The sequence below is a fragment of the Streptomyces sp. NPDC127190 genome (assembly GCF_042672505.1).
Lineage (GTDB): Bacteria > Actinomycetota > Actinomycetes > Streptomycetales > Streptomycetaceae > Streptomyces.
In genome coordinates, this window is sequence record NZ_JBHXVE010000009.1 from 94998 (window position 1) to 207627 (window position 112630).

General features: G+C 72.8%; 105 protein-coding genes and 1 riboswitch (1 of these 106 running past the window's edge). Of the genes, 56 read left to right on the plus strand and 49 right to left on the minus strand.

The genetic code is table 11. The annotated features are described in order from the left end of the window. Nucleotides 1-31 precede the first annotated feature (31 nt). Together ACFVIU_RS16310 and ACFVIU_RS16315 are read left to right on the plus strand one after the other, a co-directional pair. On the plus strand, nt 32-1375 hold the full coding sequence (locus ACFVIU_RS16310) for an ABC transporter permease subunit (RefSeq protein WP_385843306.1): 1344 nt from the start codon (nt 32-34) through the stop codon (nt 1373-1375). Then, entirely contained in the window at nt 1372-2205 is an 834-nt protein-coding gene (locus tag ACFVIU_RS16315; RefSeq protein ID WP_385843128.1) for a carbohydrate ABC transporter permease, read from the plus strand. The genes ACFVIU_RS16310 and ACFVIU_RS16315 overlap by 4 nt, the downstream gene beginning before the upstream one ends. A gap of 24 nt (nt 2206-2229) precedes the next feature. Here the strand turns inward: ACFVIU_RS16315 and ACFVIU_RS16320 are convergent, their stop codons facing one another. From ACFVIU_RS16320 to tkt, 6 genes are all read right to left on the minus strand, one after another. After that, on the minus strand, nt 2230-2724 hold the full coding sequence (locus tag ACFVIU_RS16320; RefSeq protein WP_385843129.1) for a lamin tail domain-containing protein: 495 nt from the start codon (nt 2722-2724) through the stop codon (nt 2230-2232). Between the two features lie 130 nt (nt 2725-2854). Next, entirely contained in the window at nt 2855-3637 is a 783-nt protein-coding gene (gene pgl / locus ACFVIU_RS16325; protein WP_385843130.1) for a 6-phosphogluconolactonase, read from the minus strand. Continuing rightward, a complete protein-coding gene (opcA, locus tag ACFVIU_RS16330; RefSeq protein ID WP_385843132.1) occupies nt 3634-4710 on the minus strand; it encodes a glucose-6-phosphate dehydrogenase assembly protein OpcA in 1077 nt (358 codons plus the stop codon). Before opcA ends, pgl begins: the two co-directional genes overlap by 4 nt. Beyond that, complete coding sequence (gene zwf / locus ACFVIU_RS16335) at nt 4707-6245, minus strand: glucose-6-phosphate dehydrogenase (protein ID WP_385843133.1); 1539 nt, start codon at nt 6243-6245, stop codon at nt 4707-4709. The genes opcA and zwf overlap by 4 nt, the downstream gene beginning before the upstream one ends. 1 nt (nt 6246) lies before the next feature. Next, nucleotides 6247-7365 carry a transaldolase gene (tal, locus tag ACFVIU_RS16340; protein WP_385843135.1) on the minus strand — a complete coding sequence of 373 codons (1119 nt, stop codon included), beginning with the start codon at nt 7363-7365 and terminating at the stop codon, nt 6247-6249. A gap of 33 nt (nt 7366-7398) precedes the next feature. Then, the gene (gene tkt, locus ACFVIU_RS16345; RefSeq protein WP_385843136.1) at nt 7399-9486 is read right to left on the minus strand and encodes a transketolase; all 2088 of its coding nucleotides are present in this window, start codon (nt 9484-9486) and stop codon (nt 7399-7401) included. A gap of 411 nt (nt 9487-9897) precedes the next feature. Here tkt and ACFVIU_RS16350 point away from each other — a divergent pair, with 411 nt between their 5' ends. The 4 genes from ACFVIU_RS16350 (at nt 9898) to ACFVIU_RS16365 (ending at nt 13258) form a co-directional block, all read left to right on the plus strand. Continuing rightward, entirely contained in the window at nt 9898-10869 is a 972-nt protein-coding gene (locus ACFVIU_RS16350; protein ID WP_385843137.1) for a heme o synthase, read from the plus strand. Between the two features lie 58 nt (nt 10870-10927). Further along, entirely contained in the window at nt 10928-11248 is a 321-nt protein-coding gene (locus ACFVIU_RS16355) for a hypothetical protein (protein WP_385843138.1), read from the plus strand. Nucleotides 11249-11392: 144 nt separating this feature from the next. Beyond that, the gene (locus tag ACFVIU_RS16360) at nt 11393-12499 is read left to right on the plus strand and encodes an amidohydrolase family protein (protein ID WP_385843140.1); all 1107 of its coding nucleotides are present in this window, start codon (nt 11393-11395) and stop codon (nt 12497-12499) included. An 18-nt stretch (nt 12500-12517) separates the two neighbouring features. Further along, nucleotides 12518-13258 (plus strand): nucleotidyltransferase domain-containing protein, encoded by a 741-nt coding sequence (locus ACFVIU_RS16365; protein ID WP_385843141.1) that lies wholly within the window; start codon nt 12518-12520, stop codon nt 13256-13258. A 10-nt stretch (nt 13259-13268) separates the two neighbouring features. On the opposite strand, the gene ACFVIU_RS16370 is transcribed toward ACFVIU_RS16365, so the two are convergent. From ACFVIU_RS16370 to ACFVIU_RS16380, 3 genes are all read right to left on the minus strand, one after another. Next, nucleotides 13269-14279 carry a heme A synthase gene (locus tag ACFVIU_RS16370; protein ID WP_385843142.1) on the minus strand — a complete coding sequence of 337 codons (1011 nt, stop codon included), beginning with the start codon at nt 14277-14279 and terminating at the stop codon, nt 13269-13271. A gap of 69 nt (nt 14280-14348) precedes the next feature. Further along, nucleotides 14349-15122: an ABC transporter permease gene (locus tag ACFVIU_RS16375; RefSeq protein WP_385843143.1), complete on the minus strand. Its 774-nt coding sequence runs from the start codon at nt 15120-15122 to the stop codon at nt 14349-14351. After that, nucleotides 15119-16042: an ABC transporter ATP-binding protein gene (locus ACFVIU_RS16380; protein WP_385843145.1), complete on the minus strand. Its 924-nt coding sequence runs from the start codon at nt 16040-16042 to the stop codon at nt 15119-15121. The genes ACFVIU_RS16375 and ACFVIU_RS16380 overlap by 4 nt, the downstream gene beginning before the upstream one ends. A gap of 215 nt (nt 16043-16257) precedes the next feature. On the opposite strand from ACFVIU_RS16380, the gene ACFVIU_RS16385 reads away from it, so the two are divergent. The 13 genes from ACFVIU_RS16385 (at nt 16258) to ACFVIU_RS16445 (ending at nt 31851) form a co-directional block, all read left to right on the plus strand. Next, nucleotides 16258-16992 (plus strand): helix-turn-helix transcriptional regulator, encoded by a 735-nt coding sequence (locus tag ACFVIU_RS16385; RefSeq protein ID WP_385843146.1) that lies wholly within the window; start codon nt 16258-16260, stop codon nt 16990-16992. Beyond that, nucleotides 16989-18410 (plus strand): Fe-S cluster assembly protein SufB, encoded by a 1422-nt coding sequence (sufB, locus tag ACFVIU_RS16390; RefSeq protein ID WP_360747512.1) that lies wholly within the window; start codon nt 16989-16991, stop codon nt 18408-18410. Before ACFVIU_RS16385 ends, sufB begins: the two co-directional genes overlap by 4 nt. Nucleotides 18411-18465: 55 nt before the next feature. Beyond that, complete coding sequence (sufD, locus tag ACFVIU_RS16395) at nt 18466-19650, plus strand: Fe-S cluster assembly protein SufD (RefSeq protein ID WP_385843147.1); 1185 nt, start codon at nt 18466-18468, stop codon at nt 19648-19650. Then, nucleotides 19647-19964, plus strand: coding sequence for a non-heme iron oxygenase ferredoxin subunit (locus ACFVIU_RS16400; RefSeq protein WP_385843148.1), 318 nt, complete (start codon nt 19647-19649; stop codon nt 19962-19964). Before sufD ends, ACFVIU_RS16400 begins: the two co-directional genes overlap by 4 nt. Nucleotides 19965-19971: 7 nt before the next feature. Next, nucleotides 19972-20736 carry a Fe-S cluster assembly ATPase SufC gene (gene sufC, locus ACFVIU_RS16405; protein ID WP_030617891.1) on the plus strand — a complete coding sequence of 255 codons (765 nt, stop codon included), beginning with the start codon at nt 19972-19974 and terminating at the stop codon, nt 20734-20736. After that, nucleotides 20733-21989, plus strand: coding sequence for a cysteine desulfurase (locus tag ACFVIU_RS16410; protein ID WP_385843149.1), 1257 nt, complete (start codon nt 20733-20735; stop codon nt 21987-21989). The genes sufC and ACFVIU_RS16410 overlap by 4 nt, the downstream gene beginning before the upstream one ends. Nucleotides 21990-22007: 18 nt before the next feature. Next, nucleotides 22008-22475, plus strand: a complete 468-nt coding sequence (sufU, locus tag ACFVIU_RS16415) for a Fe-S cluster assembly sulfur transfer protein SufU (RefSeq protein ID WP_385843150.1) — start codon at nt 22008-22010, stop codon at nt 22473-22475. Further along, nucleotides 22472-22804 carry a metal-sulfur cluster assembly factor gene (locus tag ACFVIU_RS16420; protein WP_385843151.1) on the plus strand — a complete coding sequence of 111 codons (333 nt, stop codon included), beginning with the start codon at nt 22472-22474 and terminating at the stop codon, nt 22802-22804. Before sufU ends, ACFVIU_RS16420 begins: the two co-directional genes overlap by 4 nt. A 103-nt stretch (nt 22805-22907) precedes the next feature. Then, a complete protein-coding gene (locus ACFVIU_RS16425; RefSeq protein WP_385843152.1) occupies nt 22908-23231 on the plus strand; it encodes a DMT family transporter in 324 nt (107 codons plus the stop codon). Beyond that, nucleotides 23231-23764: a TetR/AcrR family transcriptional regulator gene (locus ACFVIU_RS16430; protein ID WP_385843154.1), complete on the plus strand. Its 534-nt coding sequence runs from the start codon at nt 23231-23233 to the stop codon at nt 23762-23764. Before ACFVIU_RS16425 ends, ACFVIU_RS16430 begins: the two co-directional genes overlap by 1 nt. Before the next feature lie 65 nt (nt 23765-23829). Continuing rightward, on the plus strand, nt 23830-24816 hold the full coding sequence (gene dapD, locus ACFVIU_RS16435; protein WP_385843155.1) for a 2,3,4,5-tetrahydropyridine-2,6-dicarboxylate N-succinyltransferase: 987 nt from the start codon (nt 23830-23832) through the stop codon (nt 24814-24816). Nucleotides 24817-25009: 193 nt separating this feature from the next. Further along, complete coding sequence (locus ACFVIU_RS16440) at nt 25010-27064, plus strand: caspase family protein (protein ID WP_385843156.1); 2055 nt, start codon at nt 25010-25012, stop codon at nt 27062-27064. Beyond that, nucleotides 27061-31851: a CHAT domain-containing protein gene (locus tag ACFVIU_RS16445; RefSeq protein WP_385843157.1), complete on the plus strand. Its 4791-nt coding sequence runs from the start codon at nt 27061-27063 to the stop codon at nt 31849-31851. Before ACFVIU_RS16440 ends, ACFVIU_RS16445 begins: the two co-directional genes overlap by 4 nt. 92 nt (nt 31852-31943) lie before the next feature. Here the strand turns inward: ACFVIU_RS16445 and dapA are convergent, their stop codons facing one another. Then, a complete protein-coding gene (gene dapA, locus ACFVIU_RS16450; RefSeq protein WP_385843158.1) occupies nt 31944-32864 on the minus strand; it encodes a 4-hydroxy-tetrahydrodipicolinate synthase in 921 nt (306 codons plus the stop codon). Nucleotides 32865-33020: 156 nt separating this feature from the next. On the opposite strand from dapA, the gene ACFVIU_RS16455 reads away from it, so the two are divergent. The 3 genes from ACFVIU_RS16455 (at nt 33021) to ACFVIU_RS16465 (ending at nt 34523) form a co-directional block, all read left to right on the plus strand. Next, on the plus strand, nt 33021-33176 hold the full coding sequence (locus ACFVIU_RS16455) for a hypothetical protein (protein WP_385843160.1): 156 nt from the start codon (nt 33021-33023) through the stop codon (nt 33174-33176). Further along, nucleotides 33173-33868: a hypothetical protein gene (locus tag ACFVIU_RS16460; RefSeq protein ID WP_385843161.1), complete on the plus strand. Its 696-nt coding sequence runs from the start codon at nt 33173-33175 to the stop codon at nt 33866-33868. The genes ACFVIU_RS16455 and ACFVIU_RS16460 overlap by 4 nt, the downstream gene beginning before the upstream one ends. 127 nt (nt 33869-33995) lie before the next feature. Then, on the plus strand, nt 33996-34523 hold the full coding sequence (locus ACFVIU_RS16465) for a DUF3618 domain-containing protein (protein ID WP_385843162.1): 528 nt from the start codon (nt 33996-33998) through the stop codon (nt 34521-34523). Nucleotides 34524-34799: 276 nt separating this feature from the next. Here ACFVIU_RS16465 and ACFVIU_RS16470 read toward each other — a convergent pair whose 3' ends face one another. After that, nucleotides 34800-36626 (minus strand): endonuclease/exonuclease/phosphatase family protein, encoded by a 1827-nt coding sequence (locus ACFVIU_RS16470; protein WP_385843163.1) that lies wholly within the window; start codon nt 36624-36626, stop codon nt 34800-34802. Nucleotides 36627-36891: 265 nt separating this feature from the next. On the opposite strand from ACFVIU_RS16470, the gene ACFVIU_RS16475 reads away from it, so the two are divergent. The 3 genes from ACFVIU_RS16475 (at nt 36892) to ACFVIU_RS16485 (ending at nt 40581) form a co-directional block, all read left to right on the plus strand. Next, a complete protein-coding gene (locus ACFVIU_RS16475; RefSeq protein ID WP_385843164.1) occupies nt 36892-38319 on the plus strand; it encodes a hypothetical protein in 1428 nt (475 codons plus the stop codon). A gap of 185 nt (nt 38320-38504) precedes the next feature. After that, nucleotides 38505-39929: an alkaline phosphatase PhoX gene (locus ACFVIU_RS16480; protein WP_385843165.1), complete on the plus strand. Its 1425-nt coding sequence runs from the start codon at nt 38505-38507 to the stop codon at nt 39927-39929. 85 nt (nt 39930-40014) lie between these two features. After that, a complete protein-coding gene (locus ACFVIU_RS16485) occupies nt 40015-40581 on the plus strand; it encodes a TetR/AcrR family transcriptional regulator (RefSeq protein WP_385843166.1) in 567 nt (188 codons plus the stop codon). A gap of 46 nt (nt 40582-40627) precedes the next feature. Here ACFVIU_RS16485 and ACFVIU_RS16490 read toward each other — a convergent pair whose 3' ends face one another. Both ACFVIU_RS16490 and ACFVIU_RS16495 read right to left on the minus strand, forming a co-directional pair. Next, nucleotides 40628-41782 carry a TerD family protein gene (locus tag ACFVIU_RS16490; RefSeq protein ID WP_385843168.1) on the minus strand — a complete coding sequence of 385 codons (1155 nt, stop codon included), beginning with the start codon at nt 41780-41782 and terminating at the stop codon, nt 40628-40630. A gap of 69 nt (nt 41783-41851) precedes the next feature. After that, nucleotides 41852-42661 (minus strand): NAD-dependent epimerase/dehydratase family protein, encoded by an 810-nt coding sequence (locus ACFVIU_RS16495; protein ID WP_385843169.1) that lies wholly within the window; start codon nt 42659-42661, stop codon nt 41852-41854. 241 nt (nt 42662-42902) lie between these two features. Between ACFVIU_RS16495 and ACFVIU_RS16500 the strand changes: the two genes are divergently transcribed. From ACFVIU_RS16500 to ACFVIU_RS16530, 7 genes are all read left to right on the plus strand, one after another. Then, entirely contained in the window at nt 42903-43844 is a 942-nt protein-coding gene (locus tag ACFVIU_RS16500; protein WP_385843170.1) for a 5-dehydro-4-deoxyglucarate dehydratase, read from the plus strand. Continuing rightward, nucleotides 43841-45004 (plus strand): hypothetical protein, encoded by a 1164-nt coding sequence (locus tag ACFVIU_RS16505; RefSeq protein WP_385843171.1) that lies wholly within the window; start codon nt 43841-43843, stop codon nt 45002-45004. Before ACFVIU_RS16500 ends, ACFVIU_RS16505 begins: the two co-directional genes overlap by 4 nt. Nucleotides 45005-45102: 98 nt before the next feature. After that, nucleotides 45103-45855 carry an MBL fold metallo-hydrolase gene (locus ACFVIU_RS16510; RefSeq protein WP_385843172.1) on the plus strand — a complete coding sequence of 251 codons (753 nt, stop codon included), beginning with the start codon at nt 45103-45105 and terminating at the stop codon, nt 45853-45855. Nucleotides 45856-45975: 120 nt separating this feature from the next. After that, the gene (locus ACFVIU_RS16515; protein ID WP_385843173.1) at nt 45976-46617 is read left to right on the plus strand and encodes a GntR family transcriptional regulator; all 642 of its coding nucleotides are present in this window, start codon (nt 45976-45978) and stop codon (nt 46615-46617) included. Next, nucleotides 46614-47525 (plus strand): dihydrodipicolinate synthase family protein, encoded by a 912-nt coding sequence (locus ACFVIU_RS16520; RefSeq protein WP_385843174.1) that lies wholly within the window; start codon nt 46614-46616, stop codon nt 47523-47525. Before ACFVIU_RS16515 ends, ACFVIU_RS16520 begins: the two co-directional genes overlap by 4 nt. Continuing rightward, nucleotides 47522-49255, plus strand: coding sequence for an L-arabinonate dehydratase (araD, locus tag ACFVIU_RS16525; RefSeq protein ID WP_385843175.1), 1734 nt, complete (start codon nt 47522-47524; stop codon nt 49253-49255). The genes ACFVIU_RS16520 and araD overlap by 4 nt, the downstream gene beginning before the upstream one ends. 132 nt (nt 49256-49387) lie before the next feature. Further along, nucleotides 49388-50185 (plus strand): HAD family acid phosphatase, encoded by a 798-nt coding sequence (locus ACFVIU_RS16530; RefSeq protein WP_385843176.1) that lies wholly within the window; start codon nt 49388-49390, stop codon nt 50183-50185. A gap of 58 nt (nt 50186-50243) precedes the next feature. Here ACFVIU_RS16530 and ACFVIU_RS16535 read toward each other — a convergent pair whose 3' ends face one another. Next, nucleotides 50244-51125 carry a hypothetical protein gene (locus ACFVIU_RS16535; protein WP_385843177.1) on the minus strand — a complete coding sequence of 294 codons (882 nt, stop codon included), beginning with the start codon at nt 51123-51125 and terminating at the stop codon, nt 50244-50246. Further along, nucleotides 51122-51688, minus strand: coding sequence for a SigE family RNA polymerase sigma factor (locus tag ACFVIU_RS16540; protein WP_385843178.1), 567 nt, complete (start codon nt 51686-51688; stop codon nt 51122-51124). Before ACFVIU_RS16540 ends, ACFVIU_RS16535 begins: the two co-directional genes overlap by 4 nt. Before the next feature lie 245 nt (nt 51689-51933). Here ACFVIU_RS16540 and ACFVIU_RS16545 point away from each other — a divergent pair, with 245 nt between their 5' ends. Next, a complete protein-coding gene (locus ACFVIU_RS16545) occupies nt 51934-53385 on the plus strand; it encodes an NCS2 family permease (RefSeq protein ID WP_385843179.1) in 1452 nt (483 codons plus the stop codon). Between the two features lie 21 nt (nt 53386-53406). Here the strand turns inward: ACFVIU_RS16545 and ACFVIU_RS16550 are convergent, their stop codons facing one another. The 3 genes from ACFVIU_RS16550 to ACFVIU_RS16560 all read right to left on the minus strand — a co-directional run bounded on the left by ACFVIU_RS16550 (nt 53407) and on the right by ACFVIU_RS16560 (nt 56231). After that, on the minus strand, nt 53407-54861 hold the full coding sequence (locus tag ACFVIU_RS16550) for a peptidoglycan D,D-transpeptidase FtsI family protein (protein WP_385843180.1): 1455 nt from the start codon (nt 54859-54861) through the stop codon (nt 53407-53409). 77 nt (nt 54862-54938) lie between these two features. Next, complete coding sequence (locus ACFVIU_RS16555) at nt 54939-55409, minus strand: GNAT family N-acetyltransferase (RefSeq protein ID WP_385843181.1); 471 nt, start codon at nt 55407-55409, stop codon at nt 54939-54941. Nucleotides 55410-55460: 51 nt separating this feature from the next. Beyond that, nucleotides 55461-56231: an IclR family transcriptional regulator gene (locus ACFVIU_RS16560; RefSeq protein ID WP_385843182.1), complete on the minus strand. Its 771-nt coding sequence runs from the start codon at nt 56229-56231 to the stop codon at nt 55461-55463. A gap of 143 nt (nt 56232-56374) precedes the next feature. On the opposite strand from ACFVIU_RS16560, the gene ACFVIU_RS16565 reads away from it, so the two are divergent. After that, a complete protein-coding gene (locus ACFVIU_RS16565) occupies nt 56375-57904 on the plus strand; it encodes an aldehyde dehydrogenase (NADP(+)) (protein ID WP_385843184.1) in 1530 nt (509 codons plus the stop codon). On the opposite strand, the gene ACFVIU_RS16570 is transcribed toward ACFVIU_RS16565, so the two are convergent. Then, nucleotides 57901-59268 (minus strand): MFS transporter, encoded by a 1368-nt coding sequence (locus ACFVIU_RS16570; RefSeq protein WP_385843185.1) that lies wholly within the window; start codon nt 59266-59268, stop codon nt 57901-57903. The genes ACFVIU_RS16565 and ACFVIU_RS16570 overlap by 4 nt on opposite strands. Before the next feature lie 50 nt (nt 59269-59318). Here ACFVIU_RS16570 and ACFVIU_RS16575 point away from each other — a divergent pair, with 50 nt between their 5' ends. The 4 genes from ACFVIU_RS16575 (at nt 59319) to ACFVIU_RS16590 (ending at nt 62774) form a co-directional block, all read left to right on the plus strand. Next, nucleotides 59319-60317, plus strand: coding sequence for a GlxA family transcriptional regulator (locus tag ACFVIU_RS16575; protein ID WP_385843186.1), 999 nt, complete (start codon nt 59319-59321; stop codon nt 60315-60317). Then, nucleotides 60314-60820, plus strand: coding sequence for a GNAT family N-acetyltransferase (locus ACFVIU_RS16580; RefSeq protein ID WP_385843187.1), 507 nt, complete (start codon nt 60314-60316; stop codon nt 60818-60820). The genes ACFVIU_RS16575 and ACFVIU_RS16580 overlap by 4 nt, the downstream gene beginning before the upstream one ends. A 76-nt stretch (nt 60821-60896) precedes the next feature. Then, entirely contained in the window at nt 60897-61616 is a 720-nt protein-coding gene (locus tag ACFVIU_RS16585; RefSeq protein WP_385843189.1) for a DsbA family oxidoreductase, read from the plus strand. 105 nt (nt 61617-61721) lie between these two features. Then, nucleotides 61722-62774, plus strand: coding sequence for an aminotransferase class V-fold PLP-dependent enzyme (locus ACFVIU_RS16590; protein WP_385843190.1), 1053 nt, complete (start codon nt 61722-61724; stop codon nt 62772-62774). A 64-nt stretch (nt 62775-62838) separates the two neighbouring features. On the opposite strand, the gene thpD is transcribed toward ACFVIU_RS16590, so the two are convergent. The 6 genes from thpD to ACFVIU_RS16620 form a co-directional block, all read right to left on the minus strand. Continuing rightward, on the minus strand, nt 62839-63726 hold the full coding sequence (thpD, locus tag ACFVIU_RS16595) for an ectoine hydroxylase (protein ID WP_385843191.1): 888 nt from the start codon (nt 63724-63726) through the stop codon (nt 62839-62841). Between the two features lie 6 nt (nt 63727-63732). Further along, complete coding sequence (locus ACFVIU_RS16600; protein ID WP_385843192.1) at nt 63733-64137, minus strand: ectoine synthase; 405 nt, start codon at nt 64135-64137, stop codon at nt 63733-63735. A gap of 24 nt (nt 64138-64161) precedes the next feature. Further along, nucleotides 64162-65433 (minus strand): diaminobutyrate--2-oxoglutarate transaminase, encoded by a 1272-nt coding sequence (ectB, locus tag ACFVIU_RS16605; RefSeq protein WP_385843193.1) that lies wholly within the window; start codon nt 65431-65433, stop codon nt 64162-64164. A gap of 13 nt (nt 65434-65446) precedes the next feature. Continuing rightward, the gene (gene ectA / locus ACFVIU_RS16610; protein WP_385843195.1) at nt 65447-65965 is read right to left on the minus strand and encodes a diaminobutyrate acetyltransferase; all 519 of its coding nucleotides are present in this window, start codon (nt 65963-65965) and stop codon (nt 65447-65449) included. A 254-nt stretch (nt 65966-66219) separates the two neighbouring features. Continuing rightward, nucleotides 66220-66756, minus strand: coding sequence for a DinB family protein (locus ACFVIU_RS16615; protein ID WP_385843196.1), 537 nt, complete (start codon nt 66754-66756; stop codon nt 66220-66222). 61 nt (nt 66757-66817) lie between these two features. Next, nucleotides 66818-67867, minus strand: a complete 1050-nt coding sequence (locus tag ACFVIU_RS16620; RefSeq protein ID WP_385843197.1) for a pyridoxal-phosphate-dependent aminotransferase family protein — start codon at nt 67865-67867, stop codon at nt 66818-66820. A gap of 175 nt (nt 67868-68042) precedes the next feature. Here ACFVIU_RS16620 and ACFVIU_RS16625 point away from each other — a divergent pair, with 175 nt between their 5' ends. From ACFVIU_RS16625 to ACFVIU_RS16645, 5 genes are all read left to right on the plus strand, one after another. Then, nucleotides 68043-68888, plus strand: a complete 846-nt coding sequence (locus ACFVIU_RS16625; protein ID WP_385843199.1) for a transporter substrate-binding domain-containing protein — start codon at nt 68043-68045, stop codon at nt 68886-68888. Continuing rightward, nucleotides 68885-69718: an amino acid ABC transporter permease gene (locus tag ACFVIU_RS16630; protein ID WP_385843200.1), complete on the plus strand. Its 834-nt coding sequence runs from the start codon at nt 68885-68887 to the stop codon at nt 69716-69718. Before ACFVIU_RS16625 ends, ACFVIU_RS16630 begins: the two co-directional genes overlap by 4 nt. Continuing rightward, complete coding sequence (locus tag ACFVIU_RS16635; RefSeq protein WP_385843201.1) at nt 69715-70509, plus strand: amino acid ABC transporter ATP-binding protein; 795 nt, start codon at nt 69715-69717, stop codon at nt 70507-70509. Before ACFVIU_RS16630 ends, ACFVIU_RS16635 begins: the two co-directional genes overlap by 4 nt. 41 nt (nt 70510-70550) lie before the next feature. Beyond that, nucleotides 70551-71642, plus strand: coding sequence for an amidohydrolase family protein (locus ACFVIU_RS16640; RefSeq protein WP_385843203.1), 1092 nt, complete (start codon nt 70551-70553; stop codon nt 71640-71642). A 143-nt stretch (nt 71643-71785) separates the two neighbouring features. Then, on the plus strand, nt 71786-72697 hold the full coding sequence (locus ACFVIU_RS16645) for an SCO1860 family LAETG-anchored protein (protein WP_385843204.1): 912 nt from the start codon (nt 71786-71788) through the stop codon (nt 72695-72697). Nucleotides 72698-72760: 63 nt separating this feature from the next. Here ACFVIU_RS16645 and cobC read toward each other — a convergent pair whose 3' ends face one another. Genes cobC through cobM form a run of 6 tightly spaced genes read right to left on the minus strand, consistent with a single transcriptional unit; the run spans nt 72761 to nt 79039 of the window. After that, a complete protein-coding gene (gene cobC, locus ACFVIU_RS16650; protein WP_385843205.1) occupies nt 72761-73816 on the minus strand; it encodes an Rv2231c family pyridoxal phosphate-dependent protein CobC in 1056 nt (351 codons plus the stop codon). Further along, nucleotides 73806-74729, minus strand: coding sequence for a sirohydrochlorin chelatase (locus ACFVIU_RS16655; RefSeq protein ID WP_385843206.1), 924 nt, complete (start codon nt 74727-74729; stop codon nt 73806-73808). The genes cobC and ACFVIU_RS16655 overlap by 11 nt, the downstream gene beginning before the upstream one ends. Further along, complete coding sequence (locus tag ACFVIU_RS16660; RefSeq protein ID WP_385843208.1) at nt 74726-75313, minus strand: precorrin-8X methylmutase; 588 nt, start codon at nt 75311-75313, stop codon at nt 74726-74728. Before ACFVIU_RS16660 ends, ACFVIU_RS16655 begins: the two co-directional genes overlap by 4 nt. Further along, nucleotides 75310-76989: a precorrin-3B C(17)-methyltransferase gene (gene cobJ, locus ACFVIU_RS16665; RefSeq protein ID WP_385843209.1), complete on the minus strand. Its 1680-nt coding sequence runs from the start codon at nt 76987-76989 to the stop codon at nt 75310-75312. Before cobJ ends, ACFVIU_RS16660 begins: the two co-directional genes overlap by 4 nt. Further along, nucleotides 76986-78224: a precorrin-6y C5,15-methyltransferase (decarboxylating) subunit CbiE gene (gene cbiE / locus ACFVIU_RS16670; protein WP_385843210.1), complete on the minus strand. Its 1239-nt coding sequence runs from the start codon at nt 78222-78224 to the stop codon at nt 76986-76988. The genes cobJ and cbiE overlap by 4 nt, the downstream gene beginning before the upstream one ends. Continuing rightward, complete coding sequence (gene cobM, locus ACFVIU_RS16675; RefSeq protein ID WP_385843211.1) at nt 78221-79039, minus strand: precorrin-4 C(11)-methyltransferase; 819 nt, start codon at nt 79037-79039, stop codon at nt 78221-78223. The genes cbiE and cobM overlap by 4 nt, the downstream gene beginning before the upstream one ends. 82 nt (nt 79040-79121) lie before the next feature. Here cobM and ACFVIU_RS16680 point away from each other — a divergent pair, with 82 nt between their 5' ends. Continuing rightward, entirely contained in the window at nt 79122-79853 is a 732-nt protein-coding gene (locus ACFVIU_RS16680) for a ZIP family metal transporter (protein WP_385843213.1), read from the plus strand. A gap of 41 nt (nt 79854-79894) precedes the next feature. Here the strand turns inward: ACFVIU_RS16680 and cobI are convergent, their stop codons facing one another. From cobI to ACFVIU_RS16730, 10 genes are all read right to left on the minus strand, one after another. Then, a complete protein-coding gene (cobI, locus tag ACFVIU_RS16685) occupies nt 79895-80626 on the minus strand; it encodes a precorrin-2 C(20)-methyltransferase (RefSeq protein WP_385843214.1) in 732 nt (243 codons plus the stop codon). Further along, nucleotides 80623-82014 carry a cobyrinate a,c-diamide synthase gene (locus tag ACFVIU_RS16690; protein WP_385843215.1) on the minus strand — a complete coding sequence of 464 codons (1392 nt, stop codon included), beginning with the start codon at nt 82012-82014 and terminating at the stop codon, nt 80623-80625. Before ACFVIU_RS16690 ends, cobI begins: the two co-directional genes overlap by 4 nt. Then, nucleotides 82014-82613, minus strand: coding sequence for a cob(I)yrinic acid a,c-diamide adenosyltransferase (gene cobO, locus ACFVIU_RS16695; RefSeq protein ID WP_385843216.1), 600 nt, complete (start codon nt 82611-82613; stop codon nt 82014-82016). The genes ACFVIU_RS16690 and cobO overlap by 1 nt, the downstream gene beginning before the upstream one ends. Continuing rightward, entirely contained in the window at nt 82613-84616 is a 2004-nt protein-coding gene (locus tag ACFVIU_RS16700; protein ID WP_385843217.1) for a putative cobaltochelatase, read from the minus strand. The genes cobO and ACFVIU_RS16700 overlap by 1 nt, the downstream gene beginning before the upstream one ends. Then, entirely contained in the window at nt 84613-88266 is a 3654-nt protein-coding gene (cobN, locus tag ACFVIU_RS16705; protein WP_385843218.1) for a cobaltochelatase subunit CobN, read from the minus strand. The genes ACFVIU_RS16700 and cobN overlap by 4 nt, the downstream gene beginning before the upstream one ends. After that, a complete protein-coding gene (locus tag ACFVIU_RS16710) occupies nt 88263-89771 on the minus strand; it encodes a cobyric acid synthase (protein WP_385843219.1) in 1509 nt (502 codons plus the stop codon). Before ACFVIU_RS16710 ends, cobN begins: the two co-directional genes overlap by 4 nt. Further along, entirely contained in the window at nt 89768-90712 is a 945-nt protein-coding gene (locus ACFVIU_RS16715; RefSeq protein WP_385843221.1) for a cobalamin biosynthesis protein, read from the minus strand. The genes ACFVIU_RS16710 and ACFVIU_RS16715 overlap by 4 nt, the downstream gene beginning before the upstream one ends. Before the next feature lie 115 nt (nt 90713-90827). Continuing rightward, nucleotides 90828-90971, minus strand: a riboswitch (cobalamin riboswitch). A 146-nt stretch (nt 90972-91117) separates the two neighbouring features. Next, nucleotides 91118-91345, minus strand: coding sequence for a hypothetical protein (locus tag ACFVIU_RS16720; protein WP_385843222.1), 228 nt, complete (start codon nt 91343-91345; stop codon nt 91118-91120). A gap of 41 nt (nt 91346-91386) precedes the next feature. Next, nucleotides 91387-92637, minus strand: a complete 1251-nt coding sequence (locus ACFVIU_RS16725) for an anion permease (RefSeq protein WP_385843223.1) — start codon at nt 92635-92637, stop codon at nt 91387-91389. A 153-nt stretch (nt 92638-92790) separates the two neighbouring features. Next, on the minus strand, nt 92791-93549 hold the full coding sequence (locus ACFVIU_RS16730) for a lysozyme (RefSeq protein ID WP_385843224.1): 759 nt from the start codon (nt 93547-93549) through the stop codon (nt 92791-92793). 242 nt (nt 93550-93791) lie between these two features. Between ACFVIU_RS16730 and ACFVIU_RS16735 the strand changes: the two genes are divergently transcribed. The 3 genes from ACFVIU_RS16735 to ACFVIU_RS16745 all read left to right on the plus strand — a co-directional run bounded on the left by ACFVIU_RS16735 (nt 93792) and on the right by ACFVIU_RS16745 (nt 97293). Next, the gene (locus ACFVIU_RS16735) at nt 93792-94478 is read left to right on the plus strand and encodes a class II aldolase/adducin family protein (protein ID WP_385843225.1); all 687 of its coding nucleotides are present in this window, start codon (nt 93792-93794) and stop codon (nt 94476-94478) included. A gap of 105 nt (nt 94479-94583) precedes the next feature. After that, a complete protein-coding gene (locus tag ACFVIU_RS16740) occupies nt 94584-95711 on the plus strand; it encodes an alpha/beta hydrolase (RefSeq protein WP_385843227.1) in 1128 nt (375 codons plus the stop codon). Between the two features lie 169 nt (nt 95712-95880). After that, nucleotides 95881-97293, plus strand: coding sequence for a hypothetical protein (locus ACFVIU_RS16745; protein WP_385843228.1), 1413 nt, complete (start codon nt 95881-95883; stop codon nt 97291-97293). Nucleotides 97294-97296: 3 nt separating this feature from the next. On the opposite strand, the gene ACFVIU_RS16750 is transcribed toward ACFVIU_RS16745, so the two are convergent. After that, on the minus strand, nt 97297-97713 hold the full coding sequence (locus ACFVIU_RS16750; protein WP_385843229.1) for a VOC family protein: 417 nt from the start codon (nt 97711-97713) through the stop codon (nt 97297-97299). Between the two features lie 372 nt (nt 97714-98085). Between ACFVIU_RS16750 and ACFVIU_RS16755 the strand changes: the two genes are divergently transcribed. The 4 genes from ACFVIU_RS16755 to ACFVIU_RS16770 all read left to right on the plus strand — a co-directional run bounded on the left by ACFVIU_RS16755 (nt 98086) and on the right by ACFVIU_RS16770 (nt 101813). Beyond that, nucleotides 98086-98643: a hypothetical protein gene (locus tag ACFVIU_RS16755; protein WP_385843230.1), complete on the plus strand. Its 558-nt coding sequence runs from the start codon at nt 98086-98088 to the stop codon at nt 98641-98643. A gap of 94 nt (nt 98644-98737) precedes the next feature. Continuing rightward, a complete protein-coding gene (locus ACFVIU_RS16760) occupies nt 98738-100336 on the plus strand; it encodes an ABC-F family ATP-binding cassette domain-containing protein (RefSeq protein WP_385843231.1) in 1599 nt (532 codons plus the stop codon). 334 nt (nt 100337-100670) lie between these two features. Beyond that, entirely contained in the window at nt 100671-100892 is a 222-nt protein-coding gene (locus ACFVIU_RS16765; RefSeq protein ID WP_385843232.1) for a helix-turn-helix domain-containing protein, read from the plus strand. Nucleotides 100893-101009: 117 nt separating this feature from the next. Beyond that, nucleotides 101010-101813, plus strand: a complete 804-nt coding sequence (locus tag ACFVIU_RS16770; protein ID WP_385843233.1) for an enoyl-CoA hydratase/isomerase family protein — start codon at nt 101010-101012, stop codon at nt 101811-101813. 11 nt (nt 101814-101824) lie between these two features. On the opposite strand, the gene ACFVIU_RS16775 is transcribed toward ACFVIU_RS16770, so the two are convergent. Next, nucleotides 101825-102559, minus strand: coding sequence for a nucleopolyhedrovirus P10 family protein (locus ACFVIU_RS16775; protein ID WP_385843234.1), 735 nt, complete (start codon nt 102557-102559; stop codon nt 101825-101827). Between the two features lie 133 nt (nt 102560-102692). Between ACFVIU_RS16775 and ACFVIU_RS16780 the strand changes: the two genes are divergently transcribed. From ACFVIU_RS16780 to amaP, 5 genes are read left to right on the plus strand one after another with little or no spacing between them, the layout of a single operon-like run. Beyond that, a complete protein-coding gene (locus ACFVIU_RS16780; protein ID WP_385843235.1) occupies nt 102693-103163 on the plus strand; it encodes an Asp23/Gls24 family envelope stress response protein in 471 nt (156 codons plus the stop codon). Between the two features lie 33 nt (nt 103164-103196). Next, on the plus strand, nt 103197-103391 hold the full coding sequence (locus ACFVIU_RS16785) for a hypothetical protein (protein ID WP_385843236.1): 195 nt from the start codon (nt 103197-103199) through the stop codon (nt 103389-103391). 4 nt (nt 103392-103395) lie between these two features. Continuing rightward, entirely contained in the window at nt 103396-103791 is a 396-nt protein-coding gene (locus tag ACFVIU_RS16790; protein WP_385843237.1) for an Asp23/Gls24 family envelope stress response protein, read from the plus strand. After that, complete coding sequence (locus ACFVIU_RS16795; protein ID WP_385843238.1) at nt 103788-104399, plus strand: DUF6286 domain-containing protein; 612 nt, start codon at nt 103788-103790, stop codon at nt 104397-104399. The genes ACFVIU_RS16790 and ACFVIU_RS16795 overlap by 4 nt, the downstream gene beginning before the upstream one ends. Nucleotides 104400-104404: 5 nt before the next feature. Next, nucleotides 104405-104995, plus strand: a complete 591-nt coding sequence (amaP, locus tag ACFVIU_RS16800; RefSeq protein ID WP_385843239.1) for an alkaline shock response membrane anchor protein AmaP — start codon at nt 104405-104407, stop codon at nt 104993-104995. A gap of 6 nt (nt 104996-105001) precedes the next feature. On the opposite strand, the gene ACFVIU_RS16805 is transcribed toward amaP, so the two are convergent. The 6 genes from ACFVIU_RS16805 to ACFVIU_RS16830 form a co-directional block, all read right to left on the minus strand. Further along, nucleotides 105002-105757 (minus strand): SDR family oxidoreductase, encoded by a 756-nt coding sequence (locus tag ACFVIU_RS16805; RefSeq protein WP_385843240.1) that lies wholly within the window; start codon nt 105755-105757, stop codon nt 105002-105004. A 5-nt stretch (nt 105758-105762) separates the two neighbouring features. Continuing rightward, a complete protein-coding gene (locus ACFVIU_RS16810) occupies nt 105763-107547 on the minus strand; it encodes a glycoside hydrolase family 15 protein (RefSeq protein ID WP_385843241.1) in 1785 nt (594 codons plus the stop codon). A gap of 107 nt (nt 107548-107654) precedes the next feature. Beyond that, a complete protein-coding gene (locus ACFVIU_RS16815) occupies nt 107655-108452 on the minus strand; it encodes an SURF1 family protein (RefSeq protein WP_385843242.1) in 798 nt (265 codons plus the stop codon). 49 nt (nt 108453-108501) lie between these two features. Continuing rightward, on the minus strand, nt 108502-108735 hold the full coding sequence (locus ACFVIU_RS16820) for a hypothetical protein (protein WP_365879981.1): 234 nt from the start codon (nt 108733-108735) through the stop codon (nt 108502-108504). 112 nt (nt 108736-108847) lie between these two features. Beyond that, nucleotides 108848-109831: a DEDDh family exonuclease gene (locus ACFVIU_RS16825; RefSeq protein WP_385843244.1), complete on the minus strand. Its 984-nt coding sequence runs from the start codon at nt 109829-109831 to the stop codon at nt 108848-108850. Between the two features lie 213 nt (nt 109832-110044). Next, nucleotides 110045-112630 carry the 3' portion of an MXAN_6230/SCO0854 family RING domain-containing protein gene (locus ACFVIU_RS16830; protein ID WP_385843245.1) on the minus strand. It continues 18 nt past the right edge of the window, so the window shows 2586 of its 2604 coding nt (coding positions 19-2604); its start codon lies off the right edge, out of view; its stop codon occupies nt 110045-110047.

Genomic DNA, 112630 nt, shown 5'->3' on the forward strand with positions numbered 1-112630 from the left:
CGCCCCCGTTTAGATACCGCTCTGGGGGGCTCTGTTTTTTTTATACGGCACCCCCCCGGGCCCGCCCGCCGGCCCGGCGCCCGCGCGCCGCGGCCGGCGGCGCGCCCGGCTGATCGCCCTGCTCTTCGTCTTCCCCGCGCTGCTCCTGCTCGGCGCGCTCGTCGTCTACCCGGTGCTGTTCTCCGTCGGCCGCAGCTTCTTCGACGCCTCCGGCACCCGGTTCGTCGGCGGCGACAACTACACCGAGATGTTCCGTGACCCGGCGACCCTGAAGGCCATCCGGAACACCACGATCTGGGTGGTCGTGGCCCCGGCCCTGCTCACCTTCCTCGGCCTGGTGCTGGCCGTGCTGGTGGAGAAGGTCCGCTGGGCCACCGCCTTCAAGCTGCTGCTCTTCATGCCGATGGCCGTGTCCTTCCTCGCCGCCGGCATCATCTTCCGGCTCGCCTACGACGAGGACCCGGACAAGGGCGTCCTGAACGCGGCCGTCGTCTCCGTGCACGACGCCTTCCAGGGCACCCCGGCCTACCCGACGGCCCGCGGCCGCGACGGTCTGCTGACCCGGGACGCGGACGGCTCGTACCGTACGACCGCGGCACCGGGCCGGACCGTCACGCTTCCGCTGGTCGGCGTCCTGCCCAGGGACCTGCCGAAGAACGCCGCCCCCGCCCGCCCGGCAGCGGCCCGCAAGGCGCCCCCCGGCGAACTGCGCGGTGTCGTCTACCTGGACTTCACCCCCGGCGGCGCAGGCCGGCCGGGCAGGGTCGACCCGAAGGAGAGCGGGCTGCCCGGGGTGACGGTCCAGGCGGTGCGCGACGGCAGCACGGCCGCGAGCACCACCACCGCCGCCGACGGCTCCTTCCGCTTCCCCGGCCTGCACCCGGGCCGGTACACGGTGAAACTCCCGGCGTCCGACTTCGCCCAGCCCTACCAGGGCGTCTCCTGGCTCGGCCCGACCCTGGTCACCCCGGCCATCATCGGCGCCTACCTGTGGATCTGGACGGGCTTCGCGATGGTGCTGATCGGCGCCGGTCTGTCGACCCTTCCGCGGGACGCGCTGGAGGCCGCGCGGATGGACGGCGCGAACGAGTGGCAGATCTTCCGGCGGATCACCGTCCCGCTGCTCGCGCCCGTGCTCACCGTGGTCTTCGTGACCCTTGTGATCAATGTGATGAAGGTCTTCGACCTCGTCTACATCATCGCGCCGGGGCCGGTGCAGGAGGACGCCACCGTGCTGGCCACCCAGATGTGGCTGGTCTCGTTCGGCGGCGGCGACAACCAGGGCCTCGGCAGCGCCCTCGGTGTGCTCCTGCTGCTCCTCGTGGTCCCCGCGATGGTCTTCAACGTACGGCGCTTCCGAAGGAGTCAGCGATGAACGCGATCCGGCGCGGCCTGGGCAACGGGCTGGTCCAGGCGTTCCTGGTGGTGGTCGGGCTGATCTGGATGACCCCCCTGGCAGGCCTGTTCGTCTCCTCCCTGCGCTCCTCCGAGGACACCGCCAAGGGCGGCTGGTGGACGGCCGGACCCGGGCAGCTGTCCTTCGACAACTACACGGCGCTGCTGAAGAACTCCGGGATTACGCAGGCATTCTGGAACACGGTGCTGATCTCGGTGCCGGCCACGGCCCTCGTCGTGGGTCTGGCCGCGCTCGCCGGATACGCCTTCGCCTGGCTGGACTTCCCGCTGCGCGAGCCGCTCTTCCTGCTGGTGGTGGCCCTGCTGGTGGTGCCGGTCCAGCTCGGTCTGCTGCCGGTGGCCAAACTCTTCGGCGCGCTCGGCCTGTTCGGCACGATCCCCGGCGTCGTCCTCTTCCATGTGGCCTACGGGCTCCCCTTCGCGGTGTTCCTGCTCCGCAACTACTTCGCGGACATCCCGAAGGAGATGCTGGAGGCCGCGCGGATGGACGGCGGCGGCGAGTGGCGCATCTTCACCCGGCTGGTGCTGCCGGTGGGCCGTCCGGCCCTCGCCTCGCTCGCCATCTTCCAGTTCCTGTGGGTCTGGAACGACATGCTGGTCGCGCTGCTCTTCGCCGACAGCTCCGCCCAGCCGCTCACCGTGGAACTCCAGTCCCAGATCCGCCAGTTCGGCAGCAACATCGACGTCCTGGCACCGGGCGCGTTCCTCTCCCTGATCGTGCCGGTGGTGGTGTTCTTCGCCTTCCAGCGGCACTTCGTCCAGGGCGTGATGGCGGGCTCGGTCAAATGACCGGGCCCGCCCGGCCCGCCCCGGTCAGCCGTGGAAGGAGATGTAGCCGTCGCCGTCCCGGTCGTCACGGGACTTGGTGTAGGAGTGCGTGTCCGCGTGGGCGCCGGACGGCTTGACGAGGTAGATGGTGTCCTTGTCGTTGTTCCAGAGGAAGTTGCAGTTCTGGCGGTAGACGACGTTGTGCGCGTCCGAGTCGGTGCCGCGGCCGCCGCGCAGCTTCACATAGTCGCCGGGCTGGAGGTAGTGGTTCGACGGGAACGTGAACCGGTTGCCCGCCGCGTCCTTCACGACGTAACCCTTGAGGTTGACGGTCGTACTGCGCGAGTAGTTCTTGATGGTCAGGTACTCGTCCCTGGTGTTGCCGGTGCGGCAGCTGTTGGAGTCGCGGCCCGGCGCGTCGTACTGGACGCCCTTGATCTTCAGGGCGGAGGAGTACTCGGTGGCCTGGGCCGGCGCGGCGACGGCGACGGCGAGCGTGCCGGCCGTCGCAACGGCGGCCAGGGTGAGGCGTATACGCATGAGGTCCCCCCTCACTGGTGCGGATGCAGCGCCAGGAGCTTACACAGAAGTTGACCGTTGTATGAACATTCGGTGCGGAAACTGTGAAGCTCGGTCGAGGGGGGACCTCAGTCGTTCGGTGCTCAGGCGGTCACGCCGAGGCGGGCGGGTACAGGGACCTCGGCAGCTGGGAAGCCGCCGCCGCGTCCAGCAGCCACAGCGTGCGCTGCCTGCCGTACGCGCCGGCCGCCGGGGCCTGGATCTCGCCCGCGCCCGACAGGGCGATGGCCGCGGCCTGCGCCTTGTCCTCGCCCGCCGCGAGCAGCCAGACCTCGCGGGCCGCGCGGATCGCCGGAAGCGTCAGCGAGATCCGGGTCGGCGGGGGCTTGGGCGCGCCGTGCACGCCGACCACCGTGCGCTCGGTCTCCCGTACGGCCGGCAGCTCCGGGAAGAGCGAAGCCACATGGGTGTCCGGGCCGACGCCCAGCATCAGGACGTCGAAGGAGGGCACAGAACCGTGGTTCTCCGGCCCGGCCGCCTTCGCCAGTTCGGCCGCGTACGCCTCGGCCGCCGCCTCGACGTCCGTACCGTACGGACCGTCGGAGGCGGGCATGGCGTGCACGCGCTCCGGATCCAGCGGTACGGCGTCCAGCAGCGCCTCGCGGGCCTGGGTGACATTGCGCTCCGGGTCGCCCTCGGGCAGATAGCGCTCGTCGCCCCACCACAGGTCGAGCCGGCCCCAGTCGATGGCGTCCCGGGCGGGCGCCGCGGCCAGCGCGGCCAGCAGGCCGTTGCCGTTGCGGCCGCCGGTGAGGACCACGGACGCGCTGCCCCGGGAGGTCTGCGCGTCCACGATCTTCGTGATCAGGCGGGCCGCGGCGGCCTGCGCCATCAGCTCCTTGTCACGGTGGACGACCAGCTGCGGAGTGCTCACTTCGCCGTCGCCTTTCTCGCCGGTGCCTTCTTGGCGGTCCTGGCCGCCGCCTTCTTCGCGGGCGCCTTGACCGCTTCCTCGACCGGCTCCGGCTCGGCGACCGGCTCCGCGGTCGGCGCGGCGGCTTCCCCGGCCGCCTGTTCCGGAACCGTGTTCAGCCGGTTCACGCCGTAGCGCAGCGCCGACGCGTAGGTGTCGTCCGGGTCCAGCCGGCGCAGCTCCTCCGCGATCAGCTCGGCGGTGTCCCGCCGCTTGAGCGCCACCGCACGGGCCGGCTGGCCCTCGATGGACAGCGTGGCCAGCGAACCGTCCGCGCGGTCCAGCACGATCGGGCCGCAGTCGGTGTCGATGCGGACCGCCGTGAGGCCGGGACCCGCGGACAGGGAGCGCCGGACGGGGACGTCCAGCCGGTCCGCGAGCCACATCGCCAGCAGCTCACAGCTCGGGTTGAACTCCTCGCCCTCCACCTCGACGGCCGTGACCTCGCAGGAGACCTGGTCGAGCGCCGCCGCGAGCATGGAACGCCACGGGGTGATCCTCGTCCAGGACAGGTCGGTGTCACCGGGCGTGTAGCTGTCGGCGCGGGCGGACAGCTCCCGCACCGGCTGCTCGGCGGCGTAGGAGTCGGTGACCCGGCGCTGGGCCAGCGCGCCCAGCGGGTCGTTCGCCGGGTCCAGCGGCGCGTTCACCGGCCACCACACCACGACCGGGGCGTCCGGCAGCAGCAGCGGCAGCACCACCGAGTCGGCGTGGTCGACCACCTCGCCGTACAGCCGCAGGACGGCCGTCTCGCCGGTGCCCGCGTCCGCGCCGACCCGCACCTCGGCGTCCAGCCGGGAGGTGGTGCGGTCCCGCGGGGTGCGGGAGACCCGCTTGATGACCACGAGCGTGCGCGACGGGTGCTCGCGCGAGGCGTCGTTGGCGGCCTTCAGCGCGTCGTACGCGTTCTCCTCGTCGGTGACGATGACGAGGGTCAGGACCATGCCGACGGCGGGTGTGCCGATGGCGCGGCGGCCCTGCACGAGCGCCTTGTTGATCTCTCCGGCGGTGGTGTCGGTCAGGTCTATCTTCATGGCCGGCGCCAGCTCCGTCCGTCTCGTGCGAGCATCTCGTCGGCCTCGGCGGGACCCCAGGTGCCCGACCGGTACTGGGCGGGCCTGCCGTGCTTGTCCCAGTAGTCCTCGATCGGGTCGAGGATCTCCCAGGACAGCTCGACCTCCTCCGTACGCGGGAAGAGGTTGGCGTCGCCGAGCAGCACGTCCAGGATGAGCCGCTCGTACGCCTCCGGGCTGGACTCCGTGAACGACTCGCCGTACGCGAAGTCCATGGACACGTCCCGGATCTCCATCGAGGTGCCCGGCACCTTGGAGCCGAAGCGGACCGTGATGCCCTCGTCGGGCTGGACGCGGATCACGATCGCGTTCTGCCCCAGCTCCTCCGTCGCCGTGTGGTCGAAGGGGGAGTGCGGGGCCCGCTGGAAGACCACCGCGATCTCCGTCACCCGGCGGCCGAGCCGCTTGCCGGTGCGCAGATAGAAGGGGACGCCCGCCCAGCGGCGGTTGTCGATCTCCAGCTTGATCGCGGCATAGGTGTCGGTCTTCGACTTCGGGTCGATGCCGTCCTCTTCGAGGTAGCCGATGACCTTCTCGCCGCCCTGCCAGCCGCCCGCGTACTGACCGCGCACGGTCGAGGCGCCCAGGTCCTTCGGCAGCCGCACGGCACCGAGCACCTTGGTCTTCTCCGCGGCCAGCGCGTCCGCGTCGAAGGAGGCAGGCTCCTCCATCGCGGTCAGCGCGAGCAGCTGGAGGAGATGGTTCTGGATGACGTCACGGGCGGCGCCGATGCCGTCGTAGTAGCCGGCGCGGCCGCCGATGCCGATGTCCTCGGCCATGGTGATCTGTACATGGTCCACGAAGGACCGGTTCCAGATCGGCTCGAACATCGTGTTGGCGAAGCGCAGCGCCAGGATGTTCTGGACGGTCTCCTTGCCGAGGTAGTGGTCGATCCGGAACACCTGGTCCGGCTCGAACACCTCGTGCACGACCTTGTTCAGTTCCTCGGCCGACTTCAGGTCGTGCCCGAACGGCTTCTCGATCACCGCGCGGCGCCAGGAACCACCGGTCTGGTCGGCCAGCCCGTGCTTCTTCAGCTGCTGGATGACCACCGGGAAGGAGCGCGGCGGCACCGACAGGTAGAAGGCGAAGTTGCCGCCCGTGCCCTGGGCCTTGTCCAGCTCCTCGATGGTGGCGCGCAGCCGCTCGAACGCGTCGTCGTCGTCGAAGGTGCCCTGGACGAAGCGCATCCCCTGGATGAGCTGCTGCCAGACCTCCTCACGGAACGGCGTACGGGCGTGCGCCTTGACGGCGTCGTGGACCTCCTGTGCGAAGTCCTCGTTGGCCCATTCGCGGCGGGCGAAGCCCACCAGCGAGAAGCCCGGCGGCAGCAGACCCCGGTTGGCGAGGTCGTACACCGCGGGCATCAGCTTCTTGCGGGACAGGTCGCCCGTGACGCCGAAGATCACCAGGCCCGACGGCCCCGCGATACGCGGGAGCCGTCGGTCGGCGGGGTCACGAAGCGGGTTCGCTCCGGAACCTGCGAGGGGTGACAACTCAGCCCTCCGTGGGGGCGAGGCGCTCCAGCTCCGCCTCGGTCGACTTCAGCAGGTCGTTCCAGGACGCCTCGAACTTCTCGACGCCCTCGTCCTCCAGCACCTGCACCACGTCGTCGTAGGAGATGCCGAGCTGCTCCAGCGCGTCCAGGTCGGCACGGGCCTGCTCGTAGGTGCCGCGCACGGTGTCGCCGGTGATCCGGCCGTGGTCCGCGGTGGCCTCCAGGGTGGCCTCCGGCATGGTGTTGACCGTGTTCGGCGCGACCAGGTCGGTGACGTACATCGTGTCCTGGTAGGCCGGGTCCTTCACACCGGTCGACGCCCACAGCGCACGCTGCTTGTTGGCGCCCGTGTTCTCCAGCGCGTTCCAGCGGTCCGAGGAGAAGACCTCCTCGTACGCCTGGTAGGCGAGACGCGCGTTGGCGACGGCGGCCTTGCCGCGCAGCGCCTTGGCCTCGTCGGTGCCGATGCCGTCCAGCCGCTTGTCGATCTCGGTGTCCACGCGGGACACGAAGAAGGACGCCACGGAGTGGATCAGCGACAGGTCCAGGCCGCGCTCGCGGGCCTTCTCCAGACCGGCCAGGTAGGCGTCCATGACCGCGCGGTAGCGCTCCAGGGAGAAGATCAGCGTGACGTTGACGCTGATGCCGAGGCCGATGACCTCGGTGATCGCCGGCAGACCCGCCTGGGTGGCCGGGATCTTGATCAGGGTGTTGGGGCGGTCCACCAGCCAGGCCAGCTGCTTGGCCTCGGCGACGGTCGCCCGGGTGTTGTGGGCGAGGCGCGGGTCGACCTCGATGGAGACCCGGCCGTCCTGGCCGTCCGTGGCGTCGAAGACCGGCCGCAGGATGTCGGCGGCGTCGCGGACGTCCGCCGTGGTGATCATGCGGATGGCCTCTTCGACGGTAACCTTGCGGGCGGCGAGGTCGGCGAGCTGCTGCTCGTACCCGTCGCCGCTGCTGATCGCCTTCTGGAAGATCGTCGGGTTGGTGGTGACGCCCACGACGTGCTGCTGGTCGATCAGCTCGGCGAGGTTGCCGGACGTGATCCGCTTGCGCGACAGGTCGTCCAGCCAGATCGCGACGCCTTCGTCGGAGAGGCGCTTGAGTGCGTCTGTCATGGAATTACATCTCCTACGTGTCGTATATGAGCGTCAGCGCTGGGCGTCGGCGAGGGATTCCCGCGCCTTGGCGGCCACGTTCTCCGCAGTGAAACCGAACTCGCGGAAGAGCAGCTTGCCGTCGGCCGAAGCACCGAAGTGCTCCAGGGAAACGATGCGGCCGGCGTCCCCGACGTACTTGTGCCAGGTCAGACCGATACCCGCCTCCACGGCGACCCGGGCCTTCACGGACGGCGGCAGCACGGACTCCCGGTACCCCCGGTCCTGCTGCTCGAACCACTCCACGCACGGCATGGACACGACGCGGGTCGGGACGCCGTCGGCCTGGAGCTGCTCGCGCGCCTCGACCGCCACGTGCACCTCGGAACCGGTCGCGATCAGGATCACCTGCGCGTCGCCGCCCTCGGCCTCGAACAGGACATAGCCACCACGGGCAGCGTCCTCGTTGGGCTCGTAGGTCGGCACGCCCTGGCGGGTGAGCGCCAGACCGTGCGGCTGGCCCTTGCCGAACTCCTTGGTCCAGCGGCCCAGGATCTCGCGCCAGGCGACCGCGGTCTCGTTGGCGTCGGCCGGGCGGACGATGTTCAGGCCCGGGATGGCGCGCAGCGAGGCCAGGTGCTCCACCGGCTGGTGGGTCGGGCCGTCCTCGCCCAGACCGATGGAGTCGTGCGTCCACACGTACGTCACCGGCAGGTGCATCAGGGCCGACAGGCGTACGGCGTTGCGCATGTAGTCGGAGAACACCAGGAAGGTGCCGCCGTAGATCCGGGTGTTGCCGTGCAGGGCGATGCCGTTGATCTCGGCGCCCATGGAGTGCTCGCGGATGCCGAAGTGGATGGTGCGGCCGTAGGGGTTGGCCTCCGGCAGCGGGTTGCCCTTCGGCAGGAAGGAGCTGTCCTTGTCGATGGTGGTGTTGTTCGACCCGGCGAGGTCGGCGGAGCCGCCCCACAGCTCGGGGATGACCGCGCCGAGCGCCTGGAGCACCTTGCCGGAGGCGGCACGGGTGGTGACACCCTTGCCCGGCTCGAAGACCGGGAGCTTCTCCTCCCAGCCGGCGGGCAGCTCGCCCTTGCTGATCCGGTCGAACTCGGCGGCCCGCTCGGCGTTGGCGTCGCGCCACAGCTGGAGGGACTTCTCCCACTCGGCCTTCGCCTGGGCACCGCGCTCCAGCGCCTGCCGGGTGTGGGCGATGACCTCGTCCTCGACCTGGAAGCTCTGCTCCGGGTCGAAGCCGAGGACGCGCTTGGTGGCCGCGACCTCGTCGTCACCCAGCGCCGAGCCGTGCGCGGCCTCGGTGTTCTGGGCGTTCGGGGCCGGCCAGGCGATGATCGAGCGCATCGCGATGAAGGACGGCCGGTCGGTGACGGCCTTGGCCTCCTGGATCGCGGCGAAGATCGCCTTCGGGTCCAGGTCGCCGTTGGCCTGCGGCTCCACGCGCTGGACGTGCCAGCCGTAGGCCTCGTACCGCTTGGCGGTGTCCTCGGACACGGCCGTCTCGGTGTCGCCCTCGATCGAGATGTGGTTGTCGTCCCACAGCAGGATCAGGTTGCCCAGCTTCTGGTGGCCGGCCATCGAGGACGCCTCGGCGGCGATGCCCTCCTGGAGGCAGCCGTCACCGGCGATGCAGTAGACGAAGTGGTCGAAGGGGGACTCGCCCTGCGGCGCCTCGGGGTCGAACAGACCGCGCTCGTAGCGGGCGGCCATCGCCATGCCCACGGCGTTGGCGACACCCTGGCCGAGCGGGCCCGTGGTGGTCTCCACGCCCTTGGTGTGCCCGTACTCCGGGTGGCCGGGGGTCTTGGAGCCCCAGGTCCGAAACGCCTTCAGGTCGTCCAGCTCCAGGCCGAAGCCGGCCAGGTAGAGCTGCGTGTAGAGGGTCAGGGACGAGTGGCCGGCGGACAGCACGAAGCGGTCGCGTCCGACCCAGTCCGGGTCGGCCGGGTCGTGCCGCATCACCTTCTGGAAGAGGGTGTAGGCGGCCGGGGCCAGGCTCATGGCCGTACCGGGATGGCCGTTGCCGACCTTCTGTACGGCGTCGGCGGCCAGGACACGGGCGGTGTCCACGGCCCGCTGGTCCAGGTCGGTCCACTCAAGGTCTGTGGTGGTCGGCTTGGTGCTCACCCTGGGTCAGGGCTCCTCTCCACATGTCATTTCGCCGGTCTTTCGGGGCGTGCGCCCACCCGGCCGCCGGCGTGCTTCTGCCCGCCGACCGGCACGAGCCTACCCCCGTGAGGACGTGCGTTTTTTCGAGTGTTTACAGACTGCCGGGACTCTGTGCGATCCGCCTGCCGACTGGCCGAGAAGCCATTTGGCACATGAATACGGAGCCGGTCATCTGAGCGCTCAATCGAGGGGGGTGTCCCCTCTTATGGGGGTCGCTTTCGGAGGCTTCTGTTCCGGGCCGCCGGGCCCTCCTTCCGGGGGCCGCCATCAACACGACCCACCCCCGCGAAGGCCGGAGTATGGGCAACGTCTAAAGTGGCGTGGTACGCGCGAGCCTTTGCCGGGACCTCACACGGGAGGCTTGCTGGGATGTCTCTGTCAGGGGTGTGCGTGACGGCCGTCGAATCCCGTCCAACGGGTGTGCTCGGTGGTGCGAGCCAGAGCCCGGTTCACCGGCCGTTCGGGGCCCGTGTCAAGGCGTTCGTGGCGCTGACGAAGCCGCGGATCATCGAGCTGCTGCTCATCACCACCGTGCCGGTGATGTTCCTGGCCCAGCAGGGGGTGCCGGACCTCAAGCTGGTCCTGCTCACCTGCCTCGGCGGCTACCTCTCCGCGGGCGGCGCCAACGCGCTGAACATGTACATCGACCGGGACATCGACGCCCTGATGGACCGCACCTCGCAGCGGCCGCTGGTGACCGGCATGGTCAGCCCGCGCGAGTGCCTGGCCTTCGGCTTCACCCTCGCGATCGTCTCCACGCTGCTCTTCGGCCTCACGGTCAACTGGCTGAGCGCCTGGCTCTCGCTCGGCGCGCTCCTCTTCTACGTCGTCGTCTACACCATGATCCTCAAGCGGCGTACGGCGCAGAACATCGTGTGGGGCGGCATCGCGGGCTGTATGCCGGTGCTGATCGGCTGGTCCTCGGTCACGAACTCGATGTCCTGGGCGCCGGTCATCCTCTTCCTCGTCATGTTCTTCTGGACGCCGCCGCACTACTGGCCGCTGTCCATGAAGGTCAAGGACGACTACGCGCGCGTGGGCGTGCCGATGCTGCCGGTCGTCGCCTCCAACAAGGTCGTGGCCCGGCAGATCGTGATCTACAGCTGGGTCATGGTCGCCGTGTCCCTGCTGCTCACCCCGCTCGGCTACACCGGCTGGTTCTACACGGCCGTCGCCCTGGCCGCGGGCGGCTGGTGGCTGTGGGAGGCGCACGCGCTCCAGAACCGGGCCAAGGCCGAGGTCACGGGCGGCAAGCTGAAGGAGATGCGGCTGTTCCACTGGTCCATCACCTATGTGTCGCTGCTCTTCGTGGCCGTCGCGGTGGACCCGTTCCTGCGCTGACGCACATCACAGCGGGCTGCCCTCGCCAGCCGATCTACTCGTGAGTAGCATCCTGGTCATGGCAGACACGCAGCAGGTTGACGCGCGGGCCGAGCGCAAGGTGTCCCGGCTCGCCCACCAGATCAGCGCCTTCGCGAAGGCGCACGGCGGCGCGGAGGGCCAGGTGGCCCACATCGGCCGGCGCGGCGCCCGCATCGTCCTCGTCGGCGAGGACGGCGGCTGGGGCGACCTGGTGGCCCCCAGCACCGAGATCGCCCGGAAGGCCGTCGAGAAGGCCGGGATCACCACCCACGAGTCCTTCGACGGCGAGTTCGCGGCGAAGGTGCGGACCGGTGCCTACGAGTGGAAGCGGATGGCCGGCATCCAGGTCGGAGGCTAGCCAGGGGGCGGGGCGGCCCGGAGGCTGGCCCGGGGCGGAGCGCCGGGGCTGGTCGGGCTCCATTTGGCGGGTTGCCGCCACCTGAACCGTGATTCACCCGTTAGGACGTGCAAGGCAGCACAGCGTCCGCACGGGGGAGTCCCGATGATCGAAACGCCGTCCCTCGTGGACCAGTACTGCCACGGCGTACTGCGGACGGAACTGGGCCTCGGCACCTTCGAGGCCCAGCTGGCCCGCACCGAGGGACCCCCGGCCCCGGGCACCACCCTCTTCGACACCCAGACCGGTTTCGCCGTACGCCGCTGGTGCCCGCCCCTGCTCGGCCTGGAACCGCACTGCCCGCCCGCCCGCTATCTGGCCCGGCGCCGCGAACTGGGCGTCCTGGAGGCGGGCCGCAGGCTGCTGCGGGGCAGCGGCATCACCACCTACCTCGTCGACACCGGCCTGCCCGGCGATCTCACCGGCCCCGCCGAGCTGGCCTCCGCCGGGGGAGCCGAGGCCCGCGAGATCGTCCGGCTGGAGCTGCTCGCCGAGCAGGTCGCCGACACCTCCGGCACCGTCGAGTCCTTCCTCGCCAACCTCGCCGAGTCCGTGCACGGCGCCGCCGCGAACGCGGTCGCCTTCACCTCCGTCGCCGGCCTCAGACACGGACTGGCGCTCGCACCCGAACCCCCCGGCCCCGGAGAGGTGCGCGGCGCGGCGGGCCGCTGGCTGGCCGGCCGGCGGGTCGGCGGAGCGCTCACCGACCCCGTGCTGCTCCGCCATCTGCTGTGGGTCGCCGTGGCCTGCGGCCTCCCGCTCCAGCTGCACGCGGGACTCGGCGAGTCCGGCTCCCGGATCGACCGGACCGACCCGGTGCTGCTCACCGACTTCGTCCGGGCCACGGCCGGCCTCGGCACCGATCTGGTCCTGCTGTACGGCTACCCGTACCACCGCCACGCCGCCCACCTGGCCGGCGTCTTCCCGCATGTGTACGCCGATTCCGGCGCCGCGCTGGTGCGCACCGGCGCCCGCGCGGCCGCGGTCCTCGCCGAGATGCTGGAACTGGCGCCCTTCGGCAAGATCCTCTTCTCGACCGGCGCCCACGGGCTGCCCGAGCTGCATGTCGTCGGCGCCCGTCTCTTCCGCGACGCCCTGGCCCGGGTCCTGGGCACCTGGGTCGCCGAGGGCGCGTGGTCGCTGGAGGACGCCCAGCGGGTGGCCCGGCTGATCGCGGCGGACAACGCGCGCCGGGTTTACGGCCTCGGGTGAGCCGACCAGACTCAGGGCATGCCGACCCCGACCCTGCTCGACCGGTTCCTGGACGGACTGCTGCCGCTGCGCCCTCTCGCGGTGTGGGCGCACGGCTCACTGGCCGGCGGTGACTACCAGGAGGGCCGCAGCGACCTCGACCTGATCGCCGTACTGCCGGAGCCGGTGTCCCTGAGGACGGTGCACCGGATGGTGCGTCTGCACCGCGGGCTGCGCACCGAGCCGCTCGCCGCCAAGCTGCACTGCAGCTATCTCACCCCGGCCACCCTGCACGACCCGGACCGGTCCCATCTCACCTGGGCGCACGAGCATGTCATGCGCCGCCCGGTCACCCCCGTCACCCGGCGCGAGCTGCACGCGTTCGGCCGGGTGCTGTACGGCGGGACACCGGCCGGGCTGCTGCCGGCGGTGCCGGAAGAGCAGTTGCGCGCCTTCGTCGTACGGGACCAGCGGGAGTACTGGCGGCCCCATGTGGACCGGGCCCGGCTGTGGACACGGGACATCTGGGTCGACGCGGGCATGCTGACCTTCGCCCGGGCCACCGTGACCCTGCGCGACGGGCGGCTGATCCCGAAGCGGGAGGCCCTGACCGAGCTGGCGTCGCTCGGCGCGCCGGCCGAGGTCGTCGCGGACATCGCCCGACGGCGCTACGACGAGGTCCCGGCTCCGGCGTCCGCGGACTGGCCCGCCCGCCGGGCGGAGCTGACCCGGGCGTATCTGGGTCCGGCGATCGACGCCCTGGTCGGCGCCTACGGGTGACGCAAGCGCCTCACGCGCGCGTGCCGACCGTGACCTCGGCGGCGGGGCCCGGCAGGTCCAGCGTGGTCTCCGGGCGCTCGCGCAGGGCGAGCAGGACGCGCAGCACCCCGATCCACATCACGCAGGAGCCGAGCATGTGGACCGCGACCAGCGCCTCGGGGAGGTGGGTGAAGTACTGGACATAGCCCACCACGCCCTGCGCCAGCAGCACGAGGAACAGCTCGCGGGTGCGGTCCAGCGGCCCCTTCGGCGCGTCGACCGCCTTCAGGACGAACCAGAGCGCGAAGGTCAGCGTCACCACGATCCAGGCGAGCACCGCGTGCAGCTTGGCCACGGTCTCCCAGTCGATGGGGATCCGCTTGACGTCGCTGGAGTCGCCCGCGTGCGGCCCGGCCCCGGTGACCACCGTGCCCGCCACGATGAGCAGCAGGGACGCGGCCGTCAGGACCCACACCAGCTGCTGCACGGCCTTGCCGACCAGCGGCCGGGGCGCGCCGTCGCCCTCGCGGGTGCGCTGCCACATCACCGCGGCGACCGCGACGAGCGCCGTGGCGGACAGGAAGTGCACCGCGACGGTGTACGGGTTGAGGCCCACGAGCACGACGATGCCGCCGATGACCGCGTTGCTCATCACCAGCCAGAACTGGGCCCAGCCGAGCCGGGTCAGGCTGCGCCGCCGGGGCTTCTCGGAGCGGGCGGCGATGATCGCCCAGCCGACGGCCGCGCACAGCACGTAGGTGAGCATGCGATTGCCGAACTCGATGGCGCTGTGGTAGCTCAGCGCCTGTGTCGGCGTGAGCGATCCGTCGGTGCACTCGGGCCAGGTGGGGCAGCCGAGGCCGGAGGCGGTCAGCCGTACGACACCGCCGGTGACGACGATGACCACCGACATCACGAGGGCGGCGAGGGCCGCCCGCTGGACGGTCCGGGGCTCGGGAGTCCAGCGGTCGGCGATGAAGGCGAGCGGGTTGCGCAGGGCCGCCGTCGCGTCGGCGCGGTTCAGCTTTGACACGCGCACCATCGTAGGCCGCCGCTTGTGCACGCTTTCACGAGGGGGGCCGTGTCACCGGTCACGCGGCGCGGCCGCCGGTCACTCCCAGCGGAAGAACCGTCCGGCGGCGGCCAGCCCGAGGACCGCCCAGACCGCGAGGATCCCCAGGTCGCCCCAGGGCACGCTGGCGCCGTGCTGGAGCACGTCGCGCAGTCCGTCGGAGAGCGCGGAGATGGGCAGCAGACCGAGGAGGTGCTGTCCGGTCGCGCCGAAACGGTCCAGCGGCACGATGACCCCGCCGCCGACCAGCAGCAGCAGGAACACCAGGTTCGCGGCGGCCAGCGTCGCTTCCGCCTTCAGCGTGCCCGCCATCAGCAGACCGAGCCCGGAGAAGGCGGCCGTACCGAGGACGAGGAGCAGCAGGACGGACGCCGGGTCGCCGTGCGGGGACCAGCCCAGCGCGAGCGCGATCACCGTCAGCAGGATCACCTGGAGGACCTCCGTGACCAGCACGGACGCCGTCTTCGCGGTCATCAGGCCCCAGCGCGGCAGCGGCGAGGAGGCGAGCCGCTTGAGCACGCCGTAGCGGCGCTCGAAGCCGGTCGCGATGGCCTGCCCGGTGAACGCCGTCGACATCACGGCGAGGGCCAGGACGCCGGGGGCGAGGAAGTCGACCGCCTTGCCCTTGCCGGTGTCCACGATGTCGACCGAGCTGAAGAGGACCAGCAGCAGGGTCGGGATGACCACCGTCAGCAGCAGCTGCTCGCCGTTGCGCAGCAGCATCTTCGTCTCCAGGGCCGCCTGGGCCGCGATCATGCGGGGCAGCGGCGCCGCCCCCGGCCGGGGCGCGTAGGTGCCGGAAGCGGTGGTCATGAGCGCAACTCCTTGCCGGTCAGCTCCAGGAAGACGTCCTCCAGGGTGTGCCGCTCCACGGAGATCCGGTCCGGCATCACGCCGTGCTGGGCGCACCAGGAGGTCACCGTGGCCAGCAGCTGCGGGTCGACCTTGCCGACGACCCGGTAGGCGCCCGGAGTCAGCTCGGCGGCCGTGCAGTCGGCCGGGAGCGCCTTGAGCAGCGAGGCCACGTCGAGGCCGGGCCGCCCGCTGAAGCGCAGGGTGTTCTCCGCGCCCCCCTTGCACAGCTCCTCCGGGGAGCCGTGGGCGATGACCCGGCCGCCGTCGATGATCGCCACGTCGTCGGCGAGCTGCTCGGCCTCTTCCATGGAGTGGGTGGTGAGGATCACCGAGACGCCGTCGGCGCGCAGGTCCCTCACCAGGTCCCAGGTGGCGCGGCGGGCCTGCGGGTCGAGGCCCGCGGTCGGCTCGTCCAGGAACACCAGCTCCGGGCGTCCGACGACGGCCATGGCGAGCGCGAGCCGCTGCTGCTGGCCGCCGGACAGCCGCCGGTAGCCGGTCCGGCCGCAGGAGCCGAGGCCCAGCCGCTCGATCAGGGCGTCCACGTCCAGCGGGTGCGCGTGCAGCTTCGCGATATGCCGGAGCATCTCGTCGGCGCGGGCGCCCGAGTAGACACCGCCGGACTGGAGCATCACCCCGATGCGGGGCCGCAGCTCCGCGGACTGCCGGACCGGGTCGAGGCCCAGGACGCGCACCGTGCCGGAATCCGGCTTCCGGTACCCCTCGCAGGTCTCGACCGTGGTCGTCTTCCCCGCCCCGTTGGGGCCGAGGACGGCGGTCACACCCGTCCGGGCCACCAGGTCGAGGCCGTCCACCGCGGTCTTCGTGCCGTACCGCTTCACCAGGGCCTGGACCTGGACGACGGGCTCACTTCGCATGGGTCCAGAGTCTAGGGAGAGCGCGTGCGGTCGGGACGCGCGGGTGCGGCAACTCGGACAACAGGGCCGGTCGGAGGGGGTGCGGGCGGGATTCCAGTGATCGATCAAAGATCGTTTCCGCAGGTCAGATTAGGTATGCCTAAGTGATGCAGGGCACCGTCCGATGATCCGGACGTCGCTTGTCAGGCTCCGCGGAATTACGCAACAATGGCGTTGTGAAAAACGTCGGCGAGGCTCGGGAGTCCCTCACGGGGGCCCCGCAGGAGGAGCTAGCGACCGGTGAGCGCTCCACGCGCAACCGGGTCGCGCGGTCCATCCTGGACCACGGTCCGTCGACCGTCGCCGAACTCGCCGGCCGGCTGGGACTGACCCAGGCGGCCGTCCGCCGTCACCTGGACGCGCTCGTCGCCGACGACGTCGTACAGGCCCGCGAGCAGCGTGTGTACGGCACGCGCACGCGAGGCCGTCCCGCCAAGGTCTTCGCGCTCACCGACTGCGGCCGGGACGCCTTCGACCAGTCGTACGACAAGCTCGCCGTCGACGCCCTGCGCTGGATCGCCGAGCAGGAGGGCGGCGCCGAGGCGGTCGCCGCCTTCGCGCGCGCGCGGATCACCGCCCAGGCGAGCGCCTACCGCAAGGCGATCGAGGCGGTCACCCCCGACAAGCGCGCCGAAGCGCTGGCGAAGGCCTTGAGCATGGACGGGTACGCTGCTACGGCGCGCAGCGCACCGGTCGGCGAGCAGCTCTGCCAGCACCACTGCCCGGTCGCCCATGTCGCGGAACAGTTCCCGCAGCTGTGCGAGGCGGAGACGGAGATCTTCGCCGAGCTGCTCGGTACCCACGTCCAGCGGCTGGCGACCATCGCGCACGGCGACGGCGTGTGCACGACGTTCATCCCCAAGACATCCACTGACGCACCTGCAAGCACGGCCGGGAGGAACCCCGCATGACTCTCCCCACGGAGACTGCCCACCCCGAACTCGAGGGCCTGGGCAAGTACGAATACGGCTGGGCCGACTCGGACGTGGCCGGTGCCTCCGCGCGGCGCGGCCTGAACGAGGACGTCGTCCGCGACATCTCCGGCAAGAAGTCGGAGCCGGAGTGGATGACCAAGCTGCGCCTGAAGGGCCTGAAGCTCTTCGAGAAGAAGCCCATGCCGAACTGGGGCTCCGACCTCTCCGGCATCGACTTCGACAACATCAAGTACTTCGTGCGCTCCACGGAGAAGCAGGCGGAGTCCTGGGAGGACCTGCCCGAGGACATCAAGAACACCTACGACAAGCTGGGCATCCCGGAGGCCGAGAAGCAGCGCCTGGTCGCCGGCGTCGCCGCCCAGTACGAGTCGGAGGTCGTCTACCACCAGATCCGCGAGGACCTGGAGGAGCAGGGCGTCATCTTCCTCGACACCGACACCGCGCTGAAGGAGCACCCGGAGCTCTTCAAGGAGTACTTCGGGACCGTCATCCCCGCCGGTGACAACAAGTTCGCCGCGCTGAACACGGCCGTCTGGTCCGGCGGCTCCTTCATCTACGTGCCGAAGGGCGTGCACGTCGAGATCCCGCTCCAGGCCTACTTCCGTATCAACACGGAGAACATGGGCCAGTTCGAGCGGACCCTGATCATCGTCGACGAGGGTGCCTACGTGCACTACGTCGAGGGCTGCACCGCCCCGATCTACAAGTCGGACTCGCTGCACTCCGCGGTCGTCGAGATCATCGTCAAGAAGAACGCCCGCTGCCGCTACACGACCATCCAGAACTGGTCGAACAACGTCTACAACCTGGTCACCAAGCGCGCCGTGGCCTACGAGGGCGCGACCATGGAGTGGATCGACGGCAACATCGGCTCCAAGGTGACGATGAAGTACCCGGCCGTCTACCTGATGGGCGAGCACGCCAAGGGCGAGACCCTGTCCATCGCCTTCGCCGGCGAGGGCCAGCACCAGGACGCCGGCGCCAAGATGGTCCACATGGCGCCGAACACCTCGTCCAACATCGTGTCGAAGTCCGTCGCGCGCGGCGGCGGCCGCACCTCCTACCGCGGTCTGATCGAGATCGGCGAGGGCGCCCCCGGCTCCAAGTCGAACGTGCTGTGCGACGCGCTGCTGGTCGACACCATCTCCCGCTCGGACACCTACCCCTACGTGGACGTCCGAGAGGACGACGTGTCCATGGGCCACGAGGCCACCGTCTCCAAGGTCTCCGAGGACCAGCTCTTCTACCTGATGAGCCGCGGCCTCTCCGAGGACGAGGCCATGGCGATGATCGTGCGCGGCTTCGTCGAGCCGATCGCCAAGGAGCTGCCGATGGAGTACGCGCTGGAGCTCAACCGGCTGATCGAGCTGCAGATGGAAGGCGCGGTCGGCTGACGCCGCCCGCATCGCCAGCAGACGCCTTACTCAGAAAGAGAGCACTACGACAGCCATGGCCGAGGCCCAGAACATCCCGGTGGGCTCCACCACCGCCGGCTCGATCGCGGTCGCCGCGGAGTCGACCGTCGTCTCGCGCATGAGCGCGCCCCCGTCCTTCGACGTCGCGGACTTCCCGGTCCCGCACGGCCGCGAGGAGGAGTGGCGGTTCACCCCGCTGGAGCGCCTGCGCGGGCTGCACGACGGCACCGCCGTCGCGAACGGCGACGGTGTGAAGGTCGACGTACAGGCCCCCGAGGGCGTCACCGTCGAGACCGTCGGCCGCGACGACGCGCGGCTCGGCAAGGCGGGCACCCCGGTGGACCGCGTCGCCGCGCAGGCGTACTCGGCCTTCGAGAAGGCCTCGGTCGTGACCGTCCCCAAGGACACCGTCCTCACCGAGCCCATCCGCATCGCCGTACACGGCCAGGGCGGCACCGCCTTCGCCCACCAGATCATCGAGCTGGGCAGCTTCGCCGAGGCCGTCGTGGTCATCGACCACACCGGTGACGCCGTGCTCGCCGCCAACGTCGACTACCTCCTCGGTGACGGCGCCAAGCTGACCGTCGTCTCCGTCCAGGACTGGGACGACAAGGCCGTCCACGTCGCCCAGCACAACGCGCTGGTCGGCCGGGACGCCTCCGTCAAGTCGGTGGTCGTGACCTTCGGCGGCGACGTGGTCCGGCTGCACCCGCGCGTGACGTACGCCGGCACCGGCGGCGAGGCCGAGCTGTTCGGCCTGTACTTCACCGACGCCGGGCAGCACCAGGAGCACCGTCTGCTGGTCACCCACAACGCCCCGCACTGCAAGTCCAACGTCGTCTACAAGGGCGCGCTCCAGGGCGAGGAAGCGCACGCGGTCTGGATCGGTGACGTCCTCATCGAGGCCTCGGCCGAGGGCACGGACACCTACGAGATGAACCGCAACCTGGTCCTCACGGACGGCGCGCGCGTCGACTCGGTGCCGAACCTGGAGATCGAGACCGGCGAGATCGTCGGCGCCGGCCACGCCTCCGCCACCGGCCGCTTCGACGACGAGCAGCTCTTCTACCTGATGGCCCGCGGCATCCCGGAGCACGAGGCGCGGCGCCTGGTGGTCCGCGGCTTCTTCGCCGAGCTGGTCCAGCAGATCGGCGTCGCCGACATCGAGGAGCGCCTGCTCGCCAAGATCGAGGAGGAGCTGGAGGCTTCGGTCGCATGACCTTCGTACGCGCCTGCGGGCTGAGCGAGCTGGAGGAGGACACCCCGAAGCGGGTGGAACTCGACGGCACGCCGGTCTCGGTCGTCAGGACCGAGGGCGAGGTGTTCGCGATCCACGACATCTGCTCCCACGCGAACGTCTCCCTCTCCGAGGGCGAGGTGGAGGACTGCCAGATCGAGTGCTGGCTGCACGGCTCCGCCTTCGACCTCCGCACCGGCAAGCCGTCCGGCCTCCCGGCCACGCGCCCCGTCCCCGTATACCCCGTAAAGATCGAAGGGGACGACGTTCTCGTCTCCCTCTCCCAGGAGTCCTGAGGCACCCATGGCAACGCTTGAAATCCGAGACCTGCACGTCACCGTCGAGGCCGACAACGCCACGAAGGAGATCCTCAAGGGCGTCGACCTCACCGTGAAGCAGGGCGAGACGCACGCCATCATGGGCCCCAACGGCTCCGGCAAGTCGACCCTCGCCTACTCCCTCGCGGGTCACCCGAAGTACACCATCACCGGCGGCACCGTCACCCTCGACGGCGAGGACGTCCTGGAGATGTCCGTCGACGAGCGCGCCCGCGCCGGCCTGTTCCTGGCGATGCAGTACCCGGTCGAGGTCCCCGGCGTCTCGGTCTCCAACTTCCTGCGCACCTCCGCCACCGCCATCCGCGGCGAGGCCCCGAAGCTGCGCACCTGGGTGAAGGAGGTCAAGGAGGCCATGGAGCGCCTCAACATGGACCCGTCCTTCGCCGAGCGCAACGTGAACGAGGGCTTCTCCGGCGGTGAGAAGAAGCGCCACGAGATCCTCCAGCTGGAGCTGCTCAAGCCGAAGGTCGCGATCCTGGACGAGACCGACTCCGGCCTCGACGTCGACGCCCTCCGCATCGTTTCCGAGGGCGTCAACCGTGTCCGCGAGACCGGCGAGGTCGGCACCCTGCTGATCACGCACTACACGCGCATCCTGCGCTACATCAAGCCCGACCACGTCCACGTGTTCGCCGGCGGCCGCATCGTCGAGTCCGGTGGCCCCGAGCTCGCGGACAAGCTGGAGAACGAGGGCTACGAGGCATACGTGAAGGGTGGCGCATCCGCGTGACACAGCTGCCGGGCCTCCTCGACACCGAGGCGCTGCGCAAGGACTTCCCCATCCTGGACCGGGTGCTCCACGACGGTAAGAAGCTGGTGTACCTGGACAACGCGGCGACCTCCCAGACGCCGCGCCAGGTGCTCGACGTGCTCTCCGAGTACTACGAGCAGCACAACGCCAACGTCCACCGCGGTGTGCATGTGCTCGCCGAGGAGGCCACGGCGCTGTACGAGGGCGCGCGCGACAAGGTCGCCGACTTCATCAACGCGCCGAGCCGCGACGAGGTGATCTTCACCAAGAACGCCTCCGAGTCGCTGAACCTCGTGGCCAACATGCTGGGCTGGGCCGAGGAGCCCTACCGGGTGGACCACGAGACCGAGATCGTCATCACGGAGATGGAGCACCACTCCAACATCGTGCCGTGGCAGCTGCTCGCGCAGCGCACGGGCGCGAAGCTGAAGTGGTTCGGTCTCACGGACGACGGCCGGCTCGACCTGTCCAACATCGACGAGATCATCACCGAGAAGACGAAGATCGTCTCCTTTGTGCTGGTCTCCAACATCCTGGGCACCCTCAACCCGGTCGAGGCGATAGTGCGCCGCGCGCAGGAGGTCGGTGCGCTCGTCTGCGTCGACGCCTCCCAGGCCGCCCCGCACATGCCGCTGGACGTGCAGGCACTCCAGGCCGACTTCGTGGCCTTCACCGGCCACAAGATGTGCGGCCCGACCGGCATCGGCGTCCTGTGGGGCCGCCAGGAGCTGCTCGAGGACCTGCCGCCCTTCCTGGGCGGCGGCGAGATGATCGAGACCGTCTCGATGCACTCGTCCACGTACGCCCCGGCGCCGCACAAGTTCGAGGCGGGCACCCCGCCGATCGCGCAGGCGGTCGGGCTGGGCGCCGCGATCGACTACCTCCAGTCGATCGGCATGGACAAGATCCTCGCCCATGAGCACGCGCTGACGGAGTACGCGGTCCAGCGGCTGTCCGAGGTCCCCGACCTGAGGATCATCGGCCCGACCACGGCCGAGGACCGGGGCGCCGCGATCTCCTTCACCCTCGGGGACATCCACCCGCACGACGTGGGCCAGGTCCTCGACGAGCAGGGCATCGCGGTCCGGGTCGGCCACCACTGCGCCCGCCCGGTCTGCCTGCGGTACGGAATTCCTGCGACCACGCGAGCGTCGTTCTATCTGTACTCCACGCCGGCCGAGATCGACGCACTGGTCGCGGGGCTGGAGCACGTTCGGAACTTCTTCGGCTGAAGGGCGTGAGCTGAGACCGTGAAGCTGGACTCGATGTACCAGGACGTCATCCTGGACCACTACAAGAACCCGCACGGGCGTGGTCTGAGGGACGGCGACGCCGAGGTACACCACGTGAACCCGACGTGCGGCGACGAGATCACCCTGCGCGTGCGGTACGAGGGCAGCAGGATCGAGGACGTCTCGTACGAGGGCCAGGGCTGCTCCATCAGCCAGGCCAGCGCGTCCGTCCTCAACGAGCTGCTGGTCGGCAAGGAACTGTCCGAGGCGCAGCGGATCCAGGAGACCTTCCTGGAGCTGATGCAGTCCAAGGGCAGGATCGAGCCGGACGACGCGATGGAGGAGGTCCTGGAGGACGCGGTCGCGTTCGCGGGCGTCTCCAAGTACCCCGCGCGGGTCAAGTGCGCCCTCCTGAGCTGGATGGCGTGGAAGGACGCGACGGCCCAGGCGCTGGGTGGCGCCGAGGCCGAAAGGAAGACGGCATGACCGACACCGCAGAGATGAAGCCCGCGTCCGAGGAGGAGCTGCGTGAGGCCCTGATGGACGTCGTCGACCCCGAGCTGGGCATCGACGTCGTCAACCTCGGGCTGATCTACGGCATCCACATCGACGACTCCAATGTGGCGACGGTCGACATGACCCTCACCTCGGCGGCCTGCCCGCTGACGGACGTCATCGAGGACCAGGCCAAGTCCGCCACCGACGGCCTGGTCAACGAGCTGCGCATCAACTGGGTCTGGATGCCGCCGTGGGGCCCGGACAAGATCACCGACGAGGGCCGCGACCAGCTGAGGGCGCTCGGCTTCAACGTCTGAGCACCGCCCGAGTGCGGGAAGGGGCCGTGGCACCATGCCGCGGCCCCTTTTCCGTTCCCTCGTTGTGTACGGCCGTACACCTGTGCTGTGTACGCTCGTACACATGGGATACCTGCTGCTCGCCGGCGCCATAGCCGCCGAGGTCGCCGCCACGACGGCGATGAAGTACAGCGCGGGGTTCAGCCGGCTCGGGCCCTCGGCCGTGACCGTGCTCGGTTACCTCGTCTCCTTCGCGCTGCTCGCGCAGACGCTGAAGACCGTGCAGATCGGGACCGCGTACGCCATCTGGTCCGGGGTGGGCACCGCGGCCATCGCCGTGCTCGGGCTGCTGCTGTTCGGGGAGGGGCTCGGGGTGGCCAAGGTCGCCGGGATCCTGCTGATCATCGGCGGAGTGGTGGTGCTCAACCTGGGCGGGGCGAGTCACTGATGCCCCGGCGCTACGACCCCGACCGGCGCCGGCGGATCATCGACGCCGCGATCCGGGTGGTCGGGCGGGACGGCATCGCCGGGCTGAGCCACCGCTCGGTGGCCGCCGAGGCCGACGTACCGCTCGGCTCCACGACGTACCACTTCGCCACCCTGGAAGAGCTGATGGTGGCAGCGCTGCGGCAGGCCAACGAGGGCTTCGGCAGGGTGCTCGCCGAGCGGCTGCCGGAGGGCGGCCACGGCGACCTCGCCACCGAGCTGGCCGCGGCCCTCGGAGCCTGGCTGGGCGGCGAGCGCACCGGGGTGGAGCTGGAGTACGAGCTGTATCTGGCCGCGCTGCGGCGGCCCGCGCTGCGGCCCGTCGCCGCCGAGTGGACCGAGCAGGCGACCGCGCTGCTCACCCGCCGCACCGACCCGGTCACCGCCCGGGCGCTGCTCGCGCTGATGGACGGCATCGGCCTTCAGGTGCTGCTCACGGGCGGTTCCTACGACGAGGAGTACGCCCGCACCGCGCTGGCTCGGCTGATCCCCTGAAAGCCGCGCCCGGCACATGAGACGCCATTCGCCCTCACCACCCCGCTCACGTTAGGTTTTCCCCCATGACCGAGTCTGCTTCCCGTACCACCGGCGCTGTCGCCGCCGGCCTCGCCACCATCGCCTCCGACGGCACCGTCCTCGACACCTGGTTCCCGGCCCCCGAGCTGGTCGAGGCGCCCGGCCCGGCCGGCACCGAGCGGCTGACCGCCGAGCAGGCGGCGGAGCTGCTGGGCGGCGGCGCGACCGCGGCGGTCGGCCCGGACAACCGCCGGGGCGTCGAGGTGGTCGCGGTGCGCACGGTCATCGCCTCGCTGGACGAGAAGCCGATCGACGCGCACGACACCTACCTGCGGCTGCACCTGCTCTCGCACCGCCTGGTCAAGCCGCACGGCCAGAACCTGGACGGCATCTTCGGCCACCTCGCCAACGTCGCCTGGACCTCGCTCGGCCCGGTCGCCGTGGACGACATCGAGAAGGTGCGGCTCAACGCCCGCGCCGAGGGCCTGCACCTCCAGGTCACCTCGATCGACAAGTTCCCGCGCATGACGGACTACGTCGCCCCCAAGGGCGTCCGCATCGCCGACGCCGACCGGGTCCGGCTGGGCGCTCACCTGGCCGCCGGCACCACGGTCATGCACGAGGGCTTCGTCAACTTCAACGCCGGCACGCTCGGCACCTCCATGGTCGAGGGCCGGATCTCCGCCGGTGTCGTGGTCGGCGACGGCTCGGACATCGGCGGCGGCGCCTCCACCATGGGCACCCTGTCCGGCGGCGGCAACGTGATCATCTCCATCGGCGAGCGCTGCCTGATCGGCGCCGAGGCGGGCGTCGGCATCGCCCTCGGCGACGAGTGCGTGGTCGAGGCGGGCCTGTACATCACCGCGGGCACCCGCATCACCATGCCCGACGGCCAGATCGTCAAGGCCCGCGAACTCAACGGCGCCTCCAACATCCTCTTCCGCCGCAACTCGGTCACCGGCACGGTGGAGGCCCGCCCGAACAACGCGGTCTGGGGCGGCTTGAACGACATCCTGCACAGCCACAACTGACCCACGTGTCTCATTGAGCGCCCTTCCGCCGTGGTGCGGGAGGGCGCTCCGTGCTGTCCGGGGTTCTGCCGGTCGCGGGCGGTATCGGTGCAAAGCCGGTGTCTCGTGGCATCTGGTGCCTCAACTGCCGTACAGGGTCTAGCATTTACCGCCTCGGTGGCGAAGAGGCCGCGGAGCGCGAAGGGACGGCCGTATGGTGCAGACCGTGTACGCCCTGCTCGTGGGGGTGGACGACTACCAGGGCCGGCTCAGGTCGCTCAAGGGTTGTGTGGCCGATGTGCTCGCCTTCGAGGCGTTTCTGCGGGGGCGGGTGCCGGACGAGCGGCTGCGCGTGCGCGTGCTGCGCGACGGGGAGGCGACCCGGCAGGCCGTCATCGACGGCTTTCTGACCCACCTCGCCCAGGCGGGACCGGAGGACGTCGCCGTGTTCTGCTTCGCCGGGCACGGCTCGCTCGAACCGGTCGAGGAGCGTTTCTGGCATCTGGAGCCGACCGGCTGGAACCAGACCCTGGTGTGCGCCGACAGCCGGCTGCCCGGGGTGCCCGACCTCGCCGACAAGGAGATCAACCAGCTCGTCGGCACGGTCGCCGCCACGGGGGCCCATGTGCTCGGCGTTCTGGACAGCTGCCATTCCGGCGGGGCCACCCGGGACCTGCCGGAGGTGGGGGTCCGCTCGGCGCCCCCCGCCACCGCGCCGAGACCCTTCGAGCAGTACCTTCCCGCCCTGCGGACCGCATGGGCGGCGACCGTCCGCGACGGGGGCGGGGGCGGCGAAGGGGGTGAGCCGCCGCGGCAGGTGACCCTGTCGGCCTGCGAGTCGCTCCAGACGGCCAAGGAACTGCCCTTCGGCGGACGGCACCGGGGCGTCTTCTCGTTCATGCTCCAGCGCGCCCTCGCCCGGCTCGGGCCGCAGGCCACCTACCGCGACCTGCTCGGCGCCGCCGCGGCGGGGGTCAGGGACCGGGTGGGGGAGCAGGACCCCGTCGGGTACGCCATGCCCCCGCAGGCGCTCGACCAGCCGCTCTTCGGCGGGGCGTTACGGCCGCGGGCCCACGGCATCTCCCTGGAGCACCGGCGGGGCGAGTGGTGGATCGACGCCGGTACGGTGCACGGCATCCAGCCGCCCCGCGGTGACGAGTCCGTCGTCCTCGCCGTCCTCCCGCCCGAGGAGCGGCCCGGGGCGGGGGCGGGCCACCCGCTCGGCCGGGTCCGGGTCACCGCGGTGGAGCCCGCCCGCAGCCGGGTCGCCGTCGAGCCGTCGGACTGGCGGCCGCGCACCGGAAGCCGCTATCCCGCTGTCGTGGTGGACGCGCCCGTGCCCCAGGCCACGGTCGAGGTACGCGGCGACGGCCCCGCGGCCGCGCTGGTGCGCACGGCGATCGCGGACTCCCCGCACCTCGGCGCAGCCGAGGGCGCGGTGGACCCCGCGGGCCAGGACGACCGCTTCCTCGTCCTGACCGGCGAGCCGTCCCGCCCCGGCACCGAACCCGCGCTGCTGATCGCGCGGCCCGACGGCACCCCGCTGGCCGGCCCGGTCCCGGCGACGGCGGACGGGGCCGTCACGGTGCGGCGCCGCCTCGAACACCTCGCCCGCTGGCACCTGATCAAGCGGCTGGACAACCCGGGATCGTGGATCGCGGACCTGGTCCGTGTCGAGATCGTCCCCGCCGAGCCCGGCGAGACGGCACCGCCCGCGCCCGGCACCCGGCCGCCGCTGACGCCCGGCGCCGACGGACGGATCCAGCTGCACTACCGGAAGGCCGGCACCGGCTGGCGGCGGCCGTACGTCTGGATCCACCTCCACAACGACAGTCCCACGGACCTCTACTGCACCCTGCTCGACCTCACCGACCGCTACCGGTGCCACAGCCTGCTGTATCCGGGCGGCCTGCTGCCGGCGGGGGCGGTGACGGTCGCCTACGACGGCCGCCCCGTCGATGTCTCCCTGCCCGCGGAACGCCTCGGCGTCCCCGGCGCCGAGGTGCTCGATCATCTGAAGCTCATCGCGTCCGAACAGCGCTTCTCGCCCGACGCGTTCGAACTGCCCGTCCTCGACGGACCGCCGTCCCGCCGGGCGCCGTCCCGCGCCGGTACCGGCCGGACCCTGCTCGACCGGCTCGCCGGCACGGCCGCCACCCGGGACCTGGGGAGCGCGGGCCCGGACGCCCCGGAATGGACGACCACCCTGGTCACACTGCGCACCTTCGGGCCGTCGGCCCACCCGGCGGAGGGAACGGTACGACGATGACGCACCCCGGGCGGCCCCAGCCGTCGGCCGCAGCCCTGAGCGAGGAGCTGGACGCCTGCCTGGCGTCCCCGCCGGACGCCGAGCACCTGGACGGCCTCCTCGACTCCGTACGGCAGACGGCCGAGGCGCTGATCGAGCAGGGCGCACCACAGGAGGCGCTGCCGATCGTCCGGCAGGGCGAGGCGCTGGCCACCCTGACCGGAAGCACCGAGCACGCGGTGCATCTGCGGGTGCTCCTCGCGGAGGCGGAGGACGAGGAGGAGGCCGCGCTCGCCTGGTGCCGCTCCGCAGCGGAACTCGCCGCCCGACAGGAGAGCGGCTGGCTGTGTTTCTGGACCCTGGTCCAGGTCTCCGGCGTCTTTGCACGGCTGAACCGCTGGCGTCCGGCGGCCGTGCTCCTCGCCCAGGCCACGGTCATGTCCGAGGGCGCGCAGCGGCACGAGTACACATGGCCGGCCGCGATGCAGGCGGCGAGGGCGTATCTGACGGCTGGTGAACTCCATCTCGCCCAGGAGTTCCTGGAGTTGGCGCAGGCGGCGTACGAGAGAGCCGACGGGGTGTCTGCCAGCGGGGTCACCGGGGAGGAGCTCGCCCTGGCATGGGCCGAACTCGCCAACGAGCTTCTCCAGGACGCACCGCAAGCGGCTGCCGAGGCGGCCGGACACGCCCTGGCCCTCGCGCCGGGACGGTTCGAGTCGCTGCGCGTGCGGGCGCACGCCCTGATCCTCCTCGAGGACTATCCCAACGCCGTGACCGCCTACCGTGCCTGGCTGGAGGTGGCGCCCGGCAGCGCCTTCGCCTGGAACAACCTCGCGGTGTGCCTGTCGGAGACGGGGGAACCGGAGGGCGCCCTGGAAGCGTGGGCCCGCGCCGCTGCGGCCGCGCCGGAGGAGCTGCGGTTCCGCGTCCATCACGCCCGCGCGCTCGTGGTGAACGGCCACCTCGACGCGGCCGTGGCCGAGTTCGGCGAGGTGATACGCATCGGCGAGGCACTCGAAGCGGGGGCCTCCGGCGGTTCCGCAGAGCCTGCCGCAGAGCCGGTTGCGACGCCCTCCGGGGCCGGTGTGGTGCCCTCCGGGCCCGGCGTGACGCCCTCCGGGCCGGCGGTTGCGACGCCTTCCGGGCCGGCGGTTGCGACGCCTTCCGGGCCGGCGGTTGCGACGCCTTCCGGGCCGGCGGTTGCGACGCCTTCCGGGCCGGATGCGACGCCCTCCGGGGCCGGTGTGGTGCCCTTTGGGCCGGCCGTGACGCCCTCCGGGCCGGCGGTTGCGACGTCTTCCGGGCCGGCGGCGATACCCTCCGACCCCGTCAACGCCCCTCGCCCGCTGCCCGATTCCGTTGCCCGGCAGATCGACGTCGCGTTGACCGAGCGGGCGCTGATCAACCTGGAGCGTGGGCGTACGGAGCCGACCGCGGCCGATGCCGAACGGCTCCTCGCCCGGCCGTCCGTCGCCGCCCGCACCGCCGGGCACGCGTTGCGTGCCGAGCTGTGCGAGCGCCGCGGGGATCTGGAGGGTGCGCTCGCGGAGTGCGAGCGAGCACCCGAGCCGAGCACCGGTGTGCTGGAGCTGCACGCCCGCCTCCTGCTGCGCGGGGGCCGCGATGACGAGGCCCTCGACGTCCTGGAACGCCTGGCGTCCCGGGAGCACGCCCCGGAGACGGCCGTCGAGATCCTCGACGAGATGGTGGAGCGGCTGCCCGGCCGGGCCCGGCCCCTGGCGGTGCGCGGCCTGGCCCACTTCCAGGCCGAGCGCCCGCGCCGCGCACTGGCCGATCTCCGCGCCGCCGTGGCCGCGGGCCACACCGCCTGGCGGACGTATCTGCTGCTGGGGCTCAGCTGTGTGCGGATGGACCCGGGCGAGGGCGACTCCCAGAGCATCGACCTGATGTCGGGACTGAAGGCGCTGGGCAGGGCGGTCCTGTGCGCGGCCGAACAGGGGGGCGACCCGGAGGGGGAGGCGACCGGGGCACTGGTCTGGCTGCTGGACCGCATGTTCGGTGCCTCGCGCTTCCTGGACGCGGCCGCCGTGACCGCCCTGCTGGACCTGGAACCGCCGTGGCTGTCCGCGGTGCCGCAGCTGCGTCCCGCCCTGGTCGGGCACTACGAGGCCGGCATGCTCGTCGGCGAGGGGAAGTGGCGGGAGGCGGCGGACATCTGGGAGTCCGTGCAGCTCGCCTTCGAGGCCGCGGGGTTCCCGGTGAGCGCCGCCCGGACGAGCCTGGCGATCGCGGACGCACTGCTGAGGGTGCAGGACCTGGACGCCGTCGCCGCCCATCTCGACCGGGCCGACGGCATGACGCTGCTGCTCGCGAAGCCCATGACCGCGAATCTCAGGACGCTGGACCATCCCCAGGACCAGGTGGCCTGGATGGAGCTGGAGTACCTGGACGTCTACGGCATCGGCGCCAAGGAGTACATCAACGTACTGCGCGGCCTGCGGATCATCTTCACCGCGCGCTCCGGTGACGTACGGGCGGCCGCGGAGGAGATCGGCGACGGCTCCTGGGTCTTCGTCGAGGAGGACGGCCGTACCGTGGTCGCGCCGGGCCTGTCGGTGACGGGCGTGACGAGCCTGGCCCAGATCCTGCGCGACGCCGGGCAGTGGGAACGGGCCGCGGAGCTGCTGACCACGGCCCTGACCACGGAGCAGGGTGCCCGGCACGCCGGGGCGCACGCCACCTTCTCCACCCTGGTGGTGGACGACTTCGCGGAGTCCACCCGCTACCTGGACCTCGCCACCGAGTACGCGGCGGACTGGCAGCGGCCGGCCCTGCTGACGATGCGGGCGCAGCTCTGCCTCCTGCACGAACGCTGGGACGAGGCCCTGGAGCTGCTGGACGCGGCGGCGTCCGCCGCCACGGAGTACGGGCTGGCCTTCGAGCTGCTGCGCAGTCGGGTGGAGCTGGGCCGGGGCAACGCGGCGGAGGCGGCCGACCTGGTCGTCCGGCTGGTCGCCCGGGCCGAGGAGAGCCGGCTGAACCTGTCCCGCTGGGAACTGCGGATGGCGTGGTCGGGAACCGCCGTCCCGCTGTACCGCACGGCGATCGAGGCGTGCCTCGCGGCGGGCCGTACCCTGGCGGCCTTCGACTTCGCCGAACGGGCCCGCGCCCGCGCCTTTCTCGACGAGGACGCGCTGGCGGACCCCGAGGTCGACGCGCTGGTCACCGCCCAGCGGGAACGGCAGGAGGAACTGGACTGGCTCGACGCGCTCACCACCCCCTACACCGCCGCCGACGTGGCCCGGCTGCTGCTGCTCGAAGGCCGCTACGGCGGCAGCCGGGAGCTGCCCGAGGGGTTCCGCGTCCACACGCCGACCACCCGCATCGACACCAGCGACATCCGCCACCGCCTCCGCAACGACCACGAGGCGCTCACCCGGGACCTTGACCGCGCGCAGGTGGAGGCGATGCGCCGGCAGGGTGTGGAGCCGGTCGGCTGGCAGCGGCTGCACGAGGCCGTCGGCGGGGCCGCGCACATCGCCCTGTACCACGTCCTCGACAGCGGCCGGGTGCTGCTCTTCACCTCGGGCGCGGGCGCCGAGCCCCGCGCGGTCACCATCGAGGTCGACCTGTACGAGATCGGCGATGTCCTCGACGCCGCCGTGCGCGGCACCCGCTTCGACTTCCGCACGGTGGACCTGGAGCGGCTGCAACGGGCCGCGGCACCGCTCGTCGCACCGCTCGCCGCGGTGCCGGCCGACGAACTGATCGCGCTCGTCCCGCACGGTGCGCTGCACGACGTCCCGCTGCACGTCCTCGAGGTCGCGGGCGTGCCGCTGGGGCTGCGCAACCCGGTCTGCTACGCGCCCAGCGCCTCGCTGCTCGTGCGCCGGCTGTCCAGCAGCGCGCCGCAGGCGTCCGGCGAGCCGCTGGTGGTGGGGGACCCGGGAGGCGACCTCGCCCACGCCCGCATCGAGGCCGTGACGGTGGCCCGGCAACTGGGCATCCCCCCGGTGCTCGGCGAGGACGTGTCCAAGCGCCTGGTCACCGACGCCCTGCTGCGCACCCAGTCCCCGCCGGGGCTGGTCCATCTGGCCGCCCACGGCATCCTGGACACCGCCGACGGGGCGGTGGGCATCGTCCTGGGCGGTGCCCGGGCCGCCGACGGCCGCGAGCGGCAGATACTGGGCGCGGCCGATCTGCGCGGTGCCCGGCTCTCCGCCGCCCTCGTCGTGCTGAGCTGCTGCACCAGCGGGGTCAACGGCATGCGCCCCGGCGACGAACTGACCGGGCTGGTCCGCAGCTTCCTCACCGCCGGCGCGGCCTCCGTGATCGTCAGCCAGTGGTCGGTGGACGACCTGTCCACCTCGCTGCTGATGCGCGCCTTCTACGAACGTCTGGGCGCCGCCGCGTCCGACGGCGCTCCCGCCTCCCTCGCCCACGCGCTGCGCGACGCGGTGCTCCGGGTCCGCTCCCTGACCCGGCAGCAGGTGGCGGACCTGACCGCACCGGACACGGCCGGGGGCCTGACCGGGGCGGAACCGGCCACCCGGCGCGCCCTGCGGATCGGTTCGGCGGCCCTGAGCACGGACTTCGCCACGGCCCGTGCCGCGCTGGCCGTCAGCTCCGATCCCGCCCTGCGGGACGCGGCGCTGGAGGCGGAGGAGCGCCGTGAGGCCCTGGCCGCCGCCGGGCTGAGCGAGGAGGACCGGGCGTTCCCCTTCCGGCATCCCCATTACTGGGCGCCGTTCGTGCTGGTGGGAGACTGGCGCCTGCCGCGCCCCGGGGACGGACGGGCGAGGGAGGCCGCCGGAGGTTCGTCCGCAGGCCCTAGCGGCAGCGGCTGATCCGCCGCCGGTACGGCACCCGCCGTACCCAGGCCTCCCGCTCGTCGATCCGCCCGGCTCAACGGCTACCGGGAGCTGTCCGGCGGCGCCGATCACAGCGCCGGCAGCTCCCGGTGGTGGGCCAGCAGCCCGTCGGCCGTCTCCGGGCCGGCGGGCAGCAGCGGGGCGCGCACCGGCCCCGCGGGCAGTCCCAGGCGGCCCAGCAGCGCCTTGGCGGTGACCGTGCCGGGCAGACCCGCGGCCATCATCGCCTCGATCAGCGGGGTGGCCGCCAGCTGGAGGTCCCGCGCCCGGGCGGTGTCGCCCGCGTCGAAGGCGTCCAGGATCGCGGCGACATGGCCCGGCGCGGCGTTGGCGACCGTGCTCACACAGCCGGCCGCGCCGATCGCGTACAGCGCCAGGATGTGCTCGTCGCAGCCGGCGTAGTAGGCCAGGTCCGTCCGGGCCAGCACCTGCTGGGTGCCGAGGAAGTCGTACGAGCAGTCCTTCACGGCCACGATCCGGGGGTGCGCGGCGAGGCCGGTCATTGTGTCCGGTTCGATCCGGGTGCCGGTGCGGCCCGGGATGTCGTAGAGCATCACCGGCACCTCGCTCGCGTCGGCGACCGCCAGGAAGTGCGCGGCCACCGCGTCCTGCGGGGGTCTGCTGTAGTACGGCGTCACCACCAGCACCCCGTCGGCCCCCGCTCGGCCGGCCGCCAGCGCCAGCTCGACCGTGTGCCGGGTGTCGGCGCTGCCCACCCCCGCGACCAGCGCGGCCCGGTCGCCGACCGCCTCCCGTACGGCCGCGACCAGCCGCGTCTTCTCCTCGTCCGTGGTGGTCGGCGACTCGCCGGTGGTGCCGCTCAGCACCAGGCCGTCGCAGCCCGCCGCCACCAGCCGGACGGCCAGGCTTCGGGCTCCGTCGAGGTCGAGCGCCCCGGTCTCGGTGAAGGGGGTGATCATCGCGCACAGGGTGCGGCCGAAGGGCGGGGGCGTGCGGGTGCTCGTGGTCGTGGTCATGGTCATGGTCATGAAGGCAGTCTCGGCACCGAGAGAATAAAGCTCCACTTAAATCTTCTACGGGTTGTAGATAAGCACTGCTAAGGAGACGCAAGGTCCTATGTCCAACCCGCCACCTCATGGGTCACTATGGCCGGAGGGTCACCGACGTCACCCATGGGAGGCACCATGAAGCTCGGCAAGGCACTGGCCACCGGAGTCGCCGAGGAGCGGACCCCGCTCCCCGAGGAGACGGCCCCGCAGACCACCGGCGAGAGCGCCGGTGAGACCGTCCGCACCGAACCGGCCGCGCCGGCCCGCGAAGAGGTCCCGGCCGCCCGATGAGACTGCGGCTCCCGGCGGAACGCCCGACGGAGCCGCCGACCGGCTACAAGATCGCCCACCCGGTGCTGTCCCAGGACGGCACCCGGGCCGGGTTCACCGGAGTGTCGCTCGGCGGTGCGCTGCCGTACGCCGTGCTCGCCGACGCCTCCTGTGTCTACGGCCGCAGACACCGCCCGCCCGCGCGGCGGTGCGACTGCGGCTTCCACTGCCTCCACGACCGTACGGCCGCCGAGGCCCTGCTGTGTACGACCGAGCACCGCACGGCGCTCCTGCTGGAGGTCGCCGTGCTCGGCGCCTACATCCGCTTCGAGCGCGGCTTCCGCTACGCCCGGCAGCGGGTGCGCACCGCCACCGCGGGCCCCTGCGGCTGCGGCGCCGTGGCCGTCGCGCTCGCCGACGCCGACTGGGGGCGGCCCGGCTGGCGGGCCCTGGTCCCGGTCTGCGCGGGCTGCGCGGGCGGCCGTACCGCCGTCTCGCTCCCGGGCTTCGCCCGGCTGGCCGGATCGGGGCTGCGGGTGTCGGCACAGGGCGGCGGTACGGCGGTCCCGGCGGCGGAGCCGGGCGGCGCGGCCGAGCCGGGCGTGCCGGAACTCGTCGCCGAGGCCGCCCTGTTGCAGGCGCGGCTCGACTGGTTCCAGACCCAGCTCGCCCGGCTCGCGGAACGCGGCCCGGGCGGCCTTGGCCGGGGCTGACGGCCTCCGGCCGGGGTACCCGATGTCCGTACGGACGGAAGGGAGGCGGTCACCGAGGAGGAGTCGGCCGCCAGCGCTCTGCCGCGGCGCCGGCCCCCGCGGAGGCTCTCAGGGAAAGGGCACATCGATGACGCACAAGTTCCCGCACGGCTCGGGTGCCAAGGGCCCCGACGAACTGCGGCGGCAGATGGAGCAGGCCAGGCATCAACTCGGCGACACCGTCGACCGGTTGATGGGCCGGACCGAGGTCGGGGGCCGGGCCCGGGCCCGGGCTGCCGATCTGCGGGACAAGGCAGGCGCCATGACCGTCCAGCTGCGCATGAGCGCCGCCCAGGCCGGACACGGCATGCAGGACCGGGCGGTGAAGGCCGGGCACGGCGCCCAGGAACGGATGGCGAAGGCCGGGCACGGCGCCCAGGAGCGGATGATGAAGGCCGGGCATCTCGCCCGGGAGCAGGCCGGCCGCGGCGGACACGCCCTTCAGGAACGGACGCTGCACACCGCGCACGACATCGAGCACGACGTGCGGGTGCCGCGGCCGGTGCGCTCCATGGTGGGCGCCGCGCTGCGGAACCCGCGGCCGGTGCTGATCGCCGGGGCGGCGGCCGCCTCCGTCGTCGCGGCTGCCGTGATCTGGCGCCGGATGGACCAGTGACCGTGTGATCCGGTGCCGGATGGACCGGCGACCGCGATCTCGCACCGGGTCGACCGGCGGTCATGAGCCGGCGGGGGGGGGGGGGGGCGCCCCCGGCCGGCCGCGCCCCCCCCCGGCACGTACGGACGACCCCCCCCCCCCCTCGCCCCGCCCCGGTCGCCCCCGGGGGTCCCGGCGGGGGGGGCCCGCCCCCCCCCGCGCCGCCGCCCCCCCCCCGCCACCTGTCAGGAACGGACGCCCCGCCGTCCGATCACGGACGGACGCCCTGCCACCTCATCACGGACGGAACCGCAGCACCTGCGGGTCGTGGTCGCTGATCTGGTCGTTGAACTCGGCGTTGACGTGCACGCTGTCGTAGTCGAGGTCGCAGCCGCGCCGGATCGCCGGGCTGACCAGGATCTGGTCCAGCACCTGCTCGTTGCCCTGGTAGTCGTAGGTGTACCGCTCGCTCCGCGGCAGCGACTTGATCGCCGACCACAGCTCGCCGTCACCCTCCAGGATCTTCGCGGTCTCGGAGAACTCGAAGTCGTTCATGTCGCCGAGCGCGACGACGTTCGCGTTCTTCTGGACGGCCAGGATGTCCTTGACGAACGCGTTGACCTCGGTGGCCTGCGCGTGCCGCTGTATCTCCGAGCTGCGCGTCGGCGGCTGGTACTGGGAGGTCAGCCCCTGGTCGCCGCCCTTGGAGGTGAGGTGGTTGGCGATCACGAAGACCGTCTTGCCGCGGAAGACGAACTCGCCGGCCAGCGGCTTGCGGCTGTCCTTCCAGGCCGCGTTCGCCGGGTCGATCCGGCCCGGCGAGGCGGTCAGCTCGGCCTTGCCGTTCACCTTGGTGACGCCCACCGCGGTGGTGGAGTCGCCGCCCGGCCGGTCCACGAAGGACACCCGCTCCGGGTTGAACAGGAACACCTGGCGGATGTTGCCGCCGGGCTGGCCGCCGTCCTGGTCGTTGACCGGGTCGATCGAGCGCCAGTCGTACTTCGGGCCGCCGGCCGCCACGATCGCGTCGATCAGCTTGTTCACCGTCGCGCTCGCGTCGACCGTGCCGTCGTCGGTGACGCCGTTGTCGTCCTGGATCTCCTCCAGGGACACGATGTCCGGCGACTGGAGGTTGTTCACGATCGCGGCGGCGTGTGCGGCGAAGGTGGTGTCGGACGGGTCGAGGTTCTCGACGTTGTACGTCGCCAGCGCCAGCTCGCGGCGGGACTGCTTGCGGGTCGTCTCGCGCTCCAGGCCGCCGCTCTCCAGCGTGCCGAGCTGGTTGGCCACCAGGGTGTAGCCGCCGAACTGGTTGAAGTCCAGCGGGCCGGTGGTGGTGCCCTCCAGGGTGTCGCCGACGTTGGCCTTCGGGAAGGAGGCGGTCGGGCCCAGGGTCTGGATCTGGAGCCGGCCGGTGTTCTGCGAGTCGTAGGAGCCGTAGACCGTGCCCCCGCGGCTGCTCGTGTGCTCGTCCGGCTTCACCGTGACCCACAGCTCGCTGTACGGGTCGGTGGCGCCGACCACGCGGGCATCGGTGACCTGGACGTTCATGCCCTCCAGGGACTCGTAGGCGTCCAGGGCGTACGCCGACGGGTCCAGGGTCAGGCCGTTGATCGAGCCGCCGGCCGCGGGGTCGCCCTCGGGGGCGTACACGTCCGGGACCGAGTCCTCGTCGAGCACGACCGGCGCCGGGACCGCGTTGCCCTTGGAGACGGTGGTGACGGCCGGCTTGGTGATCTCCGTGACCGACTGGTTGCCGGACGAGGTGCCGCCCGGGGTGAACTCGGAGACCGTGCCGGTCACCGTCACCGAGTCGCCCACGGCCACCTTCGGCGCGGAGCTGGTGAAGACGAACACGCCCTCGCTGGTGCGCGGGTCGTCGTCCGCGTTCGGGTCCTGCATCCAGAAGCCCTTGGAGGAACCGTAGGCGCGCGTGGCCGTGACGATGCCCGGCACGTTCGTCACCTGCTGTCCGGCGTACGGCGAGATCCGGGTGGTGCCCTGGATGTCGTGGATGCGCACGGAGTCGGCGTGCGCCGGGGAGGTGAGGACGACGGCGGACGCGGCGCTGCACACAGCGGCGACGGTGAGCGCGGCGAGGCGCGCGGAAGACCTGCTCGGCAAGGGTTCCCTCCGGGGACGTGACGATGCGCCGGGACGAGGGTGGAACGGGAGCGTGCGGGGCTCGTCGCCCTCTGTGACACGCGTAGAGCCGAGTGAACAGTTGTCCCCCGAACCTCTACGCGCGTCAATCTCCTGCCTGGCACGGGTAGTTGTCAAGGTTTCAGCCATGTACGGCGGCCGACGGGGAGATGAACCGGGCGGCATGGGTGGAAATCCGTCTAGGCTGAGCGGCTGAGTCCTTTCACGGTCCGAGGAGAACCAGCCGATGTCAGACAGCTCCCCCCTGCCGCCCGTACGGCTGCACCCCGAACCGGAGCTGGCGCGCGCCGCGCTGTCCACGCCCCTGCTCTCCCGGGCCGCCCGTCTCGCCCGCTGGGCCGGGCCCGACACCCGGGTGGACGTCGGCGGGGGACTGGTGGAGGAGCAGCTTCCGGCCGCCGCCGAACTGCTCGGGCTGTCCGGTGACGACGCCGCCGCGTACGCCAGCGAGGCCTGGCGGGTCGCGGTGGACGCCGGGCTGGTGGAGATCGTGGACGAGGCGGCCGGCACCGTCCGGGCCGGCGAGGATCTGAAGCTGCTCACCGGGGGCTCCCCGGCCGATGTGCTCACCGTGTGGCTGGCCGCGCTGGAGACCGTGCTCGCCGACGCGAGCGTGCCGGACCTGGACGGTCTGGTCGACGCCATGGAGGAGGGCGGCGAGGTCGATTTCTCGTCACTCGACTGGGACCCGGAGGCCGAGGCGGAGTTCCTCGACGGCGTCCTCGGCAACCTCTATCTGCTGACCGTCAGTGAGGACGGCCCCGGCGAGGGTCCCGTCCCGCTGCCCGCGCTCGCCGCCTCCATGATCGTGCCCGACGACATGGGCGAGCCCACCAACGACGTCCTGGAGCAGGTCTCCGACGCGATGATGCGGCTCGACGACCAGTTCCGGATGCTGGAGCCGGTCGGGCTCGTGGAGTACCGGCCGGTGGACGAGGAGCTGATGGCCGACGCCGACGAGGAGCCCGCCGTACCGGTGGGGGAGGACGACGTCGCGCGGTACGGCATGGTCCGCCTGACCCCGCTCGGCGCCTACGGTCTGCGGGCCCGGCTGCTGGAGGCCGGCTTCGACGCGCCGGCCGTCGGTGAACTCGCCGACAAGGGCGCCGACGTGCTGCTCGACGGCACCGCGCGGTTCGGGCAGTCCGCCGCCCGGGCCGAGACCGAGCAGTGGCTGGAACTGCGGGAACCGCTCGTCGCCGCCCGTGAGTTGCTGTCCGCCGCGCGCGGTGCGGATCCGGGCGCGCCGCTGCGCCGGCTGCGCTGCCAGCAGGCCCTGTCCCTGGTCGGCGCGGAGGCCGAGCCCGCGCTGCGCGAGGTGCTGGACGACCCGGAGCTGGGCGGTCTGGCCCGGGTGTGGCTGAGCGAGCGGGGCGCCGCACAGGTGCCCGCGCCCTCCGAGGACCTGGTGTTCTGGCTGACCATCGACACCGTGGCGGCGCAGCTCCAGGCCGAGGGCAACTCCGAGGAACTGCGGGCGCTGGTGGCCGGACTGGCCTCGCAGCACAGCGGGTTCTTCGCGACGGCGTGGCGGGTGGACCACCCGGCGACGGCCGATGTGCTGGAGGCGATGGGCCGGCTGCACCCGGACAAGAAGGTGGCGAAGGAGGCGCGGAAGGCCGCGTTCAAGGCCCGTTCGCAGCAGGCGGGCTGAGCCCACGGGGGCCACCGGGGTCCACGCAGCGGAAAAGGAAGTCATGGGGCCGTGCATACGGTTTCTTGAACAAGGACCGCTGAAGTACCCCCGTGTTCAGCCGGTGTTCAGACGTGGGCGGGAGCGTGTGCGGCGCACCGAGGTCCGCCACCCTCCACGGCACTCCCACCGTCTCAGGAGACACCATGTCGCTCACCCGCAGGGACTTCGCCAGAACCTCAGCGCTCAGCGGTGCCGGGATCGCCCTGGCGGGCAGCGTCGGCGCCCTGGCCAGCGCGCCCGGCGCCCTCGCCGCCACGGAGTCCGGACACGGCGGCCCGGGCGGGGTCGGCTACGGCCCGCTGCTCCCCGACCCCGAGGGCATCCTCGCCCTGCCCGCGGGCTTCTCCTACCGGGTCGTCACCTACAGCGGCAGGACCCGGCTGGAGTCCGGCGAGTTCACCCCGTCGAACCACGACGGCACCGCCGCCTTCGACGGCCCGCGGGGCGCCACCCTGCTCGTCAACAACCACGAGCTGAAGGGCCCGCGCTCCGCCTGGGCGCACCCGGTCCCGCTCGTCGAGGGCCTGGTCTACGACCCCGCCGCCGCCGGTGGCTGCACGGTCGTCGAGGTCCGCCGCGATCAGGTGGCGGAGTGGGTGGGCATCGCCGGCACCTCCACCAACTGCGCCGGCGGCAGGACACCTTGGGGCACCTGGCTGACCTGCGAGGAGACCGAGGACAAGGCCGGCCAGAACGGCATGACCAAGGACCACGGCTATGTCTTCGAGGTCGACCCCGCCGACCGCCGGGCGGGCCGCGACCCCCAGCCGGTCAAGGCGCTCGGCCGGTACGCCCACGAAGCCGTCGTGGTGGACCCCCGGCGCGGCCATCTGTACCTGACCGAGGACGCCGCCGGCCCCAACGGCCTGCTGTACCGCTGGACCCCGCCGGAGGGCTTCCGGCACGGCCGGGGCAGGCTGCGCACCCTCGCCGACGACGCCGGTGTGCTCCAGGCCTTCCGCTGCTTCGACTCCGGCGGCCGCTACGTGGACGACCTGTCCCGCGCCACCAGGACCGGCACCGTCTACGGCGTGGACTGGGTGGACGTCCCCGACCGTGACGCCCGCAGCGTGTCGGTGCGCAAGCAGTTCACCGACGGCCAGGTCACCCGCGCCCGCAAGCTGGAGGGCATGTGGTGGGGCGACGGCGGCGCCTACATCGTCTCGTCCTACGCCCGCGCGGAGAGCCCGGTCCAGCACGACGGCCAGGTCTGGTTCTACGACCCCCGGCGCCGCACCCTCACCCTGAAGGTCCTCCTCGGGGTGAACCCGGACCCGGCCGCGGACGGCGCCTTCGACGGCCCGGACAACATCACCGTCTCGCCGTACGGCGGACTGGTCATCGCCGAGGACGGCGAGGGCGTCCAGCATCTGTTCGGCGCCACCGACAGCGGCCGTACGTACCCGATCGCCCGCAACGAGCTGAACATCGGCACGGCCGAGGAGCCCGAGTACAGCGAGTTCACCGGCGTCACCTTCTCGCCCGACGGCAGCACCCTGTTCGCCAACATCCAGGAGCCCGGGATCATGCTCGCCATCACCGGGCCGTGGAGGCGGCAGCAGCGGTAACCGCTCCCCGCACCGCCGGCCGCGGCCCCCGGGCGCCCTTTGTGGCTAGCATGCGCAGAGGGCCACGGCGGCAAGGAGTGGGTGGATGACGCAGATCAGGCCCATGCGCGCGGACGCTCGGCGCAACTACGAGCGGCTGCTGAGGGTGGCGGCGGAGGCCTTCGCCGAGCATGGGGAGAACGCGTCGCTGGATGACATCGCCAAGCGGGCGGGCGTCGGCTCGGGGACGCTCTACCGGCACTTCCCGACCCGGCAGGCGCTGTTGCAGGCGGCGTACGTCGACCGGATCGAGGCGCTGGGCCGGCGGGCCGACGAGCTGGCGCAGGAGCTGCCGCCGGGCGAGGCGCTGCTGGAGTGGCTGCACGAGCTGTGCGTCGCCACCATCCAGGTGCGCGGCATGCGGGCCCTGCTGGGCTCGGCGGTCACGGACGGCGGCCCGGCCGCGGTGACGCCGTGCGGTACGGCGGTGCAGGGCGCCGCGACCCGCCTGGTGGCGGCGGCCCGGGCGGAGGGTGCCCTGCGGGCCGACCTGGAACCGATCGAGCTGCTGCGGCTGGCCCACGGGGTCGCCACGGCCTCCGAGCTGGCGGGCGGGCAGGGGCGGCAGCTCGGGCGGTATCTGTCGCTGCTGGTGGAGGGGTTGCGGCCGTAGCGCAGCGGTCACGCCGGTCGCTGCCGCACCCCTCCCGTGGGGCGGGCTACAACGCCCGCGCCCCCGGCTCCACCATGGTCCGCACCGTCCGGGACGCCACGAACTCGCCCAGCGCGGTCATGTCCCACTCCCCGGAGAGCTGGCGGACCAGCTTGGCCATCATCACGCCCGTGTGCGGCTCGGCGTGGGTGAGGTCGAAGCGGACCAGCTCCTCACCGGTCGAGGCGTCGAGCAGCCGGCAGTAGGCCTTGGCGACGTCCGTGAACTTCTGGCCGGAGAAGGAGTTCACCGTGAAGACCAGGCCGGTGACCTGCTGGGGGAGCCGGCCGAGGTCGACCGTGATCACCTCGTCGTCGCCCGCGCCCTCGCCGGTGAGGTTGTCCCCGGAGTGGCTGATCGCGCCGTCCAGGACGGTCAGCTTGCCGAAGTAGCAGCTGTCCACATGGTCGCGCTGCGGGCCGTAGGCGATGACCGAGGCGTCCAGGTCGATGTCACTGCCGTGGAACGCGGGCTCCCAGCCGAGGCCCATCTGCACCCGGGACAGCAGCGGGCGGCCGCCCTTGACCAGCGACACCGTCTGGTTCTTCTGGAGGCTGACCCGGCCCTTGTCCAGGTTGACCTTCCCGGCACCGGGGGCGGGGGCGGCCGGGGCCGCGGGAGCTGCCGGTGCGGGGGCGGCCGGGGTGGCCGGGGTCGCAGGGGCTGCCGGTTCCTCCACCGTCACCCCGAAGTCGGTGGCGATGCCGGCCAGGCCGTCGGCGTATCCCTGACCGACCGCGCGGGCCTTCCAGCCGCCGCCCCGGCGGTAGAGCTCCACCACGACCAGCGCGGTCTCGGTGCCGAGCCGGGGCGGGGTGAACGTGGCCAGCACCGCGCCGGTGTCCGCGTCGTGGAGGGTGGCCGTCGGCTCGATGCCCTGGAAGGTCTGCCCGGCGGCGTCCGGGCTGGCCGTGACCACGATCTTCTCGATGTCCGGCGGGACCGCGCCGGTGTCGACCGTGATCGCGTCCGGCCCGGCACCGCCGCCGGACCGGTAGGTCACGCCGGGCCCGGCCGGCTGGTTGTAGAAGATGAAGTCGTCGTCCGAACGCACCTTGCCGTCGGCGGTGAGCAGCAGGCCCGACACGTCGAGCCGCACCGGGGCGGTGACGTCCACCGTCACGCGGGCGGCCGGCAGAGGGATGTTCGAGCCTGGGGTCATAGCTGTCATGCCGGGTGAACGAACGAGCCCGCTTTACCGTTCCCTTACCCGGCGGATCCGGCCCGCGGCTCAGTACGGCCAGATGGGCGGGTCGGTGACGAAGTGCCCGCCCAGGTTCCGGTGGGCCGGGTTGTCCGGGTCCAGCTCGCCCTGTTCGGCGATCAGCTTCTCGGCGTACGGCTCGGAGTCGTCCCGGGGTTCGTAGCCGAGCGCCCGCGCGCTGCCGAGGTCCCACCACAGGCGGGTGTTGGCGGAGGAGCCGTAGACCACGGTGTGGCCGACCTGCTCGGCGGTCAGGGCCGCGTGGAAGAGCCGGGCGCCGTCGGCCGGGCTCATCCACACCGAGAGCATGCGCACGGTGGTCGGCTCCGGGAAGCAGGAGCCGATGCGCACCGAGACGGTCTCCAGGCCGTGCTTGTCCCAGTAGAGCTGGGCCAGGTCCTCGCCGAAGGCCTTCGACAGGCCGTAGAAGGTGTCCGGGCGGTGCGGGGTGTCCACCGGGATCGGCGGCTCGCCCGCGCGCGGGGCCGGGGTGTACCCGACGGCGTGGTTGGAGGAGGCGAAGACGATCCGGCGCACGCCCTCCTGGCGGGCGGCCTCGTAGAGGTGGTACGTGCCCTCGATGTTCGACCGGAGGATCTTGTCGAAGGGGGCTTCCAGGGAGATGCCCGCGAGATGGAGGACCGCGTCCACGCCCCGCACCGCCTCGCGCACCGCCGCCGGGTCGGTGAGGTCGCCGGTGATCGCGTCCGGCGCGTCCTCGATGGGGCGCACGTCGAACAGGCGCAGGGTGTAGCCGTACTCCGGCAGCAGGGACCGCATCAGGGTGCCGAGCCCGCCGGCGGCACCGGTGAGCAGAACGGTACGGGGAGCGGGCATCCTCGGTCTCCTTGGCCTCCAGGGCCGTCTCCTCGACACCGACGGCCGCATGCGTGGACAGAATTCACATGCGTGGACACGCTAGGGAGCGCCCGCATGCCCCGTCAAGTGTGCCGTGACAGGGGCAAATCCGCTGCCGGGATGCCCGTTCGGGTGCTTGACCGGCTCCCTGGTGGGCCCTTAGCGTGAGATCGTTCAGAAATATAGACGACGATCAGAAACATGCACACAGGGAGCGCCCGTGACGCCTGCCCCGCTCGCCGCCCGGCTCCGCGACCCCCGCGGGCCGCTCTTCTTCCCCGTCACGGCCTACGGCTCCGACGGCTCGCCCGACCTCGACGCCTACCGCGCGCATGTGCGCCGGGGCATCGACGCGGGCGCGGCCGCCGTGTTCGCCTGCTGCGGCACCGGCGAGTTCCACGCGCTGCTGCCGGAGGAGTTCGAGGACTGCGTCCGGGCGGCCGTGGAGGCGGCCGAGGGCCGGGTCCCGGTCGTCGCCGGCGCCGGGTACGGCACCGCGCTCGCCGTCCGCTACGCCCGCCTCGCCGAGCGGGCGGGCGCCGACGGGCTGCTCGCCCTGCCGCCGTACCTGGTCGTCGCCGGACAGGAGGGCCTGCTGCGGCACTACCGGGAGATCGCCGCCGCCACCCCGCTGCCGGTCGTCGTCTACCAGCGCGACAACGCGGTCTTCACCCCGGACACCGTGGTCGCACTCGCCCGCACCGAGGGGATCATCGGCCTCAAGGACGGCCTCGGCGACCTGGACCTCATGCAGCGGATCGTCAGCGCCGTCCGCACCGAGGTCCCCGGCGACTTCCTCTACTTCAACGGCCTGCCCACCGCCGAGCAGACCCAGCTCGCCTACCGCGCCCTCGGCATCACCCTCTACTCCTCGGCGGTGTTCTGCTTCGCCCCGGAACTCGCCCTCGCCTACCACCGGGCGCTGGAAGCGGGCGACGAGACCACGGTCCGCCGCCTCCTGGACGGCTTCTACCGCCCGTTCGTGGAGCTGCGCGCACAGGGCCGCGGCTATGCCGTCTCCCTGGTCAAGGCGGGGGTACGGCTGCGCGGTCTGGACGTCGGCGAGGTCCGTCCGCCCCTGCACGAACCGGCGGACGAGCACGTCAAGCAGCTCGCCCGGCTGATCGAGCGGGGGTACGCGCTGCTGGAGGAGGGCGCGTGAAGGCGTCGGCGTTCCTCTACCCCTGGGACGTCAACGGGGACCCCGGGGCCCCCGCGCGCATCGCCGCACTCGGTGTCGAGCAGGTGACCCTCGCCGCCGCCTACCACTCCACCCGCGCGCTGACCCCCCGCCATCCGCAGCACCGCATCGTCACCGCCGAGCACGCGGCCGTCCTCTACCCGCCGGACGGCCGCTGGACCGGCCGCGCCCTCAGGCCGTACCCGGCCGGCCGCTGGGCCCCCGGCGACGCCTACGGCGAGGCGGCCGAGGCGCTCGCGGCGGCGGGCCTGGAGGTGCACAGCTGGGTGGTGCTCGCCCACAACTCCCGCCTGGGCGCCGAACACCCCCACACCTCCGTGCGGAACGCCTACGGCGACCGCTACCCCTGGGCGCCCTGCATCGCCCAGCCCGCCACGCGCGCGTACCTGACCGACCTCGCCGCCGAGGCCGCCGTACGCCCCGGGGCGCGCGGCACCGAACTCGAGTCCCTCGGCTGGTACGGACTCCAGCATCTGCACGCCCACGACAAGACCTCCGGCGTGGCCCTCGGGGACGCCGGGCAGTACCTGATGTCCCTGTGCTTCTGCCCCGCCTGTGCGGCCGGCTACGGCGAACACGGCCTGGACGCCGAGGAGCTGGCACGGGCCGTACGGTCCGCGCTGGAGCCGCTGTGGCGTGGCACGGCGGACGACGAGGGCTGGCCCACGGTCGGCAAGCTGCTCGGCGAGGAGACGGCGGCCGCCACGCGCGCGTGGCGCGAGACGGCGGCCCGCACCCTCCAGGAGGCGGCCGTCACCGCCGTCCGCGCCGCCGCACCCCCCGCCTTCCAGGTCCTGCTCCACGCCGACCCGGTCTCCTACCACTGCGGCGCCAACCCGGGCGTCGATCCCGCCCACATCCTCTCCGTCGCCGACGGCGTGGTCGTGCCGTGCACGGGCGGTACGGCCCTGCTGGCGCCGTTCGCCGGGCACGCCCGCGACACCAGCGTGCTGGCCGCCAACCTCACCGTCGTCTCCGGCATGGGCGGCAGCCCCCGCACCCTCGCGGCGGACGCGGCCCGCGCGCGCGACGAGGGCGCGACGGAACTGCGGCTGTACCACGCCGGACTGGCGTCGGACGCGGACCTGGCGGCGGTACGGGAGGCACTCGCCGCACGCTGACGATCCGAGGGTGGCCATCGTCCGGATCCGCACCGGGTTCGCAGGTCCGTGCCGGGTTCGGTCGGGAGCCCGGTGCGAGGCGTCGTACGCTCCCTGTCATGCCCCTCACGCTCACCGTCCTCGGCACCGCCTCCCCGCACCCGGGCCCCGACCGGCCCTGCTCCGGATACCTGCTGTCCGGCGGGGGCGCCGAGGTGTGGGTGGACGCGGGTCCCGGTACCTTCGCCGCGTTGCAGCGGCACACGGATCCCGCGCGGCTCACCGCGATCTGGATCTCCCACCTGCACGCCGACCACAGCGCCGACCTGCTGTCCGCCGCCTACGCCTTCGCCTTCGGCGGGATGGCCCCGGCCGCGCCCATCCCGCTCTACGCCCCGCAGGACTGCGCCCAGCGGCTGGCCGGCTTCCTCGGCCGGCCGGACACGGGCTTCCTCAAGGATGTCTTCGACTTCCGCCCCCTGTACGACGGCCATGACGTCCGGCACTGGAACCTCCGCCTGACCGCCCGTGCCGTCGCCCACGACACCGAGGCCTACGGACTGCGCGCCGAGTGCCAGGGCAGCGTGCTCGCCTACTCCGGGGACAGCGGGCCCTGTGTCGCGCTCACCGAACTCGCCGCCCGCGCCGACCTGTTCCTGTGCGAGGCCGACCTCGACACGCGTCGCGAAGGCGAACAGGTGCATCTGACGCCGGAGGACGCCGGCCGGATCGCCCGGGAGGCCCATGTGCGCGAGCTGCTCATCACCCACGTCGGTCCCGGGCTGAGCCGCGAGGCGGCCACCGCACGCGCCGCCGCCGTCGCCGGCCGGCCCACCGGCACCGCCCGGGAGGGCGAGTCGCGCACCGTCTGAACCCCCGCCCGACTTCTTTTGTCAGAAGCGTTGACGAACTCCCGGCCCTCTCCTACCTTCGTCGCGTCGTACTTCATACGTCATATATGAGACGCGATATGTGAGATCTGAGAGGGCCGCATGACCTCTGTGCCCACACCGATCCCGTCCCGGACGCAGTTCGTGCTGGACGCGATCAAACACCGCATCCTGACCGGCCTGCTGACGCCTGGTCAGGCTTTGGTCGAGACCGAGCTGGCCGCACAGTTCGGGGTGTCCAAGACCCCCGTGCGGGAGGCGCTGAAGACCCTCGCCGGGACCGGACTCGTCGTGCTGAGCCAGTACAAGGGCGTCACGGTGCGCAGGGTGGACGCGGACATGGCACGCGAGGTCTACGACGTGCGGCTGCTGCTGGAACCGGAGGCCCTGCACCGGGCCGTACGGCGCGGCGCCTCCCTCGACGCCGCGCGCGACGCGCTGGCCCGCGCCGACGGGGCCACCGACACCGCCGAACGCTCCCTCGCCAACCGCGACTTCCACCGCGCCCTCTACCTGCCGTGCGGCAACCCGCTGCTCGGCCGGATGCTGGACGAGGTCCGCGACCAGGCCGCCCTGGTCGCCGCCGTCGCCTGGGCCGCCGAGCCCTCCTGGGAGCGGGAGGCCGCCGAGCACCGGGAGATCCTGCGGCTCGCGCTGGACGGTGACGCCGACGGCGCCGCTGGTGCCCTGCACGCCCACATCGCGTCCTTCGTCCGCCGTGCCTTCCCCGAAGGACCTTCATGAGCAGCATGACGTTCGAGACCCAACGGGCGGCCCTTGCCGATGTCGTGGCCATCCCGGTGACCCCCTTCGCCGAGGACGGCTCCGTCGCCGGGGACACCCTCCGGGCCCTGCTGCGCCGCCTGCTCGACGGCGGGATCAGGACCCTCACCCCGAACGGCAACACCGGCGAGTTCTACGCCCTCACCCCCGAGGAGCGCCGCCTGGTCACCGAGCTGACCGTCGACGAGGCCGGGGAGCGGGCCGAGATCCTGGTCGGGGTCGGGCACGACGTGCCCACCGCCGTCGCCTCCGCCCGGCACGCCCGGGACCTCGGCGCCGGGATGGTGATGGTCCACCAGCCCGTGCACCCCTACGGGTCGGCCGCCGGCTGGGTCGACTACCACCGCGCCGTCGCCGAGGCCGTGCCAGAGCTGGGCGTGGTCCCGTACATCCGCCACGACCGGCTGCCCGGCGCCCGGCTCGCCGAACTCGCCGGCCGCTGCCCGAACGTCATCGGCGTCAAGTACGCCGTACCGGACGCCGCCCGGTTCGCCGCCTTCGCCCGCGACGCCGGCCTCGACCGCTTCGTCTGGGTCGCCGGGCTCGCCGAGCCCTACGCCCCCTCCTACTTCTCGGCGGGCGCCACCGGCTTCACCTCCGGACTCGTGAACGTCGCCCCGGCTCTCTCGCGCACCATGCTCGAAGCGCTGCGCTCCGGCGACTACCCGGCCGCCATGAAGGTCTGGGAGCGGATCCGGCGCTTCGAGGAACTGCGCGCCGCGCACGGCTCCGCCCACAACGTCACCGTCGTCAAGGAGGCCCTCGCCGCACTCGGCCTGTGCCGCCGGGACGTCCGCCCGCCGAGCAGCCTGCTGCCCGAGGACGAGCGCGCCGAGGTGGCCGCCATCGCCGAGGGGTGGTCCATATGACCGGCCCCCGCAGGCGGCCGGAGGAGCTGCGCAGCCACCAGTGGTACGGCACCGACGGGCTGCGCTCCTTCAGCCACCGCGCCCGCACCCGCCAGCTCGGCTATCTGCCCGAGGAGCACCTCGGCAAGCCGGTCGTCGCGATCCTCAACACCTGGTCCGACATCAACCCCTGCCATGCGCACCTGCGGGACCGCGCCCAGGCCGTCAAGCGCGGGGTGTGGCAGGCCGGCGGCTTCCCGCTGGAGTTCCCGGTCTCGACGCTCAGCGAGACCTTCCAGAAGCCGACCCCGATGCTCTACCGCAACCTGCTCGCCATGGAGACCGAGGAGCTGCTGCGGTCCTACCCCGTGGACGGCGCCGTGCTCATGGGCGGCTGCGACAAGACCACGCCGGCCCTGCTGATGGGCGCCGCGAGCGTCGGCCTGCCGACCGTGTTCGTGCCCGCCGGCCCCATGCTCCCCGGCCACTGGCGCGGCGAGGTGCTCGGCTCCGGCACCGACATGTGGAAGTACTGGGACGACAGGCGCGCCGGTCTCATCGGCGACTGCGAGCTGGCCGAGCTGGAGAGCGGCCTGGCCCGTTCGCCCGGCCACTGCATGACCATGGGTACGGCGTCCACGCTGACGGCCGCCGCCGAGGCGCTCGGGGTGACCGTGCCGGGCGCGTCCAGCATCCCGGCGGTGGACTCCGGGCACGACCGGATGGCCGCCAGGGCGGGGCTCCGGATCGTCGAACTGGTCCACATGGACCGCAGGCTGGGCGACATCCTCACCCGTGAGGCGTTCGAGGACGCCGTCACCACCGTGCTCGGCCTCGGCGGCTCCACCAACGCCGTGATCCACCTGATCGCCATGGCCGGCCGCGCCGGGGTGAAGCTCACCCTGGACGACTTCGACCGCATCGCCCGCACCGTGCCCGTCCTCGCCAACGTCCGCCCCGGCGGCCGGACCTACCTGATGGAGGACTTCCACTTCGCGGGCGGCCTGCCGGGCTTCCTCTCCCGGATCCCGGACCTGCTCCACCTGGACCGGCCGACCGTCTCGTACGACACGCTGCGCGAGCAGCTCGCGGGCGCCCGGGTGCACGACGACGACGTCATCCGGCCCCGCGGCAACCCGGTCGCGGGCGAGGGCGGGGTCGCGGTGCTGCGCGGCAACCTCTGCCCGGACGGCGCGGTCATCAAGCACATCGCCGCCGAGCCGCACCTGCTGAAGCACACCGGCCCGGCCGTCGTCTTCGACGACTACCGGACCATGCAGCGCACCATCGACGACCCCGCGCTCGGCATCACCGCCGACAGCGTGCTGGTGCTGCGCGGCGCCGGACCCAAGGGCGGGCCGGGCATGCCCGAGTACGGCATGCTGCCCATCCCGGACCACCTGCTCCAGCAGGGCGTGCGCGACATGGTCCGGATCTCCGACGCCCGGATGAGCGGCACCAGCTACGGCGCCTGTGTGCTGCACGTGGCCCCCGAGTCGTACGTCGGCGGCCCGCTCGCGCTGGTGCGCACCGGCGACCTCATCACCCTGGACGTCGACGCCCGCCGCCTGCACCTCCATGTGGACGACGAGGAGCTGGCCCGCCGCAAGGCCGCCTGGACGCCGCCGCCCGCCCGGTACGAGCGCGGCTACGGCGCCCTCTACACCGAGCAGATCACCCAGGCCGACTCCGGCTGCGACTTCGCGTTCCTGGCCAGGCCCGGCCGGGTGCCGGACCCCTACGCGGGCTGACCGACTCCCGGTCGGCGCCACGATGAACCGACGGCAACGCAGCGGCGGCGAGGGCCCGTTCACCGGATGGCTTGATATCGATCGGGCAACGGTGCTCGCGCTACCCACGGTGACGCGCGTAGAAAACCTGTCATGCATAAAACACTGCGAATCGCTGCTGTCGCCGCGAGCTGCGCCCTGGCCGGCGGCGTCCTGTTCGGGGCCGGCGCCGCCACCGCCCACCAGTCGACGGCGAACTCCACCCACGAGCCCTACAACATCGGGCAGCTGGTGAAGGACATCGACACCTACTACGGCACCCACGCCGACGCCAACGGCGTGTACCAGGCCTCGCCGGACAGCCCGTACGCGCAGGACCTGGCCGACATCGACGCCGACGCCAAGCGCTACATAGACAAGGCGGCCCGCAAGGCGCTGCGCCACGGCGAGAAGCCGGCCGTCGTCTTCGACATCGACGACACGCTGCTGCTCAGCCTCGACTACGAGAAGCGCTACAACTACACGTTCAACCCCACCACGTGGAACGACTACGTGAACAAGGCCGACCGCCCCGAGGTCTTCGGCAGCCCCGAGCTGGTGCAGTACGCCGCGTCCAAGGGCGTCGAGGTCTTCTACAACTCCGGGCTGAGCGAGGCCCAGCGCGCCGGTGCCGTGGAGAACCTGAAGAAGGTCGGCTCCGACGTGAACCTCGACACCGACCACATGTTCCTCAAGGACAAGGCCAACCCGCCGGCCTACCTGAGCGACTGCGCCACCGCGGGCGCCTGGAACTGCACCACCGTGCAGTACAAGTCCGGCACCCGCAAGCACATCGAGGACGACCTCGGGTACACGATCATCGCCGACTTCGGCGACCAGTACTCGGACCTCGACGGCGGTTACACCGGCCGCACCTACAAGCTGCCGAACCCGACGTACTTCGTCGGCTGACCCCTTCCGGGCAGGCGGCCGGCCGCGGCCGGTGGCCGGCCAGGGCGAGAGATGGGCCCTAGCCGCCGTCGCCGGTCCGGTGTACGGCGAAGTCGCCGGTCACCGTGTACGCGCGGCCGTCCGCCGTGCCCGTGAGGGTGTAGCTGTCGTCCTTCGCGTCCCGGCCGCCGCGCTGGTGGTTGTACTGCCCGGCGAACACCCACTGCCCGGCCGGTACCGTGCGCCCCTCCTTGAGGGTCCAGACGTAGACGAGGAAGCCGTCCTGTTCCTGGACGGTCTGGGTGAAGTCCGCCTCCGGCAGGGACCGCCACGCCCCCGTCGACGTCACCCCGCCGGTCTGCGCCACCTTCAGCCGGACGGTGAGGGAGGTGAGGGGCCGGGACGTCTTCAGGGTGACGTCGCTCTGCGCCCAGAAGTCGTTGCTGTGCAGGTCCACCGAGCCGTCCGACCACAGCGGCCCGCTCTGCTCGCGATGAGCCACGGGCGGCCGGGTGGAGGGGGCCGCGGGGGAGGAGGGGGTGCCGGCCGGCCGGGAGGGACGGGTGGTGCCCGCGCCGGGCGCCGGGCCGGTGGTGCGGGCGGGGGACCGGGACGCCGTCGGGTCCGGCGTGGCACGGGGCGTGGGGGAGACCGCGACCGTGCGCTCCTGCGCCGGGGGCCGTTCCTTCACCGCGGACGCCACCGCGTATCCGCCGGCGACGAGCACCCCGGCGACCGCCGCGGTGGCGCCGACCACGCGCACCCAGCCGAACAGCGGCGGCCGGACCGCCCGGTGATCGGGGCGGGACCGTGCGGCCATGCCGCGTCGTGCGGCCATGCTGCGTCGTGCGGCCATGCCGCGGTCCACCCGGGCCAGCATCGCTGCGCGGTCGGGCTCGTGGGCCTCGGCCGCCTCGTGCAGCCGGGCGCGCAGCTCGTCGTGCACGTCCTGCTGCCTCATCGGTTCCTTCCTCCGCTCTCGCCGCCCCGGACCATCGCCGCGTGCACCTTCTGCGGCGCACCCTGGGCGCCGAGCAGCCTGGCCAGCTCGGCCATGCCCTTGGACGTCTGGCTCTTAACCGTACCCACCGACACCCCGAGCGCGAGCGCGGTGTCCTTCTCCGAGAGGTCGAAGGCGTGCCGGAGCACCACGCACGCCCGTTTCCGGAACGGCAGTCTGCGCAGCGCCGCCTGGACGTCCACCACCCCGGCGACGTCCGGGTTCTCGGTCCGCTCCTCGCGGTGCGACCAGAACAGCGCGATCCGCCGGCGCTCGCGCACCGCGCTGCGGATCCGGGTGCGGGCCAGATTGGCGACCACACCGCGCGCGTACGCCACCGGGTGGTCGGCCGCGCGTACCCGGTCCCAGCGGTGCCACAGGGCCAGCAGGGCGTCCGCCGCCAGATCGTCGGCGGCGTCCGCCTCACCGGTCAACAGATGGGCCAGCCGGGCGAGTTCCGCGTAGTGGCGGTCGAAGAAGGCATGGAACTCCACGGAGGCGGCGTCGTCGACGACTGTGCCCACGGGTGACCTCTTCTCGATACGGCTCTGTGGGTGTCATGCGAATGACAGGTGAAGGTCCGGAGGGGCCCGGACGGAGATCCGGAAGCGTAGCAGCGACGATGCGACGGACGTGTACGGGGGTTCGGACGTCGTATGGCCCATCGAACCCGATTCCGTAACACGGAGAAAACCTGAACAGGGTTCACGGGGGGAACAATCCAGCCAGCATCCGCGCACCCGCCCATCAGGCACCGAGGAGTTGGACCATGACCGAGACGCAGACGGTGGACAGCCGGCGGGAGCCCGCGCCACCTGCCCGGAACGGCGTCGACCGGTACTTCCGCATCACCGAACGGGGATCCACGTTCGGCCGGGAGATACGCGGCGGCCTCGCCACGTTCTTCACCATGGCCTACATCCTTGTCCTGAATCCGATCATCCTGGGCAGCGCCAAGGACAAGTTCGGCCACTCCCTCGACACCGGACAACTCGTCACCGCCACCGCGCTGGTCGCCTGTGTGATGACGGTCGTCATGGGGGTCGGCGGCAACCTCCCCCTCGCCATCGCCGCCGGCCTCGGCCTCAACGCCGTCGTCGCCTTCCAGCTCGCCCCGCTGATGAGCTGGTCCGACGCGATGGGCCTGGTCGTCCTGGAGGGCCTGGTCATCTGTCTGCTGGTCCTCACCGGCCTGCGGGAAGCGATCATGAACGCGATCCCGCACCAGCTGAAGCAGGCCATCGGCGTCGGCATCGGCCTGTTCATCGCGTTCATCGGGTTCGTCGACGCCGGGTTCGTCAGCCGGATCCCGGACGCCGCCCACACCACTGTGCCCGTGCAGCTCGGCTCCGTCGGCCGGCTGACCGGCTGGCCGGTGCTCGTCTTCTGCCTGGGCGTGCTGCTGACCGTCGCGCTGCTCGCCCGCAAGGTGAAGGGCGCGATCCTGATCAGCATCGTGACGATGACCCTCGTCGCGATCGGCATCGACTCCGTCGCCGGCGTCAAGAACTGGGGCCTGACCACGCCCGAGGTCCCGGACAAGCTCGTCGCCGCCCCGGACTTCGGGCTGATCGGTCACTTCAGCCTGTTCGGCGGCTTCGCCAAGGCCGGTGTCCTCACCGCCGTGCTGCTGGTCTTCACCCTCATCCTGTCGGACTTCTTCGACGCCATGGGCACCATCGTCGGCATCAGCGCGGAGGCCGGACTGCTGGACGAGCAGGGCCGGGTGCCCGGCATCGGCCGCGTCCTGTTCATCGACGGCGCCGCCGCCGTCGCGGGCGGCCTCGGCTCCGCCTCCTCCAACACCGCCTACATCGAGTCCGCCGCCGGCGTCGGCGAGGGCGCCCGCACCGGCTTCGCCAACCTGGTCACCGGCGGCCTGTTCGGCCTCGCCCTCTTCCTCACCCCGCTGCTCACCATCGTCCCGCTCCAGGCGGCGGCGCCCGCGCTGATCGCGGTGGGCTTCCTGATGATGACCCACGTCAAGCACATCGACTGGGACCGGTACGAGATCGCCGTACCGGCGTTCCTCACCATCGCCACGATGCCGTTCACCTACTCCATCACCGACGGCATCGGCGCGGGCTTCCTCGCCTACGTCGTGATCCACACGGTCCTGGGCAAGGCGCGGGAGATCAACTGGCTGCTGTGGGGCGTCTCGGCGCTGTTCCTCGTCTACTTCGCGATCGATCCGGTGGAGCAGCTGCTGGGCGTGAAGTAGCCGGCGCCGCCGTGCACGGCGTCACTTCAGCGCCGCCTGCATCATCGCCCGGGCCACCGGCGCGGCCAGCCCGTTGCCGCTGACCTCCGAGCGGGCCGCGTCCGACTGCTCGACCATCACCGCGACGGCGACCTGCTTGCCGGTGCTGTCGGAGGTGCCGTAGGCGGTGAACCAGGCGTACGGCGTCTTGCTGTTGTTCTCGCCGTGCTGGGCGGTGCCGGTCTTGCCGCCGACGGTCACCCCGTCGATCAGCGCGTTCGTACCGGTACCGTCCTTGACCACCGTCTGCATCGCCGACCGGAGCTGCGCGGCGGTGGTGGAGCTGACGATCTGCTCGCTGCCGGCGTCGGAGTCGTAGTCCTTCAGCACATCGCCGCCGCTGTCGGTGGTCTTCGACACCATGTGCGGCGAGACCAGCTTGCCGCCGTTGGCCAGGGCGGCGGACACCATGGCCATCTGGAGCGGGGTCGCGGTCACGTCGAACTGGCCGATGCCGGACAGGGCGGTCTGCGCCTTGTCCATGTCCTTCGGGTAGACGCTGGCGTAGGCGCGCACCGGCACGTCCTGCTGGTCGTCGTTGAAGCCGAACTTCTCCGCCATCGCCCGCACCTTGTCCTGGCCGAGGTCGACGGCCATCTTGCCGAAGACGTTGTTGCAGGAGTACTGGAGGGCGACGCGGATGGGGGCGTTCCGGCACGGCGCCGACTTGTTCTCGTTCGCCAGCGGCCTGGTGGTGCCGGGCATGATGTAGGGGTCCGGGCTGCGGGTGTGTTCGTCCACGTTCCTGTACAGCCCGCTCTCCAGCGCGGCCGCCGCCACGACCAGCTTGAAGGTGGAACCGGGCGGCAGCGGCTGGCGCAGCGCGCGGTTGGTCAGCGGCTTGTCCTTGTCCGCGGTCAGCCGCTTCCAGGCACCCCCGGCCGTGTTCGCGTCGGTCAGGGACGAGGGGTCGTACGACGGGGTCGACACCATGGCGAGGATCCTGCCGGTCTTCGGGTCGATGGCGACGGCGCCGCCCTTGGTGCTCCCCAGGGCGCGGTAGCCCGCCTTCTGCACCGCCGGGTCGATCGTGGTGAGCACGTCGCCCGGGTCGGAGCGCTTTCCGGTGAGGGTGTCCATCACCGTCTTCAGCTGCGGGTCCGTGCCGTTGAGCAGCTCCTTGTAGATGCCCTCCAGCTGGGTCGGGGCGTAGGCCTGCGAGGCGTAGCCCGTCACCGCCGCGTACAGCCTGCCGTCCGTGTACGTCCGCTTGTAGGCGAGGTCGCCCCCCGTCGTCCGGGCGGAGCCGGTGATCGCGTTCCCGGCCACGATGATGTTCCCGAGCGGCCGTGAGTACGTCGCGATCGCGTTCCGCCGGTTGTCGTTGTCGTCCGCGAGGGCCTTGCCGTCGTAGAACTGCACCCAGGTCGCCCTGACCAGCAGAGCGAGCACGAGCAGCAGCGCGAAGACGGACGCCCGCCTGATCGTCTTGTTCATCCCGAACAAAAGACGAGCGGGCCGGGGCCGCCGTTCCCGATCGCCGGCATTCTCATGAACTGCTCAGGAATCCGGGGTCAGTCCTCCAGGGCGAGGACCACCTCGTCGACCTCCTCGCGCCGCCCGCCCGCGTACCCCCGGGCCCGCGCCCGCTCGCGGAACCCGCACTTGTGCAGCACCCGCAGCGACGCGGCGTTGTCGGCGGCGGCCCGCGCGTACAGCGGGCGTTCCGCCACCTCGGCGAGGAGCGCCCGCAACGCGGCCGTGGCCACGCCCCGGCCCCAGTACGCGCGGTCGATCCAGTACGTCACCTCGCGTTCGCCGGCCTCGCCGTAGACCGCCGCGCTGCCCGCCACGGTCCCGTCGGCCAGCACCGTGCGCAGCACGTGCGAGCAGGTTTCCAGGCGCCGCCAGTGGACGGCGAAGGAGTCCGGATCGTACGGGTCCTCCGGGCCGAACGCGGCCATCCGGACCGACTCCGGGTCGCTCATCTGCCGGAACAGCGCCGGCAGGTCGTCGTCCTGCACGGCGCGCAGCGCGATATCCATGGACCCCGAGCCTACGACTCCCCAGACCCGGAGCCGGGGACCGCGCCGGGCTCAGAGCCGCCGGGTCGCGAGGGTCAGCCGGTCCCGCGCGTCGAACAGCGCGTCCTTGATCATCTGCTCGTGGGCGGGGGTCAGCCGGGCCACCGGCACCGAGCAGCTGATGGCGTCCCGGGCGGGCGTGCGGTACGGGATCGCCACGCCGAAGCAGCGCAGGCCCAGCGTGTTCTCCTCGCGGTCCACGGCGAAGCCCTGCTCCCGCACCTGGTGCAGCTCCTCGATGAGCCGCTCCCGGTCGGTGAGCGTGTGCTCGGTGAGCGCGGGCAGCGTCTCCGGCAGCAGCTTGCGCACCTGCTCGTCGGAGTAGGTGGCGAGGATCGCCTTGCCGAGGGAGGTCGAGTGGGCCGGCAGCCGGCGCCCGACCCGGGTGAAGGGGCGCAGATAGTGCTGGGACTGGCGGGTGGCCAGATAGACGACGTTGGTGCCGTCGAGCCGGGCCAGGTGGATGGTCTCCGTGGTGTCGTCGGAGAGCCGGTCCAGGGTCGGGCGGGCGGCGGCCACCACCTCGTCGCCGTCGATGTAGGAGGTGCCCACGAGCAGCGCCCGCACCCCGATGCCGTACCGGGTGCCGGTCGAGTCCGTCTCCACCCAGCCCAGGTCCACCAGGGTGCGCAGCAGCATGTACAGGCTCGACTTGGGGTACCCCACCGCCTCCTGGACGGCCGCGAGGGAGTGCATGCCGGGCTTTCCGGCGAAGTACTCGAGCAATTCGACCGTCCGCACCGCGGACTTGACCTGCGCCCCGCCTGTCTCGCCTGCCGACATCGGCCTTGACCCCTTCGATCGCCGGGAAATAGTCTCCGAGCAGCATATTCATCATCAGAGACGGTGTTCAGTATATCGAACGCGGCTGATCGATGACCCAAGTGATTCCCTAGTTATTGCGGCCTTATCTGGAGGGACCCGCGGTGGCAGCAGCACCAGTCTGGAGCGTCGACCCGCGCACCGGGAAGCAGCGTGAACAGGTCGCGGTGGAGGCCACGGCCCAGGAGGTGGACGCGGCCGTCCGCGCGGCCCACGCCGCGCGCGGCGCACTCGCCGACCGCACGGTCCGCGCCGCCTTCCTGCGCTCGGCCGCGGCGGGCCTGGACGCGGCCAAGGACGGCCTGGTCGAGACCGCCGACGCCGAGACCGCGCTCGGCCCGGTCCGGCTGACCGGCGAACTCGCCCGGACCGCCTACCAGTTGCGGGCCTTCGCCGACATCGTCGACGAGGGCGCCTTCCTGGACGTCGTCATCAACCACCCCGACGACACCGCCACCCCGCCGATCCCGGACCTGCGCCGGTACAAGGTGCCGCTCGGTGTCGTCGCCGTCTACTCCGCCTCCAACTTCCCCTTCGCCTTCTCCGTCGCCGGCGGCGACACCGCGAGCGCGCTGGCCGCGGGGTGCCCGGTCGTCGTCAAGGCGCACCCCGACCACCCGGCGCTGTCCGAGCTGGTCGCCACGGTGCTGCGCCGGGCCGCCGCCGAGCACGGCATCCCCGAGGGTGTCGTCGGTGTGGTGCACGGCTTCGAGGCGGGCGTCGAGCTGATCCGGCACCCGCTGGTCGCCGCCGCCGGCTTCACCGGGTCGGTGCGCGGCGGACGGGCCCTCTTCGACGCGGCCACCGCCCGGCCGGTGCCGATCCCGTTCCACGGCGAACTCGGTTCGCTCAACCCGGTTCTGGTGACCGAGGCGGCCGCGGCCGAGCGGGCGGAGGAGATCGGCACCGGGCTCGCCGGGTCGATGACGCTCGGCGTGGGACAGTTCTGCGTCAAGCCCGGTCTGGTGCTGGTGCCCTCCGGCGCCGGGGGAGACCGGCTGGTGAAGTCCCTGACCGACGCGGTCGCCGGCACCGCGTCCGGCGTCCTGCTCGACCACCGCATGCGGGACAACTTCATCGCCGGGGTCGCCGAGCGCTGCCGCCTGGACGGCGTGGAGTCGCCGGTGACACCGGGCGCGGCCGGCGAGCACACGGTGAGCCCCGGCTTCCTGACCGTCCCGGCGAGCAGTCTGACCGAGGAGGGGGCGTACGACCTGCTCCTGGAGGAGTGCTTCGGGCCGGTGACCGTGGTGGTCCGGTACGAGGACGAGGACGACGCCACCGCCGTGCTGTCCCGGCTGCCGGGCAACCTCACGGCCACCGTCCAGCTGTCCGCGGAGGAGGCCGCCGGCGCGGGCCGCGGTACGCAGATCCTCGCGGAACTGACCCCGCTGGCCGGGCGCGTGCTGGTCAACGGCTGGCCCACCGGGGTCGCCGTGGCGCCGGCCCAGCACCACGGCGGGCCCTACCCCGCGACCACCTCCACCTCCACCTCCGTCGGCGGTACGGCGATCGAGCGCTGGCTGCGACCGGTCGCCTACCAGAACGCCCCCGCCGCCCTGCTGCCGCCCGAGCTGCGCGACGACAACCCCCTGGGCCTGCCGCGGCGGTTCAACGGGGTCCTGGAACGCTAGTCGAGAGGACGGCGGCTGAGCAGGAAGGTCAGAGCGAACAGGGCCGCCGCCAGCGTCAGGCTCACCCGCAGGCCGCTGGTGAAGCCGCCGTTCACCAGGGCGCCGAACACCGCGATGCCCAGGCCGCCCGCCACCTGCCGGGCGGCGTTGAGCACTCCGGCCGCCAGGCCCGCCCGCTCGGCCGGTACGGCGTCCATCATCACGGCCGTCAGCGGCGGGACGGTCAGCGCGCAGCCGAGGGCCACCGGGATCAGCAGGACGGCGGCCAACGGGGCGGGCGTGTCCGGGCGGACGCAGAGCAGGCCCAGCAGACCGGCCGCCGCCAGCGCCTGGCCTGCCAGCATCGGCAGCCGGGGACCGAACCGGCCGGCCAGCTTCCCGGCGGCCACGTTGGTCACCGCGATCAGCCCGGACATCGGCAGGAACATCAGCCCCGCGTACAGCGCCGAACGCCCCTGGAGCTGCTGGAAGAAGAGGGAGAAGAGGAACACCACGCCGTAGAAGGCCACGCTGCACGCCGAACCGGCCGCCACGGCCACCCGCACCGCCCGGTCCCGGAACAGCCCGAGCGGCACCACCGGGTGCGCCTGCCGGCCCTCGATCCGGACGAACAGCGCGGCGGCCGCCACCGCGACGGCGAAGGCCACGGCACCCGTCGTACCGCCCTCGATCACCCCGAAGGTCAGCGCCGTCAGCGCGACCACCGCCGTCAGCTGGCCCGGCAGGTCCAGGGGCGCGGGCCGGCGCTCGGAGCGCGGGGCGCGCAGCAGCAGGGCCAGGGCGACCACACCGAGCGGCAGGTTGATGAAGAAGATCCCCCGCCAGTCCCAGGCGGTGGTCAGCGCGCCGCCCGCCACCGGGCCGAGCGCCACCGCGACCGAGCCGCCGGCCGCCCACAGCGACACCGCCCTGGCCCGCTGCGCCGGATCGCCGTACGCCTGCCGCACCAGGGCGAGGGAGGCGGGCAGCACCACGGCCGCCGAGACCCCCTGCACCACCCGCGCGCCGATCAGCGCGGGCAGGTTCGGTGCCAGACCGCAGGCCGCCGAGGCGAGCGTGAAGACCGCGATGCCGAGGGCGTACGCCCGGCTCGCGCCGGCCCGGTCCGCGAACGCGCCGGTGGACAGCATCAGCGCGGCAAAGGCCAGGGTGTAGGCGTCCACCACCCACTGGAGACCGGACATGCCGCCGCCGAGGGACGAACCGATCGCCGGGAGCGCCACGTTCACCACGGAGGCGTCGAGGGTGATCAGCGAGAAGCCCAGCAGGGCGGCGAGCAGGGAGCGGGCGGGCGCGGGACGAGGGGTCAACTCATCGCCTGAGGCGGTGACTTCGGGTTCCTGACGGGTCTGGTTCGTGGACATGTGCTCCATGCTGCTGATCGTTTCCGGCATAGAGTAGTGACCTGAATGCCATGCATCCGGAGGTTCTGGCCATGCTGCGTGTCGCCGTCGTCGCGTCGCCGCCCGTGTCGATGTTCAACCTCGCCATCCCCGAGCTGCTCTTCGACAAGGTGCGGGTGGACGGGCGGCCCGGGTACGAGGTGGTGATCTGCGCCCCCGACCCGGGGCGCGTGGCCACCTCCGGCGCGCTCGACCTGCATGTGCCGCACGGCCTGGAGGTGCTGCGGGACGCCGACCTGGTGATCGTCGCGGGCACCGGGGAGCCCTTCGCCGCCGACCCGCGCGTGGTGACGGCCCTGCGCACGGCGGCCGGGAGCGGACTGCGCATCGCCTCCATCTGCTCCGGCGCCTTCCTGCTCGCCGAGGCCGGACTGCTCAAGGGCCGCAAGGCCACCACCTACTGGGCGCACGCCGACGAGCTGCGCCGCCGCCACCCCGACGTCCAGGTCCAGGGCGACGTCCTCTACGCCCAGGACGGCCCGATCCTGACCTCCTCCGGCTACGCGGCCGGCATCGACCTCTGCCTGCATCTCATCCGCACCGACTACGGCGCCGCCGTCGCCAACGAGGTCGCCCGGCTCGCCCTGGTCGCCCCGGTGCGGCCCGGCGGCCAGACCCAGTTCACCCAGACCCCGCTGCCCCCGGAGCGCGGCACCGCCTGCGCCGACACGCGCGGCTGGGCCATGCGCAACCTGGACAAGCCGCTCACCCTCACCGACCTCGCCCGGCACGCCGGGGTCTCGGTGCGCACCCTGACCCGCCGCTTCCACGCGGAGAGCGGGGTCAGCCCCCTCCAGTGGCTGCTGCACCAGCGCGTCGAGCGGGCCAAGGAGCTGCTGGAGACCACCGGGCTGCCGATGGACCAGGTGGCCACCGCCTGCGGCCTCGGCACCGCCGACTCGCTCCGCGCCCACCTGGTCCGCCGCACCGGCCTCACCCCGAGCGCCTACCGGGCCCAGTTCAGCCGCCATGGAACCGGCACCCCCGACGCCGCGTCCTCCGTCGCATGATCAGTGAGCGTGTGAAGGGGACCCTCGCCATCCGCACGGCCCTGCCCGCCGAGGCCGGGACGATCGCCGCGCTGCACCACCGGGCGCGGTCGACGTACTACCCGGACGGCCTGCCGGACGACGGCATCGACTGGTCCGCCTCCTGGCGGGGCGCGATCGAGCGGCCCGACGGACGGGTGCTGTGCGCCGTCGAACAGGGCGCCATCACCGCCATCGCCTCGTTCCGGCCCGCGCCGGACGGCCCCGCCGACACCGTCAAGCTGTACCAGTTCCACGTCGACCCCGACCGCTGGCGCTCCGGCATCGGTACGGCCCTGCACGCGGCCTGCGTGGCGGAGTGGCGGGCCGACGGCCGGCGCGCGGCCGTCCTCGACGTGCACGTGGACAACCGGCGCGCCCAGGCCTTCTACGCCCGCCAGGGCTGGGTCCCGGACCCCGAGAACCCGCCCGTGGACGGCGATCACCACCTGTTCCTGCGGTACGCCGTCGACCCGGGGGAATGAAACGTTCCTCCTTGAACGTTCACGTACCGGACGGAGACAGCCTCCGCGACCGGTACGACCTGGAGAGAGCCGAAGAATGCGCGTCGAGATCTGGAGCGACATCGCCTGCCCCTGGTGCTACGTGGGCAAGGCCCGCTTCGAGAAGGCGCTGGCTGCCTTCCCGCACCGCGACGAGGTCGAGGTGGTGCACCGCTCCTTCGAACTGGACCCGGGCCGCGCCAAGGGCGACACCGGGCCGGTCGTCCCGATGATCGCGAAGAAGTACGGCATCAGCGAGGCGCAGGCCCAGGCGGGCGAGGACAACCTGGGCGTGCAGGCCGCTGCCGAGGGCCTGGAGTACCGCACCCGGGGCCGGGACCACGGCAACACCTTCGACATGCACCGGCTGCTGCACCTCGCCAAGGAGCACGGCCGGCAGGACGAGCTGATCCAGATCCTGTACCGGGCGAACTTCGCCGAGGAGCGCTCCGTGTTCACCGAGGGCGACGAGCGGCTGGTGGAGCTGGCCGTCGAGGCGGGCCTGGACGCGGCGGCCGCCCGCGCGGTGCTCGCCGACCCGGACGCCTACGCCGCCGAGGTCCGCGCCGACGAGCAGGAGGCCGCCCAGCTCGGCGCGACCGGTGTGCCGTTCTTCGTCCTCGACCGCACCTACGGCGTCTCCGGCGCCCAGCCCGCCGAGGTCTTCACCCAGGCGCTGACCCAGGCCTGGGGCGAGCGCTCGCCGCTGAAGCTGGTCCGGCAGGGCGACGCCGAGGCCTGCGGCCCGGACGGGTGCGCGGTGCCGCAGCAGGGCTGAGGCGGGACGGAACCGCAGGTCGGCGCGGATGTATAAGCCCTGCTAAGCGGATCCACGCAAAAATTCGCAATGGACGAGGGGTTCCATGGCCCGCAGAGTGGGGGCATGGAGACCTTCGAGAGCCTCGTGCGCGCCGAGTTCAGCCCGAAGAACACCTTCCTGAACACCGCGAGCAGCGGGCTGCTGCCCGCCCGCACCGTCGCCGCCCTGCGGGCGGCGGCGGAGATCAGGGCCGATGGCCGCCCGCTCGACCCGCTGTTCGAGGATGTGGAGCTGGCCCGTGCCGCGTTCGCCCGGCTCGCCGGAGTGCCGGTGTCCCGGGTGGCGGCGGGGGCCTCCGTGGCCAGCCAGACCGGGCTGGTCGCCGCCTCGCTGCCCGCGGGCGCCGAAGTGCTCACCGCAGAGGACGACTTCGCCTCCGTGGTGAACCCCTTCCACAGCCGCGGCGACCTCAAGGTGCGCGCGGTCCCGCTGGAGCGGCTCGCCGAGTCCGTGCGGCCCGGCACCGCGCTCGTCTCGGTCAGCGCCGCCCAGTCCGCCGACGGCCGGATCGCCGACCTGCCCGCGCTGCGCGAGGCCGCCCGCACCCACGGTGCCCGCACCTGCGTCGACTTCTCCCAGGCCGCGGGCTGGCTGCCGATGGACGCCGGCGCCTACGACTTCACCGTGTGCACCACCTTCAAGTGGCTGCTCGGCCCGCACGGCGCCGCCTTCCTCGTCGTGCCCGAGGACTTCGGCGGCCTCTCCCCGCTGCTCGCGGGCTGGGTCGCGGCCGAGGAGCCCTGGAACAGCTGCTACGGCCCGGTCACCGAACTCGCCCACTCCGCCCGCCGGTTCGACGTCAGCCCCGCGCTGTTCACGTACGCCGGGGTGCGGCACTCCCTCGCGCTGATCGAGGAGCTGGGCGTGGCCGCCGTACACGCCCATGACCTGGGGCTCGCCGACCGCTTCCGGCAGGGGCTCGCGGTGCTCGGCCACCCGCCGCTGCCCGCCCCCGGCTCGGCGATCGTCTCCGTGCCCGGACTCGGCTCCCGGCAGGGCGAGTTGAGCCGGGCCGGGATCGAGGTCTCCGACCGCGCGGGCAATCTGCGCGCCTCCTTCCACCTCTACAACACCGAGGCGGACGTGGACCGGCTGCTGGACGCGCTGGCCGGCTGACGGCACGAGCCGGGCCGGGGCCTTCCGTCCCACACGAGAAGGCCCCGGCCCGGTGCTCAGCGGGTCACCTCACCGGGGTGAAGTCCCGCGCGCCGATGAACTCCGGCCGGCGCACCGGGGCGGCGAAGGGCTCCACCGCCGTGTTCTCCACGCTGTTGAACACGATGAACACATTGCTGCGCGGGAACGGGGTGATGTTGTCGCCCGAGCCGTGCATGCAGTTGCAGTCGAACCAGGTCGCCGAGCCGGCCTTGCCGGTGAACAGCCGGATGCCGTACTCGCCCGCCAGCTGCGTCAGCGCCTCGTCGGACGGGGTGCCCGCGTCCTGCATCTGGAGCGACTTCTTGTAGTTGTCCTTCGGCGTGGCACCGGCGCAGCCCAGGAACGTCCGGTGCGAGCCCGGCATGATCATGAGGCCGCCGTTGGTGTCGTAGTTCTCGGTCAGCGCGATCGAGACGGACACCGTGCGCATGCGCGGCAGGCCGTCCTCGGCGTGCCAGGTCTCGAAGTCCGAGTGCCAGTAGAAGCCGCTCGCGCCGAACCCGGGCTTGACGTTGATCCGGGACTGGTGGACGTACACGTCCGAGCCGAGGATCTGCCGGGCCCGGCCGACCACCCGGGGATCGCGCACCAGCTCCGCGAACACCTCGCTGATCCGGTGCACCTCGAAGACCGAGCGGATCTCCTTGGACTTCGGCTCGACGATGGACCGCTCGTCGGCGCGGATCGCCGGGTCGTTCACCAGCCGGTCCAGCTCGCGCCGGTAGACGGCGACCTCGTCCGGGGTGATCAGCTGGTCGACGGCGAGGAAGCCGTCACGCTCGTACCGCTGGAGGTCGGCGGTCGCGATCGGGCCGGGCGTGTCGGGGGAACCCCAGACGACCGGGTCCTGGCGCGGGACGGTCACCTCGGTGGTGCCGCGGCTGGGGTAGAGATCGGTGACGGTGGTCATGGGTTCTCACACCTCCTCGGGCTCGGTGAGCAGCGGGTAGACGCCGTTCTCGTCGTGGTCCTCGCGTCCGGTGACGGGCGGGTTGAACACGCAGAGGCAGTGGAAGTCCTCCTTGACCTTCAGCGTGTGCCGCTCGTGGCCGTCGAGGAGGTACATGGTGCCGGGCGTGATGGTGTACGTCCGCCCGGTCTCGTGGTCGGTGAGTTCGGCCTCGCCCCTGGTGCAGACGACGGCCTCGATGTGGTTGGCGTACCACATCGACGTCTCGGTCCCGGCGTACAGGACGGTCTCGTGCAGGGAGAAGCCGACCCGTTCCCTGGCGAGGACGATCCGCTTGCTCTCCCAGGTGCCTGACCGGGCCTTGACGTGCCGGTCGGTGCCTTCGATCTCCTTGAACGATCGGACGATCACGTGTGCGTACTTCCTGTCGGTGGTTCAGACGGTTTCACGGACGGCGCGGGCGAGCACCCGCAGGCCCTCGTCCAGCTCGTCCGGGGTGATGGTGAGCGCGGGCAGCAGCTTGACGACCTCGCTTTCCGGGCCGGACGTCTCGATCAGCAGCCCCAGCTCGAAGGCGCGCCGGGCCACCCGCGAGGCGCGCGCCTTCTCGTGGAACTCCAGGCCCCACACCAGACCGCGGCCGCGGTACTCCCGCACGTCGGAGAGGTTCTCCTCGGTGATGGAGATCAGCGCCTGTTCGATCTGCTCGCCCCGGGTGCGGGTCTGCTTCTCCATGGCGGAGCCGTCGGTCCAGTACGTCTCCAGGGCCGCGGTGGCGGTGACGAACGCCGGGTTGTTGCCGCGGAAGGTGCCGTTGTGCTCGCCCGGCTCCCAGATGTCCAGCTCGGGCTTGAACAGGCACAGCGACATCGGCAGCCCGTAGCCGCTGATGGACTTGGACACCGTGACGATGTCCGGGGTGATCCCGGCCTCCTCGAAGGAGAAGAAGGCGCCGGTACGGCCGCAGCCCATCTGGATGTCGTCGACGATCAGCAGCATGTCCTGCCGCTCGCACAGGTCGGCGAGCGCCCGCAGCCACCCCGCGCGGGCCACGTTGATGCCGCCCTCGCCCTGCACGGTCTCCACGATCACGGCCGCGGGCTTGTTGAGCCCGGAGCCCTGGTCCTCCAGCAGCCGCTCGAACCAGAGGAAGTCCGGGACCGTGCCGTCGAAGTAGTTGTCGAACGGCATCGGGGTGCCGTGCACCAGCGGGATGCCGGCGCCGGCCCGTTTGAAGGCGTTGCCGGTGACGGCGAGGGAGCCCAGGGACATCCCGTGGAAGGCGTTCGTGAACGACACGATCGCCTCCCGGCCCTTGACCTTGCGGGCCAGCTTGAGCGCCGACTCGACCGCGTTGGTGCCGGTCGGCCCCGGGAACATGACCTTGTACGGCAGGTCCCGCGGGCGCAGCACCAGGTCCTGGAAGGTCTGGAGGAAGGTGCGCTTGGCCGTGGTCGACATGTCCAGGCCGTGCACCACCCCGTCCCGGTCGAGGTAGTCGATCAACGCCCGTTTGAGCACGGGGTTGTTGTGGCCGTAGTTGAGTGAGCCGGCCCCGGCGAAGAAGTCGAGGTACGCATGGCCGTCCTCGTCGTACATCCGGCTGCCCTGCGCACGGTCGAAGACGGTGGGCCAGCCGCGGCAGTAGCTGCGCACCTCGGACTCGAGGGTCTCGAAGACGCTCAGGTCGGGCTGGGTGATGGTCACGGTGAATCGCTCCTCAGTGGGCGGTGGAGTCGGTCAACGGGCCGATGCGGTAAAGGACTTCGGGGTCGTGCGCGCCGTCCGGGAACAGGTCGGCGGGGAACAGCACCTCGCGCTCGCAGCCCGCGCCGTGCCGGGCGGCGAACGAGGTGAACAGCCGCTCGGAGGCGGTGTTGCCGGGCGTGATCGTGGTCTCCACGTCCGTGATGCCGCGCTCGGCGGTCAGCCGGGCGGTCAGCCCGTCCAGCAGCGCCGCGGCGATGCCCTGGCCGCGGTGGGCGGAGTCGACGGCCACCTGCCAGACGAGCAGGGTGCGGGGGCGGTCGGGCCGCACGTACCCGGTGACGAAACCGACCGGAGTGCCGTCCGCACCCCGTGCCACCGCCGAGGTGCCGGCGAAGTCCCGGCACCACAGCAGATAGCTGTACGAGGAGTTCAGGTCGAGGGTTTTCGATTCCTTGGCGAGCCGCCAGAGCGCGGCTCCGTCGGCTGTCTCCGGTCGGTCGATCAACAGGTCTGCGGGTGCGGCGGTCATGCGGCACGAATTTAGCGAGGCGAATTAGAAAATGCACGGGCGTGATCGCCGGGGTGCTGATCGCCCTTGGCGATATGCCGGGTTTGCCCCACGGCAAACCCGGACAAATCTACCCTGCTGTGGGGTGTGTCACAGCCCCGAAACCCATCGGAAATCTTGGTTGTTTAGCCTTGCAAAAAGCGGGCAGAAGAAGACGGGAAGCTATCTGCCGAGGAATTCGGAGAATTCGCGGGGGTTGTGTAGGTGAATTGAATTCACACGCCGGTGGCGCCGTCGATGCGTTCCCGAAGAATGTCGGCATGCCCGTTGTGCCGGGCGTATTCCTCGATGAGATGGATGAGCACCCACCGCAGACTGACCTCCGCCCCCGCCGCCGGTCCGTCGACCATCCGCCCGGTGTCGTCCGGCGACCGCCCCGCGCTCAGTTCGCGTCCCCGGGCGACCTCCCGCCGCCACGCCGCCAGCGCCTGCTCCGGGCCGCGTCCCGGATCGAGGGCGTACCCGGTCTCCTCGTCGAAGACCGGCGGCACGTCCAGCCCCGCCAGCACCCGCTGGAACCAGTGCCGCTCCACCTCGGCGAGGTGCTGCACCAGTCCCAGCAGGGTCAGCTCCGACGGCTCGGCCGAGGCCCGCCGGAGCTGCGCGTCGTCCAGCCCCCGGCACTTCAGCTCCAGTGTGGCCCGGTGGAAGTCCAGCCAGCTCTCCAGCACGGCCGCCTCGGGGCCGGTCAGCAGCGGGATCGGGCGGCCGTCGGGAAGGGTCTGCGGGGTGTTGCCGTGGTCTGTGGTCATGCCGCGAGGATGGCAGCCGCCACTGACATCGGACCGTGTGCCCGGGCGGGCCGGGCGCGGGTCACCGCGCCTGCGTGAGGGCCGTGCCCAGAGCGGCGAGGCAGGCCTCGACCACCTCGGGGCGCGCGTCCGCCCCGTAGTGGTTGACCCGGATCATCTCCTTGGCCAGCGCGCCGCCGCCGGCCGCGAGCGGCAGCGCCGGGTCGGCCGCCAGCGCCCGGGCCACCACCTCCGACGCCACGGCCCCCGCCGGCACCCGCAGGGTCGTGGCGACCGGCGCCGCGTCCCGCTCCTCGTACACATACGGCTCGAACCCCAGGCCCAGGGCCACCGCACCCGCCCGCGCGGCCAGCGCGGCATCGCGGTGCCGGGTCGTCCACGCGTCCAGCCCCACCGACTCGATCCGCTCCAGGCAGGCGTCCAGTGCCAGCATCTCCAGCTGCGCCGGAGCGTGCGGCAGCGCCGTGCGGCCGGCGTCCAGCCAGCGCTCCTTCCAGTCCAGCAGGGAGAGGTAGGAGCGGCGCGGCGCGTTCGGGTTCGCCGCCATCCGGGCCCACGCCCGCTCGCTCACCGAGATCGCCGACACCCCGGCCGGCCCGCCCATCGCCTTCTGCGCCCCGATCACACACAGGTCCACGCCCCACGCGTCCGGCAGCACCGGCTCCGCGCCCACGGAGGCCACCGCGTCCAGGTAGAAGAGCGCGCCGTGCTCCCGGACCACCGCGCCGATCTCCGCGACCGGGTTGGTGTTGCCGGTCGCCGCCTCCGCGTGCACCAGCGAGACGAAGTCGGTCTCCGGGTGCTCGGTCAGCGCCTCCCGGATCTGCTCGGCGGTCACGGCCGTGTGGAAGGGGACGGAGAGGTCGTGCACCGTCGCCCCCGCGTCCCGCAGCCAGTTCCCGAAGGTCTGCCCGTACGGGCCGGTGATCACGTTCAGCGCCACCGTGCCCGGACCGGCCGCCGCGCGGATCGCGCCCTCCAGCGGCAGCAGCGCCTCACCCTGGGTGATCAGCACGTCCTGCCGGGTGTCCAGCAGCCGCGCCACCCGGTCCTCGATGGCGGCGAAGCGCTCGGCACTCAGCGGGGGCAGGTCGAGGAGGGGATGGGTCACGACGGCATCTCTTTTCGGTGTCGGAAGTCGGTATCGGTCGGTCCCGGACGGACAACTGCCAAGGTCAACTCCCTCGATCTTAGGTCGAAGCAGCTTGTGACCATCGGTTTGATTTGAGAGCCTCAAACATCTCCTTATAATCGGAAGCCACTGTTCCCCCCACTGGAGAGCCCCCATGAAATCCGTCCTCGGGCGCCGGACCCGCCTTCTGGCCGCCACCACCGCGACCGCCGGACTCGTGCTCGTCGCGGCCGGCTGCTCCTCCAGCGACTCGGGGGGCAAGACCACCGTCAAGGGCGTCCACCTGGTCAAGGCCGGGCAGCTGACCACCTGCACCCATCTGCCGTACCCGCCGTTCCAGTCGGAGATCAACGGCAAGGTGCAGGGCTTCGACGTCTCCCTGATCGACCTCGTCGCCAAGGACCTCGGCGTCAAGCAGCAGATCCTCGACACGCCGTTCGAGAACTTCAAGACCGGCGCCTTCCTGAACTCCGGCCAGTGCGACCTGGCCGCCGCCGGCATGACCATCACCGCCGAGCGCAAGAAGAACGTCGACTTCTCGGACCCCTACTTCGAGGCGACCCAGGCGGTCCTGGTCGACAAGAGCAGCGGCATCACCTCGCTCGCCGATGTGAAGACCAAGGGCAAGAAGCTCGGCGCCCAGGCGCAGACGACCGGTGAGGACTACGTCAAGAGCAAGGGCTTCGACCCGGTCTCCTTCGCCTCCTCCGACGCCGTCCTCAACGGCCTGCGCACCGGCCAGGTCCAGGCCGTCGTCATCGACTACCCGGTGGTCCAGGGCTGGCTGAAGGACAAGGCCAACGCCGACAAGTTCAAGGTCGTCGACAACCTCAAGACCGGCGAGCAGTACGGCTTCACGGTCAAGAAGGGCAACACGGCCCTGCGCGAGGCCATCGACAAGGCGCTGAAGCAGGCCAAGGCCGACGGCACCTACAAGAAGCTCTACGAGCAGTGGATCGGCCCGTACGACTCCTCCGTGGCCTCTCCCGCCGCCTCATGACCGCGTCGGACACCGAGGTACAGCCGAAGAAGAAGGGACTGACCCGGCGGCAGAAGCGCCGGGTCTCCCGGGCCGCGCAGTACGCCGTCTTCGTCGCCGCGGTGATCGCCTTCGCGGTCGCCGCGGACTGGGGCCGGCTGAAGAACCAGTTCGCCCAGGTCCACATCGCCGAGCAGCTGTTCCCGGACCTCATCACGGTGGCCCTGAAGAACACCGTGCTGTACACGCTGTCCGGCTTCGCCGTCGGCCTGGCCCTCGGCATGGTCATCGCGCTGATGCGGCTGTCGTCCGTCGGGCCGTACCGCTGGCTCGCCGGCATCTACATCGAGGTCTTCCGGGGCCTGCCCGCGCTGCTGATCTTCATCTTCGTCGGCGTCGGCGTGCCGCTCGCCTTCCCCAGCGTCCAGTACCCGGGCGGTACCTACGGAAAGGTCGCCGTCGCGCTGGGGCTGGTCTCCGCCGCGTACATGGCGGAGACCATCCGCGCGGGCATCCAGGCCGTGCCCAAGGGGCAGATGGAGGCGGCCCGCTCGCTCGGCTTCTCGCCCGCGCGGGCCATGGTCTCGATCATCCTGCCGCAGGCCTTCCGGATCATCCTGCCGCCCCTGACCAACGAACTCGTGCTGCTCTTCAAGGACTCCTCGCTGGTGCTGTTCCTGGGGGTCACCCTGGAGGAGCGCGAACTGTCCAAGTTCGGCAACGACCTGGCCAGCCAGACCGCCAACTCCACGCCGATCCTGGTCGCGGGCCTGTGCTATCTGCTGATCACGATCCCGCTCAGCCTCGTCGTGCGCCGTATGGAAACCAAGGCCCGTAGGGAGATCCGGTGACCCGCCCCGAGATCCGCGTCCAGGACCTGCACAAGTCCTTCGGTGACAACCAGGTCCTGCGCGGCATCGACCTGGAGATCCAACAGGGCGAGGTCGTCTGTGTGATCGGGCCCTCCGGCTCCGGCAAGTCGACCCTGCTGCGCTGTGTGAACCTGCTGGAGGAGCCGACCCGGGGGCGGGTGTTCGTCGGCGGCACCGAGCTGACGGACCCCGACGTCGACATCGACGCCGTACGCCGCCGGATCGGCATGGTCTTCCAGCAGTTCAACCTCTTCCCGCACCTGAGCGTCACCGAGAACCTCACGCTGCCGCAGCGCCGGGTCCTCAAGCGGGACAAGGCGACCGCCGCGCGGATCGCCGCGGAGAACCTGGACCGGGTCGGCCTGGCCGAGAAGGCGGACGCCTACCCGGCCTCCCTCTCCGGCGGCCAGCAGCAGCGCGTCGCCATCGCCCGCGCCCTCGCCATGGGCCCCGAGGTGATGCTCTTCGACGAGCCGACCTCCGCACTCGACCCCGAGCTGGTCGGGGACGTCCTCGCGGTGATGCGCAGGCTCGCCCGGGAGGGCATGACCATGATGGTCGTCACCCATGAGATGAGCTTCGCCCGCGAGGTCGCCGACCGGGTCGTCTTCATGGACGGCGGAGTGATCGTCGAGGACGGCCGGCCCGAGCAGGTCATCGGCGACCCGCAGCACGAACGCACCCGCCACTTCCTCTCCCGGCTGCTCGACCCGGCGATGGCCGAGGTCGAGGAGGAAACCTCCGACCAGGTCGGCAAGACCGAGGCATAGCTCACTCACCACACGGTGGCAGCGCTCACTAAGGTGCCGGTATGAGCGATCAGCCGGTGCTGCATGTGAAGGGCCGGGTCCTCGCCGGGCCCGAGGACGTCCGCGACGAGCTGTGGGTGGTCGGGGGCCGGGTCGCCTACGAGCGTCCCGCCGGCGCCCGGGACGTCCGGACCGTCGAGGGCTGGGCGCTGCCCGGCCTGGTCGACGCGCACTGCCATGTGGGCCTCGACGCGCACGGCCCGGTGGACGCGGAGACCGCCGAGAAGCAGGCGCTCACCGACCGGGAGGCCGGCACCCTGCTGATCCGGGACGCGGGCTCGCCCTCCGACACCCGCTGGATCGACGACCGCGCCGACCTGCCCCGGATCATCCGGGCCGGCCGGCACATCGCCCGCACCCGCCGCTACATCCGCAACTACGCTTGGGAGACCGAACCGGACGGCCTGGTCGGCTACGTCGCCCAGGAGGCCCGGCGCGGCGACGGCTGGGTCAAGCTGGTCGGCGACTGGATCGACCGCGACCTCGGCGACCTCGCCCCCTGCTGGCCCCGCGAGGCGGTGGCGGCGGCCATCGCCGAGGCACACCGGCTCGGCGCCCGGGTCACCGCCCACTGCTTCGCCGAAAGCTCGCTGCGCGACCTGGTCGAGGCGGGCATCGACTGCATCGAGCACGCGACCGGCCTGACCGAGGAGCTGATCCCCCTGTTCGCCGAGCGGGGGGTCGCGATCGTCCCCACCCTCGTCAACATCGCCACCTTCCCGCGCCTCGCCGACGGCGGTGAGTCCAAGTTCCCCCGCTGGTCGGCCCATATGCGCCGGCTGCACGAGCGCCGCTACGACACCGTGCGCAGCGCCTACGACGCCGGGATCCCGGTGTTCGTCGGCACCGACGCCGGCGGCTCGCTGGCCCACGGCCTGGTCGCCGACGAGGTCGCCGAGCTGGTCGCCGCCGGCATCCCGCCGGTCGACGCCCTCGCGGCCACCAGCTGGGCCGCCCGTGCCTGGCTCGGCCGCCCCGGCCTGGAGGAGGGGGCGCCGGCCGACCTGGTGGTGTACGAGTCCGATCCGCGGGCCGACGTACGGGTGCTGGCGGCGCCGCGCCGGGTGGTGCTGCGCGGGGTTGTGGTCGGGTAACGGAACGCCTGTGCCCGGTGATTCGAAGAACCGTGCGGAATATTCACGTATGAGTGAAGTGGCCGCAGATCGCTGACCGTTCACCCGTAGTGGGTACAAGGTTGACGGGTCCCAAACAGGTTTCTTCTGGGGGTCCCACCACCTTGAACAGCAACAACTTCCGCCTGCCCGCACGCCGGCTGGCCGCCGCCGTGACGGTCACCGCCCTGGCCGCCGCTCCGGCGGCCCTGGGCGCGGGCACCGCGCACGCGACCACCGACCACGGTCGCGCCTCCGCCGTCGTCCTGCGCACCGGGCTCGACGTGTCCCTGCTCAACAAGACCGTCGACGTCCCGCTCGCGGTCTCCCTCAACGAGGTCCGGGCACCGCAGAGCGCCGACCGCACGGCCCTGTCCGCCCGGCTCGACGGCGTGGACGGCGGCAAGCCCTTCACGGTCCTCGGCGCGGACGTCGCCCAGGCCAGGGCCACGGCGACCGCACAGCGCGCCGAGGGCTCGGTCCGGCTCGCCCACGCCCGGCTGCACGTCCCCGGCCTGCCGCTGCTGTCCCTGATCGAGGTCGACACGGTCACCGCCAAGGCCACCTGCGAGGCCGGCAAGGCGCCGACCGCCGAGGCGAACGTCCTCGGTGCCGTCACCGTCCTCGGCAAGCGCGTCACCCTGACCGCCGGCGGCCCGACCCAGGTCACGGTGCCCGGCGTCGGCGAGGTCCGCCTCGACCTCGCGCAGCGGCGCACCACCTCCCGCACGGCCGCCGCGACCGCCCTCCGGCTCAAGGTCTCCGTCAACCCGCTGAAGCTGAACGTGGCCGACGTCGAGGGAACCGTCACCCTCGCCGAGGCCACCTGCCAGTCCCCGGCCGCGCCGAGCGCCCCGGCGAGTACCCACCCGGTACCGAGCCACGACCCGGCCGCCGAGGTGCGGCCGCAGGGAGCCCGCGCCGACCTCGCCGAGACCGGCGGCAGCTCGGCGACCCCGTACCTGGCGGGCGGCGCGCTCGCCCTGGTGCTGGCCGGCGGGGGAGTGACGCTGGTGGCCCGCCGCCGCAAGGGCTGACCACCCTTCCCGTACGCCGCTCCCCGGCCGGAGGTCCCACCGGCCGGGGAGCGGCCTGCCGGGCTACGACAGCGTGGCCGACAGCGCCGTCAGAAACCCGGTGACGGTGGCACGGTCCCGCACGGCGATCCGCACCCACTCCGCACCGAGCCCCGGAAACGTGTCCCCCCGCCGCACCGCGTAACCGAGGTCCCGCAACCGGCGCCGTACCACGGCGGCATCCGGCATCCGCGCCAGCACGAACGGGCCCTCCGCGGGGGACACCACCCGCACCCCCCGCGCCGCGAACTCCGCCAGCCCCGCCACCAGATGGGCCCGGTCCGCGGCGATCCGGTGCGCCGCGTGCCCCGCCTCCGCCAAAGCCCTCGGCGTCACACACGCCTCCGCCGCGGCCAGCGCCGGGGTCGACACCGGCCACAGCGGCTGGGCCCGCTCCAGCGCGGCGACGGTCTCCGGCGCGGCCAGCACGTACCCGATCCGCAGCCCGGCCAGCCCCCAGGTTTTGGTCAGGCTCCGCAGCACCACCAGACCCGGCACATCCGTCCGCCCGGCCAGCGCCTCCCGCTCACCCGGCACCGCGTCCATGAACGCCTCGTCCACCACCAGCGTGCGGCCCGGCCGGGCCAGCCGGGCGACCAGGCCGGCCGGGTGCAGCACGGACGTCGGGTTCGTCGGGTTGCCGACGACCACCAGATCGGCGTCCTCCGGCACCGCCGCCGGATCCAGCCGGAACCCGTCCTCCGCGCGCAGCAGCACCCGGTCCACGGTGTGCCCGGCGTCCCGCAGCGCGGCCTCCGGCTCGGTGAACTGCGGGTGCACCACGACCGGCCGGCGCACCTTCAGAGCGCGGGCGAGCAGCACGAACGCCTCCGCCGCCCCCGCCGTCAGCAGCACCCGGTCCACCGGCAGCCCGTGCCGCGCCGCCACCGCCGCCCGCGCGGCCCGCCCGTCCGGGTAGGCCGCGAGGGACGGCAGCGACGCGGCGATCCGCTCCCGCAGCCACGTGGGGGGCGTGTCGGCACGGACGTTGACGGCGAGGTCGACCAGCGCCGCCCCGTCGTCCCGCACCTCCGCGTCCCCGTGGTGACGCAGATCCGGCCCCGTGCCCTCAGTGCGCATGGCTGTGCGAGTGCCCCCCGTGATGGTGGTGCCCGTGTCCATGCCCGTGGTCGTGGCCGTCGTCGTCCGGGTGGAAGTGCGGCTGCTGCGGCAGCCCCACCTTGTCCTCGAAGCCCGGCAGCGCGATCCGGTACACGCACGAGTCGCAGTTCATGCGCAGATCGCCCTTGACGGCCTCCGCGTACCGCTCCATCACCAGGTCCAGCAGCTCCGGCTCCGGCCCGATGACATCGGCCGACCGCACCTCGGTCTCCGGATGCGCGGCCGCCCACTCCTCGGTCTGCTGCCGCACCCGGTCCGGCAGGATGCCGGTGAACAGGAAGTACGGTAGGACGACGATCCGCCGCGCGCCCAGCCGCGCGCACCGGTCCAGCCCGCTCGGCACGTCCGGTGCCGCGAGCGACACGAACGCCGTCTCCACCCCGGCGTACCCGCGGCCCTCCCACAGCAGCCGCGCCGCCTTGTGCACCTCCGCGTTGGCGTCCGGGTCGGTCGAGCCGCGCCCGACCAGCAGCACCGTCACCTCCGCGCGGTCCACACCGTCCAGCACCTCGTCCAGCCGCCGCTCCAGCACACCCAGCAGCGCCGGGTGCGGGCCGAGCGGACGGCCGTAGGTGTACGAGATGCCCGGGTGCCGCTCCTTCTCCCGGGCCAGCGCGGCCGGGATGTCACCCTTGGCGTGCCCGGCGGACACCAGCATCAGCGGCACCGCGGCGAACCGCCGCACCCCCCGCTGCACCAGCTCGGTGACGGCCTCGCCCAGCGGCGGCGGGGACAGTTCGATGAACCCGCCCGCGACGGGCAGCTCCGGGTGGCGGCGCCCCAGTTCCCGTACGAAGTCGCGGAACGCCTCGGCGCCGGCGTCGTCACGCGTGCCGTGTCCGGCGATGAGCAGGGCGGGCGGGGTGGTCACGAGATCTCCTCAGACGAAACGGGGTGGTACAGCAGGGCGTTGAGCGCGGCGGCGGCGACCGCCGACCCGCCCTTCTCGGACACGTTGCTCACGGCGGGCAGTCCGCTCTCCCGCAACGCGGCCTTGGACTCGGCCGCGCCGACGAAACCGACGGGCAGACCGATGACGAGTGCGGGGGAGGCGTCCAGGGTCAACAGCTCCTCCAGGGCGGTCGGCGCACAGCCGATCACCCACAGCGCGCCCGGGCCGACCTGCTCGTAGGCGAGCCGGATCGCGTGCGCCGAACGGGTCAGCCCCGGACCGGCCTTCGCTTCCTTCAGCCGGCACACGGTCTCCCGCCGGGTGATGCCGGCCGCGACCATCTCCACGTCCACCACCACCGGCGCCCCGGCGTGCAGCGCGGCATGCGCCGCCACCAGGTCGTCCTCGGCCATGACGAGATCGGTCGCGTACTCGAGGTCGGCGGCGGAGTGGATGACCCGCTCCACCACCGCCCGGGTCAGCGGCGGGAAGTGCGAGGTGTCCAGGCGGGCGCGCAGCCGCCGGAAGGACTCCTGCTCGATGGGGTGGACGACGCGGCTCACGCGGTCTCCTCCTGCGATGCCTGCCAGCGGTAGCCGCGCGGGGTCACCATGCGGCCCGCGATGACGCGGGTCGCGGTGTTGCCCACGGTCACGACCGTCATCATGTCGACCGTCGCCGGATCCAGCCCGGCCAGGGTGGTGACCCGGCTCGTCCCGTCCGGCCGGGACGCGTTGCGCACCACACCGACCGGAGTGGTCGGCTCCCGGTGCTCGGCGAGGATGCCGAGCGCCTTGGGCAGCTGCCAGTCCCGGCCCCGCGAGCGCGGGTTGTAGAAGGTGACCACCAGGTCCGACTCGGCCGCCGCCCGCACCCGCCGCTCGATGACCTCCCACGGCGTGTGCAGATCGGACAGGCTGATGGAGACATGGTCGTGGCCCAGCGGCGCGCCCAGGATCGCCCCGGCGGCCAGCGCCGCCGTCACCCCCGGCACCCCGACCACGTCGATGTCGTCGGACGCCTCGGCGAGCGCCGGCGAGGCCATGGCGTACACCCCCGCGTCACCGCTGCCGATCAGCGCCACCGCCTGCCCGCGCCGGGCCTCCGCCACGGCCGTACGGGCCCGCTCCTCCTCCGCGCCGAGCCCCGACTCCAGCACCCGGGTGCCGGGCCGCAGCAGATCGCGGATCTGGTCCACGTACTGGTCCAGGCCGACCAGCACCGACGCCCGCCGCAGCTCGGCCACCGCGCGCGGGGTGAGCAGGTCCCGGGCGCCCGGGCCGAGCCCGACCACCGCGAGCCGCCCGCGCCCCGGACGCCGTACCACGGCACAGGTCGCCATGGCCGACTTCCGCTTGGGCACGAGGAGTTCACCACCGCGCAGCAGCGCGGCGGCCTCCGCGACCGACGGCGTGCCGACCGCCGCGAGCGGCGCGTCGGACGGGTTCGGCACCGCCACGGCGGCCAGCTCCTCGGCCGGGTACGTCACCAGCGGCACCCCCAGCCGCTCGGCGGCGGCCAGCAGACCCGGTTCCTCCGCCTTGGCGTCCACGGTGGCCAGCTCGGCCACCGACCGCACCGACAGCCCCGCCTCCGCCAGCGCCCCCTCGACCAGCGCGAGGACCTCCTCGGCCGGCGCGCCCCGGGACGCGCCGACCCCGACCACCAGCGACGGCGGCCGCAGCAGCACCTCCCGCTCGCCCGCCGGCACCGCCCGGTCGGTCACCCGGATCGTGTACGACCCCTGCGGCGCGGTCGGCAGCGGCGGCAGCGGCCACGGCACCTCGGCCTTGAGCGCGACCGGCTCACCGTCCAGCAGCGCACGCGAGACCAGCGCGACCGACCCCTCGAAGGGCAGGCCGAGCATGTCCAGACCGGGCAGCCCGACCGCGTCCGTGGCGGTCGTCACCACCGGCTCCGCGCCCAGCACCTCCCCGACCCGCGAGGCGAGTTCATTGGCGCCGCCGCCGTGGCCGCCGAGCAGCGACACCGCGAACCGGCCGCCCTCGTCCACGCACACCACACCCGGGTCGGCCGCCTTGCCGCCGAGCAGCGGCGCCACCAGCCGCACCACCGCGCCCGTCGCGAGGAAGCACACCAGCTGCTCGCACTCCGCGAACGCGGCCCGCACGGCCTCGCCCACGGGACCCTCGTACACCCGCGTCCGGTCCGGCCAGGCCGCGGCCAGCCGGTCCCGCGCCGCCGCCCCCGCCGCGGTGGCGGAAATGAGGCCGATCACTGACTTACTCCTTCGCTAGTCGCCGGGGGTCGTACGCCCCACAGCAGAAACACAGGATTGGTCGCCGCGAGCCGGGTCACATCGCCCGGCAGCGGAGCCAGCCGCGAGGACTGGAGCAGCACCCCGTCGCAGACCAGCCCGGCCGCCGTGAGCGCCGCACGCGCCTGAGGCACCCGGTCCAGGGCGGCCATCGCGACGACGACCGTCCGCCGCGCCCGCCGCGCGCACGCGCCGACGATCGCGGGCAGCTCCCGCCCCCCGCCGCCCACGAACACCGCGTCCGGATCGTCGTCCAGCCCGGCCAGCGCCTGCGGCGCCGCCCCCTGGACGACCGTCACATCGACGCCGTGCGCGGCCGCGTTGGCCCGGATCCGCCCGACCCCGTCACCGGTCTTCTCGACCGCGACCACGGCCGCGCCGAGCCGCGCGCACTCCACCGCCACCGAACCGGAACCGGCCCCGACGTCCCACACCAGATCGCCCAGCCGCGGCCCGAGCCGGGACAGCGCCAGCGCCCGCACCTCGAACTTGGTGATCATCGAGTCCCGGTGCGCGAACGCCCCCTCGTCCAGCGCCCAGCCGGCCGGCGGCTCCGGCACCCCGGCGACCGTGCGCACCGCGCCGAGCGCCCGCGCCTCGTCCAGGCACAGCACCACGCTCACCGCCGCACCCCAGTCCCGGGCCGCCGCCTCGGCGGGCGTCACCCGCTCCACCCGCTCCCGCTCCGGATCGCCCAGCGCGCTCACCACGACCAGCACCCGGTCCCGGCCCGCGAGCGCCGCACCCAGCTCGGCGGGCCCGGCGCCCGGACCGGTCAGCACCGCCACCTTGGGCCGCGCCCGGCACACGTTGACCGCCGTCCGCAGCTCCCGGCCGTGCGCGCTCACCACGACCGCGTCGTCCCAGGGCAGCCCGACCCGCGCGAACGCCCCCGCCACCGAGGACACCCCCGGCCGCACATCGAGGCACGCGGACCCGAACCGCTCCGCCAGCGCCCGCACGATCCCGAAGAACCCGGGATCACCGGAGGCCAGCACGGTCACCGGCAACTCCTTGCCGACATACTCGGCGATCGTGTCCAGGGCGGGCGCCAGCGGCCCCAGCACCACCCGCTCGGCGCCCTCCGGCAGCCGTACGGCGTCCAGGTGCCGCCGCCCGCCGACGACGAGCGCGGCCCCGGCGAGGACGTCCGCCCCGACCGGCGCGCCCGTCCCCGCCCCGACCACCGTGATCAACTGCTCGCCCCCCGCTCGCGCAGCGCCCGCCGGGCCTCCGGGTCCGCCTTGCGGAAGCCGTGGAAGTGCCCCGGGTGGTACAGGTGCGAACGGGTGCCCTGCGCGTCCAGCGCCGGACCGACCAGGAACAGCGTGTGCTTCCAGAGCTTGTGCTCCTTGACCGTGTCCTCCAGCGTGCCGATCGTGCACCGGACGACCAGCTCCTCCGGCCAGGTCGCCTGGTAGGCGACGACCACCGGGGTCGAGGTCGGGTAACCGCCCTCCAGCAGCTCCCGCACCAGCTGCCCGCTGCGCGCCGCCGACAGGAAGATCGCCATGGTGGTGCCGTGCCGGGCGAACTCGCGCACCTCCTCACCGGGCGGCATCGGCGTCTTGCCGCCGCCCAGCCGGGTCAGCACCACGGACTGCGCGACCTCCGGGATGGTCAGCTCCCGCTGGGCCAGCGCGGCCACCGCGGAGAACGAGGACACCCCGGGCACGACCTCCGTCTCGATGCCGATCTCCGCACACCGGTCGACCTGCTCCTGCGTGCCGCCCCACAGGGCGGGGTCACCCGAATGGATGCGGGCGACCCGCAGCCCCTCCGCGTGGGCGCGCCGGTAGACGGCGACCACGTCCTCCAGCGACATCGTCGCCGAGTCGAGGATCTCCGCGCCCTCCCGGGCGTGCTGGAGGACCTCCTCCTGCACCAGGCTGGCCGCCCAGATCACCACGTCCGCCTCCGCGATGGCACGCGCGGCACGGAACGTCAGCAGATCGGCGGCGCCGGGGCCGGCACCGACGAAGGTCACCTTGCCGGTGGGGGCATCGGCCATGGGATGGGTCCTCTCCTACGAGTACTGCGGGTTGTTGCTGTCGGACATGCGTGACCGGTCACCGATCGGATAGCAAGGGCCTATGGCGGTCTTCGTCGCGCTCGGCGCGTTCCTGATGACGCTGGCCGGCGGCTGGACGGCTCAGCGCGTGACCGACCGCCGGCACCTGGTGCTCGGGCTGGCCGGCGGTCTCATGCTGGGCGTGGTCGGCCTGGACCTGCTGCCGGAGGCACTGCACGCGGCCGACCGCGAGGTCTTCGGCGTGCCCGCCGCGCTGCTGCTCTTCGTGGCCGGCTTCCTGCTCGCCCATCTGGTGGAGCGCACCCTGGCCGCCCGGCAGGCCGCACACGGCGGCGCCGAGGGCCATGACCACCGCGCGCCCGAGGTGGGCCTCGTGGCGGCCGGCGCGATGGTGGGGCACAGCGCGATGGACGGGGTGGCGATCGGCGCCGCCTTCCAGGTGGGTGAAGGCATGGGCGCCGCCGTCGCGCTCGCCGTGATCGCCCACGACTTCGCCGACGGCTTCAACACCTTCACCATCACCAGCCTCTACGGCAACGCCCGTCGGCGCGCCATCGGCATGCTCGTCGCCGACGCCCTGGCACCCCTGCTGGGCGTCCTGTCGACGGTGTTCTTCCACATCCCCGAGCCGCTGCTCGGCGGATATCTGGGCCTCTTCGGCGGCGTCCTGCTCTATCTCGCCGCCGCCGAGATCCTCCCCGAGGCCCACCACGAACACCCCGCCCGCTCCACCCTGCTGTGCACGGTGGCCGGCGTGGCCTTCATCTGGCTGGTGGTGGGCCTGTCCGGCTGACGGCACGAGCGCGTGCCGCCGCCGGGAGCGCGGACGGGGTCTCACAGCTTGCCGCCCCGCCCGCCGTCCCGCCGCGGCGGCGCGATCAGCGTCGACAGATACGGCAGCGGAGCGCCGTCCAGCTCGGCGGCCGGCCGCACCGACTCCTCCGGCAGACCCAGCGCCGAGCCCCACACCGCGTCCCCGAGCCGTCCGGTCTCCGCGAGCGCCGCCGCGACCTCCGCCGCCTGCCGCCCGAACTTGTACGCCACCACGGTCCCCGGCCCGGCCAACGCCTCCTTCAGCACCGCCGACCCGGCGGTGACCGGCACCAGGGTCAGCGGCTCGGTGCCCTCGGTCAGCACCGCACCCGACCGCGCCGCCAGATCCTGCATCGCGGTGATCCCCGGCACCGTCTCCACCACCACCCCCGGCACCAGCTCCGCGATGGTCTGCGCGAGATAGGTGAACGTCGAGTACACGTTCGGGTCCCCGATGGTCGCGAAGGCGACCGAGCCATGCCGCTCCAGCAGCCCGGCGACGGTGGCACCGGCCGCGTCCCAGGCCGCCTCCCGGCGCGCCCGGTCCTCCCGCTCGTTCAGCGCGAACACCACCCGGACGACCTTCTCCGTCGCCACGTAGTGCAGCACGGTCGCCTCCGCCCGCCCCCGCTCACCGGTGTCCATCACCGGTACGACGACGACCTCGGCGGCCCGCAGCGCGTTGACCCCCTTGACGGTCACCAGCTCCGGATCCCCGGGACCGACCCCGACCCCGACCAGCCTGCTGCTCATGACGTCCGGCACCTCTCCACGAACCGACGGGCGACACCGGGCCGCGCGGCCCAGTGCGTGTGCAGATAACTCGCGTGCACGCCCTGCTGTACGAAACCTTCGACCCGCCGTACGGGGGCCCGCACCCCCCACGCGGGAGCGGCGCCGGCACCCGGCTCGACGACCGTGCGATGGAACTCGTGCCCCCGCATCCGGGTCCCCGCGGCGGCCAGCACACTGTCCCCGACGGCCACGGCGTCCCGATAGCCGAGCGTCAGCCGTTCGGTCATCCGCGCGGAGGCGTCCAGCACTCCGCACATCGGCTGCCCGTCCAGCTCCCGGCAGAGATACAGCAGCCCGGCGCACTCCGCCGCGACCGGGGCGCCGCTGCCCGCCAGCTCGGCGACGGCCTTGCGCAGCGGCTCGTTGGCGGACAGCTCGGCCGCGTACACCTCGGGAAAGCCGCCGCCGACGACCAGCCCCGCGGTGCCCTCCGGGAGTTCCTCGTCCCGCAGCGGATCGAAGGTGACGACCTCGGCACCGGCGGCGGTGAGCAGCTCGGTGTGCTCGGCGTAGGAGAAGGTGAAGGCGGACCCGCCGGCGACGGCGACGACGGGGGCCGACGCGGACAGGCCGTCCGGCCTCCCGGCCGACCGAGTCGGGTGGAGGGTGGGCGAGGCGGGGGTCCAGGGGGCGGAGCCCCCTGGGAGGGGACCGGCAGCACGGGCAAGCGCTTCGAGGGCCTCCAGGTCACATCCCCGAGCCACCAGCGCCGCCATATCAGCGACGGCGTCGACCGCAGCGGAACGCCGTTCGGCGACCGGCACCAACCCCAGATGCCGAGAGGGCGTCGAGACCTGCTGAGCCCGCCGCAAGGCGCCCACCACCGGCACGCCCACCGACTCCAGCGCCTCCCGCAACAGCGCCTCGTGCCGGTCGGACCCCACCTTGTTCAGGATCACGCCCCCGACCCGCACCTCCGGATCCCAGGACACGAACCCGTGCACCAGCGCGGCGACGGACCGGGACTGCGACGACGCGTCGACGACCAGCACCACCGGAGCGCCCAACAGCTTGGCCACATGGGCGGTGGAGGCCAGCTCGCCCTCCCCCGCCGCCCCGTCGTACAGCCCCATCACACCCTCGACGACCGCGAGGTCACACCCCCGCGCCCCGTGCAGGAACAGCGGAGCGACCAGCTCCGGCCCGCACAGATACGCGTCGAGGTTGCGCCCCACCCGCCCGGTCGCGAGCGTGTGGTACCCGGGGTCGATGTAGTCCGGCCCGACCTTGTGCGGGGACACGGCGAGCCCCCGCGCGGCGAACGCGGCCATCAGCCCCGTGGCCACGGTGGTCTTGCCGCTCCCCGAGGCGGGCGCGGCGATGACCAGCCGAGGCACCGACGACATCACCACTCGATGCCCTTCTGGCCCTTCTGCCCCACGTCCATGGGGTGCTTCACCTTGGACATGTCGGTCACCAGATCCGCGAAGTCCACCAGCTTCTCCGGCGCGTTCCGCCCGGTGATGACGACGTGCTGGGTGCCCGGACGGTCCCGCAGCACCTCGACCACCTCATCGGTGTCCACCCACCCCCAGTGCATCGGATAGGCGAACTCGTCCAGCACGTACAGCCGGTACGTCTCGGCGGCCAGGTCCCGCTTGACCTGCTCCCAGCCCTCCCGGGCCTTCTCCTCGTTGTCCATCTGGGCGTCCCGCTGCACCCACGACCAGCCCTCGCCCATCTTGTGCCAGTCGACCGTGCCGCCCTCGCCCGAGGCACCGAGCACCCGCAGCGCGTTCTCCTCGCCGACCTTCCACTTCGCCGACTTGACGAACTGGAACACCCCGATGGGCCACCCCTGGTTCCAGGCGCGCAGCGCGAGCCCGAACGCGGCGGTCGACTTGCCCTTGCCGATCCCGGTGTGCACGACCACCAGCGGCCGGTTACGGCGCTGACGGGTCGTCAGACCGTCGTCCGGCACCACACTCGGCTGTCCCTGCGGCATTACGCGGCCCTCCTCGACGTCCCCTGCACATCCCTGACCAGCCCGGCGATCGAGTCGGCCCGCAGCTCGTCCAGCGTGACGGCCGTACCGCCCAGCTCACCGGCCAGCTGCCCGGCGAGCCCCAGCCGCACCGGCCCCGACTCGCAGTCCACGACCACCGACGCGACCCCCTCGGCCGCGAACAGCCGCGCCGCCCGCCCGGCCAGCGCCACCGGCTCCGGACCCCCGGTGGCCCGTCCGTCCGTCACCACGACGACCAGCGCCCGCCGCGCCGGATCCCGCAGCCGCTCCACCCGCAGCACGTCATGCGCCTTCAGCAGCCCGGCCGCCAGCGGCGTACGGCCCCCGGTCGGCAGCGACTCCAGCCGTACGGCGGCCGCGTCCACCGAGGACGTCGGCGGCAGCGCGACCTCCGCACCGGCGCCCCGGAAGGTCACCAGCCCCACTTTGTCCCGCCGCTGATAGGCGTCGAGCAGCAGCGACAGCACGGCACCCTTCACCGCGCCCATCCGCTGCCGGGCCGCCATCGACCCGGAGGCGTCCACCACGAACAGCACGAGGTTGCCCTCGCGCCCCTCCCGGGTCGCCTGCCGCAGATCGTCCCGGCGGACCACCAGCCCGGGACCGGACCGGCCGCGCGCCCGCTGGTGCGGCGCCGCCGCCTGCACGGTCGCCGCCAGATGCAGCTTGGTCAGCGCCCCCTGCGGCCGCCGGGCGCCGGTGGTGCGCCCGTGCTCGGTCCGCGCCCGCGAGCGCCGCCCGGCGGCGCCCTCGCCGATCCCGGGCACGCTCAGCGCCTTGGTCCGGAACGGCTCGGCCGCCCGCACGGGCGACTGCTCCTTCGCCCCGGACGCCTGCGGCTCCCCGCCCTCACCGGCCTCCGGCCGCGCGGCGGTGTCCCCGCCGCCCTGCGGACCGGAATCGGGCTGCGGCTGTCCGCCGCCCCCGCCGGGACCGTCGGGATCGGGGTCCTCGTCGCCCTCGGAGTCGTCCCCGGAGAACTGCTCCAGGGTCTCGTCCAGCTTGTCCTCGTCCAGACCGGGAGCGTCGAAGGGGTTGCGCCGCCTGCGGTGCGGCAGCGCCAGCAGCGCCGCCTGCCGTACGTCCTCGGCCAGCACATCGGTCCGCCCGGCCCACGCGGCCAGCGCGGTCGCCGTACGCGCCATCACGATGTCGGCCCGCATGCCGTCCACCTCGAAGGCGGCACAGGTCGCCGCGATCTGCCGCAGCGCGCCGTCGCCCAGCCGCACCGAGGGCAGCAACTCCCTCGCCGCCACGATCCGTTGCCGTACGGCCGCCTCCTCGTCCGCCCAACGCGCGGCGAAACCGGCCGGATCGTCGTCGTAGGCGAGCCTGCGCCGCACGACCTCCACCCGCTGGTCCGGCTCCCGCGAGGCGGCGACCTCGACGGTCAGCCCGAACCTGTCCAGCAACTGCGGCCGCAGCTCACCCTCTTCGGGGTTCATGGTGCCGACCAGCAGGAACCGCGCGGCATGCCGCAGGGAGACACCCTCGCGCTCCACGTACGAGGCACCCATCGCCGCCGCGTCCAGCAGCAGGTCCACCAGGTGGTCGTGGAGGAGGTTGACCTCGTCGACGTAGAGGATCCCGCGGTGCGCGTCGGCCAGCAGGCCGGGCTCGAAGGCCTTCACGCCCTCCGCCAGCGCCCGCTCGATGTCCAGCGCACCGACCAGCCGGTCCTCGGAGGCGCCGACCGGCAGCTCGACCATCCGCGCGGGCCGCGCCGCACCGGCCCCCGGCTCGTGCGGCCCGTCCGGGCACGCCGGGTCGGGCGAGCCGGGGTCACAGGAGAACCGGCACCCGGGCACCACGGCCACCTCGGGCAGCAGCGCCGAAAGGGCACGCACGGCGGTCGACTTGGCGGTGCCCTTCTCGCCGCGCACCAGCACACCGCCGACGGCGGGGCTGACCGCGTTCAGCAGCAGCGCGAGCCGCAGATCGTCCTGGCCGACGACGGCCGTGAAAGGAAAGGGGGTGGTCACTGGTCGTCGCCCTCCAAGTCGCCCTCCAGCTCGAGGTAGGTGGCGCGCAGCCGCTCCAGGGTGTCCGCGTCCGGCTCCGCCCACAGCCCGCGGTCCGCCGCCTCCAGCAGGCGCTCGGTGATGCCGCGCAGCGCCCACGGGTTGGACTTCTTCATGAAGTCCCGGTTCTCCGGGTCGAAGACGTACTCGGCGCTGAGCTTCTCGTACATCCAGTCGTCCACCACGCCCGCGGTGGCGTCGTAGCCGAACAGGTAGTCCACGGTCGCCGCCATCTCGAAGGCGCCCTTGTAGCCGTGCCGGCGCATGGCCGCCATCCAGCGCGGGTTCACCACCCGGGCGCGGAACACGCGGTGCGTCTCCTCACCCAGCGTCCGGGTCTTCACCTGGTCCGGGGTGGCGGAGTCGCCGACGTACGCCTCGGGGTTCTCGCCGGTCAGGTGCCGGACCATGGCGACCATGCCGCCGTGGTACTGGAAGTAGTCGTCCGCGTCGACCAGGTCGTGCTCGCGCGTGTCGACGTTCTTCGCCGCCACCGCGATCCGCCGGAACGCCGTCTCCATGTCCCCGCGCGCCGCCCGCCCGTCGAGCCCGCGGCCGTAGGCGTAGCCGCCCCAGACCGCGTAGACCTCGGCGAGGTCCGCGTCGCTGCGCCAGTTCCGCGCGTCGATCAGCGGCAGCAGGCCCGCGCCGTACGCGCCCGGCTTCGAGCCGAAGACACGGGCCGTGGCGCGCCGCCGGTCGCCGTGCCGGGCCGCGTCCTCCTCCACGTGCGCCCGGACGAAGTTGGACTCGGCCGGCTCGTCCAGCTCGGCGACCGCCCGTACCGCGTCGTCGATCAGCCCCACCACGTGCGGGAACGCGTCCCGGAAGAAGCCGGAGATGCGGACCGTGACATCGATGCGCGGCCGCCCCAGCTCCGCGAGCGGGATCACCTCGAAGCCGGTCACCCGGCGCGAGGCGTCGTCCCAGACCGGGCGGCAGCCCAGCAGCGCGAGGATCTCGGCGATGTCGTCACCCTGGGTGCGCATCGCGGACGTGCCCCACACGGTCAGGCCCACGGACCTCGGGTACGCGCCGGTGTCCTGGAGATAGCGGGCGACCAGGGAGTCGGCCAGCGCCTGTCCGACCTCCCAGCTCAGCCGGGACGGGATCGCCTTGGGGTCGACGGAGTAGAAGTTCCGGCCGGTCGGAAGGACGTTGACCAGGCCGCGGGTCGGGGAGCCGGAGGGGCCGGCCGGGACGTAGCCGCCGTCCAGGGCCCGCAGGATGTGCCCGATCTCGTCGGTGGTGCGCGCCAGCCGGGGTACGACCTCCTCGCAGGCGAACTCCAGTACCGCGACGGCGTCGGGGAGTTCGGTGCCGAGGACGCCCCGCAGCACGGCGGCGGCGACCGTGCGGTCCCACGCCCGGGCCTCCAGCTCCTCCGCGATCCGCCGGCACAGCTGCTCCAGCAGGTCGATCGCGTCGGACGCGGTCCGCGCCGGACCGTCCACCAGGTCGGTCAGCTCCACCGGCACCTTCACCGGCGCGCCCGGCTCGGCCAGCAGCTCCTTCTCGGCCAGTCCGAAGTGGGCCGCCAGACAGGCCCGCAGACCGGGCAGCGCGTTCGCCTGCCCGCCCCACACCTGGGACGCCCGCAGCACGGCGAGGACCAGGTTGACCCGCGGTTCGCCGACCGGGCCGCCGCCGAGGACGTGCAGGCCGTCACGGATCTGCACGTCCTTGATCTCGCACAGATAGCCGTCGATGTGCATGACGAACTCGTCGAACTCGTCCTCGTCCGGCTGCTCGTCCACATGCAGGTCGTGGTGCAGCTCGGCCGCCTTGACCAGCGTCCAGATCTGCGCGCGGACCGCCGGGGCCTTCGTCGGGTCCAGGTCGGAGACGAGCGCGTACTCGTCCAGCAGCTGTTCCAGCTTGGCCAGGTCGCCGTAGGTGTCCGCGCGGGCCATCGGCGGCACCAGGTGGTCGACCACCGTGGCGTGGCCGCGCCGCTTGGCCTGGGTGCCCTCGCCCGGGTCGTTGACGATGAACGGGTAGATCAGCGGCAGGTCGCCGAGGACCGCGTCCGGGGCGCACCCGGCGCCCAGCCCGAGCCCCTTGCCCGGCAGCCACTCCATCGTGCCGTGCTTGCCCATGTGCACGATCGCGTCCGCGCCGAAGCTGTGGTCCAGCCAGCGGTAGGCGGCCATGTAGTGGTGCGAGGGCGGCATGTCGGGGTCGTGGTAGATCGCGATCGGGTTCTCCCCGAAGCCGCGCGGCGGCTGGATCATGACCACGACGTTCCCGAACTGCAAGGAGGCCAGGACGATGTCGTCGCCGTCGACGTACAGGCTGCCCGGCGGCTCGCCCCACGCCTCGCGCATCGCCTCCCGCAGTTCCGGGTCCAGCTTCTCGAACCAGGCCCGGTAGTCGGCCAGCGGCACCCGCGCGGGCGCGGCGCGCAGCTGGTCCTCGGTCAGCCACTCCACGTCGTGGCCGCCGGCCTCGATCAGCCGGTGGATCAGCTCGTCGCCGTTGTCGGGGTAGCCGTCGACCCCGTACCCGGCGTCCCGGAGCGCGTCCAGCACCCGGACCGCCGAGGCGGGGGTGTCCAGACCGACCGCGTTGCCGACGCGGGAGTGCTTGGTCGGGTAGGCCGTGAAGACCAGCGCGATCTTCTTGTCCGGGTTCGGCTTGTGCTTCAGCCGGGCGTGGCGTACGGCGATCCCGGCCACCCGGGCGGCCCGCTCGGGGTCGGCGACGTACACCGGGACCTCGTCCGGGCCCTGCTCCTTGAAGGAGAACGGCACGGTGATCAGCCGGCCGTCGAACTCCGGGATGGCGACCTGCATCGCCGCGTCCATGGGGGACAGGGCCGCGTCGGACTCGTCCCAGGCGGCCCGCGAGGAGGTGAGGCAGAGGCCTTGCAGCACCGGGATGTTCAGCTCGGCGAGCGCGCCGATGTCCCAGGCCTCCTCGTCGCCGCCCGCGGACGCCTGCGAGGCGTGGGTGCCGCCTGCCGCGAGCACGGTGGCCACCAGCGCGTCGGCCCGGCCCAGCAGTTCGTACAGCCCGGCGTCGGCACCCCGCAGCGAACCGCAGTAGACGGGAAGGGCGTTGGCTCCCTGCGCCTCGATCGCCTCGCACAGGGTGTCCACGAAGCCGGTGTTGCCGCTCAGCTCGTGCGCCCGGTAGAAGAGCACGCCCACGGTCGGACGGCCGTCCGCACGCTCGTACGAGCCGTGGACGCCGTACTCCGGCATCTTCCGCGGCTCCTCGAAGCCCTCGCCGGTCAGCAGCACGGTGTCAGACAGGAACCGGGACAGCTCCAGGAGGTTGGCGGGGCCGCCCTCGACCAGGTACTTCAGGGCCTCCGCCACGACACCGGCGGGCACCGACGACTCGGCCATCAGCTCGGCGTCCGGCACGCTCTCGCCGCCCAGCAGCACGGTCGGGATCCCGGACGCCTTCAGCACGGCGAGCCCGTCCTCCCAGGCGCGCTTGCCGCCGAGCAGCCGTACGACCGCGAGGTCGGCGCCCCGGATCAGGCCAGGCAGCTCCTCGGTGACGTCGACCCGGGTCGGGTTGCCGATGCGGTAGCCGGTGCCGGAGGCCCGGGCCGCCAGCAGATCCGTGTCGGCGGTCGACAACAACAACACTGTGCTCATGCGGGCGCTCCCGGTGGAATGAAAGGCAGTCCTTGCGGCGCGCCCGACTCGATGAGCCGCCAGAGCGCGTCCGTGTCCGCGTGCTGTTCGATCAGGTCGCCGAGCCGGTCGAGCTGCTCCTCGCGCAGCGCGGCGAAGGAGGTGTCGGGGGCCGGCACGAAGCGGCGGCCCGCGGCGCCGGCCACCTCGCGCAGGAAGGCCCGCCGGAAGCCGTCCGACTCCAGCGAGCCGTGCCAGTGGGTGCCCCAGGTGTGGCCGACCCGGCAGCCGTCCAGGAAGGGCTCGCCGCCCTCGACGGTGGCCACCCCGTGGTGGATCTCGTACCCCTCGACCGGCTCGCCCAGGGCGTGACCGCTGGGCCGGGTGAGGGTCTTCTCGCGGGCGAACCGCACCCGTACGGGCAGGAGTCCGAGGCCGTCCACCTGTCCCGTGCGGCTCTCGACCTCGTCCTCGATGTGCGCGCCGAGGATCTGGAAGCCGCCGCAGATGCCGAGGATCGGGCGTTCCTCGGCGGCCCTGCGCACGAGGGCGTCGGCGAGCCCGCGCTCGCGCAGCCACTCCAGTGCGCGCACGGTGCCGCGGGTGCCCGGGATCACCACGAGGTCGGCGTCGGCCAGCTCCTCGGGGCGGTCCACGAACCGCACCACCACACCCGGTTCGGCGGCCAGCGCGTCCACGTCGGTGAAGTTGGACATCAGCGGGATCGCGCACACGGCGACCCGCAGCACGTCCGCGCCGACCGGGGGAGTGACGGTGGACTCGCGGACCGTGCCCCGCAGGGACACCCGCAGCCCGTCCTCCTCGTCGATGCCGAGCCCGTGCCGGAAGGGCAGCACGCCGTACGTGCGCCGCCCGGTGAGGCCGTGCAGCATGTCCAGGCCGGGCTCCAGCAGGGAGACGTCCCCGCGGAACTTGTTGACCAGGAACCCGGCGACCAGCTCCTGGTCCTCGGGGGACAGCAGGGCGACCGTGCCGAAGAAGGAGGCGAAGACGCCCCCGCGGTCGATGTCCCCGACCACCAGCACGGGCAGCCGCGCGTTGCGGGCGATGCCCATGTTCACGATGTCGGTCCGGCGCAGGTTGATCTCCGCCGGGCTGCCCGCCCCCTCACAGATCACCGCGTCATACGTGCCCCGCAACTCGGCCAGGCAGTCCAGCACCGTGCCGAGCAGCTTCTGCTGCCGGCCGCCGTGGTAGCCGCGGGCGCTCAGTTCGCCGACGGGCTTGCCCATCAGCACCACCTGGCTGCTCTGTTCGCCGCCCGGCTTCAGCAGCACCGGGTTCATCAGCGCGGTCGGTTCGGTCCGGCAGGCCTGGGCCTGCATGGCCTGGGCCCGTCCGATCTCCGCGCCCTCCCGGGTGACGAAGGAGTTGAGGGACATGTTCTGCGCCTTGAACGGCGCGACCTTCACGCCCTGGCGCACCAGCCACCGGCAGATTCCGGCCGTCACGACGCTCTTGCCCGCGTCGGAGGTGGTGCCGGCGACGAGGAGACCACCGTTCACTTCCCGCGTCCCTTCGCGATCAGGCGCGCGGCGGCCGTGACGCCGAGCGCGAGGAGGCCGACCCGGCGGGAGAGCCGTACGGCCCGGTCGATGTCGGTGACCCGGACCGCCCGTCCCGCGCCGCCGTTGAGCACGGGCCGGTGCTCGACCCGGCCGCCGTAGGAGAGGGTGCCGCCCAGCCGGACCCCGAGGGCGCCCGCGAAGGACGCCTCCACCGGGCCCGCGTTGGGGCTCGGGTGGCGGTGGGCGTCGGCCCGCCAGGCGCGCAGGGCACCGCGCGGATCGGGTCCGGCCGCGGCGGCGAGTACGGCGGTCAGCCGGGCGCCGGGCCAGCCGGCCACGTCGTCGAGGCGGGCGGAGGCCCAGCCGAAGCGCCGGTACCGGGGCGACGTGTGACCGACCATCGCGTCGAGGGTGTTGACCGCCCGGAACCCGAGCAGCCCGGGCACGCCGGCCACGGCGCCCCAGACCAGGGCGCCCACGACGGCGTCGGAGGTGTTCTCGGCGACCGACTCGACCACGGCCCGGGCTATCCCGTCGGCGTCCAGCGCCTGCGGGTCCCGGCCGCACAGGTGCGGCAGCCGCGCGCGGGCCGCCTCGACGTCGCCGCGCTCCAGGGCGCGCCCGATGGTGCGGGCTTCCCGGGCGAGCGAGGTGCCGCCGACGACCGACCAGGTGGCGGCGGCGGTCAGTGCGACGGAGAGGGCGCGGGAGGGGCGTACGGCGCGTGCGGCCGCCGTGCCGAGGGCGACGGCGCCACCGGCGCACACGACGGTGTGCAGGGCGCCCCAGCCGCGGTGGTCGTGCCACAACGCGCCTTCCACGGCCGCGGCGGCCCGTCCGAACGCGGCGACCGGATGGCCGCGGCGCGGATCGCCGAGGAGCAGGTCCCCGAGAAGGCCGGCGGCGGCGCCGTACGCGTAGCTGCGATCGGCACCCATCGGCTCAGCCGGCCGTCGGATCGGCAGCGGCCCCGGTACGGGTCCTGGTGCTCGGCCTTGTCCATCGGCAGCCCGGCATGGCGATCTATGTCCTCACTCAGGGTGTCCGCGCCCTGGTTCGACGAGATTCGGCGGTGAGAGTTCCTGGCTCCCGGGGTGTTCTTCCCCGGTGACAGTGGCGGGACCGCGCCGGATTCGCACCGGCTTCCTCTTCTGCCGCCGTACTTGGCCCGGGCAGTCCACCACGCGCCCGGAACGGCCGTCAACTCGCTGTTGACCTGCATGGGGAGAGTGTGCCGATCCCCACATTGGGGGGTGGGAGGGGAGCGGGAGACACGGCGGGAGAGGGCATGAAAAAGGCTCCCCTCCGCGGTGCGGGGAGGGGAGCCTTCGGAAGGTCCGCGGTCAGGCCTTGGCGACGATCAGGTAGATCCCGTACGCCACCGCCGCCGCGCAGGCCGCGAAGCTCAGGTAGGCGCCGGTGACGGCGAGGGCGGCGGAGTCGCCCTGCGCGGTGGCCCGCTCGCGGTGGGCCAGGCCCTTGATGCCGAGGCTGAACAGGGCCACCAGGCCCACGGTGACCACGAGGCTGACGCCGAAGACGGAGCCGATGGCCGCCCAGTCGATCTTCATGGGGTTGCTTCCTTCGGTAACCGGTAACCGGGGTGACCGGGTCAGACGGTGGCGGCCGGCGGAACCGCCGGGGCGACCGGGGTGGGCTCGGCGGCGGGGGACGCGATGGTGGCCGTCAGGTCCTCGGTGATCTGGCCCGCCGGGGGCGGGGTCACGGCGGCGATGGCGGTGGTCACCACGCCGGCCGGCTCACCGGTCTCCTCGACCACGTTGGTGTGGTCGACGACCTCGCGGCGGGAGATCTTCCAGATGGCGGCGCTCGAGGCGACCAGGAAGACGGCGACGGCGGCGGTGCCCCAGTCGCCCAGCTCCGTGACGGCCTCGGCACCCGCGCCGACCAGCGCGGCGGCCGGCAGGGTCAGCACCCAGGCCACGGCCATCCGGGTCGCGGTGGACCAGCGGACCACTCCGCCCTTGCGGCCGAGGCCCGCGCCCATCACCGAGCCGGAGACGACATGCGTGGTGGAGAGGGAGAAGCCGAGGTGCGAGGAGGTCAGGATGGCGGTGGCGGCGCTGGTCTGCGCGGCGAAGCCCTGGCGCGGCTCCAGCTCGGTCAGGCCCGTGCCCATGGTGCGGATGATGCGCCAGCCGCCGATGTAGGTGCCGAGCGCGATGGCCAGGCCCGCGGAGAGGATCACCCAGACCGGCGGGTTGGAGCCGGGGGCGAGGGAGCCGCCCGCGACCAGCGCGAGGGTGATGACGCCCATGGTCTTCTGCGCGTCGTTGGTGCCGTGGGCGAGGGAGACCAGACCGGCGGAGGCGATCTGGCCGGCGCGGTAGCCCTTGCGGGTGGCCTGGCTGTCGCCGCCGCCGACGCCGTAGGAGAAGCGGGTCGCCAGCATCGAGGCGAGGCCCGCCACGACCGGGGCGGCGACCGCCGGGAGGATCACCTTGGTGACCAGGACGTCACCGTGCACGGCGCCGAAGCCCGCGGAGGCCACGGCGGCACCGATCAGGCCGCCCATCAGGGCGTGCGAGGAGCTGGAGGGGAGGCCCACCAGCCAGGTCAGCAGGTTCCAGAGGATCGCGCCGACCAGGGCGGCGAAGATGACCTCGGGACGGATGCCGGTCTCGTCGACGAGACCCTTGGAGATCGTGTTGGCGACCTCCACCGAGAGAAAGGCGCCGGCCAGGTTGAGGACGGCGGACATGGTCACCGCGAGCTTGGGCTTGAGTGCGCCTGTCGAGATGGTCGTGGCCATCGCGTTCGCGGTGTCGTGGAAACCGTTCGTGAAATCGAACGCGAGAGCGGTTACCACCACAATCGCGAGGATCAGCGAGAAGCTTTCCATTTACCCAGGCAATCGTTCGAGGTCGTTGGCTGGATGAACGTAGGCAACCTGGGTGAACGGAAGATGAACTGAGACGGGCCTGACGGTGTCCTGATCGAGGGAGTGGGGTCCCGTTTGCCGCCTTCGACCCCGCTCACCCCAGTCGCCCCTTGGCTACCAGCCCCGGGCGAAGGAACGCAGCCGGGCCGCCGAGCCGTGAAAGAGATTCTGGTCACCCGGCAGCCCGCCCCGGGTGCCGTACTGCCAGAACGTCCAGTCCTGCCAGCCGCCGGGCAGTTCCCCCGGCCCCGAGCTGCCGTGCCGGGCGATCCACAGCGGGTGCCGCGCGGCGAAGGCGTCGCTGTCGCCGGTGCACATCCGCCACCACTCGGCGGTCGTGTAGATCACCGGGGGGCGGCCGGTCTCCTGCTCGACCTCGTCGCTGAACGACCGGATCCAGTGCACCATCCTCCGGTTGCTCAGCCCGTAGCACGGATGCCTGTGGTCGTACGGGTTGTATTCGATGTCGAGCGCGGGCGGCAGGGTCCGGCCGTCGGCCCGCCAGTCGCCGCCGTGGTGCACGAAGAACTCGGCCTGCCGGGCGCCGGAGGACCGGTCCGGCCGGGCGAAGTGGTACGCGCCGCGCACCAGGCCCGAGCGGTACGCACCGTCGTACTGCTCGGCGAAGTAGGGGTTGCGGTAGCCGGTGGACTCGGTCGCCTTCACGTAGACGAACCGGGCGCCCTTGTCGAGCGCCGTGGGCCAGTCCACATGCTCCTGGTGGGACGACACGTCGTGGCCCTGGGGCAGTGCCGTGGCCCACTTCGGCGGTCCGGCCGAGGCGGTCGCGGTGCCGGCGAGGGCGAGCGCGGCCGTGGCCGCCGCGAGGACACCGGCGCGGCGACGGAGAAGAGTGCGTGCACGAGCAGCCATGCGTCTCCCCGGGGTCGCGGACGGGAGGGCCGTCCGGCGGGCAAGCGGGCAAGAGGGACCAGTCAAGACCCGTTGATCAACAGATCCGCGCCGATACGGCGCGTTTCGCACCGATATCCGCCCGTTCGGACGCGTGACGGCCGGCTCATGCGCTGGCCTAGGGCCGTCGATCTGTGGCCGACCGGTGGCCGATGTACGGCCCGAAGCCGCCGCCCGGCCGGACCGGCTGGCAGGATCGCCGCATGGCGGAACAGCGGCAGAACACGGAACAGCCACCGCGGCAGTCGGCGGAGCCGGGGCGGGTCTGGGCGGACGTCGTCGCGGCGGCACGCCGGACCGTCGCCGACGGACTGGTGGTCGGCACCTCCGGCAATGTCTCGGCGCGGGTCGGCGACCTGGTGCTGGTGACCCCGTCGGGCGTGCCCTACGACCGGCTCACCCCGGACGACATCACCGGCGTCGACCTCACCGGGCGCCAGGTGCTCGGCACCCGGGTGCCGACCAGCGAGCTGCCCATGCACCTCGCCGTCTACCGCGCCACCGACGCCCGCGCCATCGTCCACACCCACGCCGTGCACGCCACCGCGGTCTCCACGCTGGTACCGGAGCTGCCCCCGATCCACTACATGACCGCCGCCCTCGGCGGACCCGTCCGGGTCGCCCCCTACGCGGCCTACGGCAGCGAGGAACTGGCCGGCCATGTGCTGCGCGCCCTCGCCGGCCGCTCCGGCTGCCTGCTGCGCAACCACGGCACGCTCACCTACGGCGCCGACCTCGACCAGGCCTACGACCGCACCGCCCAGCTGGAGTGGATGTGCCGGGTCTGGCTGACGGCCTCCTCGGTCCCGGGGCTGACCCCGACCCTGCTCACCGAAGCGCAGCTCGGCGAGGCCGCGTCCCGGCTGGAGGGCTACGGCCGGCGCCCCTGACCCCGCCCCCTCTCCGCACTTTCCCCCCGCCTCTTCCCCGCCTTTTCCTCGCCGTGTCCGGGCCTTCCACTGGCCGGGGACCGCGAGCGCCGGGACACTGGACCCGTGCGCCCAGTCAAAGCGACCGCCACCGCGGTGACCGCCGTTCTCGCCGCCGGCGCGGCATCCGTGGCCGCCGGCCGGCTGGCCAGCGACGCCGCGCTGAAGGCCCCCGCCGGCCGCCCGCTGCCCACCGAGCCCCGCCTCACCGTGCACAGCACGGCCGCCGGCCGGATATCCCTCACCCGCGATCTCGCCTCCCTGCGCCCCGGCACCTACGGCCTCGCGGGCGACGGCTCCCACGCGGTCGTCGGACCCGTCCTGACCACGGCCCGGCACAGCGTCGACACCGTCGTGCGCCGCCTGGAGGGCGTCACCCACGGCAGCCTCGACCCCGGCGACTCGGTCTGGCTCACCCCGAACCTGTACGTCGGCAACCCGCGCGGCGCCCTCGGCCTCGACCACGCCGACGTGGACGTCCCCGGCGAACTCGGTCCCCTGCCCGCCTGGTTCCTGCCCGGCAGCCGGGACATCTGGGTGATCGCCGTGCACGGGCTCGGCACCACCCGCGAACACACCATGAACCTCATGGGCTTCCTGCACGCCCGCCGGCTGCCGGTGCTCGCCCTCGCCTACCGCGGCGACCTCGGCGCCCCCCGCCCGCCGGACGGCCTCAACCACCTCGGCGAGTCCGAGTGGCGGGACGTGGACGCGGCGATCCGCTACGCGGTGCGGTACGGCGCCCGCCGCGTGGTGCTGCTCGGCTGGTCCACCGGCGCCACGATGGCCCTGCGCGCCGCCGAGCACTCCGCCGTGCGCGACCGCATCGCCGGGCTGGTCCTGGACTCGCCGGTCCTCAGCTGGGAGGCCACGCTGCGCGCCCTCGCCCAGGCCCGGAACACCCCGCAGCCGCTGCTGCCGCTCGCGGTGCGGGCCGCGCAGGGCCGGGCCGGGCTGCACGCCGACCAGGCCACCGGGGCGGGCGACCCGGAGCGGCTCGCCGTACCGACGCTGATCATGCACGGCCCGGGGGACCAGGTGGCGCCCTGGGCGTTCTCCCGCCGCCTCGCCGCCCGCCGCCCCGACAAGGTCGCCCTGCACACCGTGGCGGACGCGCCCCACGCGGCGATGTGGAACCCCGACCCGGAGGAGTACGAGGAACGCCTGCGCCGCTTCCTCACCCCACTGATGTGACCCGCGGGGAAAGGTCCGGGGGCGTTCCGTTTAACGCTGTACCGATGGCTTGAAGGAGTCTTCACGGCCGCTCCCGCTCCCCGTGCCGGGGCCGGTGCGTTGGCCAGCTCCGTCGCCCGCCGTGACATTCCGTTTGGGTTTTCGGACCGTCAACCGGAAGACTGCCCCCGTGACGTCCCGTATCCCGCGCGACTCCAGGCTTCGACTCGTCCGACCCCGACCCCTGGCCGCCGCCCCCAGAGCCGTGAACCAGCGACGCCCAGGCCGCCCCGCACCCCGGCCGCCGGAGGGCACACCCGCCCCGGCCGAGCTGGCGAGAATGGCCCGCCTCCGGCTGGCCGGCGCGGTCCGCGTCGCCCGCTGGGCCGACGCCGCCCTCGGCCCCGGAAGCGACGCCGCCACCGCCGACGGCAAGGCCACCCTGTCCGCCGCGACCGCCGAACGGGCCGCCGCCGAGCTCGGCCTGAGCGTCGCTCAGGTGCGTGCCGAATGGGACACCGCCCGCCTCGCCGGACTGGTCGAGGTGCACGGTGACAACGCGCGCCCCGGCTGGCGGCTGCGCGCCTGGGACCGCGACGACAGCGCCGTGCTGCGCGGCTGGGTCGCCCTCTTCGACGCCTGGTCGCTCGCCTCCCCGGAGCCCGCCGACCAGGAGCCCGCCGCCGTCGCCGAGGTCGTCTCGGCCATGCCCCAGGTGCTCTCCTTCCTCCAGCTGTCCGCCGGCCCCGTCCCGGTCGAACAGCTCCTCGACCTGCTCCGGCAGCGCGTCACCGAACTGCGCACCGAGCGCTGCGAGGTCCCCTACGGCCCCGCCCCCGAGCCGCCCGCCGGCACCCCGGCCGCCGCCGACCCCGCCGGGGACACCCCGCTGGAGCCCCTGCTCGACTGGGCCCTGAGCGCCCTCGCCGCCGTCGGCGCCCTCACCTACGGCGACGGCCAGGCCACCCTCACCCCGCTGGGCAGCTGGGCGGTGTGGGTCAAGCTGGAGCAGATCTGCGTGGCCGCCCAGAGCCCGGCCGGCAACATCGAGCAGTCCGCCGAGGACATGCTCCGCGGCTGCGCCCAGCTCCGCCCCAACGCGGCCCGCGCCGAGTACCGGGCCTGGCTCGCCGCCCGCCCCGTCGGCGCCGCCGTCACCGAGCTGATCGCCGCCGCCCGCGGCGAGGACGCCCTGCTGCGCGGCCTCGCCTTCGAGGCGCTGCGCGTGGTCGGCGCCCCGGCCGAACCCGAGGTGCGCGCCGTGGTGGACGAGCCCGCCCTCAGGCCGTACGCGCTGCTGTGGCTGGCCGAGCACGACGGCGTCGACCCGGAGGACGCGCACGAGGTGCTCACCCGCGAGGAGGCCACCTGGCTCTGGGTGGACACCGCCGCGGCCGTCGCCGACCACGGCGAGACGCCGATGCTGGTCCGGCACCTGGAGTCCGCGGTGCAGCCCACCGTCCCCCAGCTGCTCGACGAGGTCCGCGCCGTCGGCCACCCGCGCACCGTGCAGGTCCTGGTCGCCCTGGCCGCCGCCCACCCCGACCCGGCCCTGGCCAAGGCCGTGCGCCGGGCCGCGTTCCAGGTGCACACCGGGGGCTGAGGCTCAGGGCTGGACGTCGGGGGCGTACGTCCCGAAGCTCCACACGGTGCCCTCGGCGTCCCGCGCCAGATAGTCCCGCGAGCCGTGGTCCTGGTCCGTCGGGGGCATCAGGATCTCCACCCCGTGCTCCACGGCCCGCTGGTGGTGGGCGTCCACGTCGTCCACGACGACGTACACCCCGGCGGGCCCCGCACCCCTCATCGCCGTGTCGAACGGCCCGCCGCGGCCCCTGGAGCCGATCATCACCGCGCCGTTGCCCTGGACCAGCTCGGCGTGCATCACCGTGCCGTCCGCCGTCTCGTACACCGACAGCTCGGTGAAGCCGAGGGCCTCCGTCAGCTGCCTGATAGCCGCCCGCGCGTCCGCGTACAGCAGCGCGGGACAGACACTCGGCCGCCCTCCACCGCCCGTGCCCCTCATACCGCTCACCCCTTCACGGACGTCGTGCTCACGGCCGGCCCCGGCGTCACCCCTCCGCCGGACCGGTTCCACGGAAACCGGCCCCATCCCTACCCACCCGGCCACCCCCACCCCCCACCCCCACCCGAACGGGCGACACCGCGCCCCGCCCGCCGGGACCGGCCTGAGGGGCGGCCGTCGGAGCCGCGTCGGCAGGGCGGTAGTCGCTCGTGCGGCCCGCGGCGGCCGCTTCCCGCGCCGGCGGTTGCGTGCCGTACTCGGCCTGCTCCTCGTCGGGTGTCTGCTCGTGGTGGCCCATGCGGTGCGGCCCGTGCCGTACGGGGACCGGCTCGTGGTCGCGCCGCGCGCGGAGCGGGAGGCGTCGGCCGGACGGTGGGCGGCCCGGGCGCGGGGGAGCGCCGTGGCGGCCTACGACACCCGGACCGGGGCGCTGCGCTGGCGGTACGCGCGCCCGGGACGCCGGCCGGTCGCCTGGCCGCGCCCGCGGAGGCGATCGCGCTCTGGGACGACGGCCTGCTCACCGACACCGACGGCCGCACCGTGCGCCGGCACCGCGCCCTGCCCGGCACCGCCGCGTGGCTCCCGGCGCACGGCGGCAGCGGCGTCCTGCGCCCCCTCGGCCGGGGCATCCTCGCCGTCGTCACCCCGCACCGCGTCACCGCGTACCGCACCGCCGACGGCGACCTGCGCCGGATGCTGCCCGCCCCCGCGGACTGCGGGTTCCGGCCCGAGCGCGCCGTACGCCGCGGTACGGCCCTGCTGCTGGCCCAGCCGTGCGCCCAGGGCGCCTGGACCGGGCAGCTGGTGCCCCTGGACGACCTGGGGCGGATCACCCCGGACCGCGCCCCGCTCGGCAACGATCTCCCCGGTCACGGAACGGGTCGGTACGAACACCTGGACGTAGAAAAACCGCTTGCGTGGCCCCGTTAGACTTTCCCCATGGCCATTCTCCTCGCGCATTAGACGGCGGGAACGCCCTCAGCCGCCCACCCGCCAATCCCATGTACGCCCAGGAGTCTGTCCCTTGATCTCCGCCTCTGGTATCGAGCTGCGCGCCGGTGCGCGCGTCCTCATCGAGAACGCCACCTTCCGGGTCGCCAAGGGCGACCGCATCGGCCTCGTCGGCCGTAACGGCGCAGGCAAGACCACCCTCACCAAGTGTCTGGCCGGCGAGGGCATCCCCGCGGCCGGCACCATCACCCGCTCCGGCGAGGTCGGCTACCTCCCGCAGGACCCCCGCACCGGCGACCTGGACGTCCTCGCCCGCGACCGCATCCTGTCCGCGCGCGGCCTCGACGTCCTGATCCGCAAGATGCGCGAGAACGAGGAGCGCATCGCCAACGGCAAGGGCTCCACCCGCGAGAAGGCCATGAAGCAGTACGAGCGGCAGGAGACGGAGTTCCTCACCAAGGGCGGGTACTCCGCCGAGGCCGAGGCCGCCACCATCGCCGCCGCGCTGAACCTGCCCGACCGGGTGCTGGGCCAGCCGCTGCACACCCTCTCCGGCGGTCAGCGCCGCCGTATCGAGCTGGCGCGGATCCTGTTCTCCGACGCGGACACGCTGCTCCTCGACGAGCCCACCAACCACCTCGACGCGGACTCGATCATCTGGCTGCGGGACTACCTGAAGACCTACCGCGGCGGCTTCATCGTGATCTCCCACGACGTCGACCTGGTCGACACGGTCGTGAACAAGGTGTTCTACCTGGACGCCAACCGCTCCACGATCGACGTCTACAACATGGGCTGGAAGCTCTACCAGCAGCAGCGCGAGGCCGACGAGAAGCGCCGCAAGCGGGAACGGCAGAACGCCGAGAAGAAGGCCGCCGCCCTGCACTCGCAGGCCGACAAGATGCGCGCCAAGGCCACCAAGACGGTCGCCGCGCAGAACATGGCCAAGCGCGCCGACCGGCTGCTCGCCGGGCTGGACGCGGTGCGCGTCTCCGACAAGGTCGCCAAGCTGCGCTTCCCCGAGCCCGCGCCGTGCGGCAAGACCCCGCTCACCGCCGAGGGTCTGTCGAAGTCCTACGGCTCGCTGGAGATCTTCACCGACGTCGACCTGGCCATCGACAAGGGCTCGCGGGTCGTCATCCTCGGCCTCAACGGCGCGGGGAAGACCACCCTGCTCCGGCTCCTCGCGGGGGCCGAGCAGCCGGACACCGGCGAGGTCGTCCCCGGCCACGGCCTCAAGCTCGGCTACTACGCCCAGGAGCACGAGACCCTGGACGCCGACCGCACGGTCCTGGAGAACATGCGCTCGGCCGCCCCCGACATGGACCTGGTCGAGGTCCGCAAGGTGCTGGGTTCGTTCCTGTTCTCCGGCGACGACGTCGACAAGCCGGCCGGGGTCCTCTCCGGCGGTGAGAAGACCCGCCTCGCCCTGGCCACGCTCGTCGTGTCGTCGGCGAACGTCCTGCTGCTGGACGAGCCGACCAACAACCTCGACCCCGCGAGCCGCGAGGAGATCCTGGGCGCGCTGCGCACCTACAAGGGCGCGGTCGTCCTGGTCACGCATGACGAGGGCGCCGTCGAGGCGCTCCAGCCGGAGCGGATCATCCTGCTGCCGGACGGCGTCGAGGACCTGTGGGGCGCGGACTACGCGGATCTCGTCGCCCTGGCGTGATCGAAAGCCTGATCCACTGAGTATGGATCATTCGGCCGATCCGTGATCCATCATCTGTGTGAGAACTCCTCGTATTGAGGTGTGTCGTACACGGATTTCACGGCCGATCCCCATGCTGCCAAGGGATCGGCCGCTCCGGTCGCTGACCTGGCACTTCGTGAATCCACCCGTTCGGTCCTGCGGACAACACCCCTTGGAATTCCATAGTCCGCTTGTGGGGATGCGCTCCTGTCGTCACAACGATGTCCCACAGACCTTGCCGAATGGGTGGCCATCGCGCCCAAGAGGGGTGATCATGAGGAGACCAGAGCGCACTTCCCATGAGGAGGCACGGGTGGCCGAGACTCTGAAGAAGGGCAGCCGGGTGACCGGCGCCGCGCGCGACAAGCTCGCGGCAGACCTGAAGAAAAAGTACGACTCCGGTGCGAGCATCCGGGCGCTGGCCGAGGAGACCGGCCGCTCGTATGGCTTCGTCCACCGGATGCTCAGCGAGTCGGGCGTCACGCTGCGTGGGCGTGGCGGAGCGACCCGGGGCAAGAAGGCCGCACAGTCCTGACTCGGGGCGGCCCATCGGCTTCGATGGTGGCCACCCGGTCGGCGGACTGACCGGCCGGGTGGTTACTGTGCAGTCACTTAGCTCTGCTCTGTTGACCGCACCCATCGGAGGCGCCCCATGGCTACGCCCGAGCAGGACCTCGCTCCCGTACTCGACAAGGACGGCGTACGGCTCACCGTCGACGACACGCTCGCCACGGTGACGCTGACCAACCCGGACAAGCGCAACGCCCAGAGCCCCGCTCTGTGGCGCACGCTCGCCGAGGTCGGCCGGCTGCTGCCGGGCTCCGTCCGCGTTGTCGTGCTGCGGGGCGAGGGCAAGTCCTTCTCCGCCGGGCTGGACCGTCAGATGTTCACCCCGGAGGGGATCCCGGGCGAGCCGTCCTTCATCCAGCTCGCGCGCCGTGACGACGCCGGGCTCGACGCGACCATCGCCGAATACCAGGAGGCGTTCACCTGGTGGCGGCGCAGCGACCTCGTGTCCATCGCCGCCGTCCAGGGGCACGCCATCGGTGCAGGCTTCCAGCTCGCGCTCGCGTGCGACCTCCGGGTCGTCGCGGACGACGTGCAGTTCGCCATGCGCGAGACCAGCCTCGGCCTCGTCCCCGACCTGACCGGCACCCACCCGCTGGTCAGCCTGGTCGGGTACGCCCGCGCGCTGGAGATCTGCGCGACCGGACGGTTCGTCGGCGCCGAGGAGGCGGTGGCGACCGGACTGGCCAACCTGGCGGTTCCGGCGGCCGAACTCGACGACGCCGTACGCGACCTGGCGGCAGCGCTGCTGGCCCCGCCGCGCGACGCGGTGGTGGAGACCAAGGCGCTGCTCCGTGGCGCGCAGGACCGCGACTACGAGGCACAGCGCACGGCGGAACGCGCCGCCCAGGCCCGCCGCCTGCGCGACCTGGCCGGTCTCGGCGACTAATACTTTTCTGATCACCAGTCGACGGCGGTGACCAGTACGGCCACCGTCGGCCGGCCCTCCAGTGCGCCGTGTACGGCCGCGCGGACCCGCCGGGCCACCTCCACGGCCCGGTGGTCCGCACCGGTCGCCAGCTCCATGCGCACATGCCGGTGCGGCAGCGCGCCCTGCTCGGCGCGCTCCTCGATCCGCACCGCCCGTCCCAGGCCGCCCAGCGAGCCCGTCAGCCGCACCACCCCGGGCACCGACAGGGCGGCCGCCGCCGCACGGGCCTCGTCCGGGTCCGTGGGCTCCCGGGCGGGCGCCGGCTGCGGCAGATGGACCGCCGGGGGCGGCGCGTCTTCGTCCAGCAGCTCCGTCACGCGCAGATCCACCTCCGCCACCGCCAGCCCGAGCCGCTCCGTGGCGGCCGTGGCCAACGCCCGCCGCAGCCGCTCCGCCGCCGTCGGCAGGGGCTCCCCGGCCGTGGCCGCGACGTCCGCCGTCACCCGAAGGGCCCCCGGCGGCAGCCCGCTCGGCGGCGCCGGTACGACGGGCTCGGCCGCGTCCTCCGGATCGGCGAGCGCGATCCGCAGCGCGCCCAGCCGCACGCCCGGCACCTCCGCCGCCGCCCGCTCCAGTACCGCCGCGGCCGCGCCCTCCGCGATCCACGCGCCGTCGCCCGGCCCGCCCAGCGGCAGCAGCCTGCCCAGTCCCACCGGGTGCCGCACCGTCCGCGCCGCCGCCTGTGTCCACCGGTCCGCCGTCATTCCTCCAGCCTGCCGCATCCACGGCGCGCAGCCGGGCAACCTTGCATACCGTGGTGTTCAGGACGACAGCCGAAGAGGGACCGAAGAGGTACGGCGACCGAAGAGGTACGACGACCGAGAGGGACGTACGGCGATGACCGACATGACGACGACCCCGGAAGGCGCTCAGGAGCCGCAGGTGTCGACCCGCAAGGCCACCCGGCGCGGCGGCGGCGACCCGGCGACCCGTGGGCGGACGACCATCGCCGACGGCGTCGTGGAGAAGATCGCCGGACTCGCCGCCCGGGACGTCGTCGGCGTCCACGCCCTGGGCAGCGGGCTCGCCCGCACCTTCGGCGCCGTGCGCGACCGGGTGCCGGGCGGCTCCAAGTCGGTGACCCGGGGAGTGAAGGCCGAGGTCGGCGAGGTGCAGACCGCGCTCGACCTGGAGATCGTCGTGGACTACGGCGTCTCCATCGGCGATGTCGCCCACGCCGTGCGCGAGAACGTGATCGCCGCCGTGGAACGCATGACCGGACTCGAGGTGGTCGAGGTCAACATCGCGGTCAGCGACGTCAAACTCCCCGAGGAGGAGGAAGAGGAACCCGAGCCCCGGATCCAGTGACGGCCCACCGCCCGACGAGCTGAGGAGCGCTGCATGAGCATGGCCATGGTCGGCATGATCGCCGGGATGGCGCTGGGTTTCGCCGGGTACTTCGGCGGGTTCGGCGCCTTTCTGCTGGTGGCCGCGCTGGGTGCGATCGGGTTCGTCGTCGGCCGGTTCGCCGAGGGGGACCTGGAACTCGGGGAGTTCTTCCGCACCCGCGGCGACCGGCGCGACCGGCGGAGGTGACCGGGTGAGCCTCGAGACCGGCACGGTGCGCCCGGCGCCGGCCCGGGTGCCGCCCGGCGAACGCGGCGCCACCCGGATCGCCGACCGGGTCGTGGCGAAGATCGCCGCCGAGGCCGCGCGCGAGGCGCTGGCGCCGTTGCCCGCCGAGGCGACCGCCCCGCACGCCACGGTCGTCGTGAGCCCGCACCCGGCGCCCCGCCCGGGCGGGGGAACCCCCCGGGGCACCGCCCGGGTCCGGGTCCACCTCGAACTCGGCTACCCCTGCGACATCGGCGCCCGCTGCGCCGCCGTGCGCCGCCGGGTCACCGAGCGGGTGGAAGGCCTCGTGGACCTGGAGGTGTCCGAGGTCGCCGTCCGGGTCGAGGGACTGCACCTGCCGACCGGACCGGGGAGGACATGATGAGCGAGGCACGGCCCACCGGCACGCTCGGCGAGGCCCCCGAGGCGGACGCCCCGGCCCCCGCCGGCAGCGGCCGCTTCTGGTCGCCGCGCCGCGTCCCGGCCGCCGTCGTCGCCGTCCTGCTGGCGGCCGGCGCGGGCCTGCTGCTCTACGACATCGCCGCCGTCCGCGCCCACCGCCCGGCGATGTACTGGCGCCGCGCCCTGGCCCGGCAACTGGCGCAGCGCCCCCTGGACGACGTCTGGGTGCTGACCGGCGCCGCCGTCGCCGCCGCCCTCGGCCTGTGGCTGATCGTCCTCGCGGTCACCCCGGGCCTGCGCGCCCAGCTGCCGATGCGCCGCCCGCACCCCGAGGTCCGCGCCGCCCTGCACCGGGAGGCGGCGGCGCTGCTGCTGCGGGACCGCGCCATGGACGTCTCCGGGGTGCGCGCGGTGCGGGTGCGGATGCGCCGCCGGAAGGCCGACGTCCGGGTCGTCTCCCACTTCCGCGACCTGGACGAGGTCCGCGCCGACCTGGACAGCACGCTCGACGAGGCGATGCGGGGCCTCGGCCTCACCGCCCCGCCCGCGCTGTCCCTGCGGGTGGCGCGGCCCGGACGGAAGGGGTGACGGGGATGCGCGCAGGCCGCACCGGCGGAGTCAGCCGCGTCCTGCTGGCCCTGGTGGGCCTGGTGCTGCTCGCCGTCGGCGGCGCGGTGCTGGCCGTCGGCCTGGGCGCGCCGCCGCCCTCCTGGTGGCTGCACACCGGCCCGCACGACGTCCTGCTCACCCGGCACGAGCGCACCCGCTGGCGGGACACGGCATGGTGGTGGCCGACGGTCATCGCCGCCCTCGCGGCCCTGATGCTGCTCGCCCTGTGGTGGCTGACGGCGGTCCTGCGCCGGCGCCGCCTGCCCGAGCTGCTCGTCACCACCGGCGACGGCGAGGGCGCCCTGCTGCGGGGCAGGGCCCTGGAGGGCGCCCTCGCCGAGGACGCGGTCCGGCAGGACGGCGTGGCCCATGCCGAGGTCCTGCTGGCCGGCCGTCGTACGACACCCACGGCGCGGGCCTGGCTGCGCCTGGAGCCGGACGCGGACCCGGCGGGCACCCTGGCGGAGTTCACGGCCCGGGCGCTCGCCCACGCACGTGACTCGGCGGGGCTGCCGTCCCTTCCGGCGGAGGTGCGGCTGGGCACGGTCAGGCACCGCGCCGGAAGGGTCGGTTGAGGAGCGTCAGAAGCCGCGCCGCATGCCGCCGTCCACCGGCAGCATGATGCCCGTCAGGTAGGAAGCCGCCGGTGACAGCAGGAACGCGGCGACGTTCCCGAACTCCTCCGGCGTCCCGTACCGGCGCAGCGGGATCCGGGCCTCGCTCGCCGCCCGGGTGGCCTCCGGGTCGGCGGAGAGTCCGTCCAGTTCGCGCACCCGGTCGGTGTCGATCCGGGCCGGCAGCAGCCCCACCACCCGGATACCGCGCGGCCCCAGCTCGTCGGCGAGCGACTTGGCGAAGCCGGCGAGCCCCGGCCGCAGCCCGTTGGACACGGTCAGCCCGGCGATCGGCTCGTGCACCGAGCCCGACAGCACGAACCCGATGACCCCGCCCGCCTCCAGTTCGGCCGCCGCGGCCCGGGCGAGCCGCACCGCGCCGAGGAACACCGACTCGAAGGCGTCGCGCCACTGCTCGTCCGTGTTGTCCGCGACGAACCCGGGCGGCGGCCCGCCCACGCTCACCAGCATCCCGTGGAAGCCGCCGAAGTTCTCCCGGGCGGCCGCGATGAGCCGCTCGGGGGCGTCCGGCGCGGAGTTGTCGACGCCCACCCCGACCGCGTTCGGGCCCAGTTCCGCGGCGGCCTCGGCGGCCTGCTTCCCGTCCCGTCCGGTGATCACCACCTTCGCCCCGTCGGCGACGAGCCGGCGCGCCGCGGCGTTGCCCAGGCCGCGCGTGGCTCCGGTGACGACGTACACCCGGTCCTTCAGTCCAAGATCCATGGCCCCTATCCTGCCCCGTCCTCCCCGAAGAGTGTGAGGGCGGTGTTCACCAGGCCGATATGGCTGAACGCCTGCGGGAAGTTGCCCAGCTGGCAGCCGTTCAGCGGGTCGTACTCCTCGGCCAGCAGGCCCACGTCGTTGGTCAGCCCCACCAGCCGGTCGAACAGCTTCCGGGCCTCCTTCCTGCGGCCGGTCAGATGCAGCGCGTCGGCCAGCCAGAACGAGCAGGCCAGGAAGGCGCCCTCGCCGCTCGGCAGCCCGTCGACGACCGAGTCCTCGGTGTCGTAGCGGCGCAGGAAACCGCCGTGCCCGAGGTCGTCGCGGACCGCGTCGACCGTGCCGACCACCCGCGGGTCGTCCGGCGGCAGGAAGCCGACCCGCGGGATGAGCAGCAGCGCCGCGTCGAGTTCCCGGGAGCCGTAGTACTGCGTGAAGGTGTTGCGGTCGGGGTCGAAGCCCTTCTCGCACACCTCCTGGTGGACCTCGTCGCGCAGCGCGCGCCAGCCGTCCAGGTCGCCGTCCAGCTCCTTGTGCTGCTCCAGGGTCTTCACGGCCCGGTCGGCGGCCACCCAGACCATCACCTTGGAGTGCACGAACTGGCGACGGCCGCCGCGCACCTCCCACAGGCCCTCGTCCGGCTGCCGCCACGCCGACACCAGGAAGTCCATCAGCGAGCGCTGGATGGCCCACATGTGCGGCCGGGTGGGCAGCCCGGAGGTGCGGGCCAGCGACAGCGAGTCCATCACCTCGCCGTACACGTCGAGCTGGAGCTGTTCGACGGCGCCGTTGCCGGTCCGTACGGGGGTGGAGCCGGCGAAGCCGGGCAGCCAGGGCAGCTCGGTCTCGGCCAGCCGGCGCTCGCCCGCGACGCCGTACATGATCTGGAGGTCGGCCGGGTCGCCCGCGACCGCGCGCAGCAGCCAGTTGCGCCAGGCCTCGGCCTCCTCCTGGTAGCCGGCGCTGAGCAGCGCGCCGAGGGTGAGGGTGGAGTCGCGCAGCCAGCAGTAGCGGTAGTCCCAGTTGCGCACCCCGCCCGGCTTCTCCGGCAGCGAGGTGGTGGCCGCCGCGACGATCCCGCCGGTCGGGGCGTAGGTGAGGGCCTTGAGGGTGATCAGGGAGCGGACCACCGCGTCCCGGTAGGGACCGTCGTACCGGCACTGCCGGGCCCAGCGCCGCCAGTCGGTGACGCTGCTCTCCAGCGCCTCGTAAGGGTCGGTGAGCGGCGGGCGCCGCTCGTGCGAGGGGTGCCAGGTGAGCACGAAGGCGACCCGGTCGCCCTCGGCCACGGTGAACTCGGAGCGGGTGCAGAAGTCCTCGCCCCAGGTGCGTACGGCGGGCTCGCTGCGCAGCCACACCGCGTCCGGGCCCGCGACGGCCACCCGGTGGCCGTCCGTGCGGCGCACCCACGGCATGATCGAGCCGTAGTCGAAACGCAGCCGCAGGGTGCTGCGGACGGTGACCCGGCCGGTGACCCCCTCGACGATGCGTACGACGTCGGGTGCGCGGTCGCGCTGGGGCATCAGGTCGGTGACGCGCACCGTGCCCTCGGCGGTCTCCCACTCGGTGTCGAGGACGAGCGTGTCGGGCCGGTAGGCACGCCGGGTGCACGTGTCCGCTCCCTCGGGGGCGATCCGCCAGTGGCCGTGGTTCTCGTCGCCCAGCAGCCGGGCGAAGCAGGCGCCGGAGTCGAAGCGGGGCAGGCACAGCCAGTCGATCGAACCGTCCCGGCCGATCAGGGCGGCGGTCTGTTCGTCGCCGATGAGGGCGTAGTCCTCGATGCGCGCGTTCACGGGATGCGGTTTCCCGCGGGACCAGGGGGCCAATCAGGTGGTGCGCCGGGGGAGTGACGTACGCGTGGGCGGGCATCTGCCGGGCAGTGACGTGCCCGCGGCCGGGGCTAGACCGCGGCCGGTTCCGGTTGCTCCGGCTTCGGCTGCGCCGCGGCCTCCTCCCGGTCGCGGATCTCCCGCCGGACCAGGAACCACCAGCCGACCGGGACGCCCGCGGCGAACAGCCACCACTGGATCATGTAGGCGTAGTTCAGCGGGGCGTCCTCGCTGCCCGGGTCGGAGATCTGCTCCGGGGAGCCGTCCTTGGCCCGGGGCGCGGTCTGCTCGACATAGCCGCCGAGCACCCGGGCGCCGAGCCGGTGGGCCTCCTCCGCACTGTTGATCAGCATGATCTGCCGGTCGGGCAGGCCCTTGACGTTCTTGATGCCGCTCGCCGCGGTCGTCTCGTCGGCCATCAGCCGCCCGGTGACGGTGGTCCGGCCGGCCGGCGGGGCGGGGATCTTCGGGAAGGCGGTCTGCACGCCGTTCGCGGGGATCCAGCCGCGGTTGACGAGCAGGACCTTGCCGTCGTCCAGGACGAAGGGGGTGAGGACGTGGAAGCCGACCTCGCCGTCGGAGTTGGTCCGGCGCCGGACCACGACCTCGCGGGCGGTGTCGAAGGTGCCGGTCGCGGTGACCGTGCGGTACCTCTCGGTGCGGGTCACGGTGTGCCCGGGGGAGGACAGCTGCTCGACCGGGACCGGCTTGGCGTGCAGCGCCGAGGACACCAGGTTGTTCCGGGCGGTGCGCTGGTCGTAGCGGTGCTGCTGCCAGAAGCCCAACCTGATCATCGTCGGGATCAGCGCGATCGCGACGAGGGTGAGGATCACCCACTGGCGGGACAACAGGAAGCGGTAGCGATGCACCCCACGACGTTACCTCCGGGCCGTGGGGTGCATTCAGGCGGGTACCGGGTCACACCCGGTCGACGACTCCGGCCCTCCCCTCCGCACGGGCGCAGTGCGCGCCGCAGTACCAGTGGCCCTCCGCCTCCACGCCCTGGCCGATGATCTGCACCCGGCAGTGTTCGCAGATCGGGGCCATCCGGTGGATCGCACAGGAGAAGCAGTCGAAGACGTGCACCGCGCCCTGGGCATGGACCTCGAAGGTCATTCCGTAGTCATTGCCGCAAACTTCGCATGTCGCCATGGGCCACAGCGTGGGCCGCCGTCCGCCGCCGGGCGAGCGGCCGCCGGGTGAGTCGTGGACCAATCACCCGTTCGTACGGCCCCGCGCCCCGGTCCGTGACGGGCGCCGGACGTCACCCGTCGGCGGGCTCCACATCGCGCAGCAGCTGCCCGAACGCGGCCTCGTCCACCATGGGTGTGCCGAACTGCCGCGCCTTGGCCACCTTGGAGGTGCCCGAGTCGGGGTCGTTGGTCACCAGCAGGCTGGTCAGCCGGGAGATGCTGGACGCCACATGCAGCCCGGCCTCGGTCGCCCGGTCCTCCAGCAGCTCGCGGTCGACGGAGGTGTCGCCCGAAAACGCCACCCGCATGCCCTGTTTGAGGGGTTTGCCCTCTTCGTACCGGCCGGGGTTGGGGTAGGGGCAGGCGGGCCGCTTCCGGGACGGCCGCCAACTGCCCGCGCGGAAGCCGCCGTAGCCGCCGGTGGACTGCCGGGGCACCGGCCGGTCCGACCACTCCGTCAGCGGGCGGCACTCCAGCAGCGGCAGCCGGACCCCGCCCGCCGCGGCGGCGTGCAGACTGGGCCGGAACGCCTCCGCGAGCACCCGCGCGTCGTCCAGCGCATGGTGCGCCCGCTGCTGTACGACGCCGAAGTGTGCCGCGAGCGACTCCAGCTTGAAGTTGGGCAGCGGCAGCCCCAGCTCCTTCGACAGCGCGATGGTGCACAGCCGCTGCCGCACCGGCGCCTGGCGCTGCGCCCGCGCGTACTCCCGCGCGATCATCTGCCAGTCGAAGACGGCGTTGTGCGCGACCAGCACCCGGCCGTCCAGGCGGGCCGCGAACTCCTCGGCGACGTCCGCGAACAGGGGCGCGCCCTCGAGCACCTCGCTCGTCAGACCGTGTATCCACACGGGACCCGGATCGCGCTCGGGGTTGACCAGCGTGTACCAGTGGTCCTCGACCTCGCCGCGCGCGTCCAGCCGGTACACGGCCGCCGAGATGATCCGGTCGTCCCGGGCCAGGCCGGTGGTCTCCACGTCAACGACCGCGTATCCCTTCGGATACGCGATCGGCCACTGGGTGGGGGAGGACACTGCGGTCGCACGGTCTTCGAGCATGGTCACTGAGGATACGGGCCGCGACTGACAACGCCGTCCCGCAGGTTCCGCCCGTACGTCACGGCACCGTTCGGCAGCTCGACCGTCGTACGCGCGTGCGTACGCTGCCAAAAGCCCCTAAGTGGCACATATCTTCGGCGGTTGCGGATTACGGATTGCGGGTCACGGATTGCCGGGGGCGTCAGCCGAGCGCCGCCATCAGATGCCCCGCCGTCAGCCGAGCGCCGCCACCAGGTCCCCGGCCGTCAGCGGAGCCAGACCGCAGCCGTCGGCCGGGCCGGGCAGCAGCCGGTACACCTCGCCGCTCGCCTCCCGCGGAGCCACCCCGCCGTGCACCAGCGCGAGCAACACACGGTGTCCGGCGGCCGCTTCGCCCGCGCGGGCGTCGGCGTCCGCCGCGTCCCGCGCCGGCTCCCGCCGGTCCGGCGCTTCCAAGGCCTGTATCCGGGCGGCGAAGGCCGTTTCCGGCTCCCCGGCGCGGCGCAGGTAGTGCCACAGCTCCCCGGGCTCCTGCGGCCCCGGTGCCCGCCGTACGACCAGTACCCGGGCGCTGCGCGCCGCCGCGTGCCAGACCGCCAGGTCCCACAGCGTCGTGCGGCCCGTGGCGAAGTACTGGGTGAGGTCCCGCGCCATCCGGCCCAGGGCCGCGCTGTGCCGGTACAGGTTGTGGTAGCCGCCGGCGGAGGGCAGATGGAGGTCCGTCCACAGGAAGGTGCGGCGGCGCAGGTCCACCACCATCGGCACCTGGATGCGCGAGTCGCCCTCCAGGTCGTAGCGCTGGCGCACGGTGCGCGGGTGGTACCCGGCGCCGCGCGCCCGCTCGTCCGCCGACGGCAGCGTCATGAAGCCGGCGAACGCGTCCGGCAGCTCCTCGAACGGGATGTCGTTGAAGCTGAAGACGACCGGCACCGCGTAGCGCACGCCCAGCTCGCCGAGCGCGCCGAGGTCCAGGTCGACGTACTCGGTCGCGCCGTCCGGCGCCGGTGCCGAGGTCAGGTCGCCGGAGTGGACGGCCCACCGGTCGCCGTAGACCAGGCTGGTGTAGTCGCACAGGCCGGCGAACTCCCAGTCCTCGTCGTACAGGGCCACCGACAGGTCCAGGTCCACCCGCGTCCTCGGCGGCTGCATCCAGTGCAGGAACAGGCGCAGCACCTCGCCCTCGGGCAGCGGCTGGGTGCTGCCGCGCGGCACCGACACCAGCGCCCTGGCGGCCGCGCCTTCCGCGGACGGTACGGCGAGCCCGGCGAGCGCCGAGTCCAGCACCGCCAGTTCGAACCGGGGCAGGCCGGTCAGCCGGCGCAGCGCCTCCTCCTCCAGCAGCGCACACACGCGTGTGGTGACCGCCTCGGCGAGCGGCGCCCGGGTGTCGTCGACCGTCCAGGCGTGCGCGACCTGACCGCGCGGGAAGAACACCCGCCGTGGGGCGGCCCGGTGGCGGACCCGCATCCGGCCCAGCGCGGCCAGCAGCGGACCGGGGCCCGCCGTGGGCAGCGCGCGCCGCAGCACCTGCGCAAACTCCTCGGGCAGCGTGTCGAGTTCGCGCAGCCGCAGCAGATGGTCCAGGCGGCGCAGCAGTTCGCCCGGCCGCTGCGCGAGCAGGGCCAGCGCGGCCGGTGTGTCCCGCTCGGACAGTGCCTGTTCCACCCGGGCGCCCCAGGACACCGCGTGCAGCCGGCCGCCGCCGGCCCGGACCGCCTCCGGGTGTGCCGCGGCCGTGCTCAGCAGCGCCTCGCCCAGCGCGGTGCCGGCGGTGCCGGTGCCGCGCAGCACGGCGAAGGCGAGGGCGGCCCGCGGGTAGCGGGCGTGGTACTCGAACGGGTGCAGGATCTCGGAGGCCCGCTTCCACCCGGCCGGGTGCCGCAGCACGTCCTCCACCAGCGCGGCCGCCGGCAGCCCGTCGAGCACCCCGAGCAGCAGGGCGCGCAGCGCGCGCGGCAGCGAGCGCAGCCGGGGCGGGGCCAGCAGGTCCGCCGCGCCGCCGGACCACACGTGCAGCAGCCGCAGCACGTCCGTCGCCGTCGTCAGCTGTCGGCCGAGCAGTGCGGTCGCCGCCCCGCGCGTGTGCCGGTCGCGCAGCAGCGTGCCCAGGACGAGCGCCTTGGTCTCGCGCACCGGGATCTCCGCTGGGAACCAGCCGAGGTCCCGGGGCGCGTGTTCCAGCAGCACCTTCAGGTCGTCGCGGTCCTGCGGCGGCAGGGGGGTGCGCCGGGCCAGCAGCGCGCGCAGGGCGTGGACCGTGTCCGCCGCCGCGTCCGTGCCGTGCGCGAGCAGCTTCAGCGGGCCCGCCGGGACATCCCGCGGACGGCGCGGCGCGCCCGGCACCAGGAACGGGTCGGCGGGGTCGACGCGGCGGTGGCACAGCGGGCAGCCGGTGTACTCCGCGCCGTCCCAGCAGTCGCGGCAGACCAGATGCGCGCACGGCGCCACCGGCTGCACACCGCTCACCGTGCCGCACAGCACACAGGGCTGCGCGGGCCACTGGAGCAGCAGCGCGAAGACCCGGTCGACGTAGAGCGCGAAGGTGTCGCCGGGCACGGAGACCGGGAAGTTCCGGAACAGCGGCATATGGGTGCGGTCGGCGCCCAGTTCGGCGTCCAGGTGCCGGAGCAGCTCCCGGCCCGCCTGCGCGAGCCCGGCGGGCCCGAGCCAGGCGAGCGCCGCGCGCAGCTGGGCCGTCGGCGCGAAGCCCCGGTCGAGCAGCTCGCTCTCCAGCGCGACGAGCCCCTGTGCCGTCGACGGATCGCCCGGGCGTGGTCCGGCCTGGTCGACGTAGACGGTACGGAGGCGGCGGAGCAGCAC

What these genes read in the sequence shown, in the direction of transcription:
- ACFVIU_RS16315 (WP_385843128.1), top strand. Translation starts at nt 1,372, where the DNA reads ATGAACGCGATCCGGCGCGGCCTGGGCAACGGGCTGGTCCAGGCGTTC.
- ACFVIU_RS16320 (WP_385843129.1), bottom strand. Translation starts at nt 2,724, where the DNA reads ATGCGTATACGCCTCACCCTGGCCGCCGTTGCGACGGCCGGCACGCTC.
- opcA (WP_385843132.1), bottom strand. Translation starts at nt 4,710, where the DNA reads ATGAAGATAGACCTGACCGACACCACCGCCGGAGAGATCAACAAGGCG.
- tal (WP_385843135.1), bottom strand. Translation starts at nt 7,365, where the DNA reads ATGACAGACGCACTCAAGCGCCTCTCCGACGAAGGCGTCGCGATCTGG.
- ACFVIU_RS16350 (WP_385843137.1), top strand. Translation starts at nt 9,898, where the DNA reads ATGTCTCTGTCAGGGGTGTGCGTGACGGCCGTCGAATCCCGTCCAACG.
- ACFVIU_RS16355 (WP_385843138.1), top strand. Translation starts at nt 10,928, where the DNA reads ATGGCAGACACGCAGCAGGTTGACGCGCGGGCCGAGCGCAAGGTGTCC.
- ACFVIU_RS16360 (WP_385843140.1), top strand. Translation starts at nt 11,393, where the DNA reads ATGATCGAAACGCCGTCCCTCGTGGACCAGTACTGCCACGGCGTACTG.
- ACFVIU_RS16365 (WP_385843141.1), top strand. Translation starts at nt 12,518, where the DNA reads ATGCCGACCCCGACCCTGCTCGACCGGTTCCTGGACGGACTGCTGCCG.
- ACFVIU_RS16370 (WP_385843142.1), bottom strand. Translation starts at nt 14,279, where the DNA reads ATGGTGCGCGTGTCAAAGCTGAACCGCGCCGACGCGACGGCGGCCCTG.
- ACFVIU_RS16375 (WP_385843143.1), bottom strand. Translation starts at nt 15,122, where the DNA reads ATGACCACCGCTTCCGGCACCTACGCGCCCCGGCCGGGGGCGGCGCCG.
- ACFVIU_RS16380 (WP_385843145.1), bottom strand. Translation starts at nt 16,042, where the DNA reads ATGCGAAGTGAGCCCGTCGTCCAGGTCCAGGCCCTGGTGAAGCGGTAC.
- sufB (WP_360747512.1), top strand. Translation starts at nt 16,989, where the DNA reads ATGACTCTCCCCACGGAGACTGCCCACCCCGAACTCGAGGGCCTGGGC.
- sufD (WP_385843147.1), top strand. Translation starts at nt 18,466, where the DNA reads ATGGCCGAGGCCCAGAACATCCCGGTGGGCTCCACCACCGCCGGCTCG.
- ACFVIU_RS16400 (WP_385843148.1), top strand. Translation starts at nt 19,647, where the DNA reads ATGACCTTCGTACGCGCCTGCGGGCTGAGCGAGCTGGAGGAGGACACC.
- sufC (WP_030617891.1), top strand. Translation starts at nt 19,972, where the DNA reads ATGGCAACGCTTGAAATCCGAGACCTGCACGTCACCGTCGAGGCCGAC.
- ACFVIU_RS16420 (WP_385843151.1), top strand. Translation starts at nt 22,472, where the DNA reads ATGACCGACACCGCAGAGATGAAGCCCGCGTCCGAGGAGGAGCTGCGT.
- ACFVIU_RS16425 (WP_385843152.1), top strand. Translation starts at nt 22,908, where the DNA reads ATGGGATACCTGCTGCTCGCCGGCGCCATAGCCGCCGAGGTCGCCGCC.
- ACFVIU_RS16430 (WP_385843154.1), top strand. Translation starts at nt 23,231, where the DNA reads ATGCCCCGGCGCTACGACCCCGACCGGCGCCGGCGGATCATCGACGCC.
- dapD (WP_385843155.1), top strand. Translation starts at nt 23,830, where the DNA reads ATGACCGAGTCTGCTTCCCGTACCACCGGCGCTGTCGCCGCCGGCCTC.
- ACFVIU_RS16440 (WP_385843156.1), top strand. Translation starts at nt 25,010, where the DNA reads ATGGTGCAGACCGTGTACGCCCTGCTCGTGGGGGTGGACGACTACCAG.
- ACFVIU_RS16445 (WP_385843157.1), top strand. Translation starts at nt 27,061, where the DNA reads ATGACGCACCCCGGGCGGCCCCAGCCGTCGGCCGCAGCCCTGAGCGAG.
- dapA (WP_385843158.1), bottom strand. Translation starts at nt 32,864, where the DNA reads ATGACCATGACCATGACCACGACCACGAGCACCCGCACGCCCCCGCCC.
- ACFVIU_RS16455 (WP_385843160.1), top strand. Translation starts at nt 33,021, where the DNA reads ATGAAGCTCGGCAAGGCACTGGCCACCGGAGTCGCCGAGGAGCGGACC.
- ACFVIU_RS16460 (WP_385843161.1), top strand. Translation starts at nt 33,173, where the DNA reads ATGAGACTGCGGCTCCCGGCGGAACGCCCGACGGAGCCGCCGACCGGC.
- ACFVIU_RS16465 (WP_385843162.1), top strand. Translation starts at nt 33,996, where the DNA reads ATGACGCACAAGTTCCCGCACGGCTCGGGTGCCAAGGGCCCCGACGAA.
- ACFVIU_RS16475 (WP_385843164.1), top strand. Translation starts at nt 36,892, where the DNA reads ATGTCAGACAGCTCCCCCCTGCCGCCCGTACGGCTGCACCCCGAACCG.
- ACFVIU_RS16480 (WP_385843165.1), top strand. Translation starts at nt 38,505, where the DNA reads ATGTCGCTCACCCGCAGGGACTTCGCCAGAACCTCAGCGCTCAGCGGT.
- ACFVIU_RS16485 (WP_385843166.1), top strand. Translation starts at nt 40,015, where the DNA reads ATGACGCAGATCAGGCCCATGCGCGCGGACGCTCGGCGCAACTACGAG.
- ACFVIU_RS16490 (WP_385843168.1), bottom strand. Translation starts at nt 41,782, where the DNA reads ATGACCCCAGGCTCGAACATCCCTCTGCCGGCCGCCCGCGTGACGGTG.
- ACFVIU_RS16495 (WP_385843169.1), bottom strand. Translation starts at nt 42,661, where the DNA reads ATGCCCGCTCCCCGTACCGTTCTGCTCACCGGTGCCGCCGGCGGGCTC.
- ACFVIU_RS16510 (WP_385843172.1), top strand. Translation starts at nt 45,103, where the DNA reads ATGCCCCTCACGCTCACCGTCCTCGGCACCGCCTCCCCGCACCCGGGC.
- ACFVIU_RS16515 (WP_385843173.1), top strand. Translation starts at nt 45,976, where the DNA reads ATGACCTCTGTGCCCACACCGATCCCGTCCCGGACGCAGTTCGTGCTG.
- ACFVIU_RS16520 (WP_385843174.1), top strand. Translation starts at nt 46,614, where the DNA reads ATGAGCAGCATGACGTTCGAGACCCAACGGGCGGCCCTTGCCGATGTC.
- araD (WP_385843175.1), top strand. Translation starts at nt 47,522, where the DNA reads ATGACCGGCCCCCGCAGGCGGCCGGAGGAGCTGCGCAGCCACCAGTGG.
- ACFVIU_RS16530 (WP_385843176.1), top strand. Translation starts at nt 49,388, where the DNA reads ATGCATAAAACACTGCGAATCGCTGCTGTCGCCGCGAGCTGCGCCCTG.
- ACFVIU_RS16535 (WP_385843177.1), bottom strand. Translation starts at nt 51,125, where the DNA reads ATGAGGCAGCAGGACGTGCACGACGAGCTGCGCGCCCGGCTGCACGAG.
- ACFVIU_RS16545 (WP_385843179.1), top strand. Translation starts at nt 51,934, where the DNA reads ATGACCGAGACGCAGACGGTGGACAGCCGGCGGGAGCCCGCGCCACCT.
- ACFVIU_RS16550 (WP_385843180.1), bottom strand. Translation starts at nt 54,861, where the DNA reads ATGAACAAGACGATCAGGCGGGCGTCCGTCTTCGCGCTGCTGCTCGTG.
- ACFVIU_RS16555 (WP_385843181.1), bottom strand. Translation starts at nt 55,409, where the DNA reads ATGGATATCGCGCTGCGCGCCGTGCAGGACGACGACCTGCCGGCGCTG.
- ACFVIU_RS16560 (WP_385843182.1), bottom strand. Translation starts at nt 56,231, where the DNA reads ATGTCGGCAGGCGAGACAGGCGGGGCGCAGGTCAAGTCCGCGGTGCGG.
- ACFVIU_RS16570 (WP_385843185.1), bottom strand. Translation starts at nt 59,268, where the DNA reads ATGTCCACGAACCAGACCCGTCAGGAACCCGAAGTCACCGCCTCAGGC.
- ACFVIU_RS16575 (WP_385843186.1), top strand. Translation starts at nt 59,319, where the DNA reads ATGCATCCGGAGGTTCTGGCCATGCTGCGTGTCGCCGTCGTCGCGTCG.
- ACFVIU_RS16580 (WP_385843187.1), top strand. Translation starts at nt 60,314, where the DNA reads ATGATCAGTGAGCGTGTGAAGGGGACCCTCGCCATCCGCACGGCCCTG.
- ACFVIU_RS16585 (WP_385843189.1), top strand. Translation starts at nt 60,897, where the DNA reads ATGCGCGTCGAGATCTGGAGCGACATCGCCTGCCCCTGGTGCTACGTG.
- ACFVIU_RS16590 (WP_385843190.1), top strand. Translation starts at nt 61,722, where the DNA reads ATGGAGACCTTCGAGAGCCTCGTGCGCGCCGAGTTCAGCCCGAAGAAC.
- thpD (WP_385843191.1), bottom strand. Translation starts at nt 63,726, where the DNA reads ATGACCACCGTCACCGATCTCTACCCCAGCCGCGGCACCACCGAGGTG.
- ectA (WP_385843195.1), bottom strand. Translation starts at nt 65,965, where the DNA reads ATGACCGCCGCACCCGCAGACCTGTTGATCGACCGACCGGAGACAGCC.
- ACFVIU_RS16615 (WP_385843196.1), bottom strand. Translation starts at nt 66,756, where the DNA reads ATGACCACAGACCACGGCAACACCCCGCAGACCCTTCCCGACGGCCGC.
- ACFVIU_RS16625 (WP_385843199.1), top strand. Translation starts at nt 68,043, where the DNA reads ATGAAATCCGTCCTCGGGCGCCGGACCCGCCTTCTGGCCGCCACCACC.
- ACFVIU_RS16630 (WP_385843200.1), top strand. Translation starts at nt 68,885, where the DNA reads ATGACCGCGTCGGACACCGAGGTACAGCCGAAGAAGAAGGGACTGACC.
- ACFVIU_RS16640 (WP_385843203.1), top strand. Translation starts at nt 70,551, where the DNA reads ATGAGCGATCAGCCGGTGCTGCATGTGAAGGGCCGGGTCCTCGCCGGG.
- cobC (WP_385843205.1), bottom strand. Translation starts at nt 73,816, where the DNA reads ATGCGCACTGAGGGCACGGGGCCGGATCTGCGTCACCACGGGGACGCG.
- cobM (WP_385843211.1), bottom strand. Translation starts at nt 79,039, where the DNA reads ATGGCCGATGCCCCCACCGGCAAGGTGACCTTCGTCGGTGCCGGCCCC.
- ACFVIU_RS16680 (WP_385843213.1), top strand. Translation starts at nt 79,122, where the DNA reads ATGGCGGTCTTCGTCGCGCTCGGCGCGTTCCTGATGACGCTGGCCGGC.
- cobI (WP_385843214.1), bottom strand. Translation starts at nt 80,626, where the DNA reads ATGAGCAGCAGGCTGGTCGGGGTCGGGGTCGGTCCCGGGGATCCGGAG.
- ACFVIU_RS16690 (WP_385843215.1), bottom strand. Translation starts at nt 82,014, where the DNA reads ATGTCGTCGGTGCCTCGGCTGGTCATCGCCGCGCCCGCCTCGGGGAGC.
- cobO (WP_385843216.1), bottom strand. Translation starts at nt 82,613, where the DNA reads ATGCCGCAGGGACAGCCGAGTGTGGTGCCGGACGACGGTCTGACGACC.
- cobN (WP_385843218.1), bottom strand. Translation starts at nt 88,266, where the DNA reads ATGAGCACAGTGTTGTTGTTGTCGACCGCCGACACGGATCTGCTGGCG.
- ACFVIU_RS16715 (WP_385843221.1), bottom strand. Translation starts at nt 90,712, where the DNA reads ATGGGTGCCGATCGCAGCTACGCGTACGGCGCCGCCGCCGGCCTTCTC.
- ACFVIU_RS16720 (WP_385843222.1), bottom strand. Translation starts at nt 91,345, where the DNA reads ATGAAGATCGACTGGGCGGCCATCGGCTCCGTCTTCGGCGTCAGCCTC.
- ACFVIU_RS16725 (WP_385843223.1), bottom strand. Translation starts at nt 92,637, where the DNA reads ATGGAAAGCTTCTCGCTGATCCTCGCGATTGTGGTGGTAACCGCTCTC.
- ACFVIU_RS16730 (WP_385843224.1), bottom strand. Translation starts at nt 93,549, where the DNA reads ATGGCTGCTCGTGCACGCACTCTTCTCCGTCGCCGCGCCGGTGTCCTC.
- ACFVIU_RS16735 (WP_385843225.1), top strand. Translation starts at nt 93,792, where the DNA reads ATGGCGGAACAGCGGCAGAACACGGAACAGCCACCGCGGCAGTCGGCG.
- ACFVIU_RS16750 (WP_385843229.1), bottom strand. Translation starts at nt 97,713, where the DNA reads ATGAGGGGCACGGGCGGTGGAGGGCGGCCGAGTGTCTGTCCCGCGCTG.
- ACFVIU_RS16770 (WP_385843233.1), top strand. Translation starts at nt 101,010, where the DNA reads ATGGCTACGCCCGAGCAGGACCTCGCTCCCGTACTCGACAAGGACGGC.
- ACFVIU_RS16775 (WP_385843234.1), bottom strand. Translation starts at nt 102,559, where the DNA reads ATGACGGCGGACCGGTGGACACAGGCGGCGGCGCGGACGGTGCGGCAC.
- ACFVIU_RS16780 (WP_385843235.1), top strand. Translation starts at nt 102,693, where the DNA reads ATGACCGACATGACGACGACCCCGGAAGGCGCTCAGGAGCCGCAGGTG.
- ACFVIU_RS16785 (WP_385843236.1), top strand. Translation starts at nt 103,197, where the DNA reads ATGAGCATGGCCATGGTCGGCATGATCGCCGGGATGGCGCTGGGTTTC.
- ACFVIU_RS16795 (WP_385843238.1), top strand. Translation starts at nt 103,788, where the DNA reads ATGATGAGCGAGGCACGGCCCACCGGCACGCTCGGCGAGGCCCCCGAG.
- amaP (WP_385843239.1), top strand. Translation starts at nt 104,405, where the DNA reads ATGCGCGCAGGCCGCACCGGCGGAGTCAGCCGCGTCCTGCTGGCCCTG.
- ACFVIU_RS16805 (WP_385843240.1), bottom strand. Translation starts at nt 105,757, where the DNA reads ATGGATCTTGGACTGAAGGACCGGGTGTACGTCGTCACCGGAGCCACG.
- ACFVIU_RS16820 (WP_365879981.1), bottom strand. Translation starts at nt 108,735, where the DNA reads ATGGCGACATGCGAAGTTTGCGGCAATGACTACGGAATGACCTTCGAG.
- ACFVIU_RS16825 (WP_385843244.1), bottom strand. Translation starts at nt 109,831, where the DNA reads ATGCTCGAAGACCGTGCGACCGCAGTGTCCTCCCCCACCCAGTGGCCG.